Below are 89,361 nucleotides of genomic sequence, written 5' to 3' on the forward strand. Positions count from 1 at the left end.
AACAGCGGGCTGAGCCGACTCTTTAACGTTGCCCGCGCCTTCGACTTCAATGCTGATCAGGATGCTGCCAACCGCCATGACTTCGCCCGGCTGTCCGCCCAGCGCGATCACTTTGCCGTGCACCGGCGAGGGGATGTCGACCATCGCCTTGTCGGTCATGACATCGGCCAATACCTGGTCCTCGACAACCATGTCGCCGACCTTGACGTGCCACACCGACAATTCAACTTCTGCAATGCCTTCGCCAATGTCCGGCATTTTAATAACGTGCGTGCCCATTCAGACCTCCATAACCCGTTTCAACGCCGCGCCCACACGGGACGGCCCTGGGAAATACGCCCACTCTTGCGCGTGCGGGTAGGGGGTGTCCCAACCGGTGACGCGTTCGATCGGCGCTTCCAGGTAGTGGAAGCAGTGCTCTTGCACCAGCGCGACCAGTTCGGCGCCAAAGCCGCAGGTGCGGGTCGCTTCGTGAACGATCACGCAGCGGCCGGTTTTCTTCACTGACTTGACGATGGTCTCAAGGTCCAGCGGCCACAGGCTGCGCAGGTCGATGACTTCGGCGTCGATGCCGGTTTCTTCAGCGGCCACTTGCGACACATACACCGTGGTGCCGTAGGTCAGGATGGTCACAGCCTTGCCCGGACGGGTGATGGCGGCGACGTCCAGCGGCACGGTGTAGTAACCGTCCGGCACTTGTGCGGCCGGGTGCTTCGACCACGGGGTTACCGGGCGGTCGTGGTGGCCGTCGAACGGGCCGTTGTACAGGCGTTTTGGCTCGAGGAAGATCACCGGGTCATCGTTTTCGATGGAGGCGATCAGCAAGCCCTTGGCGTCGTACGGGTTGGATGGCATGACGGTGCGCAGGCCGCAGACCTGGGTGAACATCGCTTCAATGCTCTGGCTGTGGGTCTGGCCGCCGTAAATGCCGCCGCCGCAAGGCATGCGCAGGGTCATCGGGGCAGTGAACTCGCCAGCGGAGCGATAACGCAAACGGGCGGCTTCGGAAATGATCTGGTCCGATGCCGGGTATACGTAGTCGGCGAACTGGATCTCGGCCACCGGGCGCAAACCATAGGCGCCCATGCCCACGGCGACGCCGACGATGCCGCTTTCTGAAATCGGCGCGTCGAATACGCGAGAGGTGCCGTATTTGGTCTGCAGGCCTTCGGTGCAACGGAATACGCCGCCGAAGTAGCCCACGTCCTGGCCGAACACCACGACGTTGTCGTCACGCTCAAGCATCACATCCATGGCCGAGCGCAGGGCCTGGATCATGGTCATGGTGGTCGTGGTCATGGCGGTTTCCAGCTGGATATTGTTGTTGTGGTCGTTCATGTCAGATCCCCAACTCTTGACGCTGGCGCTTCAAGTGCTCCGGCATCTCTTTGTAGACGTCTTCGAACATGGTCGCGGCGCTTGGAATCTGGCCGCCGGCGAGGGTGCCGTACTGCTCGGCTTCTTTCTGCGCGGCGATTACCAAAGCTTCGAGTTCGGCGCTGACGGCGACGTGTTCCTCTTCGGACCACTGACCGATCTTGATCAGGTGCTGCTTGAGGCGGGCAATCGGGTCACCCAGCGGGAAGTAGCTCCAGTCGTCGGCGGGACGGTATTTGGACGGATCATCGGAGGTCGAGTGCGGGCCGGCGCGGTAGGTGACCCATTCGATCATGGTCGGGCCGAGGTTACGGCGAGCGCGTTCGGCGGCCCAGGCGGAGGCGGCGTAGACCGCGACAAAATCGTTGCCATCAACCCGCAGGGAGGCAATGCCGCATCCGACGCCACGGCCGGCAAACGTAGTGGCTTCACCACCGGCAATCGCCTGGAACGTCGAGATCGCCCACTGGTTGTTGACCACGTTGAGGATCACCGGCGCACGGTAAACGTGGGCGAAGGTGAGGGCGGTGTGGAAGTCGGATTCAGCGGTGGCACCGTCGCCGATCCAGGCCGAGGCGATTTTAGTGTCGCCCTTGATCGCCGAAGCCATGCCCCAGCCCACGCCCTGCACGAACTGGGTGGCGAGGTTGCCGGAAATGGTGAAGAAACCGTAATCCTTGACTGAATACATGATCGGCAGCTGACGGCCCTTGAGCGGATCGCGCTCGTTGGACAGCAGTTGGCAGATCAGGTCCACCAGCGGCACGTCTCGCGCCATCAGGATGCTTTGCTGGCGGTACGTCGGGAAGCACATGTCATCGACGTTCAACGCCAGGGCCTGGCCGCTGCCGATGGCTTCTTCGCCGAGGCTCTGCATGTAGAACGACATTTTTTTCTGGCGCTGGGCGACCACCATGCGGTTGTCATAGATCCGCGTCTTGAGCATGGCGCGCATGCCTTTACGCAGGATCTCGACCGGTACGCCTTCAGCCCATGGGCCGAGGGCGTTGCCCTGGTCGTCGAGCACGCGAATCAGGCCCTTGGCCAGATCAGCAGTGTCGGCCGGCTCAACGTCGATTGGGGGTTTGCGCACCGTGCCGGCGTCGGTCAGACGCAGGTAGGAGAAGTCGGTTTTGCAGCCGGGACGGCCCGAGGGTTCGGGAACGTGCAGTTGCAGCGGTTCATACGCTTGGTTCATGGCTTCTACGCTCGATCTTGTGAATTTCTTGTAGTGAGCTGACCGTCTTTCTTCTGTGGAAGAAATCTTGTCCTACAACAATCATAGGCCCGGCGAAGAAGAATATTTATCTCTGTTTCGTTGCGCCGGAGATCATTTGAGGATAAAAAATCTGCATAAACATAAAAAACAGGTGGATTTGTCTCATGCGCAAACTGGACCGTACCGATATCGGCATTTTGAACAGCCTTCAGGAGAACGCCCGCATCACCAACGCCGACCTTGCACGCTCGGTCAACCTGTCGCCGACGCCGTGCTTCAATCGGGTCAAGGCAATGGAAGAACTGGGGCTGATTCGTGAGCAAGTGACGCTGCTGGATGCCGACCTGCTGGGGCTGCATGTGAATGTGTTCATTCATGTAAGCCTGGAGAAACAGGTTGAGGAGGCGTTGCAGCATTTCGAGGAAGCGATTTCGGATCGTCCGGAGGTGATGGAGTGCTACCTGATGGCCGGTGACCCGGATTACCTGATCCGCGTACTGGTGCCGACCATTCAGTCGCTGGAGCGCTTCATGATGGATTTCCTGACCAAGGTCCCGGGCGTTGCCAACATTCGCTCAAGCTTTGCGCTCAAGCAGGTTCGCTACAAAACCGCGCTGCCGTTGCCGGCCAACGGCCTGACCCTTGGGGTTTAACGCCTCGACGTGATGATCGTTCCCACGTCGAGGCGTCGAACCGTCTGCGTGGGAATGCAGCCCGGGACGCTCCGCGTCCCCTTCCGAAGCTGGAACGCGGAGCGTCCCTTGAGGCATTCCCACGCAGAGCGTGGGAACGATCAACGTCAGAGTTTATTCAGAGGGATTTTCAGGTAGCTGATGCCGTTGTCCTCGGCCGGCGGAAAATTCCCCGCCCGCACATTCACCTGGATCGCCGGCAGCAACAGCGTCGGCATGCCCAGCCCCGCGTCACGATGGGTGCGCATGGCGACAAACGCCGCTTCGTCGACGCCGTCATGCATATGGATATTGCTTTTGCGCTGTTCGCCCACGGTGCTCATGCACTGGGATTGGCGGCCTTGGGGCGGGTAATCGTGGCAGACAAAGAGGCGCACGCTGGCCGGGAAGGCCAGCAATTTGCGGATCGAGGCGAACATCTGGTTGGCATTGCCACCGGGGAAGTCGCAGCGCGCGGTGCCGACGTCGGGCATGAACAGCGTATCGCCCGCCAGAATCACATCCCCGTCGATCAAATAAGCCATGTCGGCCGGCGTGTGGCCAGGCACATGCAGGGCCGTGGCCTTGAGATGGCCGATCATGAACGATTCGTCCGGCGCGAACAGATGGTCGAACTGCGAGCCGTCACTGCGAAACGCCGGCTCAAGGTTGAACAGACTCTTGAACACGCCCTGAACCTTGCTGATCGATTGACCGATTGCAATCTTGCCGCCCAACTCGCGCCGCAGATACGGTGCCGCGGACAGGTGATCGGCATGGGCGTGGGTTTCCAGCAGCCATTGCACCTGCAACTGATGTTCACGCACGAAGGCAATGATTTTATCCGCCTGGGTGGTGGCGGTGCGCCCGGCGGCGGGGTCGTAGTCGAGCACCGGATCGACGATTGCGCACTGGCCGCCATCGTCTTCGTAGATCACGTAACTGTAGGTCGACGAGGCAGGGTCGAGGAAGGCTTCAATCAAGGCAGGCATGGTGGCGGATTCTGTTGGGACATGCCTTGAGGGTAGTGGCATTTTCCCTGTGCTGACCAGTCCCGCGTGAATTGATGAAGGAAATTTTCCACGCGGGCTCTATCCTGTCAGGCATCGATACCGGGCGTTCCCGGCTTTTTTCTCGGACGACGAGCGTTTTATGTTGTTGGCAAGTTTCTTTGGCGTGGTAATGGGCCTGGTGCTCGGTTTGACCGGCGCCGGTGGCGGCATTCTTGCGGTGCCGGCCCTGGTGCTGGGGTTGGGGTTGACCATGACGCAGGCAGCGCCAGTGGCGTTGTTCGCGGTAGGCAGTGCGGCGGCAGTCGGTGCGATTGACGGTTTGCGTCACGGGTTGGTGCGCTATCGCGCCGCGTTGTTGATTGCGTTGCTGGGGGCGATTTTTTCGCCGGTGGGCATCTACTTCGCCCATCAGCTGCCGGAAAAAATCCTGATGATTCTGTTCAGCCTGCTGATGGTCATGGTGGCCTGGCGCATGCTGCGCCGTGAGCGTCAGGAAGAAGGGCCGAGCGATCACGGCCACGCCAACTGGGGGCAGAAAAACTGCATGCTCGATCAGCAGACCGGGCGCTTTTCCTGGACCGCCAAATGCACCGCCACCCTGGCGGCGCTGGGTGCGGTCACCGGCGTGGTTTCAGGATTACTCGGTGTGGGTGGCGGCTTTCTGATTGTGCCGGCGTTCAAGCAACTGACCGATGTGCAAATGCGCGGCATCGTCGCCACGTCGTTGATGGTCATCAGCCTGATTTCCGCCATCGGGGTGATCGGGGCGTTCCATGCCGGCGTGCGGATCGACTCGCTGGGCGCGGCGTTCATTGTCGCCAGCATCGTCGGCATGATCATTGGCCGTAAGCTGTGCGCACGCGTTCCGGCCCGTGCCTTGCAAGTCGGCTTCGCCAGTGTCTGTGTCGTGGTCGCCGTTTACATGCTGTTCAGAGCAGGCATCTAGAGCGTACCGGGTCTTCTGGCCGCCAGTGTGCCAGACCCGGCGTACACCCTTCGATCCGGGTCCTGGCGCGACCCGGTCGTACACCGAATTCGCCGCGCATCACCTGCCACTCCAAAGCACCTCACAACCGGCTCCAAGGCAGCGTAGGCCGTCGCCGGTCACCTTTCGATAATCGCCTCCGACATCCAGTCCCCCCGCTGCGGAGCGCGTCATGCACAACAATAAGAACTTCAAGCATCGTTTCTTGCCTGCCTTCATCGTCGGCCTGTCGTCCCTTGGCTTGAGCGCAATGGCCGAAGCCGAGATCGTGCTGTACGACAAGGACCAGACCACGTTCTCCACGGACGGCTACATCAACGCCTTCTACGTGAACAGCAAAGTCGACCGCGCCGGCGATCAATTCGACCGGAGCCAGGCACGGGTCAAGATGGGTTATTTGCCCAACTACCTGGGCTTCAACATGAGCAAGCAGATCGATGACCTGAAGCTCGGCGCGCGGTCGTCGTTCTGGGTGACCATCAACGACAGCCAGACCAACGGCACCGACACCGCCATCGACGTGCGCCAGTTCTACGGCACCGTGGCCAATCCTGAGTGGGGCGAGGTGCTGATCGGCAAGGACTTCGGCCTGTTCGCCCGTTCCAACATTCTGCTCGATGAAATGCTCGCCGGTTATGGCCAGGTCAGCGACACCCTGGGGTTGGTGGACGGTGGCGGCGTATCGTTCGGCAATATCGGCACGGGGTATCCGTATCCGTTCCCGACATCGCAGATCACCTATCGCACTCCGGTAATGGACGGGTTGCGGGTGGCCGTGGGCATCTTCGACCCGGTGGACACCAACGACAGCAGCCCGTTGGGCAAGGCGTATCAGGAAAATCCGCGCACCGAGAGCGAGATCACTTACCAGTTTGATGTGGCCGGCGCGAAGATCTACAGCTGGGTCAACGGCAGCTACCAGACCTCGGACAACACCGACTCCACCGTCCAGTCCATCACCTCCAAAGGCGTCGGCTACGGCGTGCAGGCGAAGATGGGCGGCGTGACCCTCGTCGGTTCCGGCTTCCAGGCCAAGGGCATCAACCCGTTTTTCACCAACAACGCCGGCGAGCCGACCCTGCGTAACGTCGACAGCGACGGCTACTTGCTGCAGGGCTCCTACAAACTGGGCAAGAACCGCCTGGCCTTGTCCTACGGCAAGACCAACGACGAAGGCAACGGCGTGGTCGGCAGCGGCGCGGATTACGAGACCCGCGGCATTGCGCTGTTCCATGACATCAACGACAACCTCAAGCTGGTGGCCGAATACAACCAGTTCGAAATCAATGGCCACGACACCAGCGCACAGAACGAAAACACCGACACCTTCGCGGTGGGGGCGGTGTTGAACTGGTAACAAAGCTGATCGGTGAACCCTAGCCCTGTGGCGAGGGAGTTTGCTTTCGCTGGACCATAGCGGTCCCGATTCTGGTCGCGCATCGGCCGGTTGAGGGACTGCTGCGCAGTCCAGCGCAAGCAAGCTCCCTCGCCACAAAACCTTCAGCCATCAAGCGCGCAACCCACCGACTCTCATCCCATCGAAGCGGCTACCCGCTACCCAAGTAGCATACGTCGCAGCGCGCAGGCTTCGTACACTCGTGCCTCATACAGGCGCACCTGCGGGAGGCGACAATGCAGCAGGTCCAGAGTGAAGGTGTGGTCAGTGCAATGTCCCAGGCCACCGATGCCCAACAGGTGGCTCAGGAGCTGGCGCGGCAGTTGTTGCATCCGCATTTGGGGTTCGTGTTGTTCTTCTGTTCCGCCGAGTACGACTTGCAGGCGCTGGGCCAGGCCTTGCAACAGAGCTTCGGCGGGATTCGCCTGGTGGGGTGCACCAGCGCCGGGGAAATCACTCCGTTGGGCTACGGTCGCAACTGCGTGACGGCGGTGGGGTTCGACCATCGGCATTTTTCCATCGACGCCGAACTGATCTGCGAGATGGAGCGCTTCAGCCTGATCGATGCCCAGCAAATGGTCGAGCGGCTGGTCAGCGGTTGTCGCAGCAATACCCTGGCGCCGATCAAGGGCAACAGCTTTGCCCTGACCCTGCTCGACGGGCTGTCCAGCCGTGAAGAAATGGTCCTCGCTGCCTTGAGTGCGGCGTTGGGCGACATCCCGCATTTCGGCGGCTCAGCGGGAGACGACAATTACCTGACCCACACCCACGTCTATTTTGGCGGCGAATTCCACAGCGGCGCGGCCGTGGTGGTGCTGGTCAACACCTGGCTCGACTTTGAGGTGTTCACCACTCACCACATCTTGCCGAGAGCAGAAAAACTGGTGGTCACCGGGGCCGACAGCACCTCGCGCCGAGTCTTCGAACTGAATGCCGAGCCCGCCGCCGAGGAGTACGCCCGGCACATCGGCGTGCCGGTGGCCGAGCTCGATCACCGGATTTTCGCCGCGCACCCGTTGGCGGTGCGCTTCAACGACCAGTATTACGTACGCGCCATCCAGCAGGTGCATCCCGACCTGAGCCTGAGTTTCTATTGCGCGGTGGAGAACGGCATCGTCCTCACCGTCATGACGCCCGGGCCGATGCTGCCGAACCTGCAAAACCTGTTCGAAGGTTTGCAGGAACGCCTCGGCGACCTGTTGCTGACCATCGGCTGCGATTGTTTTCTCAGGCGGCTGGAGCTGGAAGGCAACGGCAATCTGGAGCAGATCGGCACGTTTTTGCGCGACCAGCGGGTGATGGGTTTCAACACCTACGGAGAGCAGTTCAATGGCATGCACATCAACCAGACCTTCACCGGGGTTGCCATTGCCCGAGGCCGGTCCCCTGGGCACCGCTGAGCTTCTGGCCCAAATCGCCAGCCTGCAGCACGACAATCAGAAGTTGCAGCGCATCAATGGCGCGCTGATCGAACGGATCGAGTCTGGCATTACCCGTGGCAATGATCCGTATGCGGCGTTTCAGCACTCGGTGGTGTTGGCCGAGCAAGTGCGTGAGCGCACCGATGCCTTGAACCAGGCCATGGCCGAACTCAAGTCGGGCAATCACTTGCTCAGCGAAGCGCGCCTGCGTGCGGAAACCGCGCACCAACATTTGATCGACGCCATCGAAAGCATTTCCGACGCTTTTGTGTTGTTCGATGCCGATCAGCGAATCGTCTTGTTCAATAGCCGCTTCAAGGCGTTCTGGGGCAACAGTCGGGTGCGGATCAACGCCGGCATGCGTCTGGCCGAGGTCAAGCGCCTGATGAGTGTCACCGGTTTGTTCACGGAAGAACCGCGTGGGCAGGCCGATGAGAACCTGCTGTATCGCCTGCAGAACGGTCGTTGGCTGCAAGTCAGCGAACGGCCCACCCAGGAAGGCGGGCGGGTGATCCTGTTCACGGACATTACCGACGTCAAACTCAGTGAAACCGTGCGCCGCGAACAAGCGGTGGCGCAGAAATCGCATCTGCTGCAACGGGCGGTCGACAACCTGTCCCAAGGCGTGGCCATGGTCAATGCCGAGGGCGTGCTGGAATTGTGGAACCGGCGCTTTCTGGAACTCAGCGGACTGGCGCCGGTGGCGGCGCATCGGCCGTTTGCCGAAGTGATCGCCGACAGTGAGTTGAACCTGCTGACACCAGCCAGTCGCGACGCCAACGGGCGCCATGTGCAGGAACTGGAACAGCGCCTCTACGATGGCCGGGTGCTGGAAATCCGCACCCACCCGTTGCCCACCGGCGGTTTCGTCAACACCTTCACCGACATCACCGAACGCTATCAGCACGCCGAAGCGTTGAGCGAAAGCGAGCGCTGGATTCGCCTGATCACCGACCATGTTCCGGCGCTGATCGCCTACCTCAACGCCGACCTGGTCTACGAATTCACTAACAAGGTCTACGAAGAATGGTACTGCTGGCCGCGCGGTGTAATGCTCGGACAGAGCCTGCGCGAAGTCCACAGCGAACAGCATTACCAGCGCCTGGAAGCCTACGTGGCCCGGGCTCTGGCCGGGGAAAGCGTGACGTTCGAGTTCGCCGAAACCAACATCAACAATCAGGAGCGCTACATGCTGCGCTCCTACGTGCCTAATCGCCTGGCCACCGGGGAAGTGGTGGGGATTTTCGTGCTGATCCGCGACATCACCGAACGCCGGCGCACTGCCGAGGCGTTGCATCAGGCTTACCAGAATCTCGAGTTACGGGTGCGTGAGCGCACGACGGAGCTGACCACCCTCAATGACCAATTATTGCGGGAAATCGACGAACGTCGGCGCGTCGAATCGCGTTTGCGCGAGGCCAAGCTTGAGGCCGAGCAGGCCAACCTGTCGAAAACCAAGTTTCTGGCTGCCGTGAGTCACGATTTGCTGCAACCGCTCAACGCCGCTCGGCTGTTCACCAGCGCATTGCTGGAACGCCGCGAGCCGGTGGCCAATGCGATTCTGGTACGCAATGTCAGCAATTCCCTGGAGGACGTGGAAAATCTGTTGGGCACGTTGGTGGACATTTCCAAACTCGATGCCGGGGTGATCAAGGCCGACATTGCGCCGTTCGCCCTGAGTGAACTGTTGGAGAACCTCGCCACCGAGTACACCCAGATCGCGCGCAGCGAAGGGTTAGAGCTGCATTTCATCCCGTGTTCGGCGTTGGTGCGCAGCGACATCCAGTTGCTGGCGCGGATCCTGCGCAATCTGCTGAGCAACGCCATCCGCTACACCTACAGTGGTCGTGTGGTGCTGGGTTGCAGGCGCCATCATCAGCGCTTGACGATTGAAGTCTGGGACAGCGGCATGGGCATTGCCGAAGACCGACTGGAAGAGATTTTCCAGGAGTTCAAGCGTGGTGATGTACAGCGACCGGATCAGGATCGCGGCTTGGGCCTGGGACTGGCCATTGTCGAGAAAATTGCCGGAATCCTCGGCCACCGTATTCACGTGCGTTCGTGGCCGGGCAAGGGGTCGATGTTTTCCGTCGAGGTGCCTTTGAGCGCCACGGCCCCCAAGGCTCAGCCGACGCTGCTGATGAGTGAACCGATGCTGGAACGTCTGCGCGGTGCGCGGGTGTGGGTGCTGGATAACGACGCGGCGATTTGCGCCGGCATGCGTACGTTGCTCGAAGGTTGGGGGTGTCGGGTGGTCACGGCGCTGTCGGAGGACGACCTGGCGCGGCAGGTGGACAACTACCACGAAGAAGCGGATTTGCTGATCGCCGACTATCACCTGGATAACGACCAGAACGGGGTCGACGCCGTGGCCCGCATCAACGCCCGTCGCGGTTCAGCGATTCCGGCGATGATGATTACCGCCAATTACAGTAACGAGCTCAAGCAACAGATTCGTGAACTGGGCCATACCCTGATGCACAAACCGGTGCGGCCGATGAAACTCAAGACGGCGATGAGTCATTTGCTCGGCAGGCCCTGAGATGATCGTTCCCACGCTCCGCGTGGGAATGCAGCCCGGGACGCTCTGCGTCCCTTCCGGAGCCGAACGCGGAGCGTCCGTTGAGGCATTCCCACGCGGACGGTTCGACGCCTCGACGTGGGTACGATCAGTCTTCAGCGCCGCAGATACGATCCGAAATCAATATCCCCAGCACTCAAAATCGCCTGCACCCGGTTGTGCACGTTGAGTTTGCGCAGAATCGCCGAGACGTGCGCCTTGACCGTGGTTTCAGCGATTTCCAGGGTGTAGGCGATCTGTTTGTTCGATTCGCCCTTGGTCATGCGCTCCAGCACCAATAACTGTTTGCGTGTCAGTGCCTGGAGCAGCTCCGGCGGAAAGCTCGGGTTGTCGTTCATCCGGCGCTGGGTGCCGCATTTCTGCGTGCGGATGATGTCCGGCGGCAGGTAGACGTTGCCGTTGAGAATTTGCTGGATGGCTTCGGTCATCTGCACCCGGGGCGAAGATTTGGTGATGAAACCAACCGCGCCGTAGGTGATGGCTTGCAGCACGATCTGTTTGTCCTGTTCCGCCGAGACGATCACCACCGGAATGGTCGGCGCCTCGTTGCGCAGGTTGATCAGGCCGTTGAGGCCGTGCATGCCGGGCATGTTCAGGTCGAGCAGGATCAAGTCCAGGTCGTCATGGTCCTGGGTCAGCAGCAGGGCGCTGTCGAGGTCGGCGGTTTCCATCACTTCGCTGCCCGGAAAACCGTCGCTGATGACGTTATGGATGGCTTCGCGAAACAGTGGGTGATCGTCGGCAATCAGAATTTTGTACATGGCCTTTCACCTCATTATTTTGATTATGGTGTGGCAACAACACGCACGCGTAAAGGTCAGGGGAAGGGCTCGGGCCGGGACGGCGCAACGGGCAGGTTCGCGGCTTGCCAGGCATCCAGGCCATCGCGATACCAATACAGTGTTTTATAGCCCATGGCGGCGGCGCGTTTCACAGCATTCCAGCTTAGCCAGCAGTCGGAGCGGCAGTAGAAGACCAGCGGTTGCGCCAGGTCGCCGTCGGTCAAGCGGTTCAGGTTGCGCGCAAAGTAGTCCTGCCAGTCAGGTGTCAGGTCGCCGTCGCCGGTATTGGCCAGCCAATGACTGCCGGGCAGGTTCTCGTGGGGTTGGTCTTCGATGAAACGTCCTTGCAGCCATTGGCGGCGGTAGACGTCGATCAGCACCGGGCGCGGTGTCCGGGTGAGCAGGGTTTGCAGGGCGGCGGTGTCGATGATGGACGCGCCTTGCAACTGATTCGGGGTCGGGCTGCGGTACAGGCCGATGCGATAACCCTCGGCGGAGAACAGCGGTGTTTCGGCCTGCGCGACACCCAGCAACAGGCTCAGCGATAGCGCGGCAAGGGCAGGGCGCAGCAGACGACGTCGGGCACGCGGCATGGGGTCGATCCTTATAGTTATGACCCCATTACATGCCAGTCCCGGCGCATTGGGAATGCGACGATAGACAGGTAAACCAGTACTAAAGTAGTAATTTTGAGGTGTTTTACCGATCGTTCCCACGCTCTGCGTGGGAATGCAGCCCGGGACGCTCAGCGTCCCAAAAGCGTGACGCAGAGCGTCACATGAGGCATTCCCACGCGGAGCGTGGGAACGATCGAGTACCGGAGGGATGTGGTGTCAGGTAGCTTTGCGCAGGGCCGCGTGTTGCGGGTTGAAGGTGAGGACCGCGAGCACGGCGAATATCAGTGTCAGCGCCATGCACACCGACAGAGCCAATAAGTTGAAGCGTTCGTACAAGGCAAACCGCACCAGCTCCACCGCATGGGTGAACGGGTTCAGCGCGCACAGCCAGTACAACCACTCGCTGGACTCGCGCATCTTCCACAGCGGATACAGTGCCGACGACAGGAAAAACAACGGGAAGATCACGAAATTCATCACCCCGGCAAAGTTCTCCAGCTGGCGGATCGCGTTGGACAGCAACAACCCCAGAGCACTGAGCATCAACGCCACCAGCAACAGCGCCGGCAAGGCGATCAACAGGCCCATGGCCGGCGGTTGCACGCCATACAACCAGGCAATGGCCAGGAAGGCGTACACCTGCAACAGCGAAATCAGCGACGTAGCCAACAGTTTGCTGCACAGCAGAAAGGTCCGGGGCAGAGGGCTGGTCAGCAGCACGCGCATGCTGCCCATTTCCCGGTCGTACACCATCGACAGCGAACCTTGCATGCCGTTGAACAACAGGATCATGCAAGCCAGGCCCGGGATGATGTAGACCTCGTACGGAATGTAGGTGTCATACGGCTCGATGATCGCGATCCCGAGTGCCGCGCGAAAACCGGCGGCAAACACCAGCAGCCACAACAGCGGTCGTACCAGGGCGCTGAGAAACCGCGTGCGTTGCAGCACAAAGCGCAGCCATTCGCGTAGCACGATGCCGCTGAAACATTGCCAATAAGCGTTCATCGGGCAGCTCCTGAAGTGGTCAGGCGAGTAAAGGCCGAACCGAGGTCGCCGCCATGTTCCAGGCTCAGCGCATCCGCTTGCCCGCTGGCCACCAGACGGCCCTGATGGAGAATCAGCAGGTCGTCGCTCGGTTGCACTTCGTCCAGCAAATGGGTGGTCCAGAGCACACTGATGCCGTGCTCGCGACACAGACTGCGGATGTGTTGATTGAGCGCCAGGCGACTGGCCGGGTCGAGGCCGACGCTGGCCTCGTCGAGCAACAACAACCGTGGCTGATGCAGCAAGGCGCGGGCGATTTCTACCCGGCGCCGGTGGCCGCCGTTGAGTTCACGCACCCGCTCCCGACGTCGTTCGGTCAGCGCCTGACGCGCCAGCTCGGCCTCGACCCGCAGACCGGTCTGACGCCGGGACAGGCCGTGCAGCGCGGCGTGATAACGCAGGTTTTGTTCGACACTGAGGTCCAGGTCCAGCGTACTTTGCTGGAACACCACACCCAATTGCCTGAGCGCCGCGCGCGGCGTCTTGCGCAAGGAGCAGCCGCCCACATGGATCTCGCCGCGTTGCAAATCATAAAGCCGGGTGAGCAAGGCAATCAGTGTCGATTTGCCTGCGCCATTCGGCCCCAGCAACGCCGCAAACCGCCCCGGCACCAGGCTGAAACTCACCTGGCGCAAGGCTTCGCGTGCGCCGTAGGCAAAGCTCAACTCACTGACATCGAGTGCGTTCATGGCGTCACCACCACGCCCCACGGATAGCGCCCAACCTTCACCGACTTGATGACTTTGAGGCTGTCGACATCAATCACCGAGACATCGCCGCTGACGCCGTTGGTGGCCAGCAACTGCTTCTGATCCGGGGTGAATGACATCTGCCACACGCGGCGGCCCACCAGCAGGTAATCGAGGATTTCGAACGTCTTGGCATCAACCACCGCCACATGGTTAGCCGGGCCGAGCGCGACGAAACCGTACTTGCCGTCGGCGCTGAGTTTGATGCCGACCGGCTGGACCTTATCCGGGTGGACGCCCTTGATCTGGAAGGTCAGGGTCTTGAGAATTTTGCGCGTCGCCACATCGAGAATCGTCACCGTGCCGCCGATCTCTGCCGAAGCCCAGAGCTTGGAACCGTCAGGGGCAAACTCGACAAACCGTGGCCGCTGATCGACCAGGGTGCTGTCGGCCAGGGTCTGGGTGCTGGTGTCGATCCAGTGCAGCATGTTGGTGGTTTCGCTGGTGTTCACGGCCCACTTGCCATCGGGGCTGACGGCCATGCCTTCGGGCTCGACACCGACATTGATCTGGCTCAGCACCTTGGAGGTTTCAGTGTCGATCACTGTCACCAGCGCATCGTCTTCATTGGAAACGTACAGCCAGCGATTGTTGGGGTGCAGGGCGAATTGCTCAGGGTCTTTGCCCGACGGCAGTTCCTTGATGATCTTGCGCGTGGCCACGTCCATCACCTGAACCCGGTCCGAATCGCTGGCGCAGATGTACAACAACTTGTTGTCGTGGGACAGCAGCAAGCCGCGCGGGCGCTGGCCGACGGGCAGGGTGTCGGTCACTTGCAGGGTCTGCATGTCAATCAGGCTCAGGCTGTTGTCTTTTTCGTTGGAGACCCAGGCGGTGCTGGCCACGGCGTGCCCGGCGGCAAGCAGCAGGGCGCAAGAGAGCAGGGTGTGGCGCATGGCGGATTCCTTTTTGTTGTCGTTGTTGTGAAGTGCCAGATCAGGGAAAGCGGCAAGTGACCTCGGGCTTGTCGTAGCCCAGGCTGTCCATTTCATTGAAGGGATGGAGGAAGCCGTCCTGGGGTGAGGTGCTGACCAGCGCCCGGGGTTGCACGATCGGGATCGGCTGGCGCAACTGGCCATTCCACGGGCGATAGCTGAGCTTGCGGCCCTTGAAACCGTCGAGGGGCAATTGATCGCTGATTTCCAGGGTGCGGATCGCCATCGGATCGACCTGGCGCAACTTGCTCACCGCGCTGGCGATGCTGCGCACGGCCATCCAGGCAGCGAAATCGCGGTCATTCATCCAGCGCCCGGTCAAGGCTTCGAAGCGTTTTTGCAGTTGGGCGGCGCCGTAGGTCTCGACGGTTTTGTGCCAACCCACCGGGGTCAGGCCCTGAGTGCCGGCGACCGGCCGTGGGTACCAGGTCTGGTAGGGCACGTATTCACCGAAATCGCCGCGCTCATCCGCCACCAGCACCACGTCGTACTCGGCGGTCTGGGTGAACAGCGGCATGTCGGCCTGGGCGCTGCGGCGCTGGTCGTTATCGAAACTCCAGGCTTTTTCCGCCACCAGTTTCAGGCCGAAACGTTTGGCGGCGCGGCGCAGGGCAGCGGCATAGGCCTGATCGTCCGGCGTCGGGCCGACGATCAGCAGCGCCCGTTGCCATTTGCGCACCACCAGAAATTGCGCCAGCGCATCGGCCAGCATCGCCCGGCTGGGCAGGCTGTGCAGCACGTTCGGCAGGCAGTCGGTGGTGCGCAGGCTGTCGTCGGGGCTGCCGGCGTTGAACAGCAAGCTGTCGGGCAGCACGGCGCTGAGTCGGCGCAGGGTTTCCACCGGCGCATTCACCACAAACAAGCGAAGGCCCTGTTCGTGCTGGGCCTTGGCCGCTTCAACCAATGCATCCGGGCTGTCGGCACTCGCGCTGACCAGGCTGTAGCTGTGGTTGAGAAAACGCCCGGTGCTGTTGCTGTCGGTTACCGCCAGTTCCGCGCCGCGAAGTCCGGCATCGACCGGTTCGGGAATGACGTTCGACAGCAGCGGGCCGGTGTCGGGGCGATAGCCCAGGTAACCGATTTGCACCTGTAGCGGCGCGTCGGCGGCCTGGCTCTGTGTCGCCACCCCGGCGGCGCAGGCGATGGCCAGCAAGTAGATCAGGGCGTAAGGGGCAAGCTGGCGCATAAGGCACTCCATTACAGGTAGCGCCAGCATAGGAAGCCTGCGAGGCAGAATGAAATATGCAGAAAGTACCAGTGAGCCAGTACCAAGGTAGTAGCTCGCCCGGCAGAGGGCGGTTTCAGCCAGGGGCGACGGTATTCAGGTGTGCGCCACAAAGCCTACTACCAAGGGACTAGACGGCGGCCACCAAAGCAGCATGGGGATTGCTCGGGACGGTTCCTAAGATGGGTGCCATAGCCTCTTCAAAGAGGTTTTGCGTGCAATCCTGAGGGCAGAACAATGACAACAAAACGCAGCGCCTTACTCGTTGCCGGACTGCTGGCCGGCTTTATCAGTGCAGGTTCGGTCTGGGCCCACGGCAACGTGGTGCCTCAGGCGGTCGCCACCCCGGGCCTGACCCCGATCAAGGATTCCGGCGTATCGGTCGATGCCGATGGCTGGGCCTCGGTGAACCCTTACCGCACGTCCCCGGAACACGACAAGGCCGTGGAAATCGGCTCCTCGGCGTACAACCAGAACTGCGCCGCGTGTCATGGCCTGGAAGCCAAATCCGGCGGCATCGCTCCCGATCTGCGCCTGCTCGATGTCGGCGACGCCGGTGATGAATGGTTCGTCGAGCGCGTGCGCCATGGCGCCGTGCGTGACGGTCGAGTGTACATGCCGAAGATGGCTGACTACCTGAGTCAGGAAGCCTTGTGGGCGGTGCGCTCCTACCTGGACAGCGTACACGTCGAGGAGTAAGCCATGCGCCTGCTCACTGTGTTGATCAGCGCCGTGTTGCTGTGTTGCCAGGCCGCGCAGGCGCAAGTGCGTACCTTTGACGAGATGATCGCCGCCGGGGAGCTGAAAGTCGCGGTCTACAAGGACTTTGCGCCTTACAGTTTTGAGCAGGCCGGAAAGCCTCGCGGGGTGGATGTGGAACTCGCCGAGGCGCTGGCCAAATCCTTGGGCGTGCGCCTGACGCTGATCTGGGCGCCTGCCGGGGAGAAGCTCGATGACGACCTGCGCGATTACATCTGGCGCGCCAGTCAGCTGCACGATCTGCAACTGGCCGACCTGATGATGCGGGTGCCGTACGACCGCGACTACGCGCAAAAACGCAATGAACTGGGTGAGCTGGAAAACGGCCATGTGGTGATGTTCGGCCCGTACCAGAACGAGCAATGGCAAGTGGCGTATGACCGCCGTCGGCTGGACAAGGTCGCCAGCGTCGCGGTGTTCGAGCAGCACCCGATTGGCGTGGAAGTCGACAGCGTGCCGTCGTTTTACCTGACCTCGGTGTTCAACGGCATGCTCGCCGCCAAGACCCATCACTATCCCGGCGTGCCCCAGGCGTTCGCGGCCATGAAGGCCGGCGAAGTCGACGCGGTAATGGCCATGCGCGGCGAGATCGACTGGCAAGTGCATGAAGCGGCCGACCCGCAAGTGGCCCTGGCGGAAAACGCCTACCCGAACATGGGCAAACAGCTCTGGGAAATCGGCATGGCGGTGCATGAAAGCAACCACCAACTGGCCTATGCCGTGGAAGAAGCGTTGGAAACCCTGATTCGTGAAGGCTCGGTCAAGACCATTTATGAACATTACGGCCTGCGTTATGACGTGCCCGAGATGTATCAATGAACTGGCGCGCGGGTTGCCTGTTGGCCTGCTGGCTGCCTTTGGCGGCTCAGGCTGCGGACATTCTTCCGGGCAAAGACCCGGTGCCGTCGGTGATGTGGGAGTTCTACCACAAGCAAATGCTCGGTGATGCGCCGTTCGTGTTCGACGAGCGGGTCAAGCTGCTGGCGCCGCCATTCGCCGAGGACGCCCGGCAAGTGCCGCTGGAAATCGATGCCCGGGCGTTCAAGGGCGAGGTGGTGAAAATTCTCGCCTGGGCCGAGCTCAACCCGCTGCCGAAAATCGTCGACTTTCAACCGCTGGACCGCGTATTGCCGTGGCTGTCGATCCGCATCCGCATCGAGCAGGCCACACCGCTGCGCGCCGCGGTGCTGACCCGCGACGGGCTGTGGCATGTCGGTTCGACGTTGATCGACGCGGCGGGCGGCGGGTGCACCGCGCCCAGCGTCGTGCGTACTCAGGCCGGCTGGGAAGAACACATCGGCGAGGTGGTGGGCGGTCGATATCCGCGCGACGCCTTCAGCCGCGTGCGCTTGCAGGTAGCGCACCCGATGGACAATGGCATGGTCAGTGGCATTCCGGAATTTTTCATCAACCATGCCGAGCTACGCGATCAAAACGATCAGTTGTTGGCCCGTCTTGAGTTGTTCCCGGCGGTCAGCGAAAACCCCAGCCTGGCCTTCGATATCGAGGGGGCAGGGCAGACGCGCTTGTTACTGCGCGACAACAGCGGCAATCAATTCGATGCGGCCATACCCTGAACCCAAGGAGCGTCTCATGCGCTGGATGCTGCTGTTGTTGATGGGCTTGGGCCTGCCGGCCCTGGCCGACCTCGACTACGTACTCAAACCTCGGCAGATCGCCCAGGACACCTGGCTGCTGGAAGGCAGTACCGACAATTTCGCCCAGGCCAACGGCGGCAATATCGTCAACACCGGGTTCATCGTCACCGAACGTGGGGTAGTGGTGATCGACACCGGGCCGTCAAAACGTTACGGCGAGGCGATGCGCAAGGCGATTGCCGCGACCACCGATAAACCGGTGATTCAGGTGCTGTTGACCCACCATCACCCGGACCATGTACTGGGCAATCAGGCTTTCAGTGACGTTCCGATCGGTGCGCTGGCCGGCACCACCGAGCTGCTGCAGCAGCAGGGTAATGCGATGGCCGAGAACATGTATCGATTGGTGGGGGACTGGATGCGCGGCACCGAAGTGCTGTTGCCAACCCAGGTGCTGACACCCGGCGTGCACAGTTTTGGGAATCACGATCTGCGCCTGCTGAGCCTGGGTGGGCACACCGGCGCGGATCTGGCTATTCTCGACCAGACCACCGGCGTGCTGTTTGCCGGGGACCTGGTGTTTTATCAGCGGGCGTTGACCACGCCCAACAGTCCGGGGCTGTCGGTTTGGCTGGCGGACATCGCCACGCTTCAAGGCTTGCCGTGGACGTTGATCGTGCCGGGCCACGGTCCGGTGGCCAGCGACCCGCAACCCTTCGAACAAATGCGCGACTACCTCACCTGGCTCGACCAGCTCATGCGGGATGGCGCGGCCAATGGCAGCGCCATGACCGAGATGATCCGCAGCTCCATCCCCGAGCGCTTTGCCGGAATCAACCTGAGCCGCTATGAGCTGATTCGCAGCGTCAGTCACTTGTACCCGCGCTATGAGCGCGCGCAGATGACCCGAGTCGATTCCGCCACGCCCCAGTGAACAACACAAATCCCCTGTGGGAGTGAGCCTGCTCGCGATGAGGCCTGCACATTCAACATTGATGCTGCCTGATACACCGCCATCGCGAGCAGGCTCGCTCCCACAGGAGGGCAGTGTCGACCACAGGATGGGTACTCATCTCCTCCGACCCTGTACTAAGGAACTAGCAATCTCAGCACTGCGGGCAATTGTTGCAAGGGCGGCGGCGGCCAAGAATCTGCACTAGACCGGGAAAATTTCCCGGGTATAACAAAAACCGCAGAGGTAGCCGTCATGACCCAACCCGCACGTCGCCAACCCTTCGTCTTGAGTGTGCTGCTCAGTGCCATGCTGCTGTCCGGCACCGCGCTGGCCGGTGTCACCGACCAGGACATTCTCCAGGACCCCAAGAACCCGGAGCAGATCGTCACCAACGGTCTGGGCGTCCAGGGTCAGCGCTACAGCCCGCTGGACACGCTCAACGTCGACAACATCAAGGATTTGCGTCCGGTCTGGGCGTTCTCCTTCGGCGGTGAGAAGCAGCGCGGTCAGCAAGCGCAGCCGATGATCAAGGACGGCATCATGTACATGACCGGTTCCTACTCGCGGGTGTTCGCGGTGGATGCACGCACCGGCAAAAAACTCTGGCAATACGATGCGCGCCTGCCCGATGACATCCGTCCGTGCTGCGACGTGATAAACCGTGGCGTGGCGCTGTATGGCGACCTAGTGTTCTTCGGCACCCTCGACGCCAAGCTGGTGGCACTGAACAAAGACACCGGCAAAGTGGTGTGGAGCAAGCAGGTCGCCGACCACAAGGAAGGCTATTCCATCAGTGCCGCACCGTTGGTGGTCAACGGCAAACTGATTACCGGCGTGGCCGGTGGCGAGTTCGGCGTGGTAGGCAAGATCTCCGCCTACGACCCGAAAAACGGTGAGCTGCTGTGGACCCGGCCGACCGTTGAAGGTCACATGGGTTACACCTACAAGGATGGCAAAGCGATAGAGAACGGCATCTCCGGCGGCGAAGCCGGCAAGACCTGGCCCGGCGATCTGTGGAAAACCGGCGGCGCGGCCCCTTGGCTGGGCGGCTACTACGACCCGGAAACCAATCTGCTGCTGTTCGGCACCGGCAACCCGGCGCCATGGAACTCGCACCTGCGTCCTGGCGACAACCTCTACTCCTCGTCGCGCCTGGCGCTCAACCCGGACGACGGCACGATCAAATGGCACTTCCAGAGCACGCCCCACGACGGCTGGGACTATGACGGCGTGAACGAACTGGTCTCGTTCAACTACACCGAAGGCGGCAAGGAAATCAAAGCGGCGGCCACCGCTGACCGTAACGGTTTCTTCTACGTGCTGGACCGCACCAACGGCAAATTCATCCGTGGCTTCCCGTTCGTGGACAAGATCACCTGGGCCACCGGCCTGGATAAAGACGGCCGGCCGATCTACAACGAAGCCAGCCGACCTGGTGCGCCAGGCACCGAAGCCAAAGGCAGTTCAGTGTTTGTAGCACCGGCATTCCTCGGCGCGAAAAACTGGATGCCGATGGCCTACAACAAGGACACCAAGCTGTTCTACGTGCCGTCCAACGAATGGGGCATGGACATCTGGAACGAAGGCATCGCCTACAAAAAAGGCGCCGCGTTCCTCGGTGCCGGTTTCACCATCAAACCGTTGAACGAAGACTACATCGGCGTGCTGCGCGCCATCGATCCGGTCACCGGCAAAGAAGTCTGGCGCCACAAGAACTACGCGCCGCTGTGGGGCGGGGTGCTGACCACCAAGGGCAACCTGGTGTTCACCGGCACGCCGGAAGGTTTCCTGCAGGCGTTCAATGCCAAGACTGGTGAGAAAGTCTGGGAATTCCAGACCGGCTCCGGCGTCCTCGGCTCGCCGATCACCTGGGAAATGGACGGCGAACAGTACGTTTCCGTTCTTTCCGGTTGGGGTGGTGCCGTACCGCTGTGGGGCGGCGAAGTGGCCAAGCGCATCAAGGACTTCAACCAGGGCGGCATGCTCTGGACGTTCAAGTTGCCTAAAGACCTGGTAGTGGCCAAACACTGATTGCTGCACAGATCGTTCCCACGCTCTGCGTGGGAATGCAGCCCGGGACGCTCTGCGTCCCTTCCAAAGCCGAACGCGGAGCGTCCGTTGAGGCATTCCCACGCGGAGCGTGGGAACGATCATCTACTACCAAATAACGAGAGTCCCCCTGCCAACGGCGCATTCGTCTGGCGCGCGGGGCTCTCTACTATCGGTTCATCGCCTGTTTGCCGACAGGCATCGACCCAGACAGAGGCTCACCATGATCTACGCACAACCTGGAACACCTGGCGCCGTCGTGACCTTCAAGCCGCGCTACGGCAATTTCATCGGCGGCGAATTCGTTGCCCCGGTCAATGGCGAGTATTTCACCAACACCTCGCCGGTCACCGGTGAAGTGATCGCCGAATTCCCGCGCTCCAGCGCCGCTGACATCGACAAAGCCCTCGACGCTGCCCACGCTGCCGCGGACACCTGGGGCAAGACCTCGGCGCAGGACCGCTCGCTGGTGCTGCTGAAAATCGCCGACCGCATCGAACAAAACCTGGAAATCCTCGCCGTCACCGAAACCTGGGACAACGGCAAGGCCGTGCGCGAAACCCTCAACGCCGACGTGCCGCTGGCCGCCGACCATTTCCGTTACTTCGCCGGTTGCATCCGCGCCCAGGAAGGCGGCGCCGCTGAAATCAACGAACTGACCACGGCCTACCACTTCCACGAGCCATTGGGTGTGGTCGGGCAGATCATTCCGTGGAACTTCCCGCTGCTGATGGCCGCGTGGAAACTCGCCCCGGCCCTGGCCGCCGGTAACTGTGTGGTGCTCAAGCCTGCCGAGCAGACGCCGCTGTCGATCATGGTCTTCGCCGAGCTGATCGCCGACTTGCTGCCGGCTGGCGTGCTGAACATCGTCCAGGGCTTCGGTCGCGAAGCCGGTGAAGCCCTGGCCACCAGCAAACGCATCGCCAAGATTGCGTTCACCGGTTCCACCCCGGTCGGTGCGCACATCATGCATTGCGCCGCCGAGAACATCATTCCAAGCACCGTCGAGCTGGGCGGCAAGTCGCCGAACATCTTCTTCGAAGACATCATGAACGCCGAGCCGCAGTTCATCGAGAAAGCCGCAGAAGGTCTGGTGCTGGCGTTCTTCAACCAGGGCGAAGTCTGCACCTGTCCGTCCCGGGCGCTGGTGCAGGAGTCGATCTATGACGACTTCATGAAAGTGGTGATGCAGAAGATCGTCAAGATCAAGCGCGGCAACCCGCTGGACACTGAAACCATGGTCGGCGCCCAGGCGTCCGAGCAGCAATACGACAAAATCCTCTCGTACCTCAAAATTGCCCAGGAAGAGGGCGCCGAGCTGCTCACCGGCGGCGCGGCCGAGCGTCTTGAGGGCGACTTGTCCAGCGGCTATTACATCCAGCCGACGCTGCTCAAGGGCCACAACAAAATGCGTGTGTTCCAGGAAGAAATCTTCGGCCCGGTGGTGGGGATCACCACCTTCAAGGACGAAGCCGAAGCCCTGGCGATTGCCAACGACAGCGAGTTCGGCCTCGGTGCCGGCCTGTGGACCCGCGATATCAACCGCGCCTACCGCATGGGTCGGGCGATCAAGGCCGGGCGTGTCTGGACCAACTGCTACCACCTGTACCCGGCCCACGCCGCGTTTGGTGGCTACAAGAAATCCGGTGTCGGCCGTGAAAACCACAAGATGATGCTCGACCATTACCAGCAGACCAAAAACCTGCTGGTGAGCTACGACATCAATCCGATGGGGTTCTTCTAACCCTCGCCAAAACACCACCGAAACCTGTGGGAGCGAGCCTGCTCGCGATAGGGCCAGTACATTCAACCTCTCCGTTGACTGTCAGGCCGCCATCGCGAGCAGGCTCGCTCCCACATTGGTTTTGTGTGTGGTTTAAGGCCTAGCGACACCCCCTACCAACGCACGCCGCCGCCTCGTTCCAAAGTAGCATTCGGTCACTTGGCGCCCCGTGCATTAATGGCTTTACCGGAATTGCCCGGCACAAGAAGAGGATTGACCCATGTGGCATAAACCCGCGTTTACCGATCTGCGCATTGGCTTCGAAGTGACGATGTATTTCGCCAACCGTTGATTGATCACCCGGCCAGCTAATGGGTTGGCCGGGCCTGCTTTCTGGAGTCAGCCATGCACATCCGCGTTCTCGGTTCTGCCGCCGGTGGCGGTTTTCCGCAATGGAACTGCAACTGTCGTCAGTGCGCCGGTGTGCGCAATGGCAGCCTGCGCGCGCAACGGCGCACGCAGTCCTCGATTGCCCTGAGCGACAACGGTGTGGAGTGGGTGCTGTGCAACGCTTCACCGGACATTCGCGCGCAACTTGAAAGTTTCGCGCCCCTGCAACCGGCGCGCCGCTTGCGCGATACGGCGATTGCCGGGGTGGTGCTGATCGACAGTCAGATCGACCATTGCACCGGCCTGTTGAGCCTGCGCGAAGGGTGCCCGCATGACGTGTGGTGCACCGAGCGGGTGCATCAAGACCTGAGCAGCGGCTTTCCCTTGTTCCCCATGCTCAAGCACTGGAACGGTGGCTTGCAGTGGCAACCCATCGGGCTGGATCGCGAACCGTTCACCATCGCGGCCTGTGCACACCTGCAATTTCGTGCGATTCCCTTGGTCAGCAACGCACCGCCGTATTCGCCCAATCGCGGCAATCCGCAGCCGGGCGACACCATTGGTTTATTTATCGAAGACCGGCGCAATGGCGCCAGCGTGTTCTATGCCCCGGGTCTTGGGCAGATTGATGACGAAGTACTGAGCTGGATGCAACGTGCCGATTGCCTGTTGCTGGACGGCACGTTGTGGCGCGACGACGAGATGCGCGTGAACGAAGTCGGCCAGAGCCTGGGCAGTGAAATGGGCCATCTGGCGCAAAGCGGTCCTGGCGGGATGCTTGAAGTGCTCGAGCAATTCCCACGCCAGCGCAAGGTGCTGATCCACATCAACAACACCAATCCGATCCTCGATGAAGACTCGGCCGAGCGCGCGTTGCTGGAGCGGCGGGGGATTGAAGTGGCTTACGACGGCATGAGTATTGAGCTGTAGCGGCTGACCCCATCGCGAGCAGGCTCACTCCCACAGGGTTCTGTGTGCGCCGCAAGTTCTGTGGGAGCGAGCTTGCTCGCGATGAGGCCAGACCAGACACCACAGAATCCACCGGTTGTTCCCCGGAGAACCGCAATGACTAACACCCCCATGACCCCCGCCGAATTCGAACAGGCCCTGCGCGCCAAAGGCGCCTATTACCACATCCATCACCCCTTCCACCAAGCCATGTACGCCGGCCGCGCCACGCGCGCGCAGATTCAGGGCTGGGTCGCCAATCGCTTCTATTACCAAGTGAACATCCCGCTCAAGGATGCCGCGATCCTCGCCAATTGCCCCGACCGTGACGTGCGCCGTGAATGGCTGCAACGCATCCTCGACCATGACGGCGCGCCCGGCAGCGAAGGCGGCATCGAAGCCTGGCTGCGCCTGGGGGAAGCGGTGGGTTTGGACCGCGAGCAAATCCTCTCTCAGGAATTGGTGCTGCCTGGTGTGCGGTTCGCCGTGGACGCCTACGTCAATTTCGCCCGTCGCGCCTGCTGGCAGGAAGCCGCCAGCAGTTCACTCACTGAACTGTTCGCGCCGCACATTCACCAGTCCCGCCTCGACGCCTGGCCCACGCATTACCCCTGGATCGACCCGGCCGGCTATGACTATTTCCGCACACGCCTGAGTCAGGCGCGGCGTGATGTCGAGCATGGCTTGCGCATTACCCTGGCGCACTACGTCACGGTCGAAGGCCAGCAGCGCATGCTGGAGATTCTGCAGTTCAAGCTTGACGTGCTGTGGAGCATGCTCGACGCGATGAGCATGGCCTACGAGCTGGAACGCCCGCCGTATCACACCGTCACCACCGAGAACGTCTGGCACCGGGGGATCGCGCTGTGAACCCGATCGTGACGCCACCCGGTCCGCCGCTCTGGCTGTTGGCGGAGCTGACTTATCGCTGCCCGCTGCAATGCCCGTATTGCTCCAACCCACTGGACTTCGCCCAGCAGGGTGAAGAATTAAGCACCGAAGAGTGGATTCGGGTATTTCGCGAAGCCCGGGAGATGGGCGCCGCGCAGTTGGGGTTTTCCGGCGGCGAGCCGCTGGTGCGCCAGGACCTGGCCGAGCTGATCAAGGCCGCGCGGGACATGGGTTATTACACCAACCTCATCACCTCGGGCATCGGCCTGACCGAACAAAAGGTCCGTGACTTCAAGGTCGCCGGGCTGGACCACATCCAGATCAGCTTTCAGGCCGCCGACGAGCAGGTCAACAACATGTTGGCCGGCTCGCGCAAAGCCTTCGCGCAAAAACTGGCCATGGCCCGGGCGGTGAAAGCCCAGGGCTATCCGATGGTGCTGAACTTCGTCACCCATCGGCACAACATCGACCAGATCGCGCAGATCATCGACCTGTGCCTGGAGCTGGAGGCGGATTTCGTTGAATTGGCCACGTGCCAGTTCTACGGCTGGGCCGAGCTCAACCGTGTTGGCCTGTTGCCGACCCGCGAACAATTGCAGCGTGCCGAGCGCATCACCAACGAGTACCGCGATCGGCTTGAGGCCCAGGGCCATCCCTGCAAGCTGATCTTCGTGACGCCCGATTACTATGAAGAACGCCCCAAGACCTGCATGAATGGCTGGGCCAACCTGTTTCTCGACATCACCCCGGACGGCACGGCGCTGCCGTGCCACAGTGCGCGGCAGCTGCCGGTAGAGTTTCCCAACGTACGCGAGCACAGCATTTCGCACATCTGGACCGAGTCCTTCGGTTTCAACCGCTTTCGTGGCGATGACTGGATGAAGGAGCCGTGCCGCTCCTGCGATGAAAAACATAAAGACCTGGGCGGCTGCCGTTGCCAGGCGTTCATGCTGACCGGCGATGCCGAAAATGCCGACCCGGTGTGCAGCAAGTCGGCGCACCATGGCGTCATCCTCAAGGCCCGCGATGAAGCCGACGCGCCGGGGCAGGGGATGGAGCACCTGACGTTGCGCAACGAGAAGGCTTCGCGGTTGATCTATCGCGGATAAACCACCAAACACGAATCCCTTGTGGGAGCGAGCTTGCTCGCGATAGCTGAGTGTCAGACAACATATCTTTTGACTGGCAGTCCGCTATCGCGAGCAAGCTCGCTCCCACAGGGATCTTCAGCGGTGGAGAACTTGGGTATACCACGGCGATTTCTACCCATTGGTCTGATTGCATTCGTGTCGGGATGGGGTAGTGTGGGTTCTACCTTCCAAAACAATAAAAACAGGCTTTCCAATGAGCCAGAGTCTCAGCCAGCTGCGTAAATTCGTTTCGCCTGAAATCATTTTTGGTGCCGGCTGCCGGCACAACGTCGGCAACTGCGCCAAGACCTTTGGTGCGCGCAAGGTGTTGGTGGTCAGCGACCCCGGGGTGATTGCCGCCGGTTGGGTCGCCGATGTCGAAGCCAGTCTGCAGGCCCAGGGCATTGAATACTTTGTTTATAGCGACGTATCCCCCAACCCAAGGGTCGAAGAAGTCATGCTCGGTGCCGAGCTGTACAAGGAAAACCACTGCGACGTGATCGTCGCCGTCGGTGGCGGCAGTCCGATGGATTGCGGCAAAGGTATCGGCATCGTCGTCGCCCACGGGCGCAGCATCCTTGAGTTCGAGGGCGTTGATACCATCCGCGTGCCCAGCCCGCCGCTGATCCTGATCCCGACCACCGCCGGCACCTCGGCGGATGTCTCGCAATTCGTGATCATTTCCAACCAGCAAGAGCGCATGAAATTCTCGATCGTCAGCAAGGCCGTGGTGCCAGACGTTTCGCTGATCGACCCGGAAACCACCCTGAGCATGGACCCGTTCCTGTCGGCCTGTACTGGCATCGACGCCTTGGTGCATGCCATCGAAGCCTTCGTTTCCACGGGGCACGGGCCGCTGACCGACCCGCATGCGCTGGAAGCGATGCGCCTGATCAACGGCAATCTGGTGCAGATGATCGCCAACCCGGGGGACATCGCCCTGCGCGAGAAAATCATGCTTGGCAGCATGCAGGCCGGGCTGGCGTTCTCCAACGCGATCCTCGGCGCGGTGCACGCCATGTCCCACAGCCTGGGCGGGTTCCTCGATTTGCCGCATGGCTTATGCAACGCGGTATTGGTCGAACACGTGGTGGCGTTCAATTACAGCTCGGCGCCGGATCGCTTCAAGGTGATCGCCGAGACGTTTGGCATCGATTGCCGTGGCCTCAATCACCGGCAGATTTGCGGACGTCTGGTCGAACACCTGATCGCGCTCAAGCACGCCATCGGTTTCCATGAAACCCTGGGCTTGCACGGGGTCAGCACCGCCGACATTCCGTTCCTTTCGCAACACGCCATGGACGACCCGTGCATCCTCACCAACCCGCGTCAATCCAGTCAGCGTGATGTCGAGGTCGTCTATGGCGAAGCCCTCTGACGAGCAGCAACGGGCGCTCGCCGGGTTATTGGGATTAGGCAGCCACTCGGCGCGCAAGAGCCATTACCCGGAGCTTGCAGCACGGCTGGACGAGTTGGAAGCGGAGCGCAATCGCTACAAGTGGCTGTTCGAAAACGCCGTGCACGGCATCTTTCAGGCGAGCCTGCTGCAAGGCATGCGCGCCGCCAACCCGGCGCTGGCGCGGATGCTCGGTTATCAGGACCCGCAAGAGGTGCTGTTTTCCCTGGCGGACCTGGCGAGCAACCTGTTTGTCGGCGGCGCCAAGGAGCTTGCAAACATCGGCGAGATGCTTCGGCACCAAGGCAGCCTGCACGGCTATGAAACCCAATTGCGACGCAAGGACGGCAGCAGCCTCGACGTGCTGATGAACCTGCTGCTCAAGCCTGATCAAGAAGGGCTGGTGGAAGGTTTTGTCGCCGATATCACCGAACGCAAACTCGCCCAGCAACGCCTGCAGCAACTCAATGACGAACTGGAGCAGCGCGTCACTTCGCGTACCGACGAATTGCTGGAAGCCAACCGCAACCTGCAACAACAGATCACCCAGCGTAAACAGATCGCAGAAGCCTTGCGCGATGCCCGGGACGCCGCCGAGGCCGCCAATCGCAGCAAGGACAAATACCTCGCCGCCGCCAGTCATGACCTGCTGCAACCGCTCAACGCTGCGCGCTTGCTGATCTCGACCTTGCGCGAGCGCAAGTTGCCGGAGGTCGAGCAAGTGTTGGTGGAGCGAACGCACCAGGCCCTGGAAGGGGCAGAGGATTTGCTCACCGATTTGCTGGACATTTCCCGGCTCGACCAGGCGGCCGTCAAACCGGATGTCGCGCTGTACCGCCTCGACGAATTACTCGCGCCGCTGGTCTCGGAGTTTCAGTCAGTGGCCGAGGCCGCCGGATTGAACCTGCGGGTGCACATGGGCGATTACGCCATTCACACCGACTTGCGCCTGATGACGCGCATCCTGCGCAACTTCCTCAGCAATGCCTGCCGTTATACCGATGAGGGCAGCATTCTGCTGGGTGCCAGACGGCGCGGGGACATGCTGCGCCTGGAAGTCTGGGACACCGGGCGCGGGATCGCCGCGGACCGGCTCGATTCGATCTTCCTGGAATTCAATCAACTCGATGTCGGCCGCGCCGCCGACCGCAAAGGCGTCGGATTGGGGCTGGCCATCGTCGAACGAATCGCCAAGATCCTGGGTTATAAAATCGGTGTTCATTCGCGGCCGGGGCGCGGTTCGATGTTCAGCATCGACGTGCCGATTTCCCATGAGATTCCGTTGCCGATCAGTCTGGCGGCCCCGCAGCCTGGCGCGGGGAATCCGTTGCCGGGCCGGCGCCTGCTGGTGCTGGACAACGAAGTGAGCATCCTTGAAAGCATGAGCGCATTGCTCGGGCAGTGGGGCTGCGAGGTGGTCACGGCGACGGATGAATCCTCGGCGCTGGCCGCCTTGAAGGGACGGGCGCCGGAGTTGATTCTGGCGGATTACCACCTCGATCACGGGGTAGTCGGCTCTGACGTGGTGCGGCATTTGCGTGAGCATTACAGCGAGTCGATTCCGGCGGTGATCATCACGGCCGACCGCACCGACCAGTGCCGGCGCGCGCTGCAACGACTCGATGCGCCGCTGCTGAACAAACCGGTGAAACCCGGCAAGTTGCGCGCGGTGCTGAGTCAGATGCTCGGGTAGTCGAGCGGCCGATAGTGCAGGCTGAATCCGAGTTCGCCGGATTGGCCTTTTTCCAGCAGACGCAAGCCTGGCCGTCCGGGCAGGTGGTGTGCGTTGACCGGGTGGCTCACCGGTTCGATGCAGAAAAAACCAAGGCCCGGCGGGCAGTAGAGCAGGTAGGTGTCGCTGCCGCTGGCCTGGCAATCCAGTTCGTAACCCAAGTCGGGTTGCTGGATCAGGCAATGGCCGTCCCATGCGCAGAAACCGTTGTCGACCAGCGTGGCCGGCAGGGCATTGAGTTGATCGAAGTCCCACTCGGCGGGCCGTTCGACCCGCGCTGTCGGCAGTCTCGCCTCATCGCATAACCAGACTTGCTCAGCCTTGGCCTTTAGCCGGGTGTTCGCGGTGCGCGGAAAGTAGGGATGTAGCCCGAGCCCATGCCACGCTGCGTGTTCAGCCAGGTGAGTGACTTGCAGATCGATGCTCAATCGGCCCTCGCTCAAGTGAAACCGTTGCCGGGCGCGATAAGCGAATGGCGTCGAGCTGTCGAGTTGCAGCACCACTTCGTTCTGCGTCTGCGAGACCACCTGCCACGGTTGTTGCCAGGCGCTGCCGTGAATCGGCAGCGGATCGGTGAGGCTGTTGGGTGTCAGGGCAAGCCAGCCATCAGGGCAGTCGAAACCCCCGTGTGCGATGCGGTTCGACCACGGCACCAAAGGGTAGCAACCGAGCTTCCCCGGCAGGCCGGTGTTCAGCGCCTGGTTGTCGTTGTGCCGTAACAACGGCTGCCCGGTGCTGCGAATCGTCCAGTTGACGAGGCTGCCGCCGAGTTCAGGGGCGAGGGTGAGGCGGGTGAATTCGTCTTCGAGTTCGAGAAGGTCTGGCGTCATATCGGTTGAGCTCTGATGGAAGGACACGGCGGATACGGCAGGTGTGTGCCCCTCGTTTTACCGAGGGGCACCTTTATCACAACACCAGATGCGGCAACCACAGCGACAGTGCCGGAATGTAGGTCACGGCCAGCAGCACCAGAAACAGCACGCCGTAGAACGGCAGCAGCGCCTTCACGGTTTTTTCGATGCTGACTTTACCCACCGCCGACCCCACGAACAGCACCGCGCCCACCGGCGGCGTAATCAAACCAATCCCCAGGTTCACCAGCATGATCATGCCGAACTGCACCGGGTCCACGCCGATGCCGAGAATCACCGGCATCAGGATCGGCGTCAGGATCAGGATCAGCGGCGCCATGTCCATTACGGTGCCGAGCAACAGCAGCATGACGTTGATGCACATCAGGATCACGTAACGGTTGTCCGACAGGGTCAGGAACATCGTGGTGATTTTCGATGGGATCTGCATCAGGGTCATGATGTAGCCGAAGCTCGCCGCGAAGCCGATCAAGATCATCACGATCGAGATGGTTCGCACGGTGCGGTGCATCAGTTTCGGCAGCTCGCTCCACTTGTAGTCGCGGTAGATGAACATGGTCACGAAGAACGACCACAGCACCGCAATCGCCGCCGATTCAGTGGCGGTGAAGATCCCCGACAAAATGCCGCCGAGGATGATGACCATCGCCATCAGGCCCCACATCGCTTCGCCGCAGATCTTCAGGGCTTCGCGCAGGGGAATGACTTCGCCCTTGGGGTAGTTGCGCTTTTTCGCGAAGATCAGGCACAGCACCATCAGGCACGCGCTCATCAACAGGCCCGGCACCACGCCGGCCATGAACAGCGAGGCGATCGATACCGTGCCGCCGGCGGCCAGCGAGTAGAGCACCGAGTTGTGGCTCGGCGGGGTCAACAGGGCTTGTACCGAACCACTGACGGTCACGGCGGTGGCGAATTCCCTTGGATAGCCGCGACGTTCCATTTCCGGAATCAGCACCGAGCCGACTGACGCGGTGTCTGCCACCGAGGAGCCGGAGATCGCGCCGAAAAAGGTCGAGGCCATGATGTTGACCAGCGACAAGCCGCCACGGACAAACCCGACCAGTACCCCGGCGAACGCCACCAGCCGACGGGACATGCCGCCCTCGGCCATGATCGCGCCCGCCAGGACGAAGAACGGAATCGCCAACAGGGAAAATTTGTTCACGCCACCGGCGACTTGAATCATCAGTGCCTGGAACGGGATGTCGATCCACCAGGCACCGATCAGGGCGGAAAGCCCCAGTGCATAGGCGACCGGCATGCCGATCAGGATCAACGCAATAAAACTGCCCAACAGAATCAACGCGTCCATTCAGGCAGCCCCTTCGCTTTCTTCAACCAGGTCGAAACGCACGACCCGACGGTTGCTCTGGTCACCGAGCAGGAGTTTTTCCAGCACAAACACCAGCGTCAGCACGCCGCCAATCGGGATCGGCATGTACGTGATGCCGACGCGCAACGTCGGCATGGCGCTCATGAACTGGTTCCAGGTGGACAGGCACAGCTTGGTGCCCCAGATCGCCATGAACAGGCAAATGGTCGCCATCAACAGTTGGGAAAAAACGCTTAACGCCTTGCGCATTGGCGGGGCCATGCGGTCGGTGAGCATCGCCACCGCCATGTGTGCCCCGGCGCGGTAACTGGCGGCGGCGCCGATGAAGGTGAACAGCATCATCAGCAAAATCGCGGTGGGCTCCGGCCAGCTTGAGCCGGTGCCGAGTACGTAACGGGCGAAGACGCCCCAGGGGATGATTAATGCAATGGCCAGGACGGAGAGTCCGGCGACCCAGATACAGGTCATGTAAAGCGTGTCATTGATGCGCAGCAGCAGATTCTTCATCGGGTTCCACCGTAACCGGGCGCGCGCAGACGTACACCAACGTCGGCGGCGCCGGGCCTTTCATGAGTGCAGGGAGGGTTACTGAACGGCTTCGATGCGCTTGATCAAGTCGGCGTAAGGCGCGCCGTACTTCTCGCGGATCGAGGCGGTGGCCTCATAGAAAGGTTTCTTGTCGACGGTGATGAACTCGACACCGGCCGCCTTGAGTTTTTCCTCACTGCTGGCCGATTTGGCATCCCACAGGATGCGTTCCTGGGCCTGTGCGGCTTTGGCGGTTTTCTTCACCAGCACCTGCTGCTCGGGGGTGAGTTTGTCCCAGGTGATTTTCGACATCACGATCGGCTCGGGCAGGATCAAATGCCCGGTCAGGCTGTAGAACTTGGCGTTCTGGTAGTGGTTGTGTTCGAGCAGCGTCGGCGGATTGTTTTCCGCGCCGTCGATCACCCCGGTCTGCAAGGCGCTGAAGATTTCGCCGGTGTCCATCGCAATGCCGTTGCCGCCCATGGCGTTGATGGTCTCGATGAACATCGGGTTGCCTTGTACGCGGATCTTCATGCCCTTGAGGTCTTCGAGTTTGCGCACCGGTTTTTTGGTGTAGATGTTGCGCGTGCCGCCGTCCATCCAGGCCAGGGCGACCAGGTTGAATTCGGATTGGGTGATCTTGTCGAGGATCTCGTCGCCGACTTCGCCGTCGATGACTTTGCGCATGTGTGCCTGATCGCGAAACACGAACGGCATGTTGAACACGTTCACGTCCGGCACTACCGGCCCGACGATGCCGAGGCTGACCCGGGCCATTTGAATGGCGCCGACCTGCGCCTGTTCAATCACTTCCTTTTCCGAGCCGAGCACACCGCCGGCGAACATCTTGAAGGTCAGCTTGCCGTTGCTGTCGGCGACCAGGGTTTTGCCCAGTTGTTCTTCGGCCACGACGGTCGGGTAACCGGCGGGGTGGATATCGGCGAATTTGATTTCCAGTGCCTGGACGGCACTGCTGAGGGAGAAGGCCAGGGGGAGTGCAGCGGCGAGCAAGGTGCGTTTGAAGTCCATGGGGGGGTGTCTCCAGTATTGTTATTTTTTTTGTATTCAAGGCGCAGCGGTGCAGCACAAGCGGTCAAGGTAAAGCGTTGAAAAACGGTTCCGGTAAACCTTTGACGCCGGGATTGAGGGCGAACACCCCACCGGCCAATGAGTGTTGATCCTGGTCGTCGCCGGGGCGGATCGAGGTCACGAACAGCGTGTCCAGTCGACTGCCACCGAAGGCGCACATGGTAGGTTTTTTCACGGGTACGGCGAGGGAACGGTCCAGTCGGCCATCCGGGGTGAAACGGTGAATCAGTCCCGCGTCGTTGGCGCAAATCCAATAGCAGCCTTCGGCATCCACCGCGGCGCCGTCGGGGCGCCCGGGGAACTGATTCATGTCGACGAACAGCCGCCGGTTCGATGGCGTGCCACTGTCGATGTCGTAATCAAAGGCCCAGATCTGCTGGACCAAGGGATGGGAATCGGACAGGTACATCGTGCGGCCGTCGGGGCTGAAACCCAGGCCGTTGGGCACGATGAACCCAGAGAGTTGCGGCGCGAGCGGGCCGCGCTGGCCATTGCTGTAGCGGTACAGCGTGCCCTCGGCGGCATTGGCGCCCATGTTCAGCACCATGCTGCCGGCCCAGAATCGGCCCTGACGATCACAGCGTCCGTCGTTCAGGCGCATGTCCGTGCGAGCGTGGTCGACGTGCGCCAGCCGTTCACTGTCGAGGCTGCCATCGTTGTGCGGGTGCAAATGAAAGAAGCCGCTTTCCATACCGGCCACCCAGCCGCCGTCGCTGTGACGGGTGATACAGGCAAGCATTTCCGGCGCGGTCCAGGCGTGAACATGGCCGGTTTCGGCGCTCCAGCGCTGCAGCCCGCCAGCAGGAATATCAACCCAGTACAGGGCATTTTCCTCGGGGACCCAGACCGGGCTTTCACCGACGGCGTTACGGGCATCGACAATCAATTCGGCTTGCATGGCAACTCATTCCCTTGGGTTTTTGCGGTTGGGAGCGGCGATGACTCAGTCGCCGAACGGGCCGGACGCCACAAACGCGCCGCCCTGGTAAACCAGGGCCGGGTCATCGGCGGCTGGCATCGGCTGGGCCTCGACTTTTTCGCGGAACACTTCGGAGCTGTCCTGAGGCTGGTAACCCAGGCCGGCGGCATAGCGGTTGTCCCACCAGACGTCGTTGTTGTCGGAGGCGCCATAGACCACGGTGTGACCAACGTTCGGTGCGTACAGCGCACATTCGAGCAAGTGGGTCAGGTCGCCGAAGCTCAGCCAGGTGCTCATCATCCGGCGGTTTTGCGGTTCCGGGAACGAAGAGCCAATGCGGATGCTGACGGTCTCGATGCCGTAGCGATCAAAGTAGAAACTGGCCATGTCTTCGCCGTAGGACTTGGACAAGCCGTAGTAGCTGTCGGGGCGGCGAGGGGAGTGGGCGTCGATGATTTCGCCCTGTTTGTAGAAGCCGATCACATGGTTGGAACTGGCGAAAATCACTCGCTTCACGCCGTGGCGGCGTGCGGCTTCGTAGATGTGGAACACGCCGCAAATGTTGGCGCCGAGGATCTCTTCGAACGAACGCTCCGTCGACACGCCACCAAAGTGCAGGATCGCGTCCACGCCTTCGACCAGTTGATGCACGGCTTGCTTGTCCGAGAGATCGCAGATGATGACTTCTTCACGGTCATCGAGGGCCGGTGCCATGTCGACGATGTCCGACAGGCGAATGACGTTGGCACAGGGGCGCAGCGTTTCGCGCAAGACTTTACCGAGGCCACCGGCGGCACCAGTCAGCAGCAGGCGATTGAAAGGGGGAGTAGGCGTGGCGGTCATGGAAGTCCCTGCGCGCAGTTATTGTTGTAGGTTGTCGTATGACTTTGCCAAAGTATCGTTAGGCTTTCCAAGTCTTGTCAACGCGACTTTGGTTGAAAATGACGGAGGGTCATCGGTTAAGCGCCGATCCTCGAAACACACCAACCTTGTGGGAGCGAGCTTGCTCGCGAAGAGGGAATGTCAGACGACCTAAGATTGTCTGGCACACCGTTTTCGCAATCAGGCTTGCTCCCGCATTGGTTGGGGTAAACCGTTACAACAAGGAAATCGGATAGCTGATGAAGACGCGGTTTTCGTCGAACTCGTTGGTGCTGAAGTTTTTGCGGATGGTTGCGTTGCGCCATTTGACGTTGAGGTTTTTCAGCGCGCCGCTTTGCACGGTGTAGGCCAGTTCCGTTTCGCGGCCCCATTCCTTGCCATCGGTGATGGCCCCGGTGTGCACGTTATCGCCGCTGATGTAGCGGTTCATCAAGGTCAGGCCGGGAATGCCGAGGGCGACGAAGTTGTAGTCGTGGCGCACCTGCCAGGATTTTTCCCGGGCGTTGTCATAGCTGGAGTTGTAGCTGTCGTTGGCCAGTGTGCCGCCGCTGGTGCCGTTGACGCGCATCCAGACCGTGTCGCCCGTCAGCTTTTGCAGGCCGACATAGAAGGTGTTTCCGCCGTATTTGGCCGAGAGCAGGGCGAAGGCGGTTTTGTTGTCGAGGTCGCCGGCCAGCGCGCTGCCATCTTCCTTGCCGATGAAGTAGCCGAGGTTGGCGCCCAGGGTCCAGTCGCCCAGCGGTTGGCTGTGGCTCAGGTTGAAATACTGCTGCTGATAAATGTCGCTGAGCTCTGCGTACCAGACGCCGACCTGGGTGTGCTTGTCGTTGAACGCGTATTCACCGCCGCCGAAGTTGAAACGGTCCGAGGTGATGGCCGCCGATTTGCCGTTCATGAACATGTCTTCCATGCTCGCATCGTTGCGCGGGCTGTTCTGGCGGAACTGGCCGCCGTAGAGCGTCAGGCCGCTGATTTCGGTGGACGTCACCTGACCGCCACGGAATGTCTGTGGCAGCGAACGGCCGTCGTCAGAGCGCAGGATCGGCAACACCGGCATCCATTCGCCGACCTTCAATTCGGTTTTCGAGATTTTGCTTTTGAGCGCCACGCCCAGACGGCCGAAGTTATCGGCAGGGCGCCCGTCGCTACCGATCGGCAGCAGCTGGGTACCACCGGTGCCTTTACCACCGTCGAGTTTTTGCGAGTACAGGCCCAGCACGTCCATGCCGAAACCTACAGTGCCCTGGGTGTACCCGGACCTGGCGTCGAGGATGAAGTTTTGCGTCCACTCTTCAGCCTTGCCCTGCGGATAGGCCGGGTTGATGTAGTTGCGATTGAAGTAGGCGTTGCGCAGGTTGAGCGTGGCCTTGGCGTCATCGGCAAAACCTTCGCCGTGGCTGGTCATGGGCAGCGCAAGGGCGGCCAGGCTGCTGCAACCGATCAGGCTCAGCGTATGACGGCGGATGAAGGTGAGGCGAGGGGTGCAGACGGAGGAATTGCGGACGAGCTTGCTCACTGTGACGCTCCCTTGTTTCTTGTTGTTTTTATTGTTTGTCATACGTCGTCGTACAACATTGGGGCGATTATTTGCGAGGGATTCAGGGAATGTCAATCAGAAGTTATACGATGACTTGCCGGGAGATGGACAAAATCCTGTGGGATTGTGTTCAGCTGGCGATCATCGGGGGCATGGTGCCCAGGAGGGATACGGCGGCCACTGCGCCCATGCCCAGCAACCATTCGATGATCACGCTCAATCTCAGCGTTGCCAGGTGTTGCTCGCAATCCTTGACCCGCAGCCGATTGAACAACGCCAACCCCAGCATGATGGTCACCAGCATCACCTTGATCAGCAGGATCAGAGCGAACCCTGACAGCAACGGCGTCGGCCAAAACTGCCCGGTAAGGACCCGCACGTTGATCAGCCCGGTGATCAGCAATCCTGCCACCAACCCGTAACCGAAACCGCTGAAGCGGCGCAAAATCGGATTGATCGCAAGGCCCGTCGGTTGCCGCAGGATCATCACCAACAGCATCAACCCGCCGAGCCAGATGCCGACACAGGTCAGGTGAACGAGTTGGTTGAGGATCAGCAAATGACCCTGGAGGCCATCGAGCATGGCGCCGTGGCCGACTGGGGCCAGGGTTGCCAGCAGCAGACTTGCGAGCCCCAGGCGCAGCGGCGCGCAGGAGCGCCAGGGCGTCAATAGCAGCGCCACCAGCAAGGCATTGAGCAGCAAATGCCAGCGCCACACCTGACCGAAAAACGTGCTGCCCAGCACCAGCCGCAGGGTCGACGGATCGAATGCCGCGTCCCACGCCCCGGCCATGCTCGCGGTGATCAGCAGCAACCAGCCGACGCCACTGAGCAGGGCCACTGCCGCGAGCAGGCGGGTCACTCGCAACAGTGGTTGACCGAATGCGTTGCTACGCCCTAAAAGCAGCGGTTTGAACACCCAGGCCCCGAACAGCATCAGCACCACGGTGAAATGCAAAAAGCGGCACAGCACCATCGCGCTCGTCATGAATTACTGGCCGACCTTGAAGCTGTACGCGCCTTCGCTTTTGTGGGTGTCGACCGACACTGCGTGCCATTCGACTTTGTAGGCGCCTGGCGCCAAAGGGGCCGCCGGGGTGACGATCAGGGTTTTCTTGTCACTGCCTTCAGTGGCCAGGCTTTTGACCGGCACATCGGCACCGTCCTTGCTGATCGTGACCTTGGTGAAGGTCGCTTCGACCCCTTCGGAAAACACCAGGCGCAGCTCCGAGGGCGCGCTCACGGTGCTGTTCGCCGCCGGGGTCTGGTCCTTCAGATGGGCATGGGCCCATACCGACGAAGCGGCCAGCAGCGAGCCGAGGAGGGCGGCGGTGGTCAGGGCTTTCTTGAACAGCATCGTGAATACCTCTGAGGCAGGGTCAAAGTGGCGGCCAGTTTACCCGTGAGCTGGCGGGTATACGAAGTTTCGTTTTCGCTTGTCGCCGCGGGGTAGAGCGGATGCTAGTCTTGGGCAACGCTGTTGTCAGGGAGCCCTCATGGGCAATCACAAGATCGAAATTCGTCGCAGTAATGTCGAGAAGATTCTGTTGGGCGCCGAAAAGGTTTTCGCCGAAAAAGGTTTCGCTGGCACCGCCATGGCCGACATTGCCGCCGAAGTGCAACTGCCTCGCTCCAACCTGCATTACTACTTCAGTACCAAGAGTGAGTTGTACAGCGCCGTGTTGCTGGGTTTGCTGGACGTGTGGAAGCAGGACGCGCTGTGCTTCGAGATGTTCGACGATCCGCGCGTGGTGCTCAGCAGCTACATCCGCGCCAAGATGAACCACTCCCGCAGCCGGCCTTATGGCTCCAAAGTCTGGGCCAACGAGATCATCCATGGTGCGCCGACCCTGGGCGAGAAGCTGGATGTGAGCCTGTATGACTGGGCCAAGATGAAGGAAGCGAAGATCCGCCAGTGGGTCGACGACAAACGCATCCTGGCGGTGGAACCTTCAAGCCTGCTGTACATGATCTGGGCCTCGACCCAGCATTACGCCGACTTTGATCATCAAGTGAATATTCTCAACGACCATCAGCCGCTGTCGGACATGCAGTTCGAACGGGCGGTGCAGACGGTGACGAGTGTGATATTGCGCGGGATCGGACTGGAGCCTTGAGACCCCGATCGTTCCCACGCTCTGCGTGGGAATGCCTCAATGGACGCTCTGCGTCCGCTCTTGGGACGCGGAGCGTCCCGGGCTGCATTCCCACGCAGAGCGTGGGAACGATCGGTCAGGGAGCGACGTGGTACGGATTCCTCGGATCATGATTCCAGTCCAGAAACGGCTTGCCGTTGTCTATCGGCACCATCTCGATGCAATCCTCCACCGGGCAGGTGATCTGGCACAGGTTGCAGCCCACGCACTCGTCATCGATCACTTCGTACTTATGCGTCCCGTCCGCCTGTTTCAAGCTGGCAATCGCCTGGTGTGAAGTGTCTTCGCAAGCGATGTGGCAGCGCCCGCAACCAATGCACGCCTGCTGATCAATCCTGGCGATGACTTGATAGTTGATGTCCAGGTATTTCCAGTCCGTGGTGTTGCCCACCGCGCGCCCGGAAAAATCCGCGATGCTGGCGTAGCCCTGACTGTCCATCCAGCGTGACAAGCCGTCCTTCATCTCTTCGACAATGCGAAAGCCATGCAGCATCGCCGCCGTGCACACTTGCACCGAGCCACTGCCCAAGGCGATGAACTCTGCTGCATCACGCCAGCTGCCAATGCCGCCGATGCCGGAGATGGGCAGGCCTTGGGTCTGTGGGTCGCGGGCGATTTCGGCAACCATGTTCAAGGCAATCGGCTTCACCGCCGAGCCGCAATAACCTCCGTGCGTGCTTTGGCTGCCCACGGCTGGATTGGCAACCATGCGCTCCAGATTGACGCTGGTGATGGAGTTGATGGTATTGATCAGCGACACCGCATCAGCACCGCCTCGATGGGCTGCACGGGCCGCGACGCGGATGTCGGTGATGTTCGGCGTGAGCTTGACGATCACCGGCAGCGAGCAATAGGTCTTGCACCAGCGGGTGACCTGCTCGACGTATTCGGGCACCTGGCCGACCGCCGCGCCCATGCCGCGCTCCGGCATGCCGTGCGGGCAACCGAAGTTCAGCTCGATGCCGTCGGCACCGGTGGCTTCCACCAGCGGCAGGATGAATTTCCAGGATTCTTCGACGCAGGGCACCATCAGCGAAACGATCAGTGCGCGGTCCGGCCAGTCTTTTTTGACCTGGGTGATTTCCCGCAGGTTGATCTCCAGCGAACGGTCGGTGATCAGCTCGATGTTGTTGAAGCCCATCACTTCACGGTTGGCGCCGAAATGGGCGGAGTAGCGTGACGACACGTTGACCGCCGCCGGGTCTTCACCCAGGGTTTTCCAGACCACGCCGCCCCAGCCCGCCTCGAAAGCGCGAACCACGTTGTAGGCCTTGTCGGTCGGCGGCGCGGACGCCAGCCAGAACGGATTGGGGGCTTTGATGCCGGCGAAGACAATCGAGAGATCGGCCATTTACGCAGCCTCCACGTTGAGCATCAGTTGCGCGTTGATGGCCTCGGCGGCCCGTTTTCCGTGCTGCACGGCTTGCACGGTGAGGTCCTGATCGAGGCTGGTGCAGTCACCCCCGGCATACACACCAGGAATGCTCGTGCGAAGGTTTTCATCCACCTGAATCCGCTCGCCCTGACGTTTGAGTTCGCGGGCCAGCGGGTCGGCGAGGGCGCTGGCGTCAAAGGCCTGGCCGATGGCTTTGAAGATCGCGTCAGCGGCCAGTTCGAAAGTTTCGCCGGTCGTTTGCAGGCGGCCTTCGATGGAATGCGTGCGGGCGAAGCGCATGCCGCGCACGTGGCCGTGGGCATCGAGCAGCACTTCTTCAGGCTGGGCCCAGGTCAGCAAACGCACCTGATTGGCCTTGGCGATGTCCTGTTCGTGGCCAGTGGCGCCCATGTCTTCAACGCCACGGCGGTACACCAGATTGACGTCGCGAGCGCCGAGGCGAGCCATTTGCACGGCCATGTCGATGGCCGTGTTGCCGGCGCCGAGTACGATGCAGCGGTCGGCCAACGGCAGTTGCGTCAGGTCATCGCACTGGCGCAGTTCGCGGATGTAATCGGTGGCGGCGAGCAGGCCGGGTGCATCCTCGTGGGGCAGACCCAATTGTTTGCTGGCGGCCAGACCGAGGCCAAGGAACACCGCGTCGTATTGCTGATGCAGTTCGCTCAAGGTCAGGTTCTCGCCAAGTTTTTGGCCGTGACGGATTTCGATCCCGCCAATCTGCATCAGGAACTCAAGTTCCTTCTGCGCGTAATCGTCCACCAGTTTGTATTTGGCGATCCCGTACTCGTTGAGGCCGCCAGCCTTTTCCCGCGCTTCGAAAATCACCACGTCATGGCCGTGCATCGCACTGCGATGAGCGCAGGACAAACCCGCCGGACCCGCGCCGACCACCGCGATACGTTTGCCTGTAGCGGCGGCGCGCTGGAACGGGTGTTCGGCGAAGTGTGCGTTGTCGACGGCGTACCGCTGCAACAGGCCGATCAACACCGGAGCGCACTCTTGTTCGTTGTTACGCACGCAGGCTTGCTGGCAAAGAACTTCGGTCGGGCACACCCGGGCGCAACTGCCTCCGAGAATGTTCGCCGAAAGGATTTTGTGCGCGGCACCTTGAACGTTTTCCTGATGAATGTTGCGAATGAACGACGGAATATCGATCTCGCTCGGGCAGGCGTTCACGCACGGTGCGTCGTAGCAATACAGGCAGCGCGAGGCTTCCAGGTGCGCCTGACGAGCGTTCAAGGGTGGCGCCAGGTCGGTGAAATGGCCGGCGAGGGCGGCCGCATTCTCATGGGGATGCGGGAGGTGGTTCAGGGTCTTGATCACGGTGTTGGCCTCACGGTTATTGAGGTACTGCCTCTGGTGGGCTGATCGTTCCCACGCTCTGCGTGGGAATGCCTCAAGGGACGCTCCGCGTTCCCCTCTGGGACGCAGAGCGTCCCGGCTGCATTCCCACGCAGAGCGTGGGAACGATCGGGGGTCAGCGTTTCACGGCAACAGGCCTGGTCATCTCAGCCCGCTTGCTCAGCAAATCAAACACCGCCGGATACGCTGGCCGTTCGACATACCGTCCGGCCCCGCGCTCGGCGCGCAGATCACCGTCGGCCCACACCACTCGGCCCTGGCTCACGGTATGGCTCGGCACGCCGCGCACGGTCTTGCCTTCAAAGATGTTGAAGTCGACCTGTTGGTGGTGCGTCTTGGCCGAGATGGTCCGCGTACCTTGCGGGTCCCACAGGACCAGGTCGGCATCGGCGCCGACGCGAATCGCGCCTTTTCGAGGGTAGAGGTTGAAGATCTTTGCGGTGTTGGTGGAGGTCAGCGCAACGAAATGTTGCATCGACAAACGCCCGGTATTCACCCCTTCATCCCAGAGCACGGCCATGCGGTCTTCGATACCGGCGGTGCCATTGGGGATCTTGCTGAAGTCATCGCGACCGGCGGCTTTTTGCTCGGCGCAGAAACAGCAATGGTCGGTGGCGGTGGTGTGCAGGTTGCCTGATTGCAGCCCATGCCAAAGCGCTTCCTGGTGGCCGCGAGGACGGAAGGGCGGGCTCATCACGTAACCGGCGGCGGTCTGCCAGTCCGGGTGTTGATAGACGCTGTCGTCCAGCAGCAGGTGCCCGGCCAGGACTTCGCCATAGACTTGTTGGCCCTTGCTGCGGGCGTAAGTGATTTCGTCGAGGGCTTCCTTGGTCGACACATGTACCAGGTACAGCGGCGTACCCAGGGTTTCGGCGATGCGGATCGCCCGGCTCGCTGCTTCGCCTTCCACCTGCGACGGTCGCGACAATGGATGCGCTTCCGGTCCGGTGATGCCTTGGGCCATCAACTTGCGTTGCAGGTGATACACCAGTTCGCCGTTTTCCGCGTGCACGGTGGGGACGGCGCCCAGTTCCAGGCAGCGCTCGAAGCTCGCCACCAGCGTGTCATCGGCCGCCATGATCGCGTTCTTGTAGGCCATGAAATGCTTGAAGCTGTTGACCCCGTGCTGGCTCACCAGCTCGGCCATTTCCTCGCGAACCTGTTCGCTCCACCAGGTGATCGCGACGTGGAAACCATAATCCGACGCCGACTTCTCGGCCCAGCCGCGCCACTGGTGAAACGCTTCCATCAAGGATTGCTGCGGATTGGGAATCACGAAATCGATGATTGAGGTGGTGCCGCCGGCCAGTCCCGCCGCCGTGCCGCTGAAGAAGTCTTCGCTGGCCACCGTGCCCATGAAGGGCAATTGCATGTGTGTGTGCGGATCGATGCCTCCGGGCATCAGGTATTGGCCGCTGCCGTCGAGCACTTCAGCACCCGCCGGAACATCAAGATTCTCGCCAATGGCTTTGATTACGCCGTCGGCGCAATAGACGTCGGCGCGATAACTTTCATCATGGGTAATAACGGTGGCGCCACGGATCAACAGAGACATTCCGAGTTCCTCGCAGGCAATGACCGACTGATGCCGGTTCTAACTGTTTTATATGAAGCCAACGCAAACAGGTGTATTCCTGTCAGCACTGTCAGGAATAGAAGCTAGTCTGAGTTTATGGAATCGGCAAGAATATTTTTTATAAGCTTATATCTGATTTAAGTTACTGATAAATAACGATTAAATAATTAAATCACCAAAATGGTGAGGTCGTTCACCATTTTGACGCACTTGACAGGTTCCAAAAATAGACGAGATTTCTTATGTGAAATCAGCCGCTTGAGTATGGTCTATGGTTGATGCGCAACATTTGAGAAAAGTGAGACGCACCACATTGAGTCCTGACTGTTCGGACAACTTGCCTGTCATTCGGCCTGAGTGAACACGCCAGCCTCCGAGGATTCACTGGGTATATAAATAAAACTGATCAACATCAGTTAGTTGCAACGTTTTTATGGAACTGCCCGATGCGCAAAAGGGGTGCCCGGCACACTTATTGATGCCCACAGCCCCCGATGAGCAAAAAATAATTCAAAGAACAGTGGAGCGGCCATGCAACAGATCAGATCGCAAGTGACCGAGCGCGACGGCTTGTTCGAGCTCGAAGCCGGCAGCGATGTCCTCGACAGTCCCCGATACAACCACGACATGGCACCGACCAAGGTGCGAGAACGAACCTGGAACAAATGGCACATCACCGCGCTGTGGGTCGGCATGGCGATCTGCGTGCCGACCTACACCCTCGGTGGCGTGCTCACCGCGTATTTCGGCTTGAGCGTTGGCGAAGCGCTGTTGGCGATTCTGTTCGCCAACATCATCGTGTTGATTCCCCTGACGTTGAACGCCTTTCCCGGCACCAAGTACGGCATTCCGTTTCCGGTGTTGCTGCGCTCGTCCTTCGGCGTCCTCGGTTCCAACGTTCCGTGCCTGATTCGCGCCTTGGTGGCGTGTGGCTGGTTCGGCATCCAGACGATGTTCGGTGGTCTGGCGATCCACCTGTTTCTGGGCTCGGTATTTGACGGATGGAAAGCCCTGGGCGGGACCGGTGAAGTCATCGGCTTCATGATCTTCTGGGCGCTGAACCTGTGGGTGGTGATACGCGGTGCCGATTCGATCAAGTGGCTTGAAACCCTGTCTGCCCCCTTATTGGTGCTGGTCGGTGTGGGGCTGCTGGTATGGGCCATGCCGAACGTGTCGATGACCGAGCTGATGGCCATCCCGGCCAAGCGTCCGGAAGGTGCCAGCGTCGTCAGTTACTTCGCCGCCGGGTTGACCGCCATGGTCGGGTTCTGGGCCACTTTGTCCCTGAACATCCCGGACTTCAGCCGTTATGCGAAAAGCCAGAAGGACCAGATTGTCGGGCAGATCATCGGTCTGCCGCTGACGATGTTCCTGTTCGCCTCGCTGGGCGTGGTGATGACCGCCGCGTCGGTGAAACTGGTGGGCGTGACCGTCTCCGACCCGGTGACGCTGATCGGCCATATCCAGAGCCCGGTCTGGGTCGCGCTGGCCATGGCGTTGATCATCATCGCCACGCTGTCGACCAACACGGCGGCGAACATTGTTTCGCCGACCAACGACTTCCAGAACGTCGCGCCCAAACTCATCAACCGCACCAAAGCGGTGTTGCTCACCGGGCTGGTCGGTTTGGCACTGATGGCTCACGAGCTGCTGAAAAAGCTGGGGCTGATTGTTTCTGACGTGAGCCTGGAGACGGTGTATTCCAACTGGCTGCTGGGTTATTCAAGCCTGTTGGGCCCCATCGCCGGGATCATGGTGGTGGACTATTTCCTGATCAAGAAACAGCAACTGGACCTGGCCGGGCTGTATCGCGATGACGTTTACCCGGCCTGGAACTGGTACGGGTTTACCGCGTTTGGCGTGCCGGTGGCGTTGACACTGTTGTCGCTGGGCAGCGATGCATTCAGCTGGTTCTACAGCTACGGCTGGTTTACCGGCTCGGCGCTGGGCGGGCTTATTTACTACGGCCTGTGTTCGATGCGGCCCAGTCCATCAGTCGCGAAATCTGCGGTGTAGAGGATGGCCCAATCGCGAGCAAGCTCGCTCCCACAGGATTTTGTGAGCACTGAAAATCCCCTGTGGGAGCGAGCTTGCTCGCGATGGCGGCCTCAAATTCACCCAAAAAATACCTGAAGAAATCCATAAGAACTGCCTGAGGAGATCACCATGAACGCAGCGGTAGACGTTCTGCAATCCACCCATCAGCACATCAATCGCGACCGTTTATGGCAGTCGCTCATGGAACTCGCCAAGCTCGGTGCGACGGTCAAGGGCGGCGTCTGTCGCCTGGCCCTGACCGACCTCGACCGCCAGGCCCGGGACATTTTCGTGCGCTGGTGCGAGGAGGCAGGCTGCACCGTCAGCATCGACGCCGTCGGCAACATCTTCGCCCGCCGCCCAGGCCGCAACCCGAATCTGCCTCCGGTGATGACCGGCAGCCACATCGACACCCAACCCACCGGCGGCAAGTTCGACGGTTGTTTCGGCGTCCTGGCCGGCGTCGAAGTGCTGCGCACCCTCAACGACCTTGGTGTGGAAACCGAAGCACCGCTGGAAGTGGTGGTCTGGACCAACGAAGAAGGCTCGCGCTTCGCTCCGTGCATGATGGGCTCCGGCGTGTTCGCGGAAAAATTCACCCTGGAAGAAACCCTGGCCAAGGTCGATGCCGATGGCGTCACGGTCGGTGAGGCGCTGAACGCCATCGGCTACGCTGGCCCGCGCCCGGTCAGTGGCCATGCCGTCGGCGCCTATTTTGAAGCCCATATCGAACAGGGGCCGATCCTTGAAGACGAACACAAGACCATCGGCGTGGTGATGGGGGCCCTGGGCCAGAAATGGTTCGACCTGAAACTGCGCGGCGTCGAAGCGCATGCGGGCCCGACCCCGATGCACCTGCGCAAAGATGCTCTGGTCGGCGCCTCGGTGATTGTCGGTGCGGTCAACCGCGCGGCACTCGGTCATCAACCTCATGCCTGCGGCACCGTCGGTTGCCTGCAAGCCTATCCTGGCTCACGTAACGTCATTCCCGGCGAAGTGCGCATGACCCTCGACTTCCGTCATCTGGAACCGGCACGCCTGGACTCGATGATCGCCGAAGTCCGCGAAGTCATCGAAACCACCTGCGAGGAACATGGCCTGACCTACGAACTGACCCCAACTGCCGATTTTCCACCGCTGTACTTCGACAAGGGCTGCATCGAAGCCGTACGCAATGCGGCGCAAGGCCTGGGGTTGTCGAACATGGACATCGTCAGCGGAGCAGGGCACGACGCGATCTTCCTCGCCGAACTGGGCCCGGCCGGCATGATTTTCGTGCCGTGCGAAGGCGGCATCAGCCACAACGAAATCGAAAACGCCGCGCCGGATGATCTGGCGGCGGGATGCGCGGTGTTGTTGCGGGCGATGCTGGCGGCGTCAGCGGCGATTGCCAGCGGGCAAATGGCGGCCTGAGCGGCGCAACGATCGTAGCTTTCGGCAAGGCCTGCGCCGCGAAAGCTACGGTCTATCCAGGGTGAAGCTTGCCGTGGCTTAACGGCGCGCCTGCAATGCCTTGAAGATCAACATGCCCGCCAGCATGGCGATCACGAACACCCATGCCTGCCAGTGCCCGGTCGGCAACAACACCAGCGCCGGTCCGGGGCAGATGCCGGCAATGCCCCAACCGACCCCGAACAACACGCTGCCCCCAATCAACCGTCGATCCAGTTCACGACTGACTGGCAATTGCATCGGCGCGCCCAGCAACGACGTGGGGTGTTTCATCGCCCAATGAAACGGTGCCCAGGCCACTGCAATGGCCGCGACCATGACCAGCGCCAAGGACGGATCCCACGCACCGGCAATATCGAGAAACCCCAGGACCTTGGCCGGATTGGCCATGCCTGCCAGCAACAGGCCGATGCCGAACAACAGCCCGGCGACAAAAGCCGTCAGTTTTTTCATGCTCAAAACCCCAACAAATGACGCAGCACAAACACCGTCACAAACCCTGCGAACATGAAACACACCGTCGCGACGATGGAGCGCGGTGACAGCCGCGAAAGACCACACACGCCATGGCCGCTGGTGCATCCCGAGCCATAGCGGGTGCCGATACCGACGCACAATCCAGCGACGACCAGCCCCACGGCACCGGTCTTGAACTCAATGGCCGGCCATGCCTGAAACAATGCCCATACCAGTGGCGCGGCCAGCAGACCGACGATGAACAAGGCTTTTTCACCACGACCCGAATCCGTCGGCGACATCAGGCTGCCCAGCAACCCGCTGATTCCGGCCACCCGTCCATTGGCCACCACTAGCAGACTGGCGGCCAATCCGATCAACGCGCCGCCTGCCAACGCGGACCACGGGGTGAAGTGAATCGTATCTAGCATCACGGCGACTCTCCTGACAGGTCATAAACAGCATTAAAACACTTAGTTGTTTGAGCTTGGGGCTGCATCTGTAATGTCACGCACCAAGAACACGGGCAGGAAATGTTTGCCGCACTATCCCATCCCCCTGCGGTCGTAATCTTCACAGCTCGGCGCTAATGCGCCGCCGAACACGTGGAGATCCAATGAGCCAGGACGTCCTGACCACCGAAACCAATCGCCGCCAGTTGCAGCAAATCATCGCCGGGTTGTCTGACGGGGTGATTCTGCTGGAACTCGACCAGACGATCCTGTGGGCCAATGCCGCCGCGCTGGCCATGCACGGCGTCAGCGAGGTCGGCGAGTTGGGAGTCAACGCCAAGGCGTACGCCAAGCGCTTCGCCTTGCGTTACCGCAACAATCACCCGTTGCCGCCGGAAAACTACCCGATCAGCCGCGTCGCCAAGGGCGAGACTTTCAGTGATGTGCTGGTAGAAGTGACGCCAGTCGACGACGAAGAGCGCTCCTGGGTGCACAACGTGCGCAGCATGGTGTTGGCTGACAGCGCCGGGGAACCGGAGTCGCTGGTGCTGATTATGGATGACGTCACCGAGTGGGCCAGCGCTGAGCAGCGGTTTGAAAAGACCTTCAACGCCAACCCCGCGCCAGCGGTGATCTGTCGTCTCAGTGACTTGCGTTACATCAAGGTCAATTCCGGCTTTCTGGAGATGACCGGCTATACCCGTGATCAGGTTATCGGAGTGTCCACGTATGAACTGGACATTCTTGAAGGCGCTGAAAAGAAAGACCTGGCGATCGAGCGACTGCGCGAACACACCACGATTCCGCAGATGCAAGCCGAGCTGAGAGTCGCCGGAGGTGGCAGCAAACAGGTGATCGTCGCCGGGCAACCGCTGGAGTTGCACGAAGAAGATTGCATGCTGTTTTCCTTCGTCGACATGGAACCACGGCACAAGGCCGAAGTTGCCTTGCGCCAGAGCGAGGAGCGCTTTGCCAAAGCCTTTCGCTTGATGCCGGTCCCGACGCTGGTCTGCAACGCAGAGGACCAGGTGGTGATCGATGTCAATGAAGCCTTCCTCGATACCCTCGTGTACAGCAGTGAAGATGTCCTCGGTAAAACCGTCGCGGAGATCGATTTTATCGAGGACAAGGTCGCCCGCTCCCGGCTGTTTGCGGTGCTGGAGAAGTCCGGAAGCCTGGACCGGGTCGATGTCAGGATCCGCAAGAAAGACACGCAGTTGATCGACTGCGCGGTGTCAGCCGACATGGTCAACATTCAAGACAATCCCTGCTATCTGTTGGTGTTGATGGACATCACCGAACGCAAACGCACTGAACTTGAGTTGGTGGCGGCGATTGAAGAGGTGATGAAAGACGCCTCCTGGTTCAGCCGGACACTCATCGAAAAGCTGGCCAATGTGAAGAGCGTCAACTCGCCGCAATTGCCCAGCGTGTCCTTCACCGACCTGACCGCCCGGGAGCGCGATGTACTCGAGCTGATTTGCGAAGGACTGGCCGACAAGGAAATCGCGGCGCGTCTGAAGCTGGCGCCCAATACTGTGCGTAATCATGTGTCGACGGTGTATTCCAAGCTCGACGTGCACAGCCGCAGCGAAGCGATTGTGTGGGCGCGGGAACGGGGATTGTTCGCCAGCGAACGGCGACCCAAGCCACCGCGATAGGGTGCAAATGCACTAGTCAGGCCAGTGCAAATGAATGTTTTGGCTAGTGCTCAGTGTTTTTAATCTGTGAGGGTGCGACATGGGGTTTTTTGACCTGTGCCGCGTCCTCTATGAAACAGATTAAGGAACAGTCGCATGCTTCCCCAATTCCACACCGTTGCAGTTGACGGGATAGCCAGCCAGCCCAAGGGTGAGTTGTGATGATTCATATAGCGCAATTGCGCGCGCAACTGGAGCAGCAGTTTTCTCCCCGTGCCTGTGAATGCAGTGTTTCGGGCGATAACTCGGTGACGGTGAAGCTTTATCATCCCGTCTCGGGGCAGGTAGACCTCGTGGTCAGCGGACTGAAGGTCACGAACCTCGGAACACCCCAAGCGATTCAGGCGCTGGTTGAAGAGTTGCGCTATGAACTTGAAAGTAACAGCTTGCACCGCTCGGACAAAGGGTAGTGGAGGCTGTCGTTTTATACGTTGAACAGGGCCAAAGTGGCTTGTTTGCTGGCATTGACGGGTGACTGGGCTATAAGAAATGCGAGGGTATAATTTTCTGTGGCCGGTCCGCGGGTTCGCGGTGTTGTCGTCGGGTCGCGGAAAGTGTCGATTACTGACCGCGAGTCCGCCTATGAACAGTTTTGGTAAACGTGTTTTTTCGCCTCTGTCGCTCGCTTTCAGCGTGGCGATTCTCGGCGGTTGCGCCAGTCCACCGCCTCCACCGCCAGCCGCTCCGCCGCCGGCTCCTCAAAGCACTTGTGAAACCACCGATAAAACCGATGTACAAGGCGATGCACGGGTTGATGCGCAAGTCACCCGCACGACCACACTGACCCGTTGCGTCACCCAGTAGGACCGGGCGAAAGCCTCTTTCAAACCATGGGCGACGGATCGCCCGTGGCATACCTCGCGGGCGATTTGAATCGCTTACGTGCCTCAAACTTCTTCTATTGCGACCCACCGTGACTCGTTCGCAGCCAAGCGAATCGCTGTCGCCAGGCGTTCGACTTCCCAGGCTTGCTCAAAGTCAGTGCCTCCTTGGGAAAGGCCGGCGAGGGCCAACACCAGGTCATGCACTTCCAGGGTCTTCAATTCGTTGTAACCCAATTGGTGACCCGCCGCCGGGCTGAATGCTGCGTAACCTGGCAGTTCCGGCCCCGCCAGTAAACGCTGGAAACCGTCCTGGCCGGCGCGATACAGGTGCAATTCGTTCAAGCGCTCCTGATCAAACGCCAGCGTGCCTGCGGTACCGCTGATCTCGAAACTCAGGTGATTCTTGTAACCTTGCTTGAGCCAACTGCTGCTGAATGTCCCTTGAGCGCCATTGGCGAATCGCAGCAGCGCATGGACGTGATCGTCGACCGCAATGGGCCGTTGTTCGTGACTGCCGGCCGTAGCGGGACGCTGGCGGTGCACGGTTTGAGTGCTTGCACAAACCGCTTCGACGTCACCCACCAGATACCGCGCCATCGCCAGCAAATGGCTGCCCAGATCCGCCAGCGCGCCGCCTGCATGACCGGCATCGCAACGCCACGACCAGGGTGAAGCAGGATCGGCCATGAAATCCTCGCTGAACTCCCCCTCAAAACTGATGATCTGCCCCAGCTTGCCGCTGTCGATCAATGACCGCGCCAACTCGATTATCGGGTTGTGCTGATAGTTGTAACCCACCCGCGTCACCACACCGGCCGCTTTGGCCGCCAGGCGCATGGCGGTGGCTTGCTCCAGGTTCACCGCCAACGGCTTTTCGCAATACACCGCTTTGCCGGCGGTGAGGGCGGCCATGGCCATGGGGTAGTGCAGATGATTGGGCGTGGTGATGGCGACGACATTGACCTTCGGGTCATCGATCAACTGTTGCCAGTCGGAGTGAGCCGTTTCAAAGCCCCAGGCCTCGGCACAGTGCCGGGCGCGCTGCGGATCGGCATCGGCGAGGGCGGCAAGCTTGAGTTTGAGGGGAAGTTCGAAGACGGCGCTGACGTTACGAAACGCCAAGGCGTGGGCACGGCCCATGAAGCCTGTGCCGATGAGTCCGATACCGAGTTCGCGCATAGCTGGGGCCTTTTGGAATTTTATTTTTGATAGTGCTATATATGGAATAAAAATTCCCAATGCGCAACAGGTGGAATAAATATTCTTGATGCGAGGGTGTGCACAGGGATCAGCGAAATGGCTACAGCGCTATGCGTCGTTGCCTACAACGCTGCAGGAATCCGCTGGCTTGTGCCTTATGAGAGGGGCCTATATCGTTTTCGGGAGAGCACATTGGAGACAAAACACGGGCTTTGATGACGGGACATAGACCGCAGACTATATTGGCCGCTAACTAATCCAGTTCGAGTAATGCTACGACGCTCGGACAGAGGTGGCCATGTCGAAGGATCTCGAAAAAACAACCAGTCTTTTCGTTAAAGGTGATCGTCACGAAGCCAAATCTGTGCGTGATGCTGCCGGGTTTCAGCGCGGAGGCATCATCCGGTTATCAAGCGGAAAAATAGTGAGCGGTCGTACCAGCACGGCGAAAACAACCCCCCGTAAGTCATACGGACTTATCGCGGCAGCTATTGCAAAAAGTGGATCAGGAGTGACATTCAATATGGATAGTGTAGGGCTCAAGACATCGGCTGAGGCTGGCTGGATCATGGTTGGATCAAACGGAGTCAGGATATCGGCCGCCACATACGCGTCGGCACGTATCGATGAGTATGCAACTGAGATGCTTAAGGATCCCAACAAGGTTAGGGCGTTTTTCAAGCGGGTGAACGGGGAAGCCAAGGCTCGCTGATGTATTGCATTTCTCCTTCTTTCGTTCTTGGTTTCCATGGGTGTGAACGGGACATCGGCGAGCGCGTACTGGCCGGTGAAGAAACGCTTCTGGATAGTACCAATGACTATGACTGGCTTGGTCGCGGTGCCTACTTCTGGGAGAACAACCCGCAACGCGCACTCAGTTTTGCGACTAATGCACAAAAGCAGCGCTCGATCAGAAATCCATTTGTGATCGGAGCTGTGATTGATCTGGGCCGTTGCCTGGATTTCACGACTGAGAGTGCTTTACGTGAGATCCGTCAGACTTACCTCTGGCTTGAAGCCGCCTCAAAGGAAAAGGGCGGCCAGCCACTCAAGAGAAACAAGCCATATCTACGCCGTCTGGATTGTCAGGTCATCGATGCTTTACATACTTTTCGGGAGTTTACGGAAGCGCCTGCGTACGATTCTGTTCGTTCGCCGTTCTGGGAGGGGGAAAGTTTGTACCCAGACACGGATTTCATGCATGAAACGCACGTTCAGCTGGCGATCCGGAATGTTAAGAGCATCAAGGGCTATTTTAGGGTTCTGGATTTGACTGGGAAGCCCGTTGAGTTCGTGCGTGATCAGTAGTTTCTGTCACTGGCCCTGAATTGATCCGTGGGACGCTTGGCTCTGGGGTGAAAAAAAGGCAGCCAAGGCTGCCTTTTTTGTTCATCCGGTGAAATGGATCAGGACAAGAACCCGCCATCCACATTCAGCGAAACCCCGGTGGTGTAGCTGGACGCATCGCTCGCCAGATACAACACGGCGCCGGCCATTTCACTCGGGTCTGCTACACGCTTGAGCGGGATCTGCTGCAGAGCGGTGTTCAAAATGGTCTCGTTCTTCACCAGCGCGGAAGCGAACTTGGTGTCAGTCAGGCCTGGCAGCAGGGCGTTGCAGCGAATGCCAAACTGCGCGCACTCCTTGGCGAACACTTTGGTCATGTTGATCACCGCCGCTTTGGTCACCGAGTAGATGCCCTGGAAAATACCCGGCGAGATGCCGTTGATCGACGCCACGTTGATGATGCTGCCGCCGCCCTGTTCGCGCATCAGCTTGCCGGCTTCGACCGACATGAAGAAGTAACCGCGAATGTTCACGTCGACGGTTTTCTGGAAGGCGCTGAGGTCGGTGTCCAGTACGTTGCAGAACTGCGGGTTGGTTGCCGCGTTGTTGACCAGGATGTCCAGGCGCCCGAACTGTTCGCGGATGCCGGCAAAGACCTGGCTGATCTGCTCCATTTCACCAATGTGGCAAGCCACGGCGGTGGCTTTGCCGCCGGCGGCGATGATGGCGTCGGCCACGTGTTGGCAGCCGTCGAGTTTGCGGCTCGAGACGATGACGTGGGCGCCTTGCTGGGCCAGGAGTTTGGCGATGGCTTCACCGATGCCACGGCTGGCGCCGGAGACGAAAGCGATCTTGCCGTCGAGGTCGAACAACTGAGTCTTGGACATGGGGTTCTCTTTTAAAAAGTCTTGTTATTGGGCCAGGCGCGTAATCAAAGGCTGGATTTCTGGATGACTTGCAGGCTCATTTGCTCCAGCAGTTTGTTCATGTGAATGAACTGCGCGAAGCGTTTGTCCTGGGTCTGACCATGAAAGAAGCGGTAGTAGATCTGTTGCACGATGCCGGCGAGGCGGAACAGGCCATAGGTGTAGTAGAAATCGAAGTTGTCGATCTGGATGCCTGAGCGCTCGGCGTAGTAGTCGACGAACTCGCGTCGAGTCAGCATGCCCGGGGCATGGCTGGGCTGGCGTCGCATCAGTTGCACCGGCGTCGGGTCGGCGGCTTCGATCCAGTAGGCGAGGGTGTTGCCCAGGTCCATCAGCGGGTCGCCAAGGGTGGTCAGTTCCCAATCGAGCACGCCGATGATCTGCATCGGGTTGTTCGGGTCGAGGATCACGTTGTCGAAGCGATAGTCGTTATGGACGATGCTTGAGGTCGGGTGATCGGCCGGCATTTTGTCGTTCAGCCACGCCTTGACCGCTTCCCACTTTGGTGCGTCCGGGGTCAGGGCTTTTTCGTAGCGATCGCTCCAGCCCTTGATTTGCCGTGCCACGTAGCCTTCGGGCCTGCCGAGGTCGCCCAGGCCATAGGCGTTGTAATCGACGCGGTGCAGTTCAACGAACTTGTCGATGAAGCTCTTGCACAAGGCTTCGGTTTTCGCCGAATCCAGGCCCAGTTCCGGGGGCAGCTCGGAGCGCAGGATGATTCCCTTGACCCGCTCCATCACATAGAACTCGGCACCGATCACCGATTCGTCGGTGCAATGCACGTAGGCTTTCGGGCAATACGGAAAACCGTCGCGCAGTTGATTGAGGATGCGGAATTCGCGGCCCATGTCATGGGCGGACTTGGCTTTGTGGCCAAACGGCGGGCGGCGCAGGACGAACTCCTGTTCCGGGTATTCCAGCAAGTAGGTCAGGTTTGACGCGCCGCCGGGAAACTGGCTGATCCGGGGTAAACCGCTCAGGCCCGGAATGTGGGCCTTGAGGTACGGATCGATCAGGCTGGCATCGAGTTCTTCGCCGGAGCGGATACGGGTGGACTGGTCAGTAAGCGCCATGCTTATCCCTTCTGCTTATTCTGGAGGCCTGCGATTATTGGCTAATCTAATGCGCACACCCGGCCCCCACAACCAACATCGGGCCTTATAGGTGAGCGTGTTGCCGGGCAATCATTGTATTTGATACACCTGTTTGAATGGCTTCAAGGCTCCACGCTGCTCAGTGCTGACGGCAAGGTAATGGGCGTCAGCACCGGATGTCCGGAGAAGAACGCCACCAGGTTTTTCCCCACCAGCTCAACAGTCCCTTGAGTCGCCTCCGGGGACAATCCCGCGACGTGGGGCGTCAGGATCACATTAGCCAACGTCTTCAAGGCATCGGGCACTTGCGGCTCGGCATCGAACACATCCAGTGCGGCACCGGCGATGCGTCGTTGTTCCAGTGCGCTGACCAGGTCGACGGTGGCGATCACAGAGGCCCGGGCAATGTTCACGACAAAGCCTTTCGGGCCCAGGGCGTCGAGTACTTGCTTGTTGATCAGGTGTTTGGTGCCCAGTCCGCCGGGTGTGGCGACGATCAGAAAGTCCGAGGCGCGCGCCAGTTCGGTTGGCGTCGAGCAGAAGGTATAGGGAACGTCACTGCGATGCTGGCGATTGTGGTAACTGACGGTCATGTCGAAGCCGGCGCTGGCACGCTTGGCGATGGCCATGCCGACGGCGCCGAGGCCGAGAATACCCAAGCGTTTTCCGGCAAGGGACGGGCGCATGATCTTCGGCCACTCGCCTCGGCGCACGGCGGCGTCGCAACGGGGAATATCGCGCACCAGCGACAGCAACATCGCCATGGCATGGTCGGCGACCGAGGAGGCATTGACGCCGGCGCCATTGGTCACGGTGATGTCCCGGTCGGCAGCGGCTTGCAGGTCGACGTGTTCATAACCGGCGCCGATCACGCAGATGATCTTAAGGTGGGGCAGCGCGGCGATTTCATCGGCATACAGGCCCAAGGGGCCGCGGGTCAGCACGGCATCGATCTGACTGCCGTGCCGAGTGATAGCTTCTGCGCGTTCGGCAGGTGTCGGGGCCAGGATCAGGTGAAAACCCTGATGCTCGAGAATCGGCAAATAATCGTTGATGGTTTCAACCAGTACCAGAACGGTTGCAGGCATGCTGGGCTCCTGTAGGCATCGGAATGTCGGTTCTAGAATGTTGCTTCAGATTGCTGATTCCAGAGGAGTTTAGCAACGGCCGGGGATTGCACACGCGATTGATTACACCGTTGATCCTTGCGCTGTCAAAAATGTCCGGGCAGCGTCGAGAATTTCATCGGATAACACGTCTCCACGGGTGGCGCGGGCCAGGGTCAGCGCGCCGACCATCAGCGAATAGTCCACCAATGCTTTTTGCCGATTGGCTTCAGGTGAGTCGCCTCCCATCAACGGCGCAAGCATCTGCAGCAAGGCTTCCAGCCCTTCGGTGTAGGTCTGGTGCAAACCGCTCTCAGCCGTTTCGTGGCACATGTCGCCCGCAAACGCGGTCACCGGGCAACTGTCGCCGGGGTTGTCGCGATTGGCCGCAGACAGGTAGGGCGCGATGATGCCCGTGCGCGCCGAGAGGGTGTCGTCGTTGGCGTCTATTTTCTGCTTCCAGCGTTCCATCGATTGAGTGAACGCCCGAGTGCAAGCCTCTTTCGCCAGCGCTTCCTTGGACTCGAAGTGTCCATAGAATCCGCCATGGGTCAGGCCTGCTGCGCCCATCACATCGACGACGCTGATGCCATGCAGGCCGCGCTCGCGAAAGAGCCGCGTGGCGGCCTCGACGATAATCTCGCGGTTGAGTTCGGCTTGTTTACGGGAGACTCGAGGCATGGCGGCTCACAGGTATTGAGTAACTGACATCATAGGAAACAGTGGTCGTGTGTCAGGACGTCACTTTCGCCGTAACAGTCGGGGTTGTAGTTGGTTTTTGTGTGCCCGATTGCAGGACGTAAACGCCGCCCAGGATCAGCAGCATTGCCAGCAAGTCGAGGAGTTTGAGCGGTTCACCGACCAGCAACGTGCCGATCAGCAAGGCAACCACTGGCGGGATGTACGTGACACCCGAAGCGGCGAGGGCGCCCAACCGTTGCACGATGTAGTAATAAAGGATGTAGGCCACGCCGGTTCCGGCCAGTCCCAGGCCCAGGATGACCCCGGCCAGCGCCACCGGATCGAGTGAAATGTGCGCGATGCCATGCATGTCGGTGACAAGCGTGATGAGCACCAGGGCGAAACCGATCTGATAGGTCGACAGCGCCAGCGGTGACAACCCCAGTGGTGTGATGAATCGTCGGGCGTAGACGAACGAACAGCCAACGCTCAGCGAGCCGGCGATCATGTACAGCACGCCGCTGGCGTCGACGCCGGCCGCCAGGCTGTTCCAGGGACGTGCAATCAGTATCACGCCGATAAAGCCAAGGAAAATGCCGAAAGCCGTGCGGGCGTTCAGGGGTTCGGCACGCAGGAAAAGCCACGCAGTGACGAATGCAAACAAAGGGATCGCGCCGCTGAGCATACCGGCCACGCTGGACAGCAATAAAGAAGTGCCTTTGGCGAAGGCGTAGTAATAAATCGCCGTCGCTAGCAGAGCCATCACCAGGAAGTGATGGCTATAGCGCAGGTGCGACCAACTCAAGCTTCGACGCGCAAGGGCGAATGCCAGAATCGGCAAGAATCCGAACAGCACCCGCAGGAACACGATTTGTGTCGGCGAAATCCATTCGGCCGCCCACTTCATGAAAATGAAGTTAGTGCCCCAGATCAGGCCGAGCAATGCGAACGCGATATACGCAGCCTGTTTCATGGGTGTGCTCCCGGGGTTGGTGCAAAGGGGGTATCAACCATCAGACCACTCAAATGGCGTATTGAGCGATCCCGTTGCCAAATGACCAGTTCTCTTTCTTGACCTCCACCAGATTGATGAAGACATCTTCCAGGCGTATCGCCAGTTCCGTATTAAGGCTCTCGGCGATGGTTTTGTAGAGCAGTTTTTTCTGTTCGACGGTGCGGCCTTCGCTCAGGGTGATCTGGATCACCACCAGAGCGTCGGTGCGGTTGATGCCCAGATAGCCGGGATCAAAGATGAAATGCTGCTCGTCGTGTTCGGCAAGGATCTGGAAATTATCGTTTTCCGGCACACCAATGGCGCTGTGCATGGCGGCGTAGATCAACTGCCCGACACGCTTGGCGAACGTGGGGTCTTGATGCTGTTTGATATCGACGCGAACGAGTGGCATGGGAGGGCTCCGTGATGGGGGCTGCCGGTCAGCAGTCAGGACTGAAAGTACATGACGCTCATCTTTTGTTAAATAGATTTTTCTGAACATCTATTTAATGTGACGCCTGAGAATCTGATCCGTACAACCACTCCTCAGCTAAGTCTTTGCTTCTGTTCATTAATCCCGGACAATCGCGCCCCTGTTTCGGCCAGGGCGCTGCCCGTCGGTTTTTTCCGACTCGTCCTGACCGGGTAGCAAATGACCGGAATGCGGAGATCCCACCGGATGAATGATCAGGCCAATAGCGTCGACGAACGCTATGTAGCGGCGACACCAGCGACCCTCACAAGCTGGAATCGCCATGACACCACCTGGATGCTGGGCCTGTTTGGCACGGCCATCGGCGCGGGTACCCTGTTTTTGCCGATCAACGCGGGTCTGGGCGGCTTCTGGCCGTTGCTGATTCTGGCGGTGTTGGCGTTTCCCATGACCTTTTACGCGCACCGTGGCCTGACACGCTTCGTGTTGTCCGGCCGCGAAGGTGCCGACATCACCGAAGTGGTGGAAGAACACTTCGGTCTCAAAGCTGGCGCGCTGATCACCTTGCTGTATTTCTTTGCGATCTTCCCGATCCTGCTGATTTACAGCGTGGCCCTGACCAATACCGTCGGCAGTTTCCTTGAGCATCAACTGCACATCATGCCGCCGCCACGCGCCGTGCTGTCGCTGGTATTGATCCTCGGTCTGCTGGCCGTGGTGCGGTGTGGCGAGCAGGCGATCGTCAAGGCCATGAGCCTGATGGTGTACCCGTTTATTGTGGCGTTGCTGTTCCTGGCGGTGTTCCTGATTCCTCACTGGAACGGTGGCATCCTGGCCACCGCGTCGACCCTGCCCGAGCCGTCGGCGCTGCTGCACACGTTGTGGCTGGCGATTCCGGTGATGGTGTTTTCGTTCAACCACTCGCCGATCATCTCGGCGTTCGCGGTGGACCAGAAGCGCCGCTACGGTGAGCACGCCGAGGAGCGCAGCTCGCAGATCCTGTCTCGCGCCCACGCCTTGATGGTGGTGATGGTGCTGTTCTTCGTCTTTAGTTGCGTACTGACCCTGTCCCCGGCGCAACTGGCCGAAGCCAAGGCACAGAACCTGTCGATCCTGTCGTACCTGGCCAACCACTTCAGCAACCCGACCATTGCTTTCGCAGCGCCGTTGATTGCGTTCGTGGCCATTTCCAAGTCATTCCTGGGTCACTACATCGGCGCCAGCGAAGGCCTTAAAGGCCTGATCGTGAAAAGTGGCAAGCGTCCTGCGCCAAAGACGCTCGACCGTCTGACCGCCGCCTTCATGCTGGTGGTGTGCTGGGTGGTGGCCACGCTGAATCCGAGCATCCTGGGCATGATCGAAACCCTCGGTGGCCCGGTCATCGCGGCGATTCTGTTCCTGATGCCGATGTACGCAATCCGCAAGGTGCCGGCAATGGCCCGTTATCGCGGCCAGGCGTCCAACGTCTTCGTGACAGCGGTGGGGCTGGTGGCGATTTCGGCGTTGATCTATTCGTTGACCGCCTGACGCATGATCGCTCTCGCGCTCTGCGTGGGAACGATCAACGCTAAAAAACGCTGCTTCTTGAAAAAGGGGTGGCGTTTTTTTATGGCGTAGGCCATGACCCAAAGCACACACCCAACCGGATTAACGGTTAACCTAGAGCCATCTTGGCGCGTCGTAGACGGCTTGTTGATCTTTCTCTGGAGACGCTCCATGGCTCGTGCTCAAGGCGTATCGGTGCAACCCCTTGCCGATTCCCCCAACCGTTGGCGAGACCTGTTGGCCGGGCTGTCGATTGCCGGTTTGCTGTTGCCGGAGGCGGTGGCCTATTCAAGCATCGCCGCGGTGCCGCCCCAGGCCGGGGTCATTGCATTGTTCGCCGGTTTGCTGTGCTACGCGTTGTTGGGCACCAGTCGCTTTGCGATTGTTTCGGCGACGTCTTCTTCGGCGGCGGTTCTGGCTGCTGCCACCGCCACCTTGGCTAATGGCGATTCGGGCCTGCGCATGACGCTGGCGATCGGTCTTGTATTGGTCACCGGCGGATTCTTTGTGTTGGCCGGGCTGTTCAAGCTCGGCAGCGTTACCTCGTTTATCGCCAAACCGGTACTGCGCGGCTTTGCCTTGGGGCTGGCGCTGACCATCATCATCAAACAGTTCGCGAGCATCGTTGACGTGCACCTGAGTAACGGCAACCTGATCCATTTTGTCCCGCAATTGCTGGAGCAGTGGTCGCAATGGAATCGCGTTGGTTTGCTGGTTGCGGCGGTCGCATTGCTGGTGTTGGGGCTGTGTGCGCGGTTGCGGCATGTCCCGGGTGGTTTGCTGGTGGTGGCGCTCGGCATCGCCGCCGGTCAGTGGCTGAACTTGCCGGCTTATGGGGTGGATCTGATCGGGGTGATAGACCTGAGCCTTGAAGTGCCAAGGCTGCCGGTGTTGCCATTTGCCGATTGGTTGCGCCTGGGGGAGTTGGCGTTTGCCATGGTGATGATTCTGTATGCCGAATCCTACGGTTCGATTACCTCTTTTGCGCTCAAGCATAACGATCGGGTTTCGTCGAACCGTGATCTGCTGGCCCTGGGGGCGGCGAATCTGCTGTCTGGTCTGTTCCATGGCATGCCGGCAGGCGCCGGTTATTCCGCGACGTCGGCCAATGAGGCGGCGGGTGCTGGTTCACGGCTGTCCGGTGTGGTCGCGGCGGCGGTGGTGTTGTTGATCGTTCTGACGGTATTGCCCTACATCGCCTTGACGCCTGAACCGGTGTTGGCGGCCATCGTTATTTATGCTTTGGCGCGGGGGTTGAGTCTTCAGCCATTGGGCCGCTATTTCATCTGGCGTCGTGATCGCTTGTTGGTGATTTGTGCGGTGGCGGCGGTGCTGGTGTTGGGCGTGCTGGACGGTTTGCTTGTGGCGGTGGCAATCAGTGTGGTGTTGATGCTCAAGCAGATGTCGTCGGCGGATATTCAGGTGCTGGGGCAGATGGGCAGCAGTCATGATTATGTTGATGTGCAGCGTCATCCGGATGCTCATGTAATCCCTGGTGTGCTGATTGTGCGGCCTAGCGAGGCGCTGTTTTTCGCTAACGTGGAGCGTATTTTGGGTGGCGCGTTGCGTCTGGCGCGGCATGCGGAGCCGCCGGTGCATACGATTATTCTTAGTCTGGAGGAGTCGCCGGATCTGGATGGCACCAGTATCGAGGCGCTGGAGGTGTTCTTTTTGCAGGTACGGGCGTTGGATAAGTTGTTGATTCTGGCGCGGCTTAAGCATGAGGCGAAGGCGGTGCTTGCGGTGTTGCCGACGCGGGAGTTGGAGCAGGTGTTTCTTAGTGGGTTGAGTGTTGATGATGCTGTGCAGCAGGCTCTCAAGCCTTCTGTTTAGTGGCGGCCTTTGGGCCGACCATGTTTTGGGTTGGTTGGGTGTATATCCGTTGCTGCGGTAACGGCGGCTTAGGGTTTCGCCCTGACGGCGACTCACTTTTTTTGACAAACGCCTCAAAAAAAGTAAGCAAAAAAAAGGCTCGCCCCGACGTCCGGCCCCTCGCTTAGGCTCGGTGTTCCTTCGTTCCGGCATTCATCTGGGGGCATCGCCTCCGGTCTGCTTCGCGACGACCTCCTCTCGATGTGTTCGACTTCGTCGAACGGCGCTACGCGCCTACCCCCCAGATAAACGCCTCCACTCAGCCTGCCGAAGGGGCGGGTAGATCAAAAGCTGCAGGCGAGCTAACGCTCGGCCTGTTGAGTGGTTAAAAGCGGGGGTACACCTCGATTTACTGTGGGAGCTGGCTTGCCAGCGAAGGCAGCCTGCCAGCCGACCAGTCTCTTGCAGATGTACACCGAACCCTGTGGGAGCTGGCCTGCCAGCGATGACGGCCTGCCAGCCGACCAATCTTTTACAGATGTACACCGAACCCTGTGGGAGCTGGCTTGCCAGCGAAGGCAGCCTAACAATCGACCAATCTTCTGCAGATGTACCCATTCCCCTGTGGGAGCTGGCCTGCCAGCGAAGGCAGCCTGCCAGCCGACCAATCTTTTGCAGATGTACCCATTCCCCTGTGGGAGCTGGCCTGCCAGCGATGACGGCCTGCCAGCCGGCCATTATTTTGCAGATGTACACCCTTCAATTGAAACATTGCAGGCATAAAAAAACGCCGCTCATCTCTCGATGGGCGGCGTTTTTTATGGCGTTGCTACGTTAGGCTTGAACGACCGGAATGTTGGCGTTCGCAGCAGCTTCACGGAACTCGGCGATCTGGTCGAAGGACAGGTAGCGGTAGACATCGGCCGCCATGCTGTCGATCTTGCCAGCGTATTCCATGTATTCCTCGACGGTCGGCAGGCGACCCAGGATGGAAGCAACGGACGCCAGCTCGGCCGAGGCCAGGTAGACGTTCGCGCCGTCACCCAGACGGTTCGGGAAGTTACGGGTCGATGTCGACACCACAGTCGAGTTCGGCTCTACGCGTGCCTGGTTACCCATGCACAGCGAGCAGCCTGGCATTTCCATGCGTGCGCCGGCTTTGCCGTAGATGCCGTAGTAGCCTTCTTCGGTCAGCTGGTGAGCGTCCATCTTGGTCGGAGGCGACAGCCACAGACGGGTTGGAAGCTGACCTTTGACCTGTTCCAGCAACTTGCCGGCAGCGCGGAAGTGACCGATGTTGGTCATGCACGAACCGATGAACACTTCGTCGATCTTCTCGCCAGCAACGCTGGACAGCAGACGGGCGTCGTCCGGATCGTTTGGCGCGCAGAGCACAGGCTCTTTGATGTCGGCCAGGTCGATTTCGATGATTTCAGCGTATTCGGCGTCAGCATCGGCAACCATCAACTCAGGGTTGGCAACCCAGGCTTCCATCGCTTGAGCGCGACGTTCCAGGGTACGCACGTCACCGTAGCCTTCGCCGATCATCCAGCGCAGCAGGGTGATGTTGGAGTTCAGGTACTCGGTGATCGACTCTTTCGACAGCTTGATGGTGCAACCGGCAGCCGAACGTTCAGCCGAAGCGTCGGACAGCTCGAAAGCTTGCTCGATGCTCAGGTTGTCCAGGCCTTCGATTTCCAGGATGCGGCCGGAGAAGGCGTTCTTCTTGCCTTTCTTCTCGACGGTCAGCAGGCCAGCCTGGATCGCGAAGTAAGGAATGGCGTGAACCAGGTCGCGCAGGGTAACGCCCGGTTGCATTTTGCCTTTGAAGCGCACCAGGATCGATTCCGGCATGTCCAGCGGCATGACGCCGGTGGCTGCGGCGAACGCTACCAGGCCGGAACCGGCCGGGAACGAAATGCCCATTGGGAAACGGGTGTGCGAGTCACCACCGGTACCGACGGTGTCCGGCAGCAGCATGCGGTTCAGCCAGCTGTGGATGATGCCGTCGCCCGGACGCAGGGAAACGCCGCCGCGGGTCATGATGAAGTCAGGCAGGGTGTGGTGGGTGGTCACGTCGATCGGCTTTGGATAAGCCGCGGTGTGGCAGAACGACTGCATCACCAGATCAGCCGAGAAGCCCAGGCACGCCAGGTCTTTCAGTTCGTCACGGGTCATCGGACCGGTGGTGTCCTGGGAACCCACGGTGGTCATTTTCGGTTCGCAGTAGGTGCCAGGACGAACGCCTTTGCCTTCTGGCAGACCGCAAGCCTTGCCGACCATTTTCTGCGCCAGGGTGTAACCCTTGGTGCTTTCAGCCGGAACTTCCGGCAGTTTGAACAGGGTCGAAGGTGGCAGGCCCAGTTCGGCACGGGCTTTTTCGGTCAGGCCACGGCCGATGATCAGCGGAATACGACCGCCGGCACGGACTTCGTCCAACAGCACCGGAGTCTTCATTTCGAAGGTGGTCAGGACTTCGTCAGTGCCGTGTTTGCAGACTTTGCCAGCATGCGGATACAGGTCGATCACGTCGCCCATGTTCATGTTGGTTACGTCGAATTCGATCGGCAGTGCGCCAGCATCTTCCATGGTGTTGTAGAAGATCGGAGCGATTTTGCTGCCGAAGCAGAAACCGCCGGCACGCTTGTTCGGGACGTAAGGAACGTCGTCGCCGAAGAACCACAGCACCGAGTTGGTCGCCGATTTACGCGAAGAACCGGTACCCACCACGTCGCCGACGTAGGCGATAGGGAAGCCGGAATTGCGCATTTCTTCGATCTGCTTCATCGGACCGGTGACGCCTTGTGCGTCTGGCACGATGCCGTCGCGAGCCATTTTCAGCATGGCCAGGGCGTGCAGCGGGATGTCCGGGCGGGACCAGGCATCAGGGGCAGGGGACAGGTCGTCGGTGTTGGTTTCGCCGGTAACCTTGAATACGCGCAGGCTGATCTTGTCGGCCAGTACAGGGCGGTTCTTGAACCACTCGCCGTCAGCCCAGGATTGCAGCACGCCTTTGGCGTGAACGTTGCCTTGTTTGGCGCGTTCTGCGACGTCGTGGAAGGCGTCGAACATCAGCAGGGTGTGCTTGAGTTCCTTGGCAGCGACTGGCGCCAGTTCGGCGTCGTCCAGCAGGTTGACCAGTGTCACGATGTTGTAGCCGCCTTGCATGGTGCCGAGCAGTTCAACAGCGCGTTTCTTGTCGATCAGAGGGGAGGTTGCTTCGCCTTTGGCCAGGGCAGAGAGGAAACCGGCCTTTACATAGGCTGCTTCGTCCACTCCAGGTGGTACGCGATTGGTGATCAGGTCAACGAGGAAAGCTTCTTCGCCAGCCGGGGGATTTTTCAGCAGCTCGACCAGGCCTGCAGTTTGTTCGGCGTTAAGCGGCTGGGGAACGATACCCAGTGCTGCGCGCTCTTCGATATGTTTGCGGTAGGCTTCAAGCACAGTTATTACCCTCATCAGTGGTCCCAAATGGGTGTCCGGGACGCTCATCCCGAAATTGCCGTACTCATGCGCTGCATGGCGTTGTGGGCCACTTAGCCAGAATTACCGACAATTCCTTACAGAAGCTGCTTTCAAAGTTTTACGCCTGCAGAACGGGAGCTGATGAGGGTTGGCGTTGGGTTTTTCCCCGCTGGAAAAACCCGTCGCCAACACCGCTCTGAAGGAACGACTGTGCTCGTGACGCTTTGAAAACAGCTTCTAACGGACATTGGCGCCTTAAAAGGCTGGCTGATTCTACGGCAAAAAAAAATTAAAGGTAAGTTAGGCCATCAAGATTGAGGGGTGATCAATGTTAGACAAAGGGCTAACATGCCGGCCTGTTCTGCTTTCCCGTGTTTTGCCTACCTATGCCCAATCAGACCATCAAGACCCCCTGCGTCGGCCTCTGTTCCACTGTTTACGGTGATCTGGTGTGCCGTGGCTGCAAGCGTTTCCACCATGAAGTGATCAACTGGAATGGTTACAACGAGGAAGAAAAGCGCGCGGTGTGGCTGCGTCTGGAGCTGTTGCTGTCGCAGGTGATGGCCAGCAAGCTGGAAGTGTTCGACCCCCAGCGCCTGCGTCTGCAGCTGGAGCAGCGCAAGATTCGCTTCGTGCCGCACCAGTCCGAGTATTGCTGGGCGTATCAGCTGATCGCCCGTGGCGCGCGGGTGATCAACAACCTGGAAGCCTACGGAATGGTGCTGATGCCGGAGTTTCGCGACTGGAACCTGCCGGAGCTGCGCGATGCCATTGATCGGGAGTTCTTTCTGTTGTCCGAGGCGCATTACCAGCGCTACATCGCGCCGGGCTTTCTCAAGGACGCCTTCGGCGGGTAACCCTTGCCCGCGAAGGCGATCTGCTTGACGCCGAACATCTCAATGCTGGCTCACGATCTCTTCCAGATGATCCATGATCTCTTCCGGCTTGAGCACCAGCACATCGCTCTCGACCGCATCGAGCACCACTTCGGCGGTATTGCCGATCAACGCCCCTGATAACCCGGACCGCGCGACAGTGCCAATCACTGTGACCGCGGCCTGAAGCTTGTGCGCCATGTACGGGATCAACACATCCGCAGGCCCTTCGGCGATATGCAGGTGTTCGTCATCAATGTCGAACTCGGCCTGAAACGCCTTGCACTGCTCGCGATAACGCGCCTCGATGGTTTCGCTGAGCTGTAGCGTTGGATCGGACGCCGACAGCATCGGTGACGGATGGGCGCTGATCACATGCAGCTTGGCCTTCGCCAGGCTGGCAATGTCATAGCCGTAATCAATGATGGTGTTGTGCAAATCGCGGTGTTCGTCATCGGTATTGCCGACATCGATCGCCGCCAGAATCACCTTGTCCTTCCAGGAACCGACGGTTTTTACCAGCAGCACCGGGGACGGGCACGTGCGCAAGATCTTCCAGTCCTCGGGCGTCAGCAGCGCCTTTTTCAGCGGGCTGTCGGGGTAATGCTGTTTGATCACCAACCCGCAGCCTTCCGCCTGCTGCACATCGTTGATGGTTTCATGCAGGCTCTCGTTCCAGGCCTGTTCGGTGGTAACGCTGTAGCCGTCCGCCACCAGCGCCGCCTTGAGCACGCCCAACATCGCGCTATGGTCATGCTTGCGGTCGCAAACCAGCAGGTGCAGATGAGCCTGGGTGACCCCAGCAATCAATTTGGCCCGCTTGAGCGCCAGGCTTTCCGAGTGTTCGGGTTCAATGATCACCAGAATGCTGCGTATGGCTTGCATGATCGGACCTCCATCAACGATAAAAAAGCATGGCGTTGGACAACTATAGTTGCTGGTCGCCAACCGGGTACTTGATGCATATCAACGGTCGCGACTGGTGGTCTGCCGGCAGGCCGGTATAATCGGCGCCCTTCGTTTTGAACCTTTTATCCGTGAGCCCCATGATCCTTCCCGAAATTCACGAGTTCCTCGGCTGCCGCACCCCCGATGGCTGGGTCCAGGCCGCGCTTGCCGATCAGGAAACCCTGCTGATCGACCACAAGAACTGTGAGTTCAAGGCGGCCAGCACGGCGTTGAGCCTGATTGCCAAATATCACTCTCACGTCGACCTGATCAACCTGATGTCGCGCCTGGCCCGGGAAGAGCTGGTGCACCATGAACAAGTCATGCGCCTGATGAAAAAGCGCAAGATTGAGTTGCGTCAGCTCTCCGCCGGACGTTACGCCTCGGGGTTGCGCAAAGTGGTGCGTAGCCACGAGCCGGTGAAGCTGGTGGATACCCTGGTGGTGGGCGCGTTTATCGAGGCCCGCAGTTGCGAGCGTTTCGAGGCGCTGGTGCCGCATCTGGACGAAGAACTGGGCAAGTTCTACTTTGGCCTGCTGAAAAGCGAGGCCCGGCATTTTCAGGGTTACCTGAAACTGGCTTACCAGTACGGTGATGCCAAGGACATTGCTCACGTCATCGACAAGGTTCGCGCCGCCGAACAGGAACTGATCGAATCGCCGGACGTGGAGTTTCGTTTCCACAGCGGCGTGCCTGTCGCCGCATAACTCCGATAGATGTCATGTTTTGATTCAATATTGTAAAAAACTCTTAAGAGTGTGAAACATCGCCAAAAACCGGCCCCTGAGGCCGGTTTTTGCTGCCTGCAATAACCGTCCCGTCATTGATTGGCGCCATAATGCCGCCCACTTCACACATGGGTTGGCAGACGGTCGATATGGATAGCCTGGGTTTTGGCAAAGTATTGCTGGTGGAAGACGACGAGAAACTGGCCGGGTTGATCGCGTATTTCCTGTCCCAACACGGCTTTGAAGTTCGGCAGGTGCATCGCGGTGACCTGGCGTTGGCCGCGTTTCTCGAATTCAAACCGAAAATGGTCGTGCTCGACCTGATGCTGCCGGGCCAGAGCGGCCTGCAGGTATGCCGCGAAATTCGCAGTGTGTCCGATACGCCGATCGTCATCCTGACGGCCAAGGAAGACGACCTCGATCATATTCTCGGCCTGGAGTCCGGCGCCGACGATTACGTCATCAAGCCGATCAAACCGCCAGTGCTACTCGCACGCCTGCGGGCCTTGCAGCGCCGTCAGACACCCGAGAGCAGCGTGTGCAGCGCCCTGGAGTTCGGCCACCTGAGCATCGACCGCAGCTGTCGCGAGGTCAGGCTGGCAGACGAAGTCATCGACATGACCACCATGGAGTTTGAGCTGTTGTGGCTGCTCGCCAGCGCCGCCGGCAAGATCCTGTCCCGCGACGACATCCTCAACCGCATGCGCGGCATTGCCTTCGATGGCCTCAACCGCAGCGTTGACGTCTACATCAGCAAACTGCGCGGCAAGCTCAAGGACAACCCGCGCGAACCGATGTGCATCAAGACCGTTTGGGGCAAGGGTTATCTGTTCAATCCGTTTGCGTGGGAGCTGTAGATGCTGCGGTTATTTCTGGGGTTGTACCTGGTACTGGCGGTGGGGTTGGTGCTGGCATTACAGACGGTCGAGCATACGTTCAACGTGCTGCTCGATGGGCAGATGCAGGCCTATAACCGCGAGGCGGTTCGGGGTCAGGCGTATTCGCTGGTCGAGCAATTGCACGGCCTGGAAGGCTCGCAACGCGAGCAACAACTGGACACGCTACGCCCGCACTACGGTCTGGGACTGAGCCTGGTCGAGGCCGATCATCTGAGCCTCGACGAACATGAAAAAGCCTTGCTGGCCGAAGGCAAACTGGTGATTCGCGAGAAGTACACCCAGTTCATTTCGTCGATCGATGGCGGTGCCCAGCTATTGAGCATCAAGCTGCCGCCCGAGCCGAGCCTGATGCCGTTCTACATTTCTGCGGCCTATCTGATGCTGGCCGTGCTGATCGGCATCGTGCTGTTTTTCTGGGTCCGACCGCACTGGCGTGATCTGGAAAAACTGCGCCTGGCGGCCGAGCGCTTTGGGGATAACGACCTGTCGTCACGCATTCAGCTGTCCAAGCGCTCGAACATTCGCGACCTGGCCGAACACTTCAACCTGATGGCGGCTCGCATCGAAGGCTTGATCGCCAACCAGCGTGAGCTGACCAACGCGGTGTCCCACGAGTTGCGCACGCCGATTGCCCGACTGTCGTTTGAGCTCGATCAGCTTAAGCAGCAACCCGATCCGACCCAGAGCGGCGAACTGATCGCCGACATGTACGCCGACCTCGGCGAGCTGGAGGAAATGGTCTCCGAGTTGCTGACCTACGCCAGCCTGGAACGTGGCGCCACGGTGATCAACCGAGAGAATATTCAGGCCATCAGTTGGCTGGACAGCGTGGTGGGCAGTGTGGCGCTGGAAGCCGAAGCCGCCGGGGTGCAGTTGGTGATTGTCGAGTGCCAGGTCGATGAGGTGCGCATCGAACCGCGCTTTATGGCACGAGCAGTGATCAACCTGTTGCGCAATGCCATTCGCTATGCCGATGAACGAGTGGAAGTGTCGTTGGTGCGCACCGGTGATCACTATGAAGTGCAGGTCAACGATGATGGGCCGGGCGTGCCGCTGGACGGGCGTGAGAAGATTTTCGAACCGTTCTCGCGACTGGACGCCAGTCGCGACCGTCGCACCGGTGGTTTCGGCCTGGGATTGGCGCTGGTGCGCCGGGTGTCGCAATCCCATGGCGGCCAGGTGGAAGTGGCGGATTCGCCGTGGGGCGGGGCGTCGTTTCGCATGACCTGGGCGCATCTGGATTAGGTCGGGGGCTCTCACTGGCGCCATCGCGAGCAAGCTTGCTCCCACATTGGGTCTGTGTCGTTCACAAATCCCCTGTGGGAGCGAGCTTGCTCGCGATGGCGTCATCAGCAACACCACATCGTTAAAAGCTGAACACCACCAGCCCAACCAATGAGGTCTGTATCCTTCTCAGCGGCACAAACCCAATCGTTCATGCCAGTCGGCGATGGATTCCTCGGGATAGACGTCGAACTGCAGGTCCTTGGGATGCACCTCGACCTCCACCCACGGCGCTTTGGAACCGAGCATCAAGTGCGTGTGTTCCGGCGGCACGGGCAGCGGGGTGTCGATGGCGGATGCAAACGGATGAATCAGCTCCGGCCATTCAGGGCTGAACAGCCATAATCCGGAACCGCACAAAGAACAGAAATGCCGCTCGGCGCTGCTGCGTCGGGCGCGCTTATCGCCTTCGCCCTTGAGTCGTGCATGGTAAATCGAGATGTGCTTGCGGCCACGCACGGTGAGGCTTTGGGCATCGCCACCGAGGTTGATCGCGTACCCGCCACCGCCCTGGGTCTTGCGGCAGATCGAGCAGTAGCAGCGCTGGTAAGGGTAGGGGTAAGCGCTGGTCAAACTGAACGACACGGCGCCGCAATGGCAGGAACCTTCGAGCTGCATGGGAACCTCCGACGAGTCTGGGACTGACTCGATACAGCCTAGACCGTCAGCGCTCCTCGACTGGCGGCAGCATTGCATCGTCGGATCACCTGTGTCAGGTCCCGCTGGACGCCTATCGATCGCCAAGGCAGCATGGGCGCCTTCATCACAGGGGCTGAACCCATGCGACGATTGCCTTCTTTGGCAGCACTCAGGACCTTCGAATGCGCCGCCCGGCACGCCCATTTCGGTCGGGCCGCCGCCGAGTTGTGTGTCACCGACAGCGCCGTCAGTCATCAGATTCGCCAACTCGAAGAACACCTGGGCGTTGCGTTGTTCATCCGCGAGGGGCGGCAAATCCGTCCGACCATGGCCGCTGGCCGTCTGATGCAAAGTCTGCAGCAAGCGTTCGAACTGATCGGCGATGCCTGCGATGAATTGCGCGACCCGTCGTCGCTGGCGGTGTTGCGCCTGGCGGTCACCGCCGAGTTGACGCAAAAGTGGCTGATGAGTCGCCTGACAGACTTCTATGCCCGCTATCCGCACATCACGCTGCACCTCTACGAACAACCGATCGACGCCACGGCGCCGGGAGAAGACATCGACCTGGCGATCACCTACGGCACCGGTCCGGTCGACAGCAGCGCGTACTTCGTCCGCCCCTTGCCCGCGTTGCAGTTCTTCCCGGTGTGCAGCCCCGGGCTGTTCAATCAGGGCACCCTGAAAACGCCCAAGGATCTGGTGCGCCACTGCCTGCTGCACGACGATCAGGACGGCAAGACCTGGACCGCGTGGCTGACTAGCCATGCCGGCGATCAGCGTCCCGAACGCCAACTGTATTTCGCCCATGCGGGCCTGGCGCTGGAAGCGGCGGCCCAAGGCCAGGGCGTGGCGATGGGCGATAACCTGACGGCGCAGGAGGATTTGCTCAGTGGCCGTCTGGTCCGGCCGTTCACCTCAAGCATGACGGCGCTCGGCCAATACGCGCTGGTGTGCGAGCGGGTGCGCCTGGAGCGCCCAGCCGTGGCGCAGATGCTTGAATGGTTCAACGATCAGTTGATCGATTGATGAGTTGAATTCAACTATTCCGAAATAATCATCGTTGGTGAGCAGGGCGCTCACCCCCTTAGCCTGTGGTCATTCCAATCCCCGCTGATGAGGTTTGACCATGGCACGTTTGCTCGATTCCACTCCCAAACTCGACGGTTTCCGCCTGCCTGGCGAATTCGAAACCAAGTCCGGTTGCTGGCTCGGCTGGCCGGAGCGCACCGACGTCTGGCGCAACGGCGCCAAGCCCGCGCAGAAAGTCTGGGTGCAGATTGTCAGCGCCATTGCCCAAAGCGAACCGGTGACGGTGTGTGCCTCTGCCACCCAGTTCGCCACCGCCCGCCGCCAGTTGCCGCCTCAGGTGCGTGTGGTGGAAATGACCTGCAACGACACTTGGTTTCGCGACAGCGGCCCATGCTTTGTGGTCAACGACGACAGTGGCGAGGTGCGCGGCGTCGACTTTGAGTTCAACGCTTACGGTGGCCTCGACGGTGGCTTGTACTACCCGTGGGACAAGGACGACCAGATCGCCAGTAAAATCCTTGAAATCGAACGCTTCGACCGTTATCGCGCGCCGCTGATTGCCGAACTGGGCGGCATCCAGAGCGACGGCCAGGGCAGCATCCTGACCACCGAACAATGCCTGCTCAACCGCAATCGCAACCAGCATTTGGGCAAGGACGAAGTCACCCGTCGCCTGACCGATTACCTCGGTGCCGAACAGATCATCTGGCTGCCGCGCGGTTGCAAGTTCGACGAAACCGATGGCCACGTCGACGACCTCGCGTGCTTCGTGCGTCCCGGCGAAGTCGTGCTGCAATGGACCGACAATCGCGATGATCCGCAGTGGGAAATCTATCAGGAGGCCTACGACATCCTGCGCAGCACCCGCGACAGCCGTGGCCGTGAGCTGATCGTGCACAAACTGCCGCAACCGGATGTACTGGAATGGACCGCCGAGGAAGCCGAAGGCCTGGATCAGCAAGACAGCACCCATACCCGCCAGGCCGGGACGCGGATCTGCGCGTCGTACATCAACTACTACGCCGGCAACTCCTCGATCGTTGTGCCGTTGTTTGGCGATCGCAACGATCAGGCGGCCCAGGCGACCCTCGCCGAACTGTTCCCGCAGCACAAGATTGTCGGCATCGAAAACTCCCGGGAGATCCTCCTCGGTGGCGGCAATGTCGCCTGCATCACCATGCCGCAATACGCGGCGCCTGCCGGCAAACAAGGAGTGTGAACATGGGCCTGCACAAACTGACTCAAGCGTTATTGCTGGTGCTTGCACCCTTGTGTGTGCAGGCCGCCGACACCCCGAAACCGGTGGTAAACCTGTACATCTGGGGCGAGTACCTGGCCCCGGATACGCTGAACAACTTCGAGAAAAAAACCGGCATCCATGTGGTGGCCGATCACTTTGATTCGCTGGAAACCGTCGAGACCAAATTGCTGACCGGTCGTAGCGGCTATGACCTGGTGCTGACGGCGGGGCAGCACTTGTCCCGAGCGATCCAGAGCGGGGCGATTCAGACATTGAACCACCAACGACTGCCGCACTTTGCCGGTGTTGGCGAAGAGTTTCGCCAGCACATGGCGGCGTTCGATCCAGGCAATCGTTACGCCGGGATTTACGCCTGGGGCACCACCGGCGTCGGTTATCAGGAAGAGGCGATCAACAAGCGTTTGCCCGATGCGCCACGGGATAGTTGGGCGATGCTGTTCGACCCGGCCGTGGTGTCCAGATTTGCCGATTGCGGGGTCAGCCTGCTCAACGATCCCAACGAGGTATTTGCTGCGGTCATGAAGTACATGGGCCTGGACATCAACCGCCAGAACCTCGATGACCTGAAACTGGCCGAGCAGCAACTGGCGAAGATCCGGCCGTACATCCGCTACTTCGACAACGACCTGAACATCAGCGACCTGGCCAACGGCAACACCTGCGTAGCGATGTCGTGGAACGGCAACGTGGGCATCGCCGCCACACAGGCCGAGGCTGCGCACAAGCCATTCAAGCTCAGTTACCGGATACCGAAGGAGGGCACGTTGATCTGGTTCGACGCCATGGTCATTCCCAAGGATGCGCCGCACCCTGAGGCCGGGCTGGCGTTGATGGACTACCTGATGACGCCGGAGGTGATTGCACCGATCACTGACACCATCCACTACGCCAATGCGATTACTGCGGCGGACGGGTTGATTGACCCGGCGATTCGCAATGATCCGGGGACGTATCCGTCGGCGCAGGTGAGGGCTTCTTTGTACAGCAAGAATGACAATGACAAAGCGTTCAACCGGGCGCTGATTCGGGCGTTCAGTCGGTTGAAGTCGGGGTTGTGATTGGCCCTGAGTGATGAGGTGGACTTTCGGCCGCCATCGCGAGCAGGCTCGCTCCCACAAGGGATTTGTGAACACTGAAAATCCGATGTGGGAGCGAGCCTGCTCGCGATGAACGATGACTCGGTCTACCGGCTAGGCATCCGCCACAAATACCAGGACGCCACCGTCCGATACGGACTCCACGCCAAGCCAATCTCGACCATCTGCTTGCGCGTCGGCTGAACCTCCAGCCCCTTCAAGCGCCGATACCCCTCGCGCACCCCGAAGTCATCGGCAGGCAAGATGTCCGGCCGCTCCAGGCTGTAGATCAGCAGCATCTCGACCGTCCAGCGGCCAACCCCGCGCAAGGTAATCAAGCGTTCGATCAGCGCTTCATCGTCCATGGCCAGTGCCGTTGCGTAATCCGGCACTACGCCGTCGAGGGTGGCCTGCGCTATTCCCTGAATGGTCGCAATTTTGCCGGCGGAAAACCCGCAACTGCGCATCTGGTCAAAGTCAGTGGCGATGATCTGTTCCGGCCTCGGAAACGCCACTGACGGAAACAATGCCAGCAGCCGCCCGACAATCGCATCACCAGCCCTGGCGTGCAGTTGCTGATAGGCGATCGCCCGCACCAGTGATTCGTAAGGATCGCGAGCCGGGTGCGGTTGATGCAGGCACGGGCCGATGGCCGCGATATGGCGCCGCCAGTCGTCATCGATGGACGCCAGGAATTGCGTCGCGTCCTGATAGGGATCGGGCATATCGATCAGGCTTTTCCCGCAGGTTTTAGCAGGGCGTTCACTTCGCCGTAAGTGAAGGCCTTGAGGTGGCTGCTGTCGAGTTTGCCGGTCTCCAGAAAGCCCTTGGCCAAGGAGGCCATTGCCCCATAGAGAAACTCGGCGATGCCCGACCCGGCACTCAGGCGGCGCACGCCGAGGGCTTTGAGTTCATCGAGCGACGGCAGCCCCGGGAGCCCGAGCACGTTCACCGGCAACGAGCTGCCCTGGCACAACGCAGCGATCTCGTATTCGGCCGTCACGCCCGCGGCGAACAACCCGTCAGCGCCCGCCGCCTGATACAACGCGGCGCGTCTGAGGGTTTCGGCGACGCGGTCTTCAGCAGGCACCAGGCCCTTGAGGTAAACATCGGTGCGGGCATTGATGAACAGCTTCACCTGGCGGCGTTCGGCAACCTGGCGGGCGATTTCGATCTTGCGTACCAGCAGCGCCGGCGGGGAAGCGCCGTCCTCGATATTGATCCCGACTGCGCCAGCAGAAATCACCGCATCAATGACCTCGGCAACCCGCGTCAGGTCGTCGGAATAACCAGCCTCGATGTCCACGGTCAACGGCACCGAAATCACCCGGGCGATGGACTCGACAGTCGATATCAGGCGTTCGAGGGGCAGGGCATTGCCGTCCGGGTAGCCATGCGCCCACGCCACCGCCGCGCTGCTGGTGGCCACCGCCTTGCAGCCCAGTTGCTCGACGATGAGCGCGCCGGTGGCATCGGCGACGTTGGTCAGGATCAACAGGCCGTCGTGGTGCAGTTGATGAAATTGGATGTCCATCGTGTGTCCTTCCTTAAGACGTTTGGTGAAAAACAAGGGATCAGAATGCGAGTTGTTCGGTCACCTGCACGGCGGTTTTTTCCAGTCGGAGCAAAAATGCCTTGCGTGGTTGTCCTCCACCATAGCCCGTCAGTGAGCCGTCTGCACCGATCACCCGGTGGCAGGGCAGCACAATCGAAAGACGGTTATGCCCGTTTGCCAGGCCCACCGCACGGCTGGCGCCAGGCTTGCCCAGTTTTGCGGCAATGGTGCCGTAGGTGCTGGTCTGGCCGTAAGGAATCTTCGCCAGTTCAGCCCACACCTGGCGGGCAAATTCGCTGCCGGGCAAGTGCAGCGCAACGGTGAAACCGGTGAGTGTGCCGGCGAAATACTGCGCCAGCTCGGCTTCAATCCGCTGCAGATGCGCGTTGTGTCCGGGCGCTACGGCATAGCCGTAACGGGTTTGCAGCTCTTCGACTTCCTTGGTCAGCGCCGGTCGATCCAGAAACTCCAGCAGCACCAGGCCGCGACGCTCAGCCATGGCGATCATCGGCCCCAGCGGCGTGGTCAGTCGGGTAAACAGCAATGGCTCGCTGTTGGCCGCACGGCCCGGGGTGATGTGAAAGGATTTTTGAAACGCATCGCGAAAACCGCTCAGGGATTCATAGCCCGAGTCGAACGCCGCGTTATCGATGGAATTCCCCTGTTTGATGCCGCCCAGCGCCATGCCCAGGCGTCGGGTGCGCAGCCAGGCGTGGAAGGTCATGCCGAAATGCTGTTTGAACCAACGGCGCAGTTTCAGCGGCTCGATGCCTTGCGCCATGAGTTGGGCGTCGGTCCAGCGCAGGTCGGGATCGGCGTCCACGGTCTTGAGCAACGCCTGCACCCAATCCGGTGCAATGGCGGCGGCGTCGAGGGGCTTGCAGCGTAGACAAGCGCGATAACCTGCCGACAGGCATTCATCGGCATGGGCAAAAAACTCGACGTTCTCCGGCTTGGGTTTGCGCGCCGTGCAACTGGGGCGGCAGAAGATCCCGGTGGTCTTGACCGCAGTGAAGAACACCCCCTCGTAGGCGGTGTCCCGTTCGAGCATGGCGCGGACCATCTCGGCGTTGGGCGGAAGCAAAGCGTTCTGTAGGTTCATGGACTGAGCATAAAACGCGTTGGCCGACGCCTCCACCGGAAAATCGACAGAGAATTGTGCCGCCTCAGATCGAGCGTTGATTGACCCGTTTCGACAATTCTTCAGCGCTCTCTTTGCGCTCCGAATAACGATCGACCAGAAACTCCTCACGACCTCGCACCAGCAGAGTGAACTTCATCAGTTCTTCCATCACATCCACCACACGGTCGTAATACGCAGAAGGCTTCATCCGGCCCGCTTCATCGAATTCCATGAAAGCCTTGGGCACCGACGATTGGTTAGGGATGGTCAGCATGCGCATCCAGCGACCCAGCACGCGCAGCTGATTGACGGTGTTGAAGGACTGGGAGCCGCCACAAACCTGCATCACCGCCAGGGTCTTGCCCTGGGTCGGACGAACCGCGCCCATCGTCAGGGGGATCCAGTCGATTTGTGCCTTGAACACGGCCGACATCGAACCGTGGCGTTCCGGTGAGCACCAGACCTGGCCTTCGGACCAGAGCACCAGTTCGCGCAGTTGCCGGACCTTCGGGTGGTCGCTGGACGCATCGTCGGGCAGCGGAAGGCCGCTAGGGTCGAAGATCACCGTTTCAGCGCCCAGCAGACGCAGGATCCGCGCGGCTTCTTCGGTCAGCAGGCGGCTGAAGGAGCGCTCGCGAGTCGAGCCGTAGAGCAGCAGGATGCGCGGTTTGTGGGCGCTTTGATCTGAAAGTGTCAGCAGTTCCAGATCCAGATTGGGCAGGTCGTCGTTCATCACAAGGTTCCAATGCGGTCCAGTTCGACCTTCAGTTCTGCATGCGAAAGGGTGTTCAGGTCCAATGCGAAGAAGGCCGCAAAGCGTCGTTTGATTGTTTCGACCGTGTGGTCAAAAGCGGCCTGGATCGCTTGCTCGGTGCCATGCACCTCCGACGGATCGGCCAGTCCCCAATGGCTTTTGAGCGCTGGCCCGAAGTAGACCGGGCAGGCCTCCCCAGCGGCCTTGTCGCAAACAGTGATGACGATATCCGGCGGTGAATCGGCGAACACCGAGGAGTCTTTGCTATAGAGGCCGTCGGTCGAGATACCGAGGGTGTGCAGGGTTTGCACGGCTTGGGGGTTGAGCCGCCCGCTGGGGAAGCTGCCGGAACTCACTGCGGTGAAACCGGCAGGTGCCAAATGATTGAACAGTGCTTCGCTCAACACGCTGCGGCAGCTGTTGGCGGTGCACATGAAAAGAACCTTGGTGGGGCGTAAGTTCATTGCGACGGCTCGAATATATGGATATTCGAATATACGTATGCTCGCTGAAAATGCCAATCCACTTTTTTCGACCTTTTAATGTTTGTGCCGGTGATGGATGTCCGGAAAGTGTGGATGACTGTGGCGGATCGGCGTGTGCTGATGTTCATGACTGTGCGGCTCGACTCCGTCCCACTGGAACGCATGTTCATGTTGATGATGTTCGTCATGAACGTGTCGGTGACTATGAAGGAGGGCGAGGTGCTGATGTTCATGGGCATGACGCTCCTTGAGGTGTATCCAGACGCCCAGCCCCATCAGCAATGACGCCCCCCAGAACGTCATGCTGACCGGTTCACCGAACAGCACAATGGCAATCGCCGCTCCCAGGAAGGGCGCCGTTGAGAAGTAGGCACCCGTGCGTGCGGTGCCCAGCCCGCGCAGCGCCAGGATAAACAGCACCAGACTGATTCCGTAGCCGAGGAAGCCGACGATCAACGTCGGCCCGAGCACCGCGATGTGCGGCAGTTTGGCGCCCAGCGCCAACGCCAGGGCGCAGTTCACCAGTCCGGCGGTCAGCCCCTTGATGCCCGCGATGAACACGGAGTCGGAGGCCGATACTTTGCGCGTCAGGTTGTTATCGATAGCCCAGCAGACACATGCCAGCGCCACGGCCAGCGGCCCGATCCAGCTTTGTGATTGCGCCGAACCCTGCGGCCAGGCCAGCAATAATCCGCCGGCGACAATGGCAAGCATTCCGGCGACGATCCGTCGGTCGGCATTTTCCTTGAACACCACCCACGCCAGCACGGCAGTCAGCACCGATTCGAGGTTCAGCATTAATGATGCGGTGGAGCCGGAAGTCAGGGTCAAGCCGAACATCAGCGCGACCGGCCCAAGCACGCCGCCAAACGCGATAGCACCGATCAGCCAGGGCCATTCTGACGATTTGAGGCCGCTGGGCTGCCAGCCATGGTCGCGGATCAGCCTGAGGAGTGTCAGGCCCAGTCCGCTGCCCAGGTACAACAGTCCGGCCAGCAGGATCGGTGAGAGGTTCAGGCCCAACGCCTTGGCCAATGGCGTGCTCGCTCCAAACAGCGCAGCGGCGCCCAAGGCATAAACAACATTCAGGTTCATTCGAAGCTCGACAGGTATTGCAGCGGGATGCTTCGCAGTGTGAACCCGTGTCGAATCCCGTCAATCCCCTGAGCTCAGGCTCGGCGCGCCATCAACAGCACCGAAGCCGCTGCCGACAACAACCCCGCGCAGCAACGGTTGAACATTCGTTTGCCCCGAGGCTCGGCAAACCAGCGACGCATGTGCAGGCCCATGTAGGCGTAGGCGCTGATGGCGATCCATTCCAGCATCAGAAACAACGCACCGAGCAGCGCGAATTGCGGCGTCACGGTGTGTGTCGGGTCGACGAACTGGGGCAGGAACGCGGTGAAGATGAGGATGGCCTTGGGGTTGCCGGCCGCCACCAGAAACTCCTGCCGCGCCAGCGCCATGATGCCGACTGGCGTCCCCGTCACTATGTTTTCGGCGCCGGGGTTGGCTCGCCACAATTGCCAGGCGAGGTAAAACAGATACGCCGCCCCCACAATCTTGATGCCGTAGAACAGCAATTCAGACGTTTGCAGCACCACCGCCAACCCGGCGGAGGCGAGGGCGATCATCCCGGCAAACGCCAGCAGCCGACCGATGCCGGCCACGCAGGCCATGCGGTAGCCGTAGCGGGTCGAGTTGCTGACCGACAGCAGATTGTTCGGGCCGGGCGCCATGTTCAACGCGAAGCAGGCGGGCAGAAACAGCGAAAGGGTGGCGAGGTCCATGACAGGTCTCCAGAAGCAAGAGAACGCTAGTTTTATCACGGACGACGAAGGCTTTCCCGGTACAGCGGTGCGCGCAGGCCGCAGTACAATTTGGCCGAGGTTATTTGGCGAACCTTCTGGCACCCACCACACACAGGATCACCGCCACGGTAACCCCGAGCATGCCGAGGCTGACGTGCTCGTGCAGCAACGTGGCCGCCAGTGCCAAGCCAAAAAAGGGTTGCAGCAGCTGCAGCTGTCCCACCGCGGCAATTCCTCCTTGGGCAAGCCCGCGATACCAAAATACGAAACCAATCAGCATGCTGAACAGCGAGACGTACCCCAGGCTCAACCAGGCTGGTGTGCTGATGCCCGAAAAAGACACGGGGGCCAGCCACCAGGTCAGCGGCGCCACTACTGGAAGCGACAACACCAGCGCCCAGGAAATCACCTGCCAGCCGCCGAGTGTCCTGGAAAGCTTTGCGCCTTCGGCATACCCGAGCCCGCAGGCAAGGATGGCCAGCAGCATCAGGACGTCGCCAGCGGGGGAGGCTGTCAGCCCCTGAGCAAGGGCAAACCCCACCACCAGCAAACTTCCCAGGACCGAGAAGCACCAGAACGCTGGTCGCGGACGTTCACCGCCGCGAAACACACCAAACGCAGCCGTGGCGAGCGGCAACATGCCGACGAAGACGATGGAGTGCGCCGACGTCACGTATTGAAGTGCCAGTGCCGTCAGCAGCGGAAACCCGATAACAACGCCCATCGCCACGATAACCAAGGGCAGGATCTGGTGCCGCGCAGGACGCTTTTCCTGCAACAGCAGCACAAGGCACAGCGCCAGAACCGCGGCGATGGTCGCGCGTGCGACCGTCAGAAAGACCGGATCGAACTCCAGGACGGCCACCCGGGTAGCGGGCAGTGAGCCGCTGAAGATCAGGACGCCGATGAGCCCATTGATCAGCCCGCTCGCGTTCTTTTCCAGTGACTGGTGTTGCAGGTTCGATGCACGTTCCATGGGAGTCCACTCACAGTTTGGGGGTTGCCTTGTGGGCATCGTATGGTCGAGTATCGATACAATCAAAAAATTGTCATGGATACATTGTGTTATGCCTCGCTCCCGTTACAAATCGCTGGTGGACGCGTTTGCCGCCGATATCCGCGCCGGGCGTTTGCCGCCGGGTACGCGTTTGCCGACACACCGTCAGCTCGCTACCACGGAAAAACTGGCCTTGGTCACGGCCAGCAGGGTCTATGCAGAACTGGAGGCGATGGGGCTGGTCAGCGGTGAAACGGGGCGCGGAACGTTCGTCAGGGAGACGTCACTGCCACCGAGCCAAGGGATTCACCAGCCAGCGGTGGCGGTCGGCATGGTCGATCTCAACTTCAACTATCCCTCTGTGCCGGGGCAGGCCGACCTGCTACGCAATGCCTTGCGCCAGCTCGCGTTGTCCGGTGACCTGGAGTCGCATCTGCGTTACCAGCCGCATGCGGGCCGCTTACACGAGCGGGCATCGATTGCGCGCCATCTGCTGACACGCGGGCTGAGTGTTCAGGCTGAACAGGTGTTGATCGTCAGTGGCGCCCAGCATGGATTGGCCGTGACCCTCATGGCGCTGCTGCAACCCGGTGAGGTGATTGCGGCTGATGCGTTGACCTATCCGGGATTCAAGGTGCTGGCCGAAACGCTGCACCTTGAAGTCGTACCGATTCCACTCACTGATCAGGGGCCAGACCTGGATGCACTTGAAAAGCTCTGTCGCAGCCGTTCGGTGCGTGCCGTCTACAGCATGCCGACGCTGCACAATCCGCTGGGGTGGGTGATGCCCGCCGATCAACGGGAGCGCCTCGTGTCGATTGCGCGCCAGCATGACCTGCACATCATCGAAGACGCTGCCTACGCGTTTCTGGCACAAGATCCGCTGCCGCCGATTGCGCACCTGGCGCCCGAAAGAACGGTGTACGTGTCGGGCTTCTCCAAGAGCGTCGCCACCGGTTTACGCGTCGGATTCGTCGCCGCCCCCGCGCACCGGGTGGCGGCGCTGGAGCGCACGATCAGGGCGACCACCTGGAACACGCCCGGAGTGATGACCGCGATTGCCTGCGCCTGGATCGATGACGGGACTGTCAGCGCGCTGGAAGCGCAAAAGCGCGCCGATGCGCAGGCCCGGCAAGCCTTGGCTGACACCCTGCTGACGGGGCTGCCCTACATTCGTCATCCTTCTTCCTACTTTATCTGGCTGCCCTTGTCGGAAGACGCGAGAGCCGATCAGATCGCCGTGGCGTTGCTGCGTGAACAGGTGGCGGTTTCAACCGCCGAACCGTTTGCGACCTCTGTTCATGTGCCGCACGCGATCCGGTTGGCGCTGGGGTCGGTGGACATGGACTCGCTCGCGGCGGCGCTGGTGAAAGTGAAGCGGGTGGTGGGGGCGTTTACCTGACTTAGGCAGTTTTCTTCAATACGCAGGGTAGGGGGATCAGTACGTTGAGCGCTGATTTTCCTGAATTGAAGAAGGTGTGCAATGAATCTGATTATTTCCATGGCCACATTTGCCCTGGTGGCTTCGATAACGCCTGGGCCGGTAAACATTGTCGCGTTGAGTTCGGGGGCGCAGTTTGGTTTTCGCGCCAGTCAACAGCACGTCGCCGGGGCCACGTTGGGGTTTGTTCTGTTATTGGTCTTGATGGGGCTGGGCTTGCATGAGGTGTTGCTCCTTTGGCCGGAATTGACGCGTGTGATGCAACTGGCCGGCGTGGCGTTTCTGTTGTTCATGGCCTGGAAACTGGCGGCGGACGATGGTCGTATCGATGCCAAAGAGTCGCACCGGGCACCTTCAATGTTGTACGGCGCAGTGATGCAGTGGCTCAACCCAAAAGCCTGGCTGGCCTGCGTGGCGGGCATGGGCGCGTTCGTCGCGGACGGCGAGGCGCGGCTGGTCTGGCAGTTTGCGGCGGTGTATCTGGTGATTTGCTACGTGTCGGTGGGGTGTTGGGTGTATGCCGGTACATGCCTGCGGGGTTACCTCAGTAACCCTGCAGGGATGCGGTTGTTCAACCGGGGTATGGCGATCCTTTTGGCGCTCTGTGCGGTTTACCTGCTATTGCCTTGACACTCAGGACAGGCCGCTAAGGGCATTTTCGGTTGTAACGGACAGGGCAGTGAAACGTCCCTTTCGCAACTCCGAGATGGCAAAAACAATTCGGGCGGCCCTGCCATTGCCGTCGGCAAAACTGTGATACCCCAGCAAGGCACCGAATAACTGCTTGTTGAAGTGTTCGGAACTCGCGTCCAGTTTTGCCAAGTGTTTTTCCAGTAGATGAGCACCGGAAATGCTCGCGGGGTATTTAGCCAGTCCTGTCGGAGAGCGGTAGGTTTTTTCGGGGTTCGCAATGGCTTTTTTATGTATCTGTCTCAACACCGACGGATCATTAAGCGAGTCGCTACCGGCGGCGTATTCACGAAGTAACGTCTTTAACTTTTCCAGGTCATTTTTGGAACTGGAGGCGTTGAAAATCCAGGCTGCGGCACGTTCCACATCATCGATCAGACCACCAGGATTGAAGGCGCTTTCGTTCTCCATGCCAATGTAAGGGGACTTGCCAAGGTCGAGTTTAAGCAAGGTGTTCTGATGTGCGTTCATGAAGTTGATGTTTTTGACCTCCACCTTCAAGACGTTACTCAAAATGTCCGGTAATGCTGAGGGGACGTCTTTGTAGAGGTGCAGGTGCGACAGATTATATTTTTGCACCTCATGTTTAACGATGCTGTCGACAGCGTCCGCTGGCAGAACGGTTTTTAAATTTTTCGCACCCTCGGATCTGAGCACAATGTCGCTCAGCGAGCTCTCCAGCAAATGCTTGATTTCAACATTGGAGAATTCGTTCGCCAGCATGCTCTCGTTACTCTTCGACAAGCGTTGCAGAACGTTCTCCGCATCGAGTAAATCAGGGTCTTTAAAAACGAATTTGCCATGCTCCAGCATGGGAAGCGCCAAACGGGATTCGGCCGTTGCATTGAGTTGCGAGGCCCGGACAAAATCGTAAGCGTCCGCGCCTCCCGTCAATTTTCGCAGTTGACCGGTAGCCAGTTCGAATCCGCTACTGCCCAGCTTGCCAATGCGCACGGCACCTTTACCCAGCAGGGTGGGAATGCCATCCACGGGGTTAAACAGTGACAGCGAAAACTTCAAACTCAGCCGGGTAACGGACGAAATTTTTGAACCCAGGCTGCCTGCTTTGAAGAGCAGGTTGGCTGCGGTGCCTGCAAATCCGATAAAGGGCAGCAACACGGCGGCACCATCCAGTAAACAACCCCATATTCCGCTGGTCCTGCGGTCCTTGTCCCCGGACTCGAGGTCTTCAATACAGCTTTTGAATGGAATGATGATATTGGAAATGGTGTCCGCCCATCTGACGTCCTCTTCTAAACGCAGCTCAAATTCTGTTTTGTCGAAACCTGCCGAGATCAGTGAGTTTTTTGTCACGTACAGCGCTTCGGACGCGATGAAGCGAGCGATATCCTTGAATGCCATAGAACGGAAAGCCAGCAGTGGAGACCGGTAATCAGCTGTGCTCCCTGTTCGTCTGGGCAGCAAAGACAACAGGTCTACGTTGAAGAACTGATGAACCACATGCTTCGATGGCTTGCCGTTGAAATAAGCATCCAGATCGATCGCCGCATGAAGCGATAGTGCTCCACGGTCATTCGCAATCAACGCTTGAGGTATGAAATCGTCGATTTCATCTACGAGCCCGGAAACTCTGAAAGCTTCTGCCAGGGACTGATTTTTTTTGCAGTCGCCGGTAAGTGTATTCAGTTCGTAGCAATGGAGTTCGTTGCCCAGTGTCGCGGTGATGATCACACCAAATCGGGCGCGGTCCGTGGGCTGTATGGGCTGGCTGTTGAAAGGGTCTCTCGACAAGTATCGGCGAAGCGAAAATACACCGATCTCGCCAACGCCCAATTGGCCGCGGTCTTGTTGTGGAAGAGATGCGAGCGCATGGCGAATGACAGTGGATGTCGCTTCTTTCAAGCGTTTGAGATGAGCGTCAACTGCCTTGTGGAAAATCTCGTTTATCGACGGCAGCGTCAACAATTGTGGAAACAGCGTGTAAATATCCATGCCGACCCTATGCCATTTCCTGTCCGCCAGGTTATTGGAGAGGTAAGCGTCTAGGATCGATAAGGTCAGGGGGTGTTGGCCGGAAAATCCCGCGCTCGTCTTGAGAACTTTCGTTTCTAGAAAGTCGCAATCAGGTACGTGAAGTTTCAGTGTTTCAAGTGCGAGTTTCTTTCGGCTGGGAAACGGTGTCGACAGCGTGTTTGCGCAATGACTCAGTTCGTCCAGGTAGTGATTGTATTGTGTGCTTGCAGCGTTGATCGCTTCCTGGCTGAAGTGACTGTCCGAATCTCGAGGTATGGATTCGTTGATCAGTGCCCAGTACAAAACTGGTTGAACCGTGGATGCGTTATGCAGTAACTGCTGTCGATGACTAATGGGTGCGATCATCGCCCGCTTTAGTAGTTCCTCATAGGTCAATAGTTGAGATGAACCCGCTGCATTGAATTCAGCCAGCAGGACGGCGCGATTCAATACGACCCAGGCAGTCGAACCCATTTGTAACCCTGTCGGTGCATCTTGTACCAGGAACGCTGGCGCTAGTTCAGTCAACAGGGCGTATGCAATCATCGGCACAGCGACAGGATCAATATATTTTCCGTTGCTGGTCACATTATTCGCAAAATGACTTTCCAATTCCGCGCGGACCTCCAGCCAGCTCTTTTCGACATTGGCGGTGGCGTATAATTTATATCCTGCAATATTGATTTCAGACGTCTTGTTATCAAGGCTGATTCTGAGGTCGAGCATGATCGCCGCCAACAATACCTGTCGGCCCAATACAATGTTCGATACGGCGTCCATCCCGGCGTCATACCAACCCAGTGCCTCGGTGTAATGACGAGCGATCGCGCGGGTTTCCGGTTGACTTAACAACCACTTTAAGTCGTCGTAGGTTTGCGGCTGGATCGCGTTCGGCGAAGGTTGGGTGCCATGCCAGGAAATGACGCTCATCAAGTGGTTGATAAGCAATTCATTACCATCGAGCAATTGGTCAGTTACTTTCCACAGTGTCGAACGATGTTCGGCCGTCAGCTCATATCTGGAGTGGGCAGCGCTGGCGAATACTTCACAGAAATTGCTGCGCCCTTTGGCGGCTTCAACGCTGAAAAAATCCAGCAAATTTGCCGCCTGGTCGGCCGTTTGCGGTACGTCGACTTCATGAAAGCGCAACCATTGCGCAACGCTGACCAGCGAAGTCGAGCTGATGCCCGAAGTGGTTCGCGCTTGTGTTTTCAGGGTGTTCAGCTCTTCTTCAAGCTCTGCAACGTGCTCGATCTCACTCGTGATGTCGTGTCGCTCGAACACGTTACGAAAGCGAACACCCAGAGCAGAGTGAAAAATTTGTTTGTGAACTTGTTTTAATGCCAGGAGGCGGTCATGGGTATCGGTGTGAAAGATGGTTTCTTCCGGTAATGATAGTTTTGCACGGGCATCAATAAATGCTGGATGTTGAATAAGACCTGTCAATAATAGTTTTCCGGGTCTGTGTGCTTTATAAAACTGCGAGTCCTCGGTGATGTGAAGATAAAAATTATCAAAGCCGCCGTGGTTGAAGAAGTCTGGCTGATTGGTTGAGATGCCCAAGGCTTCAGTCGTCTGATTCTTTTCGCTGAGTTCCGGGTCGGAATAACTAGTGCTGAAGTTGGCGACGTTATAAATGGCGAGGTTGTCATTCATCAGTGGGCAATCCTTTGCGCATTGATATATTAATAGTTGCACGCTTGGGGCGGGCTCGGAGTAGGTGGTGTTGAAAGGTTAGCGAACAACACTGTTCACTCACAACGGCTATCTGTTGTCCTGATGTGTCTGCTAATAGCGCTGTTATACGGGATAGTAAAGTTGTTCGATGTTTTATTTGTCGAGTGGTCAACCGCGATACTGCCCTGGTGTTGCCGCCAAATGCTGTTTGAATGCGCGTTGAAAGTGCGCCTGATCAGCAAATCCGGCTTCCAGCGCTACATCGGCTATCAACTTGCCGTTGCGCAGTTGTTCGCGGGCGAACTGGATTCGTCGGTTAACCAGATAGGCATGGGGCGTCATGCCGTAATGCTGCTTGAAGGCACGGATCAGGTAGGACGGCGACAGCTGCGCCGCCTCGCAAATACCCTCGAGCTTGAGCATCTGCGTGCAGTTGTCGCGGATGTAGTCGGCTGCCCGTTCCAGCTTGAAATTGGGCTCGCGCAATGGCTGCTCAATCGGATTGAGTTGCTGTTGGACCTCAGTGAAAAACTCCACCGCTGCGCTGTGCTTGCTCAACACGTCCTGCAAAGGATCAACCAGTATTGCGTACAGATCACTCAGGCCCGCGAACAGGTTGCCATTGCGGGTATGGGTAACGGAAAACCGTCGATACGCCGCGTCCTGACTGAAGCCGAGCTGATGCTGCAAGTCGGTCAGCCATGGCGTCTCGACGTACAGCATCAGGTAAGACCAGGGCTGGTCGTCGATCGGGTTGCAGGCGTGAACATCACCGGGATTCATCAGCACCACGGTGCCGGCGCTGACCTCAAAGGCCGATTGCTCATGAACGTAGGTGCTGCGCCCGGCGGTGATGGCACCGATGGAGAAGTGCGCGTGAGAATGCCGGGCGTAACAGACCTCGCGGCCATCGGCGATGGACCGGGCTTCGATGAAGGGCAGGGCATCATCGCGCCAGAAGCGTGGGGCTTTGTCTGCATATTTGGCAACGGTGTGCTTCATCGTTCATGTTCTCGGCGGCCAGAGCGCGAGTGTATTAGCTCTCGCCGTTAAAGGCTCGCTGCAAGGCGGCGATGTCGAGTTTTTTCATCTGCATCATGGCTTGCATGGCGCGCTGGGATTTGGTCGTGTCGGGGTCTTTGAGCATATCCATCATGGCGACCGGCACGATCTGCCAGGACAGGCCGAATTTGTCCTTGAGCCAACCGCATTGCTCATTCTCTGGGTGAGCGGAAAGTGAGCCCCAGAAGTAGTCCACTTCTTCCTGAGTCTGGCAATTGACCTGAAATGAAACCGCTTCATTGAACTTGAACACCGGGCCGCCATTGAGTGCCGTCATTGGCTGTCCGTCGAGTTCGAAACTGACCGTCAACACCGATCCTTCAGGCCTGCCATGAACCTCCTGACCGGCTTTGCCATAGTGGGTGATGGCAGTGATTTTGGAATGATCGAAGATCGAACAGTAAAACTTCGCAGCCTCTTCAGCCTGATCGTCAAACCAGAGGCAGGGAGTCAGTTTTTGCACGCGTTGCATGGTCGATGCTCCTCTACGGGTTGCTCATGCCGGATTATCAGCGTAGCCAGCCTGTGGTCGATTGGCCGGACCGTAGATCGACAAACAGCCAAGTGGAATGTCCGGGGAAAGAGTCTGTATGACAACTTTGTGTGTCATTAAGACTCCTTTCTTCTGTTGTCTATATGACTCTTGTAAGCGTATATGATTGATTTTAATGGATTAAAAATGTGGCACGGGACTTGATGCATCTCCGGTACAACTGACCCGCTTCAGGAGTACGGAAAATGTTCGATTTCTTCAGCAATCCCCTGAACGTACTGCATCTGTCGAGCAAAGTGCTGGGCGTCGGCCTGGTCATGCTGCTGGCCGGCATCTATGGCGCTTACCTCTACAACGGCCATCTGCCGATTGTCGCGCTGGTGTCGATGCATGCCATGACCATCATCGGGCCGACCTTGCTCAAAATCGGTTATGTGATGCGTCTGCTGGCCCAGCATCGTATGGGAACACGTCTGGCAAGGGTGGTGGCGTAATGCGCAGACTTGCTGCTGCCCCGGTCTTCAGTCTTGGCTTTCGTCCCTTTTTCCTGGTCGGCGCCGGTTTCGCTGCAATCGCGGTGGCGATCTGGGCGTTGTGGTTGTACGGCCGACTTCCCGGCGCGCAACCCGTTGGCGGCATGCTGGCCTGGCACCGGCATGAAATGCCGTTTGGTTTTGCCACGGCGATCATCGCCGGGTTCCTGCTGACAGCCGTGCCCAACTGGACAGGGCGTCCCGGCCTCAATGGCTGGCCGCTGATCGGCCTGGTACTGGTGTGGCTGCTGGCGCGACTCGCCTGGTTACTGCCCATTCCCGAAGAGCTGTTGTTGCTGGTGCAAGTGCCTTTTCTTCCGTTGCTGGCCTGGGCGATTGGACGGGACCTGGTCGCGGCGGGCAAGCGTGATAACTATCCGGTGTTGTTGGTGATCGCATTGATGGCCGGCGCTCAGGGCATGACGTTGTGGGGCATCGCAGTGGATGATGCGGGCCTGCAACGGCGCGGCGTACTGGCGGCCTTGTGGTTGGTGGCGGCGTTGATGACTGTGATTGGCGGACGGGTCCTGCCGTTCTTTATCCAGCGCGGCTTGAACCGGGCTGCAGCGCCCGCCGCTCACGCGCTGCCCACCCGGGTTTTGTTGTTGAGCAGTTTGCTCGCTGCCGTGTCTTTTGCCGGTGGGTTGAATGACGTTCCCAGGCTCTGGTTGGCGCTGTTGTTTGGGGTGATGGGGGCATTGCACTTGCTGCGATTGTGGCGCTGGCATGATCGGGGTATCTGGCGGGTGCCGCTGCTCTGGTCGCTGTATCTGGCGTATGCCTGGTTGATGGTTGCGGCGCTGGCGATGGCGCTGTGGCACGCGGGCGTTATGCCGCAACAAAGTCTGGCTACCCATGCGCTGGCGGTCGGGGGGATCGGGGGGTTGATTCTGGCGATGATTGCGCGGGTCAGCCTTGGTCATACCGGGCGCTTGTTGCAACCGTCGAGTGTTGTGGTGCTGGGGTTTGCGTTGTTGTTGATCGCTGCTGTGTGTCGGGTATTTCTGGTGCCGTTTTCTGGGGTCGGGCTGGGGCTTTCGGCGGTGTTTTGGAGTGGTGCTTTTGTGCTGTTTCTGGCGAGGTATACCGGTATTTTGCTTAAGCCCAGGTGCTGATTTTTTGAAGCTTGAGGTTGGGTTGGGTTGGGGTTGGGTACATATCCGTTTTTGGGGTAACGGCGGCTTATGGTTCCGCCCTGACGGCGGGTTACTTGGAAAAGCGCCAAGTAACCAAGCGCTCGCGCCCCTGACGTACGGTGCCTCGCTAAGGCTCGGCATTCCCTCACTCCGGTCCTGCTCCGTGGGCCCGCCGCCATCGGCCA

82 protein-coding genes (1 of these 82 running past the window's edge) are annotated in these 89,361 nt (G+C 59.8%); 37 read left to right on the plus strand and 45 right to left on the minus strand.

Annotation, left to right across the window (positions count from 1 at the left end; translation table 11 throughout):
• The 3 genes in view from QRN31_RS07755 to QRN31_RS07765 are tightly spaced (at most 1 nt apart) and all read right to left on the minus strand, a layout consistent with a single transcriptional unit that may run on beyond the window.
• Positions 1 to 279, minus strand: partial view of a dihydrolipoamide acetyltransferase family protein gene (locus tag QRN31_RS07755; RefSeq protein ID WP_285431206.1) — the beginning only. Its footprint begins 1,002 nt before the window's first position; the window shows 279 of its 1,281 coding nt (coding positions 1-279); it begins with the start codon at positions 277 to 279; its stop codon lies off the left edge, out of view.
• Positions 280 to 1,338 (minus strand): alpha-ketoacid dehydrogenase subunit beta, encoded by a 1,059-nt coding sequence (locus tag QRN31_RS07760; RefSeq protein WP_222587148.1) that lies wholly within the window; start codon positions 1,336 to 1,338, stop codon positions 280 to 282.
• A gap of 1 nt (position 1,339) precedes the next feature.
• Positions 1,340 to 2,575, minus strand: coding sequence for a 3-methyl-2-oxobutanoate dehydrogenase (2-methylpropanoyl-transferring) subunit alpha (locus QRN31_RS07765; protein WP_285431209.1), 1,236 nt, complete (start codon positions 2,573 to 2,575; stop codon positions 1,340 to 1,342).
• A 185-nt stretch (positions 2,576 to 2,760) separates the two neighbouring features.
• Here QRN31_RS07765 and bkdR point away from each other — a divergent pair, with 185 nt between their 5' ends.
• Positions 2,761 to 3,249 (plus strand): Bkd operon transcriptional regulator BkdR, encoded by a 489-nt coding sequence (gene bkdR / locus QRN31_RS07770; RefSeq protein ID WP_096822555.1) that lies wholly within the window; start codon positions 2,761 to 2,763, stop codon positions 3,247 to 3,249.
• A gap of 146 nt (positions 3,250 to 3,395) precedes the next feature.
• Here the strand turns inward: bkdR and QRN31_RS07775 are convergent, their stop codons facing one another.
• Positions 3,396 to 4,259 carry an MBL fold metallo-hydrolase gene (locus QRN31_RS07775; RefSeq protein ID WP_285431211.1) on the minus strand — a complete coding sequence of 288 codons (864 nt, stop codon included), beginning with the start codon at positions 4,257 to 4,259 and terminating at the stop codon, positions 3,396 to 3,398.
• A gap of 160 nt (positions 4,260 to 4,419) precedes the next feature.
• On the opposite strand from QRN31_RS07775, the gene QRN31_RS07780 reads away from it, so the two are divergent.
• The 4 genes from QRN31_RS07780 to nahK all read left to right on the plus strand — a co-directional run bounded on the left by QRN31_RS07780 (position 4,420) and on the right by nahK (position 10,624).
• The gene (locus tag QRN31_RS07780) at positions 4,420 to 5,226 is read left to right on the plus strand and encodes a sulfite exporter TauE/SafE family protein (protein ID WP_285431213.1); all 807 of its coding nucleotides are present in this window, start codon (positions 4,420 to 4,422) and stop codon (positions 5,224 to 5,226) included.
• A gap of 211 nt (positions 5,227 to 5,437) precedes the next feature.
• Complete coding sequence (locus tag QRN31_RS07785; RefSeq protein WP_285431215.1) at positions 5,438 to 6,622, plus strand: porin; 1,185 nt, start codon at positions 5,438 to 5,440, stop codon at positions 6,620 to 6,622.
• Between the two features lie 275 nt (positions 6,623 to 6,897).
• The gene (gene nosP, locus QRN31_RS07790) at positions 6,898 to 8,061 is read left to right on the plus strand and encodes a nitric oxide-sensing protein NosP (protein ID WP_285431217.1); all 1,164 of its coding nucleotides are present in this window, start codon (positions 6,898 to 6,900) and stop codon (positions 8,059 to 8,061) included.
• Positions 8,030 to 10,624, plus strand: a complete 2,595-nt coding sequence (nahK, locus tag QRN31_RS07795; protein WP_285431328.1) for a hybrid sensor histidine kinase/response regulator NahK/ErcS' — start codon at positions 8,030 to 8,032, stop codon at positions 10,622 to 10,624. The genes nosP and nahK overlap by 32 nt, the downstream gene beginning before the upstream one ends.
• Before the next feature lie 134 nt (positions 10,625 to 10,758).
• Here nahK and QRN31_RS07800 read toward each other — a convergent pair whose 3' ends face one another.
• The 6 genes from QRN31_RS07800 to QRN31_RS07825 form a co-directional block, all read right to left on the minus strand.
• Positions 10,759 to 11,424 carry a response regulator gene (locus tag QRN31_RS07800; protein WP_285431218.1) on the minus strand — a complete coding sequence of 222 codons (666 nt, stop codon included), beginning with the start codon at positions 11,422 to 11,424 and terminating at the stop codon, positions 10,759 to 10,761.
• A gap of 56 nt (positions 11,425 to 11,480) precedes the next feature.
• Positions 11,481 to 12,038: a PQQ-dependent catabolism-associated CXXCW motif protein gene (locus QRN31_RS07805; RefSeq protein ID WP_285431220.1), complete on the minus strand. Its 558-nt coding sequence runs from the start codon at positions 12,036 to 12,038 to the stop codon at positions 11,481 to 11,483.
• A gap of 240 nt (positions 12,039 to 12,278) precedes the next feature.
• Positions 12,279 to 13,070 (minus strand): lanthanide ABC transporter permease protein PedC, encoded by a 792-nt coding sequence (locus QRN31_RS07810; protein ID WP_285431222.1) that lies wholly within the window; start codon positions 13,068 to 13,070, stop codon positions 12,279 to 12,281.
• Positions 13,067 to 13,798, minus strand: a complete 732-nt coding sequence (locus QRN31_RS07815; protein WP_285431224.1) for a lanthanide ABC transporter ATP-binding protein PedB/LutE — start codon at positions 13,796 to 13,798, stop codon at positions 13,067 to 13,069. The genes QRN31_RS07810 and QRN31_RS07815 overlap by 4 nt, the downstream gene beginning before the upstream one ends.
• On the minus strand, positions 13,795 to 14,754 hold the full coding sequence (locus QRN31_RS07820; RefSeq protein ID WP_285431226.1) for a YVTN family beta-propeller repeat protein: 960 nt from the start codon (positions 14,752 to 14,754) through the stop codon (positions 13,795 to 13,797). The genes QRN31_RS07815 and QRN31_RS07820 overlap by 4 nt, the downstream gene beginning before the upstream one ends.
• A 40-nt stretch (positions 14,755 to 14,794) precedes the next feature.
• Complete coding sequence (locus tag QRN31_RS07825) at positions 14,795 to 15,979, minus strand: lanthanide ABC transporter ABC transporter substrate-binding protein PedA1 (protein ID WP_285431227.1); 1,185 nt, start codon at positions 15,977 to 15,979, stop codon at positions 14,795 to 14,797.
• Positions 15,980 to 16,255: 276 nt separating this feature from the next.
• On the opposite strand from QRN31_RS07825, the gene pedF reads away from it, so the two are divergent.
• The 12 genes from pedF (at position 16,256) to QRN31_RS07885 (ending at position 29,550) form a co-directional block, all read left to right on the plus strand.
• Complete coding sequence (pedF, locus tag QRN31_RS07830; protein ID WP_285431229.1) at positions 16,256 to 16,717, plus strand: cytochrome c-550 PedF; 462 nt, start codon at positions 16,256 to 16,258, stop codon at positions 16,715 to 16,717.
• Between the two features lie 3 nt (positions 16,718 to 16,720).
• Positions 16,721 to 17,596, plus strand: coding sequence for a substrate-binding periplasmic protein (locus QRN31_RS07835; RefSeq protein ID WP_285431230.1), 876 nt, complete (start codon positions 16,721 to 16,723; stop codon positions 17,594 to 17,596).
• On the plus strand, positions 17,593 to 18,354 hold the full coding sequence (locus QRN31_RS07840) for a quinoprotein dehydrogenase-associated SoxYZ-like carrier (RefSeq protein WP_285431232.1): 762 nt from the start codon (positions 17,593 to 17,595) through the stop codon (positions 18,352 to 18,354). Before QRN31_RS07835 ends, QRN31_RS07840 begins: the two co-directional genes overlap by 4 nt.
• 16 nt (positions 18,355 to 18,370) lie before the next feature.
• Positions 18,371 to 19,309: a quinoprotein relay system zinc metallohydrolase 1 gene (locus QRN31_RS07845; protein ID WP_285431233.1), complete on the plus strand. Its 939-nt coding sequence runs from the start codon at positions 18,371 to 18,373 to the stop codon at positions 19,307 to 19,309.
• 273 nt (positions 19,310 to 19,582) lie between these two features.
• Positions 19,583 to 21,361 carry a PQQ-dependent methanol/ethanol family dehydrogenase gene (locus QRN31_RS07850; protein WP_285431234.1) on the plus strand — a complete coding sequence of 593 codons (1,779 nt, stop codon included), beginning with the start codon at positions 19,583 to 19,585 and terminating at the stop codon, positions 21,359 to 21,361.
• Between the two features lie 241 nt (positions 21,362 to 21,602).
• Positions 21,603 to 23,123 (plus strand): acetaldehyde dehydrogenase ExaC, encoded by a 1,521-nt coding sequence (gene exaC / locus QRN31_RS07855; protein ID WP_285431235.1) that lies wholly within the window; start codon positions 21,603 to 21,605, stop codon positions 23,121 to 23,123.
• Between the two features lie 259 nt (positions 23,124 to 23,382).
• Positions 23,383 to 23,454 (plus strand): pyrroloquinoline quinone precursor peptide PqqA, encoded by a 72-nt coding sequence (gene pqqA, locus QRN31_RS07860; protein WP_081499480.1) that lies wholly within the window; start codon positions 23,383 to 23,385, stop codon positions 23,452 to 23,454.
• A 53-nt stretch (positions 23,455 to 23,507) separates the two neighbouring features.
• The gene (gene pqqB / locus QRN31_RS07865; protein ID WP_285431236.1) at positions 23,508 to 24,422 is read left to right on the plus strand and encodes a pyrroloquinoline quinone biosynthesis protein PqqB; all 915 of its coding nucleotides are present in this window, start codon (positions 23,508 to 23,510) and stop codon (positions 24,420 to 24,422) included.
• A 135-nt stretch (positions 24,423 to 24,557) separates the two neighbouring features.
• The gene (gene pqqC / locus QRN31_RS07870) at positions 24,558 to 25,310 is read left to right on the plus strand and encodes a pyrroloquinoline-quinone synthase PqqC (RefSeq protein ID WP_285431237.1); all 753 of its coding nucleotides are present in this window, start codon (positions 24,558 to 24,560) and stop codon (positions 25,308 to 25,310) included.
• Positions 25,307 to 26,440: a pyrroloquinoline quinone biosynthesis protein PqqE gene (gene pqqE, locus QRN31_RS07875; RefSeq protein ID WP_285431239.1), complete on the plus strand. Its 1,134-nt coding sequence runs from the start codon at positions 25,307 to 25,309 to the stop codon at positions 26,438 to 26,440. The genes pqqC and pqqE overlap by 4 nt, the downstream gene beginning before the upstream one ends.
• Positions 26,441 to 26,675: 235 nt before the next feature.
• On the plus strand, positions 26,676 to 27,839 hold the full coding sequence (gene ercA / locus QRN31_RS07880; protein ID WP_222587129.1) for an alcohol dehydrogenase-like regulatory protein ErcA: 1,164 nt from the start codon (positions 26,676 to 26,678) through the stop codon (positions 27,837 to 27,839).
• The gene (locus QRN31_RS07885; protein WP_285431241.1) at positions 27,823 to 29,550 is read left to right on the plus strand and encodes a PAS domain-containing hybrid sensor histidine kinase/response regulator; all 1,728 of its coding nucleotides are present in this window, start codon (positions 27,823 to 27,825) and stop codon (positions 29,548 to 29,550) included. The genes ercA and QRN31_RS07885 overlap by 17 nt, the downstream gene beginning before the upstream one ends.
• On the opposite strand, the gene QRN31_RS07890 is transcribed toward QRN31_RS07885, so the two are convergent.
• The 9 genes from QRN31_RS07890 to copC all read right to left on the minus strand — a co-directional run bounded on the left by QRN31_RS07890 (position 29,535) and on the right by copC (position 38,109).
• Positions 29,535 to 30,419 (minus strand): aldose 1-epimerase, encoded by an 885-nt coding sequence (locus QRN31_RS07890; protein WP_285431243.1) that lies wholly within the window; start codon positions 30,417 to 30,419, stop codon positions 29,535 to 29,537. The genes QRN31_RS07885 and QRN31_RS07890 overlap by 16 nt on opposite strands.
• Positions 30,420 to 30,495: 76 nt before the next feature.
• Positions 30,496 to 31,776 carry a TRAP transporter large permease gene (locus tag QRN31_RS07895; protein ID WP_090184782.1) on the minus strand — a complete coding sequence of 427 codons (1,281 nt, stop codon included), beginning with the start codon at positions 31,774 to 31,776 and terminating at the stop codon, positions 30,496 to 30,498.
• Complete coding sequence (locus QRN31_RS07900) at positions 31,777 to 32,304, minus strand: TRAP transporter small permease (RefSeq protein ID WP_285431245.1); 528 nt, start codon at positions 32,302 to 32,304, stop codon at positions 31,777 to 31,779.
• A 78-nt stretch (positions 32,305 to 32,382) separates the two neighbouring features.
• On the minus strand, positions 32,383 to 33,354 hold the full coding sequence (locus QRN31_RS07905; protein ID WP_285431247.1) for a TRAP transporter substrate-binding protein: 972 nt from the start codon (positions 33,352 to 33,354) through the stop codon (positions 32,383 to 32,385).
• A 64-nt stretch (positions 33,355 to 33,418) separates the two neighbouring features.
• Positions 33,419 to 34,312: an SMP-30/gluconolactonase/LRE family protein gene (locus tag QRN31_RS07910; protein WP_285431248.1), complete on the minus strand. Its 894-nt coding sequence runs from the start codon at positions 34,310 to 34,312 to the stop codon at positions 33,419 to 33,421.
• 45 nt (positions 34,313 to 34,357) lie between these two features.
• The gene (locus tag QRN31_RS07915) at positions 34,358 to 35,176 is read right to left on the minus strand and encodes an NAD-dependent epimerase/dehydratase family protein (protein ID WP_285431250.1); all 819 of its coding nucleotides are present in this window, start codon (positions 35,174 to 35,176) and stop codon (positions 34,358 to 34,360) included.
• Positions 35,177 to 35,429: 253 nt separating this feature from the next.
• Positions 35,430 to 36,731, minus strand: a complete 1,302-nt coding sequence (locus QRN31_RS07920; protein ID WP_285431251.1) for an OprD family porin — start codon at positions 36,729 to 36,731, stop codon at positions 35,430 to 35,432.
• 151 nt (positions 36,732 to 36,882) lie between these two features.
• Positions 36,883 to 37,740 carry a copper homeostasis membrane protein CopD gene (gene copD / locus QRN31_RS07925; protein ID WP_285431253.1) on the minus strand — a complete coding sequence of 286 codons (858 nt, stop codon included), beginning with the start codon at positions 37,738 to 37,740 and terminating at the stop codon, positions 36,883 to 36,885.
• A gap of 3 nt (positions 37,741 to 37,743) precedes the next feature.
• Positions 37,744 to 38,109: a copper homeostasis periplasmic binding protein CopC gene (gene copC, locus QRN31_RS07930; RefSeq protein WP_285431254.1), complete on the minus strand. Its 366-nt coding sequence runs from the start codon at positions 38,107 to 38,109 to the stop codon at positions 37,744 to 37,746.
• A 139-nt stretch (positions 38,110 to 38,248) separates the two neighbouring features.
• On the opposite strand from copC, the gene QRN31_RS07935 reads away from it, so the two are divergent.
• Complete coding sequence (locus QRN31_RS07935) at positions 38,249 to 38,869, plus strand: TetR/AcrR family transcriptional regulator (RefSeq protein ID WP_222587119.1); 621 nt, start codon at positions 38,249 to 38,251, stop codon at positions 38,867 to 38,869.
• A gap of 115 nt (positions 38,870 to 38,984) precedes the next feature.
• On the opposite strand, the gene preA is transcribed toward QRN31_RS07935, so the two are convergent.
• From preA to hydA, 3 genes are all read right to left on the minus strand, one after another.
• Positions 38,985 to 40,259 carry an NAD-dependent dihydropyrimidine dehydrogenase subunit PreA gene (preA, locus tag QRN31_RS07940; RefSeq protein WP_285431256.1) on the minus strand — a complete coding sequence of 425 codons (1,275 nt, stop codon included), beginning with the start codon at positions 40,257 to 40,259 and terminating at the stop codon, positions 38,985 to 38,987.
• A complete protein-coding gene (locus QRN31_RS07945) occupies positions 40,260 to 41,627 on the minus strand; it encodes an NAD(P)-dependent oxidoreductase (RefSeq protein ID WP_285431257.1) in 1,368 nt (455 codons plus the stop codon).
• 154 nt (positions 41,628 to 41,781) lie between these two features.
• Entirely contained in the window at positions 41,782 to 43,221 is a 1,440-nt protein-coding gene (hydA, locus tag QRN31_RS07950; RefSeq protein WP_285431260.1) for a dihydropyrimidinase, read from the minus strand.
• A 552-nt stretch (positions 43,222 to 43,773) separates the two neighbouring features.
• On the opposite strand from hydA, the gene QRN31_RS07955 reads away from it, so the two are divergent.
• Positions 43,774 to 45,258 carry an NCS1 family nucleobase:cation symporter-1 gene (locus QRN31_RS07955; protein WP_285431262.1) on the plus strand — a complete coding sequence of 495 codons (1,485 nt, stop codon included), beginning with the start codon at positions 43,774 to 43,776 and terminating at the stop codon, positions 45,256 to 45,258.
• Positions 45,259 to 45,408: 150 nt separating this feature from the next.
• Positions 45,409 to 46,692 carry a Zn-dependent hydrolase gene (locus QRN31_RS07960; protein WP_285431263.1) on the plus strand — a complete coding sequence of 428 codons (1,284 nt, stop codon included), beginning with the start codon at positions 45,409 to 45,411 and terminating at the stop codon, positions 46,690 to 46,692.
• A 78-nt stretch (positions 46,693 to 46,770) separates the two neighbouring features.
• Here the strand turns inward: QRN31_RS07960 and QRN31_RS07965 are convergent, their stop codons facing one another.
• Positions 46,771 to 47,184 (minus strand): DUF6691 family protein, encoded by a 414-nt coding sequence (locus tag QRN31_RS07965; RefSeq protein WP_285431265.1) that lies wholly within the window; start codon positions 47,182 to 47,184, stop codon positions 46,771 to 46,773.
• Positions 47,185 to 47,186: 2 nt separating this feature from the next.
• Positions 47,187 to 47,618, minus strand: coding sequence for a YeeE/YedE family protein (locus QRN31_RS07970; RefSeq protein WP_414922548.1), 432 nt, complete (start codon positions 47,616 to 47,618; stop codon positions 47,187 to 47,189).
• A gap of 185 nt (positions 47,619 to 47,803) precedes the next feature.
• Here QRN31_RS07970 and QRN31_RS07975 point away from each other — a divergent pair, with 185 nt between their 5' ends.
• Both QRN31_RS07975 and QRN31_RS07980 read left to right on the plus strand, forming a co-directional pair.
• Positions 47,804 to 49,300: a helix-turn-helix transcriptional regulator gene (locus tag QRN31_RS07975; RefSeq protein WP_285431269.1), complete on the plus strand. Its 1,497-nt coding sequence runs from the start codon at positions 47,804 to 47,806 to the stop codon at positions 49,298 to 49,300.
• Between the two features lie 200 nt (positions 49,301 to 49,500).
• Positions 49,501 to 49,749, plus strand: coding sequence for a DUF1652 domain-containing protein (locus QRN31_RS07980; protein ID WP_285431271.1), 249 nt, complete (start codon positions 49,501 to 49,503; stop codon positions 49,747 to 49,749).
• A gap of 477 nt (positions 49,750 to 50,226) precedes the next feature.
• Here QRN31_RS07980 and QRN31_RS07985 read toward each other — a convergent pair whose 3' ends face one another.
• Positions 50,227 to 51,342 (minus strand): Gfo/Idh/MocA family protein, encoded by a 1,116-nt coding sequence (locus QRN31_RS07985; protein ID WP_285431273.1) that lies wholly within the window; start codon positions 51,340 to 51,342, stop codon positions 50,227 to 50,229.
• A 319-nt stretch (positions 51,343 to 51,661) separates the two neighbouring features.
• Here QRN31_RS07985 and QRN31_RS07990 point away from each other — a divergent pair, with 319 nt between their 5' ends.
• Both QRN31_RS07990 and QRN31_RS07995 read left to right on the plus strand, forming a co-directional pair.
• Complete coding sequence (locus QRN31_RS07990; RefSeq protein ID WP_285431274.1) at positions 51,662 to 52,075, plus strand: hypothetical protein; 414 nt, start codon at positions 51,662 to 51,664, stop codon at positions 52,073 to 52,075.
• Positions 52,075 to 52,671: a hypothetical protein gene (locus tag QRN31_RS07995; RefSeq protein ID WP_285431275.1), complete on the plus strand. Its 597-nt coding sequence runs from the start codon at positions 52,075 to 52,077 to the stop codon at positions 52,669 to 52,671. Before QRN31_RS07990 ends, QRN31_RS07995 begins: the two co-directional genes overlap by 1 nt.
• 98 nt (positions 52,672 to 52,769) lie before the next feature.
• Here the strand turns inward: QRN31_RS07995 and QRN31_RS08000 are convergent, their stop codons facing one another.
• The 6 genes from QRN31_RS08000 to QRN31_RS08025 form a co-directional block, all read right to left on the minus strand.
• Positions 52,770 to 53,537 carry an SDR family oxidoreductase gene (locus QRN31_RS08000; protein ID WP_285431277.1) on the minus strand — a complete coding sequence of 256 codons (768 nt, stop codon included), beginning with the start codon at positions 53,535 to 53,537 and terminating at the stop codon, positions 52,770 to 52,772.
• A gap of 44 nt (positions 53,538 to 53,581) precedes the next feature.
• Complete coding sequence (locus QRN31_RS08005; protein ID WP_285431278.1) at positions 53,582 to 54,649, minus strand: phosphotransferase family protein; 1,068 nt, start codon at positions 54,647 to 54,649, stop codon at positions 53,582 to 53,584.
• A 143-nt stretch (positions 54,650 to 54,792) separates the two neighbouring features.
• Positions 54,793 to 55,758 (minus strand): 2-hydroxyacid dehydrogenase, encoded by a 966-nt coding sequence (locus QRN31_RS08010; RefSeq protein ID WP_285431279.1) that lies wholly within the window; start codon positions 55,756 to 55,758, stop codon positions 54,793 to 54,795.
• A gap of 102 nt (positions 55,759 to 55,860) precedes the next feature.
• Entirely contained in the window at positions 55,861 to 56,457 is a 597-nt protein-coding gene (locus tag QRN31_RS08015; protein WP_285431280.1) for a TetR/AcrR family transcriptional regulator, read from the minus strand.
• A gap of 52 nt (positions 56,458 to 56,509) precedes the next feature.
• Positions 56,510 to 57,430, minus strand: a complete 921-nt coding sequence (locus tag QRN31_RS08020) for a DMT family transporter (protein ID WP_285431281.1) — start codon at positions 57,428 to 57,430, stop codon at positions 56,510 to 56,512.
• 49 nt (positions 57,431 to 57,479) lie between these two features.
• The gene (locus QRN31_RS08025; protein WP_285431283.1) at positions 57,480 to 57,863 is read right to left on the minus strand and encodes a tautomerase family protein; all 384 of its coding nucleotides are present in this window, start codon (positions 57,861 to 57,863) and stop codon (positions 57,480 to 57,482) included.
• A gap of 267 nt (positions 57,864 to 58,130) precedes the next feature.
• On the opposite strand from QRN31_RS08025, the gene QRN31_RS08030 reads away from it, so the two are divergent.
• A complete protein-coding gene (locus tag QRN31_RS08030) occupies positions 58,131 to 59,411 on the plus strand; it encodes a serine/threonine transporter (protein WP_285431285.1) in 1,281 nt (426 codons plus the stop codon).
• A gap of 189 nt (positions 59,412 to 59,600) precedes the next feature.
• The gene (locus tag QRN31_RS08035) at positions 59,601 to 61,262 is read left to right on the plus strand and encodes a SulP family inorganic anion transporter (RefSeq protein WP_285431286.1); all 1,662 of its coding nucleotides are present in this window, start codon (positions 59,601 to 59,603) and stop codon (positions 61,260 to 61,262) included.
• Between the two features lie 813 nt (positions 61,263 to 62,075).
• On the opposite strand, the gene acnB is transcribed toward QRN31_RS08035, so the two are convergent.
• The gene (acnB, locus tag QRN31_RS08040; protein ID WP_285431333.1) at positions 62,076 to 64,685 is read right to left on the minus strand and encodes a bifunctional aconitate hydratase 2/2-methylisocitrate dehydratase; all 2,610 of its coding nucleotides are present in this window, start codon (positions 64,683 to 64,685) and stop codon (positions 62,076 to 62,078) included.
• Positions 64,686 to 65,092: 407 nt separating this feature from the next.
• Between acnB and QRN31_RS08045 the strand changes: the two genes are divergently transcribed.
• Complete coding sequence (locus QRN31_RS08045; protein WP_008149863.1) at positions 65,093 to 65,563, plus strand: DUF1289 domain-containing protein; 471 nt, start codon at positions 65,093 to 65,095, stop codon at positions 65,561 to 65,563.
• 39 nt (positions 65,564 to 65,602) lie between these two features.
• Here QRN31_RS08045 and uspL read toward each other — a convergent pair whose 3' ends face one another.
• On the minus strand, positions 65,603 to 66,466 hold the full coding sequence (gene uspL / locus QRN31_RS08050; RefSeq protein WP_285431288.1) for a universal stress protein UspL: 864 nt from the start codon (positions 66,464 to 66,466) through the stop codon (positions 65,603 to 65,605).
• A 161-nt stretch (positions 66,467 to 66,627) separates the two neighbouring features.
• Between uspL and QRN31_RS08055 the strand changes: the two genes are divergently transcribed.
• The 3 genes from QRN31_RS08055 (at position 66,628) to QRN31_RS08065 (ending at position 69,401) form a co-directional block, all read left to right on the plus strand.
• Positions 66,628 to 67,236, plus strand: a complete 609-nt coding sequence (locus QRN31_RS08055) for a MiaE family protein (RefSeq protein WP_090183294.1) — start codon at positions 66,628 to 66,630, stop codon at positions 67,234 to 67,236.
• A gap of 170 nt (positions 67,237 to 67,406) precedes the next feature.
• Positions 67,407 to 68,114, plus strand: a complete 708-nt coding sequence (locus QRN31_RS08060; RefSeq protein ID WP_285431334.1) for a response regulator — start codon at positions 67,407 to 67,409, stop codon at positions 68,112 to 68,114.
• Positions 68,115 to 69,401, plus strand: coding sequence for an ATP-binding protein (locus QRN31_RS08065; RefSeq protein WP_285431291.1), 1,287 nt, complete (start codon positions 68,115 to 68,117; stop codon positions 69,399 to 69,401). It begins immediately after the preceding gene.
• A 168-nt stretch (positions 69,402 to 69,569) separates the two neighbouring features.
• Here the strand turns inward: QRN31_RS08065 and QRN31_RS08070 are convergent, their stop codons facing one another.
• Complete coding sequence (locus QRN31_RS08070) at positions 69,570 to 70,058, minus strand: GFA family protein (RefSeq protein ID WP_285431293.1); 489 nt, start codon at positions 70,056 to 70,058, stop codon at positions 69,570 to 69,572.
• A gap of 162 nt (positions 70,059 to 70,220) precedes the next feature.
• On the opposite strand from QRN31_RS08070, the gene QRN31_RS08075 reads away from it, so the two are divergent.
• From QRN31_RS08075 to QRN31_RS08085, 3 genes are all read left to right on the plus strand, one after another.
• Positions 70,221 to 71,105 (plus strand): LysR substrate-binding domain-containing protein, encoded by an 885-nt coding sequence (locus QRN31_RS08075; RefSeq protein ID WP_285431295.1) that lies wholly within the window; start codon positions 70,221 to 70,223, stop codon positions 71,103 to 71,105.
• A 100-nt stretch (positions 71,106 to 71,205) separates the two neighbouring features.
• Complete coding sequence (gene aguA / locus QRN31_RS08080) at positions 71,206 to 72,327, plus strand: agmatine deiminase (protein ID WP_285431297.1); 1,122 nt, start codon at positions 71,206 to 71,208, stop codon at positions 72,325 to 72,327.
• Between the two features lie 2 nt (positions 72,328 to 72,329).
• Complete coding sequence (locus QRN31_RS08085) at positions 72,330 to 73,427, plus strand: extracellular solute-binding protein (protein WP_285431298.1); 1,098 nt, start codon at positions 72,330 to 72,332, stop codon at positions 73,425 to 73,427.
• Positions 73,428 to 73,552: 125 nt separating this feature from the next.
• Here the strand turns inward: QRN31_RS08085 and QRN31_RS08090 are convergent, their stop codons facing one another.
• The 8 genes from QRN31_RS08090 to QRN31_RS08125 all read right to left on the minus strand — a co-directional run bounded on the left by QRN31_RS08090 (position 73,553) and on the right by QRN31_RS08125 (position 80,149).
• Positions 73,553 to 74,170: a DNA-3-methyladenine glycosylase family protein gene (locus tag QRN31_RS08090; protein ID WP_285431300.1), complete on the minus strand. Its 618-nt coding sequence runs from the start codon at positions 74,168 to 74,170 to the stop codon at positions 73,553 to 73,555.
• Positions 74,171 to 74,175: 5 nt separating this feature from the next.
• Positions 74,176 to 74,979 (minus strand): isocitrate lyase/PEP mutase family protein, encoded by an 804-nt coding sequence (locus QRN31_RS08095; protein ID WP_285431302.1) that lies wholly within the window; start codon positions 74,977 to 74,979, stop codon positions 74,176 to 74,178.
• Positions 74,980 to 75,019: 40 nt separating this feature from the next.
• Entirely contained in the window at positions 75,020 to 76,102 is a 1,083-nt protein-coding gene (locus tag QRN31_RS08100) for a bifunctional transcriptional activator/DNA repair enzyme AdaA (RefSeq protein WP_285431303.1), read from the minus strand.
• Between the two features lie 64 nt (positions 76,103 to 76,166).
• On the minus strand, positions 76,167 to 76,856 hold the full coding sequence (gene arsH / locus QRN31_RS08105) for an arsenical resistance protein ArsH (protein WP_285431305.1): 690 nt from the start codon (positions 76,854 to 76,856) through the stop codon (positions 76,167 to 76,169).
• Positions 76,856 to 77,341: an arsenate reductase ArsC gene (locus QRN31_RS08110; protein WP_285431307.1), complete on the minus strand. Its 486-nt coding sequence runs from the start codon at positions 77,339 to 77,341 to the stop codon at positions 76,856 to 76,858. The genes arsH and QRN31_RS08110 overlap by 1 nt, the downstream gene beginning before the upstream one ends.
• A gap of 75 nt (positions 77,342 to 77,416) precedes the next feature.
• A complete protein-coding gene (locus tag QRN31_RS08115; RefSeq protein WP_285431308.1) occupies positions 77,417 to 78,457 on the minus strand; it encodes a DMT family transporter in 1,041 nt (346 codons plus the stop codon).
• Between the two features lie 74 nt (positions 78,458 to 78,531).
• Complete coding sequence (locus QRN31_RS08120) at positions 78,532 to 79,152, minus strand: LysE family translocator (RefSeq protein WP_285431309.1); 621 nt, start codon at positions 79,150 to 79,152, stop codon at positions 78,532 to 78,534.
• A 100-nt stretch (positions 79,153 to 79,252) separates the two neighbouring features.
• Positions 79,253 to 80,149 (minus strand): DMT family transporter, encoded by an 897-nt coding sequence (locus QRN31_RS08125; protein WP_285431310.1) that lies wholly within the window; start codon positions 80,147 to 80,149, stop codon positions 79,253 to 79,255.
• Positions 80,150 to 80,240: 91 nt separating this feature from the next.
• On the opposite strand from QRN31_RS08125, the gene QRN31_RS08130 reads away from it, so the two are divergent.
• Together QRN31_RS08130 and QRN31_RS08135 are read left to right on the plus strand one after the other, a co-directional pair.
• Complete coding sequence (locus QRN31_RS08130) at positions 80,241 to 81,572, plus strand: aminotransferase-like domain-containing protein (protein ID WP_285431312.1); 1,332 nt, start codon at positions 80,241 to 80,243, stop codon at positions 81,570 to 81,572.
• An 81-nt stretch (positions 81,573 to 81,653) separates the two neighbouring features.
• A complete protein-coding gene (locus QRN31_RS08135; RefSeq protein ID WP_285431314.1) occupies positions 81,654 to 82,241 on the plus strand; it encodes a LysE family translocator in 588 nt (195 codons plus the stop codon).
• Between the two features lie 3 nt (positions 82,242 to 82,244).
• Here the strand turns inward: QRN31_RS08135 and QRN31_RS08140 are convergent, their stop codons facing one another.
• The 3 genes from QRN31_RS08140 to QRN31_RS08150 all read right to left on the minus strand — a co-directional run bounded on the left by QRN31_RS08140 (position 82,245) and on the right by QRN31_RS08150 (position 87,486).
• Positions 82,245 to 85,931, minus strand: a complete 3,687-nt coding sequence (locus QRN31_RS08140; protein WP_285431315.1) for a hypothetical protein — start codon at positions 85,929 to 85,931, stop codon at positions 82,245 to 82,247.
• A gap of 189 nt (positions 85,932 to 86,120) precedes the next feature.
• A complete protein-coding gene (locus QRN31_RS08145) occupies positions 86,121 to 86,954 on the minus strand; it encodes a helix-turn-helix transcriptional regulator (RefSeq protein ID WP_285431317.1) in 834 nt (277 codons plus the stop codon).
• A 34-nt stretch (positions 86,955 to 86,988) separates the two neighbouring features.
• Entirely contained in the window at positions 86,989 to 87,486 is a 498-nt protein-coding gene (locus tag QRN31_RS08150; RefSeq protein WP_285431318.1) for a VOC family protein, read from the minus strand.
• 266 nt (positions 87,487 to 87,752) lie between these two features.
• Between QRN31_RS08150 and QRN31_RS08155 the strand changes: the two genes are divergently transcribed.
• Together QRN31_RS08155 and QRN31_RS08160 are read left to right on the plus strand one after the other, a co-directional pair.
• Positions 87,753 to 88,001 carry a transmembrane sensor/regulator PpyR gene (locus QRN31_RS08155; protein WP_285431319.1) on the plus strand — a complete coding sequence of 83 codons (249 nt, stop codon included), beginning with the start codon at positions 87,753 to 87,755 and terminating at the stop codon, positions 87,999 to 88,001.
• Complete coding sequence (locus QRN31_RS08160) at positions 88,001 to 89,155, plus strand: NnrS family protein (RefSeq protein ID WP_285431320.1); 1,155 nt, start codon at positions 88,001 to 88,003, stop codon at positions 89,153 to 89,155. The genes QRN31_RS08155 and QRN31_RS08160 overlap by 1 nt, the downstream gene beginning before the upstream one ends.
• The last annotated feature ends 206 nt before the right edge of the window (positions 89,156 to 89,361 follow it).

The sequence above is a fragment of the Pseudomonas sp. fls2-241-R2A-110 genome (genome assembly GCF_030209165.1).
Taxonomy (GTDB): Bacteria; Pseudomonadota; Gammaproteobacteria; order Pseudomonadales; family Pseudomonadaceae; genus Aquipseudomonas.

What these genes read in the sequence shown, in the direction of transcription:
- QRN31_RS07765 (WP_285431209.1), bottom strand. Translation starts at nt 2,575, where the DNA reads ATGAACCAAGCGTATGAACCGCTGCAACTGCACGTTCCCGAACCCTCG.
- QRN31_RS07895 (WP_090184782.1), bottom strand. Translation starts at nt 31,776, where the DNA reads ATGGACGCGTTGATTCTGTTGGGCAGTTTTATTGCGTTGATCCTGATC.
- QRN31_RS07820 (WP_285431226.1), bottom strand. Translation starts at nt 14,754, where the DNA reads ATGCGCCACACCCTGCTCTCTTGCGCCCTGCTGCTTGCCGCCGGGCAC.
- QRN31_RS07900 (WP_285431245.1), bottom strand. Translation starts at nt 32,304, where the DNA reads ATGAAGAATCTGCTGCTGCGCATCAATGACACGCTTTACATGACCTGT.
- bkdR (WP_096822555.1), top strand. Translation starts at nt 2,761, where the DNA reads ATGCGCAAACTGGACCGTACCGATATCGGCATTTTGAACAGCCTTCAG.
- QRN31_RS08015 (WP_285431280.1), bottom strand. Translation starts at nt 56,457, where the DNA reads ATGCCTCGAGTCTCCCGTAAACAAGCCGAACTCAACCGCGAGATTATC.
- QRN31_RS08020 (WP_285431281.1), bottom strand. Translation starts at nt 57,430, where the DNA reads ATGAAACAGGCTGCGTATATCGCGTTCGCATTGCTCGGCCTGATCTGG.
- QRN31_RS07885 (WP_285431241.1), top strand. Translation starts at nt 27,823, where the DNA reads ATGGCGAAGCCCTCTGACGAGCAGCAACGGGCGCTCGCCGGGTTATTG.
- QRN31_RS08135 (WP_285431314.1), top strand. Translation starts at nt 81,654, where the DNA reads ATGAATCTGATTATTTCCATGGCCACATTTGCCCTGGTGGCTTCGATA.
- QRN31_RS07775 (WP_285431211.1), bottom strand. Translation starts at nt 4,259, where the DNA reads ATGCCTGCCTTGATTGAAGCCTTCCTCGACCCTGCCTCGTCGACCTAC.
- QRN31_RS08095 (WP_285431302.1), bottom strand. Translation starts at nt 74,979, where the DNA reads ATGGACATCCAATTTCATCAACTGCACCACGACGGCCTGTTGATCCTG.
- QRN31_RS07980 (WP_285431271.1), top strand. Translation starts at nt 49,501, where the DNA reads ATGATTCATATAGCGCAATTGCGCGCGCAACTGGAGCAGCAGTTTTCT.
- copC (WP_285431254.1), bottom strand. Translation starts at nt 38,109, where the DNA reads ATGCTGTTCAAGAAAGCCCTGACCACCGCCGCCCTCCTCGGCTCGCTG.
- QRN31_RS07965 (WP_285431265.1), bottom strand. Translation starts at nt 47,184, where the DNA reads ATGAAAAAACTGACGGCTTTTGTCGCCGGGCTGTTGTTCGGCATCGGC.
- QRN31_RS08075 (WP_285431295.1), top strand. Translation starts at nt 70,221, where the DNA reads ATGCGACGATTGCCTTCTTTGGCAGCACTCAGGACCTTCGAATGCGCC.
- QRN31_RS07905 (WP_285431247.1), bottom strand. Translation starts at nt 33,354, where the DNA reads ATGGACTTCAAACGCACCTTGCTCGCCGCTGCACTCCCCCTGGCCTTC.
- QRN31_RS07825 (WP_285431227.1), bottom strand. Translation starts at nt 15,979, where the DNA reads ATGCGCCAGCTTGCCCCTTACGCCCTGATCTACTTGCTGGCCATCGCC.
- QRN31_RS08025 (WP_285431283.1), bottom strand. Translation starts at nt 57,863, where the DNA reads ATGCCACTCGTTCGCGTCGATATCAAACAGCATCAAGACCCCACGTTC.
- QRN31_RS07780 (WP_285431213.1), top strand. Translation starts at nt 4,420, where the DNA reads ATGTTGTTGGCAAGTTTCTTTGGCGTGGTAATGGGCCTGGTGCTCGGT.
- nosP (WP_285431217.1), top strand. Translation starts at nt 6,898, where the DNA reads ATGCAGCAGGTCCAGAGTGAAGGTGTGGTCAGTGCAATGTCCCAGGCC.
- QRN31_RS08160 (WP_285431320.1), top strand. Translation starts at nt 88,001, where the DNA reads ATGCGCAGACTTGCTGCTGCCCCGGTCTTCAGTCTTGGCTTTCGTCCC.
- QRN31_RS07960 (WP_285431263.1), top strand. Translation starts at nt 45,409, where the DNA reads ATGAACGCAGCGGTAGACGTTCTGCAATCCACCCATCAGCACATCAAT.
- QRN31_RS08035 (WP_285431286.1), top strand. Translation starts at nt 59,601, where the DNA reads ATGGCTCGTGCTCAAGGCGTATCGGTGCAACCCCTTGCCGATTCCCCC.
- QRN31_RS08145 (WP_285431317.1), bottom strand. Translation starts at nt 86,954, where the DNA reads ATGAAGCACACCGTTGCCAAATATGCAGACAAAGCCCCACGCTTCTGG.
- exaC (WP_285431235.1), top strand. Translation starts at nt 21,603, where the DNA reads ATGATCTACGCACAACCTGGAACACCTGGCGCCGTCGTGACCTTCAAG.
- QRN31_RS07850 (WP_285431234.1), top strand. Translation starts at nt 19,583, where the DNA reads ATGACCCAACCCGCACGTCGCCAACCCTTCGTCTTGAGTGTGCTGCTC.
- QRN31_RS07785 (WP_285431215.1), top strand. Translation starts at nt 5,438, where the DNA reads ATGCACAACAATAAGAACTTCAAGCATCGTTTCTTGCCTGCCTTCATC.
- QRN31_RS08155 (WP_285431319.1), top strand. Translation starts at nt 87,753, where the DNA reads ATGTTCGATTTCTTCAGCAATCCCCTGAACGTACTGCATCTGTCGAGC.
- pqqC (WP_285431237.1), top strand. Translation starts at nt 24,558, where the DNA reads ATGACTAACACCCCCATGACCCCCGCCGAATTCGAACAGGCCCTGCGC.
- uspL (WP_285431288.1), bottom strand. Translation starts at nt 66,466, where the DNA reads ATGCAAGCCATACGCAGCATTCTGGTGATCATTGAACCCGAACACTCG.
- QRN31_RS07760 (WP_222587148.1), bottom strand. Translation starts at nt 1,338, where the DNA reads ATGAACGACCACAACAACAATATCCAGCTGGAAACCGCCATGACCACG.
- QRN31_RS07840 (WP_285431232.1), top strand. Translation starts at nt 17,593, where the DNA reads ATGAACTGGCGCGCGGGTTGCCTGTTGGCCTGCTGGCTGCCTTTGGCG.
- QRN31_RS08090 (WP_285431300.1), bottom strand. Translation starts at nt 74,170, where the DNA reads ATGCCCGATCCCTATCAGGACGCGACGCAATTCCTGGCGTCCATCGAT.
- hydA (WP_285431260.1), bottom strand. Translation starts at nt 43,221, where the DNA reads ATGTCTCTGTTGATCCGTGGCGCCACCGTTATTACCCATGATGAAAGT.
- QRN31_RS08055 (WP_090183294.1), top strand. Translation starts at nt 66,628, where the DNA reads ATGATCCTTCCCGAAATTCACGAGTTCCTCGGCTGCCGCACCCCCGAT.
- QRN31_RS07835 (WP_285431230.1), top strand. Translation starts at nt 16,721, where the DNA reads ATGCGCCTGCTCACTGTGTTGATCAGCGCCGTGTTGCTGTGTTGCCAG.
- QRN31_RS07995 (WP_285431275.1), top strand. Translation starts at nt 52,075, where the DNA reads ATGTATTGCATTTCTCCTTCTTTCGTTCTTGGTTTCCATGGGTGTGAA.
- QRN31_RS08130 (WP_285431312.1), top strand. Translation starts at nt 80,241, where the DNA reads ATGCCTCGCTCCCGTTACAAATCGCTGGTGGACGCGTTTGCCGCCGAT.
- ercA (WP_222587129.1), top strand. Translation starts at nt 26,676, where the DNA reads ATGAGCCAGAGTCTCAGCCAGCTGCGTAAATTCGTTTCGCCTGAAATC.
- QRN31_RS07990 (WP_285431274.1), top strand. Translation starts at nt 51,662, where the DNA reads ATGTCGAAGGATCTCGAAAAAACAACCAGTCTTTTCGTTAAAGGTGAT.
- QRN31_RS08120 (WP_285431309.1), bottom strand. Translation starts at nt 79,152, where the DNA reads ATGGACCTCGCCACCCTTTCGCTGTTTCTGCCCGCCTGCTTCGCGTTG.
- QRN31_RS08140 (WP_285431315.1), bottom strand. Translation starts at nt 85,931, where the DNA reads ATGAATGACAACCTCGCCATTTATAACGTCGCCAACTTCAGCACTAGT.
- arsH (WP_285431305.1), bottom strand. Translation starts at nt 76,856, where the DNA reads ATGAACGACGACCTGCCCAATCTGGATCTGGAACTGCTGACACTTTCA.
- preA (WP_285431256.1), bottom strand. Translation starts at nt 40,259, where the DNA reads ATGGCCGATCTCTCGATTGTCTTCGCCGGCATCAAAGCCCCCAATCCG.
- QRN31_RS08010 (WP_285431279.1), bottom strand. Translation starts at nt 55,758, where the DNA reads ATGCCTGCAACCGTTCTGGTACTGGTTGAAACCATCAACGATTATTTG.
- QRN31_RS07910 (WP_285431248.1), bottom strand. Translation starts at nt 34,312, where the DNA reads ATGCAAGCCGAATTGATTGTCGATGCCCGTAACGCCGTCGGTGAAAGC.
- QRN31_RS08030 (WP_285431285.1), top strand. Translation starts at nt 58,131, where the DNA reads ATGAATGATCAGGCCAATAGCGTCGACGAACGCTATGTAGCGGCGACA.
- copD (WP_285431253.1), bottom strand. Translation starts at nt 37,740, where the DNA reads ATGACGAGCGCGATGGTGCTGTGCCGCTTTTTGCATTTCACCGTGGTG.
- QRN31_RS07975 (WP_285431269.1), top strand. Translation starts at nt 47,804, where the DNA reads ATGAGCCAGGACGTCCTGACCACCGAAACCAATCGCCGCCAGTTGCAG.
- QRN31_RS07800 (WP_285431218.1), bottom strand. Translation starts at nt 11,424, where the DNA reads ATGTACAAAATTCTGATTGCCGACGATCACCCACTGTTTCGCGAAGCC.
- QRN31_RS08005 (WP_285431278.1), bottom strand. Translation starts at nt 54,649, where the DNA reads ATGGCGCTTACTGACCAGTCCACCCGTATCCGCTCCGGCGAAGAACTC.
- QRN31_RS07970 (WP_414922548.1), bottom strand. Translation starts at nt 47,618, where the DNA reads ATGCTAGATACGATTCACTTCACCCCGTGGTCCGCGTTGGCAGGCGGC.
- QRN31_RS08060 (WP_285431334.1), top strand. Translation starts at nt 67,407, where the DNA reads ATGGATAGCCTGGGTTTTGGCAAAGTATTGCTGGTGGAAGACGACGAG.
- QRN31_RS08045 (WP_008149863.1), top strand. Translation starts at nt 65,093, where the DNA reads ATGCCCAATCAGACCATCAAGACCCCCTGCGTCGGCCTCTGTTCCACT.
- QRN31_RS08125 (WP_285431310.1), bottom strand. Translation starts at nt 80,149, where the DNA reads ATGGAACGTGCATCGAACCTGCAACACCAGTCACTGGAAAAGAACGCG.
- pqqB (WP_285431236.1), top strand. Translation starts at nt 23,508, where the DNA reads ATGCACATCCGCGTTCTCGGTTCTGCCGCCGGTGGCGGTTTTCCGCAA.
- pedF (WP_285431229.1), top strand. Translation starts at nt 16,256, where the DNA reads ATGACAACAAAACGCAGCGCCTTACTCGTTGCCGGACTGCTGGCCGGC.
- QRN31_RS07915 (WP_285431250.1), bottom strand. Translation starts at nt 35,176, where the DNA reads ATGACCGCCACGCCTACTCCCCCTTTCAATCGCCTGCTGCTGACTGGT.
- QRN31_RS07845 (WP_285431233.1), top strand. Translation starts at nt 18,371, where the DNA reads ATGCGCTGGATGCTGCTGTTGTTGATGGGCTTGGGCCTGCCGGCCCTG.
- QRN31_RS08110 (WP_285431307.1), bottom strand. Translation starts at nt 77,341, where the DNA reads ATGAACTTACGCCCCACCAAGGTTCTTTTCATGTGCACCGCCAACAGC.
- QRN31_RS08150 (WP_285431318.1), bottom strand. Translation starts at nt 87,486, where the DNA reads ATGCAACGCGTGCAAAAACTGACTCCCTGCCTCTGGTTTGACGATCAG.
- QRN31_RS07985 (WP_285431273.1), bottom strand. Translation starts at nt 51,342, where the DNA reads ATGCGCGAACTCGGTATCGGACTCATCGGCACAGGCTTCATGGGCCGT.
- QRN31_RS07805 (WP_285431220.1), bottom strand. Translation starts at nt 12,038, where the DNA reads ATGCCGCGTGCCCGACGTCGTCTGCTGCGCCCTGCCCTTGCCGCGCTA.
- QRN31_RS08070 (WP_285431293.1), bottom strand. Translation starts at nt 70,058, where the DNA reads ATGCAGCTCGAAGGTTCCTGCCATTGCGGCGCCGTGTCGTTCAGTTTG.
- QRN31_RS07935 (WP_222587119.1), top strand. Translation starts at nt 38,249, where the DNA reads ATGGGCAATCACAAGATCGAAATTCGTCGCAGTAATGTCGAGAAGATT.
- QRN31_RS08100 (WP_285431303.1), bottom strand. Translation starts at nt 76,102, where the DNA reads ATGAACCTACAGAACGCTTTGCTTCCGCCCAACGCCGAGATGGTCCGC.
- QRN31_RS08065 (WP_285431291.1), top strand. Translation starts at nt 68,115, where the DNA reads ATGCTGCGGTTATTTCTGGGGTTGTACCTGGTACTGGCGGTGGGGTTG.
- QRN31_RS07890 (WP_285431243.1), bottom strand. Translation starts at nt 30,419, where the DNA reads ATGACGCCAGACCTTCTCGAACTCGAAGACGAATTCACCCGCCTCACC.
- QRN31_RS08115 (WP_285431308.1), bottom strand. Translation starts at nt 78,457, where the DNA reads ATGAACCTGAATGTTGTTTATGCCTTGGGCGCCGCTGCGCTGTTTGGA.
- QRN31_RS07815 (WP_285431224.1), bottom strand. Translation starts at nt 13,798, where the DNA reads ATGAACGCACTCGATGTCAGTGAGTTGAGCTTTGCCTACGGCGCACGC.
- QRN31_RS07810 (WP_285431222.1), bottom strand. Translation starts at nt 13,070, where the DNA reads ATGAACGCTTATTGGCAATGTTTCAGCGGCATCGTGCTACGCGAATGG.
- aguA (WP_285431297.1), top strand. Translation starts at nt 71,206, where the DNA reads ATGGCACGTTTGCTCGATTCCACTCCCAAACTCGACGGTTTCCGCCTG.
- QRN31_RS08000 (WP_285431277.1), bottom strand. Translation starts at nt 53,537, where the DNA reads ATGTCCAAGACTCAGTTGTTCGACCTCGACGGCAAGATCGCTTTCGTC.
- QRN31_RS07955 (WP_285431262.1), top strand. Translation starts at nt 43,774, where the DNA reads ATGCAACAGATCAGATCGCAAGTGACCGAGCGCGACGGCTTGTTCGAG.
- QRN31_RS08085 (WP_285431298.1), top strand. Translation starts at nt 72,330, where the DNA reads ATGGGCCTGCACAAACTGACTCAAGCGTTATTGCTGGTGCTTGCACCC.